Here is a 115,343-nt window from a genome sequence, read left to right as displayed (position 1 = left end):
TGATGTTTAATGAAATTTTTAATTGTTATATATCGGTTTATAATTTATCCAAAATGATTTTTGGACATCCAAAGTACCCCGCTTTTTAAGACTCTTGGTACTCTTCCAATCATGACTGTTTTTTTACCCATAACGCCGAAACCTTCTTTTTTACCTAGAGAACCTAAAACTCCTTTAAGCTTGATTTTACCAAGCTTTGGAGTTTCTTCTCTCCATAAGGCTTGTATGACTTCTGCTACTTGTTTTCCTTGTGCTTCTGCGGCTTGAGCACTAGGTGAAAAAGGTAAACTAGCACAATCACCTACAACGTAAACATTAGGATTTGAAGGAATTTGATGATATTCATTTAATATAACTCTGCCTTGATTATCTTTCTCAAAATTAAGATGTTGAACTAGTTCGACAGGTTGAATACCAGCAGTCCATACTGTAATATCTGTTTTTATCTTTTCATCTTTGTTATGTATTACATTTGGCTCTACTTCAGTTACACAGATATTTCCACGCATTTCTATATCATGTTCTTCGAACCAACCACGTACATAAGATTGTAGTTTTTTTGGAAATGATGATAGTATGCTGTCACCTCGATCTAATATTCGGACGTTAAGATCTGACCTGCTTTCTCTTAGTTCAGCCGCGATTTCCACACCACTTAAACCTCCACCAACAATGGTTACTTGTCCATAAGGTTTAATATCATTTACTTCTTGATACGTTTTGCGTGTTGCAGATAATGTTTGGATGCTATTCGTATAAATATCTGCACCAGGAATTCCATGATAACGATCTGTACAACCAAGTGCAATAACTAATTGATCATAAGAAATGGGGTCATCATTTTGTAATTGAACAAGTTGACTTTCAGTATTAATATCTATAATTTCCCCATATTTAACCGTTAATCTTGAGTCAACTGGATATTGAACTCTGATAGCCATATCTGAGATTGTTCCCGATGCTAATGCATAATATTCTGTTTTTAAACCTTGATAAGGCATACGATCTACTAAGGTGATATGTGCATCTTCTGGAAATTGATCATTTAATAATTCAAGTACAGTTGATAATCCTCCATATCCACCGCCTAATATTACGATATTTTTCATTGTGTTAATCCTTTCGCTGATACTTATATATAATTTATTTAGAAATAAAGGGAATTTACGGTCTTATACAAATTGCTTTAAGTGTTTAATGTTAAAGTGTCTGAATAAGACCATTTAATTCCTTTATTATTTTTGCTATAATGTTGACCTTTTTGAGAAAGTATCGATACCAGTTCGTCCATAAATTGAGAGATTAGTTATAGGTGTTCTTATCTTTTCCTTATTCGTAAACTTTAATCTCGTTATAAAAAGTATCTCTTTCCACAGGAATACGATTGGCTCCTTTTATTAACCAAACCAATTCATCACGAGTTAATCCTTCTTGAGATAAAGCACCGGCAGCATGGCTGATTCTTTCTTTAATTAACGTTCCGTGAACATCAGAGGCACCGAAGCTTAATGACATTTGAGTTAATTGCGTCCCAATGTTAATAAAGTATGCTTTAATATGAGGGAAATTATCTAACATTAAGCGGCTGATCGCCATTGTTTTGATATCCTCAAATGCAGAAGTACGTCTCTTGATTCCTGCATTTACATTTTTAGGTTGGACGGCTAAAGGGATAAAAACCATGAATCCATTTGTTTCGTCTTGAAGTTCCCTTAAATAAACCATATGCTGAAGTCGTTCCTCTAAAGTTTCAATAGAACCATATAACATTGTAGCATGTGTTTTCATACCTACTTGGTGTGCTGCACGATGGACATCTAACCATTGCTCTGTAGTTGCTTTGTTAACGCTCATTTTTTTTCGATATCTTTCTGAAAGAATTTCAGCACCACCACCAGTGAGCGTTGCAACACCAGCTTCTTTTAAAGCAAGTAACACTTCTTTTGTACTTAAACCACTAATTCTAGAGAAGAATTCAACTTCTGCAGCAGTGTATGCTTTCATAGTTACATTTGGGAAATGTTTTTTAAGTCCTTGGATACAATCTAAATAATATTGAAAAGGAACAGTATGATTATGTCCTCCAGTGATATGAAATTCTCTTATCCCTGGATGATAGTGTTTTTCTGCAAATTCAATGACTTGTTCAGCGTTGTAGGTAAAAGCACCTTCTTCGCCGGGATTTCGTTTATAGCCGCAGAATGCACATGTAGCTTCGCAAACATTTGTAAAATATAAAGTCATATTTTCGATAAAATAAACTTTTTTTCCATTTTTCATCAAATTTACTTGATTAGCCAATTGACCAATTGTTAAAAGATCATCTGATTGATATAAATGGAGTCCATCTTCTAGGCTTATCCGTTCTCCATGTTGAATTTTTTCTATTATAGATTGCATTTTAGTATCTGAATGACTTGTAAGGATACTCATGATATTTACCCTCCTATTTTAGTAGTAAAATATATAAATAAGTACACGATTAACAAGGTACATATATTTTTGAAATGAGCTGTTACTCATAAAAATCTAAATTAACACCCTATCCATTATAAACCTAGTGTCAAATACGAGCAATACACAAAATATATCCTTTAGTTGTTACAAATTATGTTTCTTAGTATAATATACTTAAATGATAACAATTAAATTTGTAACACATAGTTAAATGATATAAGTCCCACAAAATTTAAGGAGGGGAAGATATGATTAATATCACAAATACAGCATTAGATAAAATAAATGAAATGTTAGCTGCTGAGGATTCATCTGATTTATTTTTACGAATTGGTGTTAAATCAGGAGGATGCAGCGGTTTCTCATATGGTATGGGTTTTGATAATGAGCAGGCTGATGATGATAAAGTATTAGACATTCAAGGGCTTAAAGTTGTAGTTGATGAGGATAGTCAAAAATATTTAAATGGTTTAAATATAGATTATAAAGAGTCAGCTATGGGTGGAGGATTTACAATAGAAAATCCGAATGCATCTGCAACATGTGGTTGTGGAAGTTCATTTAGAACAGAATCAGATGCAGGACAGCCGAGTGAATGTTAATGTTGAATGAAATATGAACAAAGATTTTACAACTTAATAATAACGATCATAAAAAACCTTCTTGATAGTAAGGATTACACAATACTATCGGGAAGGTTTTTTTTATTAAAAAGGAGATGAGTTTAATGGTCGCATTTTTAGTTATCGTTACATTATTCTTAGGGTTTTGTTTATTGTTAGCATACTTTTTAATGGTAGGGGTGAAGAAGGATACAACTGATTACGATCAAAAATTTTTGTGGAATAATGATAAAAATATAAATCTCTGAAATTGTGATCAATCCCAAACATATACATATATAACTCACTTTAAAGGGGGAGTTATATATGTGGTCATTTATTATTATTATCGTTCTTTTTTTAAGTTTTTGTTGTTATTTAGCGTATATTCTTGGATTAGCAGTAAAAACAGATACAGCATTGTATGATCAAACCTATTTATGGAAGGATTTTAACATAAGTTTAGAAGAAATGAATTTAAGTAATAAAAACTAAAAGTGATTACAGAAGAGGTATTCGTTTTTTGAATGCAACAATATTGTAAAAGAAACTGATGAAATCCTTCATCAGTTTCTTTTACGAAATGCGCGTCTTTCAGCATACTCTGTACAATTCCTGCATACCACGACAGGTTCCCCAGTATCATTGTAATAATTCCTAGCATCCATAGCTTTTTTTCCACAGATCGCACATTTTTTCGGAGCAAATAAATTTTTTAACCATTGAAACATTTCTTCACTCTCCCTATAGCAAAACAAGAACACTTGTTCTAAATTATGTTTTTTGTTACACTAATAATAAATCTATATTAACAGGTGATGAATATGAAATTACTTAGTGATGAAAAATTGTTGAAAACATATGCTTTGTCCTTGAAATTAAAATTAGACAAAGACTTTATTCAATTACTGTTAGAAGAATGTATGAATAGAGGATTGAAGATTAAGGATGAAGATGATAATAATGAAATCAAAGAAAGTGGTATCTTATATTCTATTGAATGTGCTTAAATATTATTATGTTCAGTTTCACTAATCATTTTATGAAATTCTAAATGACATGATTCACAATAAGCAAGATGCACACATTGATGATTTATTAAATCAGGATAACCATTTGTATTTTTTAATTCATCTATAGCCAAATAAGCAGAATACGGCCCCATAAAGTCACCTAGTCGTCCGCAATCTTTAGCTTCATGGTTACATTTGGGGCAGTTTACATTTAATTTTGAGAAGCCATTACAAACCGAACAAAAAAAAGTCATAGGGTATCCCTCCATTAATAACATTCTTTAAGGAGTAGGATACCCTATATTTAAAATTTCATATTACTGCTGTGACCTGGAGATAATTTTGCATCTGGATCAACATATACCTTTGCATTGTTAATGGCAGTCGGAGCTTCACCAAATCCAACTGCAATAAGTTTTAGTTTTCCTGGATAAGTTGAAATATCCCCTGCTGCAAAAATTCCTGGTATATTTGTTTCCATTCTTGAGTCAACTTCTATGGAACCTTTAACAATATTTAAACCCCATTCAGCAATTGGACCTAATGATGAAATGAAACCATAGTTTACGATGACTGTATCTACGTCTAAGTCAAATTCCTCATCTGTTTTGCAATCCTTAATCGTAACTTTTTCAATTTTATCTGTCCCATGAAGTTTACTAATCTCTTTTGGTGTAAGTACATTTACTGAGGAATTCATTAAGTTATCTACACTATGCTCATGTGCTCTAAACTTATTTCTACGATGGATGATTGTTACTTCCTTTGCAATAGGCTCTAACATTAATGCCCAATCGACGGCAGAGTCTCCACCTCCACATATCACTACTTTTTCATCTTTATATATACTTAGATCTGGAACAAAATAATGCAGATTTTTCTTTTCGAATTGTGCTGCATCAGGCAAACCTAATTTTCTAGGTTCAAATGCACCTATCCCACCTGTAATAATGATAGCTTTTGCTAGATGTACAGTTTTATTAGTAGTGATTTCAAATAAACGTTCTTCTTTTTTTTCAACTTGCAATACTTTTTCTTCTAAGCAAACTTCCGTGGGAAAGTGTTTCATTTGTTCCTTTAGATTATCGATTAACTCTTGTGCTCTTACCTTAGGGAACCCAGCAACATCATAAATGTATTTTTCAGGATATAGTGCTGCTAACTGACCACCTAATTGTGGCATGCTCTCTATAATTTTTACAGAAGCATGTCTCATACCACCATAAAAAGCAGCGAACATTCCTGCAGGTCCTCCGCCAATAATGGCAATATCAACGATTTCATTATTATGCTGTATATTTGACACGAAAATTGCACCTCCGAGAATTTGAACCTTCCGTACTTCATTATAAACTTACCGATCTTAAAAGAAAACCTTTTTAAATTACACTAAATACAATTGATTGATATAAAATTTATATGAATTTAATCACTTTTTGTTATCAATAATCATAGTTTGTGAATTTTGTTACGAATTTAGACAAATATCTCTTGCTATTTTTGAATTAACGTTATATTATTGCATTTGGATAAGTAAATGATGCAGTAATTTACAACATAAAATGAATTAGGATGGATAAAAATAAAGTTAAATTTTCATGAAATTGATTGTGCTTTTTTTCACAAGTCATTTACAAAACGGAAAATACAGAAATGGATGGGAGTATATTTATGAGTCAAATACCAAGAATAGTCATCATTGGTGCAGGTTATGGAGGAATTGTAACGTCAATTCGTTTGCAGAAAGAATTAAATTATAACGAATCAGATGTTACTTTAATTAATAAACATGATTATCACTATATTACTACTCATTTGCATATGCCAGCAGCTGGTACAGATGATCCTAAGAATGCAAGAGTGGACATTTCTAAATTAATTGATGAATTTAAAGTTGATTTCATTAAATCTACAGTGGTTGATATCAATACGGATGAAAAGAAAGTGATCTTGGAAGATGGTTCAGTTTCTTATGATTATTTAGTTATTGGACTAGGAGGAGAGCCGGAGACATTTGGAATTCCAGGACTTAAAGAGTATGCGCTTAGTATTCGCAGCATAAATAGTGTGAACTATATCCGTGAGCATATCGAATATATGTTTGCCAAATATAAAAATGATGAGAGTCGTACAGATTATTTGACTTTTGTAGTAGGTGGATCTGGATTTACAGGAATTGAATTTGTTGGAGAGTTAGCGGATCGACTTCCTAAATTATGTAATGAATTTAATGTAGATCCTAGTATTGTCAGAATTGTCAATGTAGAAGCGGCTCCTACAGCTTTACCAGGTTTTGATCCAGAATTAGTTAAATATGCAATGGATGTACTTACAGAAAAAGGTGTAGAGTTTATGATTTCTACTCCAATTAAAGAATGTACAACAGATGGAGTAATTTTAGCAAACGGAGAGGAGATTAAATCTCAAACTGTTGTGTGGACTGGTGGAATACGTGGTAACAGCCTAGTAGAAAATGCTGGTTTTGAAGCAGTAAGAGGCCGTGTAAAAGTTGATGAGTATTTAAGAGCTCCAGGTTTTGATGATGTATTTATCATAGGTGATTGCTCTGTTATGTTCAAAGAAGATGGAAAACCATTTCCACCAACTGCTCAAATTGCAATGCAGCAAGGGGTAGCTTGTGCGTATAACTTAGCAGCCAGCATTAGGGGTGAAAAATTAAAAACATTTAAACCAGAAATCAAGGGAACAGTTGCATCGTTAGGTAAAGGTGAAGCTATTGGTGTTGTAGGAGAGAGAAAAATAAAGGGTTATACTGCAGCTGTTATGAAAAAAATAATTGATATTCGTTATTTATACAATATCGGTGGAATTTCACTTGTGTTGAAGAAAACCCGCTTATAATAATCCTTCTTTTTTAATTGATTTAATTTTGGTATCATTATTCATTATAAAGGGTTTTTAGAAGGAGGTTGTACGGTTATGAAACATTGTAGTGTACAAGTTCGGGGTTTATTAACTAGAGAAGAGCTGGATCGATATAATGCTTTAATGGATGTTGGTCATTATTTAGAAGATCAAAGTCGGCATGATTTAGCTTATACAGTTCAAAAAGAAATTGATTATCTCGTACAACCTGCAATTGAACGTTTAAAGGAAAAAAGTCGACAAAGAGATCGGGACACAGAAGAATATTTAAGGAAGAAATCGGAAATGGAGTAATTAAGGAAAACCATCAGTGAAAGTTATATTCACTGATGGTTTTTCATCTATAATCATTTAAATTCTGACTACTTTATTTTAGTTGTTTTAAATTTTCAATTGCTTCTGACGGTTCCATACGTTTGTAATATTCTGCACTAGCAAAACCTGCAGCAATTTTTTTATTTGAATCGATAATATAAGTAGCTGGTATTGGCAATGTCCAACTTTCATCATTATTTCTTTTTACTAAGTCGTATTGAAATACATTTTTATACACTTCTACTAAGTAATCAGGGAGTTGAAACGTTAATTTGTAGTCCTCAGAAATTTTACTTCCTACATCGCTTAATACTTGAAAAGATAAATCATGTTTTTCTTTTAAGGTTAATGAATAATCTGGTTCTTCAGGACTAATTGCAAATAATTGAGCACCTAGTTCAGTAATTTCATTTATTTTTTGTTGATATGCTCTTAATTCTAAATTACAGTATGGGCACCACTCACCACGATAAAAACTTAATATAACAGGTCCTTTATTTAGTTCTTCATATAGGTGAACATTTTCTCCTACAGCATTTTTCAAAGTGAAATCTGGCGCAATATCACCTAAGTTTAATCCTTTAGGATGATCAGACTCATCTAATTCTTTTATGGATTGAAAGACTTTTTCTAATACCTCTTTTGGTACTCTCTTCAAATTTTCATCTTGAAATTGTTTGATGTCTTGAGCTAAGGTCATATATAATCCCTCCCTTTTATAAAATAATTACTTTTAAACTTAACAAAAAAATAGTAACATGTTGACTCTATAATAAATGTGAAATACATTACAAAAAATATTACTAGTAAAGAAAAAACGAGCAGTCTTCTGCCCGTTTTTACCATTTTATATTTTAAAAACTATATTATTTGCTTAATGAACAACTTTTTAATTTAGTTGTTTTAAAGCCTTAATTGCTTCTGATGGTTCCATACGTTTTGTATAATCTGCATTAGCAAATCCTGCAACAACTTTTTTATTTGAATCAATAATATAAGTAGCTGGAATTGGGAATGTCCAACTTTCATCATTATTTCTTTTTCCTAAGTCATTTTGAAAGAAATCTCTATACACTTCTTTTATATAATCAGGAAACTGAAACGTTAACTTATAGTCTTCAGAAACTTTATTTCCAATATCGCTTAATACTTGAAAAGATAAATCATGTTTTTCTTTTAAGGTTAATGAATAGTCTGGTTCTTCAGGACTAATTGCAAATAGTTGCGCACCTAGTTCAGTAATTTCATTTATTTTTTGTTGATATGCTCTTACTTCTAAGTTACAGTATGGGCACCACTCACCACGGTAAAAACTTAATATAACAGGTCCTTTATTTAGTTCCTCATATAGGTGAACATTTTCTCCTACAGCATTTTTCAAAGTGAAGTCTGGGGCAATATCACCTACGTTTAATCCTTTAGGATGATCAGACTCATCTAATTCTTTTATAGATTGAAAAACCTGCTCTAATACCTCTTGCGGCACTCTCTTCAAATTTTCATCCTGAAATTGTTTGATATCTTGAGCTAATGTCATATATAAACACTCCTTATAAAATAAATTACTTATTGAAACTTACAGATAAAATAATACCATGTTAGTTTTAAAATGAATGTGAAATAGATTACAAAAAAAACGAGCAGTAGTTTTCTGCTCGTTTTTGCTATTTATATTTATGAAATTAGATTTCTAACATTTTTGACATCTTATTCTGATCTAATAAATTCCCTACAAAAAACTCTCCAAATTCACCAAATCGAGCACTTACTTCATCAAAACGCATTTCATAGACAAGTTTTTTAAATTGCAATGCATCATCAGCAAATAAGGTAACTCCCCATTCCCAATCGTCAAATCCAACGGAGCCTGTAATAATTTGTTTTACTTTCCCAGCGTATTGTCGTCCAATCATGCCATGACTTCTCATCATTCCACGACGTTCTTCCATGCTTAACATGTACCAGTTATCATTACCTTCTCGACGTTTATTCATTGGATAAAAACATATATGATTCGCTTTAGGTAATGTAGGTTTTAACCTAGCTATAATCTCTGGATTTTGCATTGGATCTCCGTCACCTTGCGCCATGTAATTACTTAATTCAACTACAGAAACATAGGAATACATTGGAATTGTAAATTGAGCCAGTGTTGTTTTATTAAATGCAGTCTCTAATTCATTAATTTCTTCTAATGATTCGCGAAGGTGCATCATAACAAAATCCGCCTTTTGGCCAATAATACTATAAAGAGCTGTACTTCCTTGTTTTTTATCTTCTATGTCAGACCATTCTTGTATAAATGAAAGAAATTCATCCTCAGCTTGTTTTCTTTCTGCTGGAGATAGGCTTTTCCAAGCGTTCCAATCCATTGCTCTAAAATCATGTAGCGCATACCAACCTTCTAAGGTTAAAGCTGCTTCACTCATTAAAATTTCACTCCTCTAATTTTATAAACGTATGTAATAGTTGATGTAGTTTCTTCATTATTTTAAACTAAACATTAGTTCGTAGCAAACCTAACGGTTCAAACCATGACAAAATTCATAATTTGTTTACAAATTTAAAATACGCTGTAAAAAACGCTCATACTTATTGACTTTGTATAAAAAAATCAAGTAAAATACTAGAAGTTCTTATTTATTTATTGAAAAATGAGGGGTTAACAATGAACGCCGACGTTGATATTATTCAATTACCAATACTGTTTGCCTTAACGTTTGTTTTATTTTTTGGCATCGGTTTTATTTTAAACATGTTATTAAAAACTACCTGGTTTCCGACTTATGTGTACGTATTTGTTGTTATTCCTTACATGGTATATTGGTTATGGGAAGCAGGACAATCTCTACTTACAAACATATCTCATTATCAAATCACGGATTACATTACTTTCATTGGCGGTCTTGTAGGTGCCATTTTAAGTGGAATAACGATTAAAAAATTAAGAGATCAAGGTTATAAGATGTTCTAAATTGTAAACTTTAGCAGCTCCTGACATGGAGCTGCTTTTATTTTGAAAAATTCCCATTTAATTGGTTAGTAAAAACAACAACTAAGGAAATAATAAAAAGCAGAAATAAGAAAATGATGGGGGAATGAAAATGCCTTTTAAACAATTAAATGGAGTTAGACTTTATTATCAAGTGAAGGGTTCAGGAATACCCATTATCTTCATTCACCCTCCTTTGCTTACTTGTTCTAATTTTCTTTATCAAACACAGCAATTATCCGATGAATTTGAAGTCATTACGTTTGATATTAGAGGTCATGGTTTAAGTGAAGCATCAGAAGAACCTCTTACCTTTTCTTTGATTGCGAATGATGTAATAAATTTATTGGATTTTTTAAAAGTAAAAAGATGTTATATTTGTGGATATTCTACAGGTGGTACTATAGCACTGGAAGCCATGTTAACTTATCCAGATCGTTTTTTTGGAGGCATATTAATTAGTGCTATGTCTGAGGTAAGTGATTTTAAATTAAAGAGAAGAATTATGATGGCTGTAGGTTTAACATCAATAAGAGCCAAAAGCTTTCTTGCTTATGTCATTACTCGTGGAAATGCAGATATGAAACCTACATTTAAACAATTATATAAAGAAGCAAAAAGAGGAAATGTTAAAAATATAAAACAGTATTATAGAGCTACACTTTCTTATAATTGTTCCTCCAAATTGAAATACATACAATCTCCTCAATTATTAATTTATGGTGATCAAGATAAAGGATTTTTTAAATACGCCAATATTTTACACAAAGAATTACCTAACAATGAAATTCATTTTTTGGAGGGAAAAACCCATCAAATCCCAACGAAGTCAGCACTACATATGAACCAATTGATTACAGATTGGATTGAAAACCATCAAATAGAGTTATGTAAGCAAAATGAAGAAATAGCTCATTTGGATTTCTGTAATATGATAAAAGAATCAGAGAATGGATTGGATAATTTTCATTGAAATTTGAGTATATTTTAACTTCACTTTTGTGAGTCATATTATGTTAAAATAAAGAGTACTATAAACTTATTTCTATAATATTTATAGAGTTTATAAATCTATCAATTGGTGAGTTTTAAATATGAAAATAATGAATATATTACACTTTACAGAAAATCATCGATTTTACATATATCGTGATTTTTCTATGAGTTCTATGAATACGTATATGTTAAATAATATATATCAGCCGATGGTTGGATTAAGTGCTATTAGCCTGTATCATTTTTTATATCAACAAGTATCCACTGATCAACTAGGGTATTCGGAACTAGAGCAGCAAAGAAAGCTTTTTTTATTTTTAGGGATTGAACCTAGCGAACGAGGAAGAAAATTTTTAATCGAACAGTTTTCTAAACTAGAAGCCATAGGTTTACTTCAAACTTACCGTAAATATATTTTAGGTAGCGATGATTACATATATGAATATAAGTTGCTTTCTGCTTTATCTCCAAAAGAATTTTTTAAAAATCAACATTTAACTTTATTATTAAGAGATAAAATTGGTAAACATACTGTTATTTCCTTAAGAGAATCATTTAAAGAAAAGCTACCTTCAGAAATTTCAACGGAAGAAATATATTCAAAAAATGTGTCTGTACCATTTTATGAATTATTTCAGTTAAATACACAAGTAGTAGATAAGGAGTTAGAGGAAGCTGAACTTGAGGTTGGAGCATCATTACAAATTGTCAATCAGACTCTTGAGACTGAACCTTCAGATGAATATACTTATGCAGATTTAATCACTAGAATACCTCGTAATTCCATGAATCGTTCATTTATTGAGAATTTAAAATATGAACCTGAACAAATCAATGCGATCAATTATATTATAAAAAAATATCATTTAACCTTACAAGAAGTTAGTAGCTTATTAGATGAAGATGGTATCTTTTCTCAAAATGGTGAGTTAATCATTGATCAGTTACAAAAAAAAGCAAATTCTAATTATAGACAAGATAAAACACGAGAGGATATTCGTGAACGATTTATGAAACAAGATTCAAAAGACGAACGTGTACCTTATGAAGAAAAAATTGTGGATACGGCTTATTTTCTAGATATACCAGATAGATTCAATGGAAAATGTGATATTCAGCAATATAATATGATGCTTTGCAATGCTCCCTACACACATGTACTTAAAAGTGTTTTTCCTGGGTCTATTCCAGATCGTATATTAGATATTTTTGATAAAATAGACATGAACTATAAACTTAAAGAAGAAGTTATTAATGTCCTAATTCATTATTTAGTTTCTCATGATTTAGACTGGAACAAAAATTTTATAGATTCTATTGCATCTGATCTATTAGGAAAACAAGTCATTAGTTTTGAACAGGCTGTTATTTATATTCGTAATAAAAAGGAAGTAAAGGAAAAATTAGCAGCGAATAAAATAAATAAAAACTCCAAAAGCAGAACATATTCTACAAGAAATTATCAGAATCAGAAGCCAAAGATACCAATTATGACTTATACAAATCAACAAGAAACAGTATCGAAAGAAGAATTAGATAAGCTTAAGAAATTAGCTGCTGAATGGGATGGGCAATAACTATGTTCGTGAATTAGGAAAGGAGGAGTAAGATATTGCAGTCATTATCTGAGATCGTAAATGTTATCCCTAAAACTAAAATTCAAGAAGCTAAAGATAAAATGCAAACTTTATTAAATGATCCTTTAATATTAAAATTTAGAGAGAAGCATCCAGAGATTTCGAATGAAGATCTCAAAATTCATATGAATCGTTTATATGAATTCGTAAGAGAATATAAGCAGTGTACAAATTGTCCTGGTTTAGAAAACTGCCCGAATGATTTTAAAGGTCATTATACGAAACTTACTGTACAAAATTATAATGAATATCGACAAATCACGGATCAAAAAATAGCCTGTAAAAAACTAAAGGCATATGAATCACAAGAGCTTATTCGTAAAAAAATTCGTAGTTTTTATATTGATGAACGAGCACTAAAAGAAGGGTACTCTTTAAATGAGATTATGCAAAAAGATGAGCAAAGACTTCCAGCCATCATTGCATTAACAGATTATATTCATCAAACAAAAAAAGAAGGGTTACAAAAAAAAGGTTTGTATTTATCAGGAACTTTTGGTACTGGGAAAACTTTTTTATTGTGTTATATGTTGAATGAATTAGCTAAAAGTGGTCATACGGGTGTGATTGTATATGTACCAGATTTTATAGAAGATTTAAAAGAAATGATGAAGGATACGGCTAGATTAAAAAATACAATTGAAATGTTGAAAACGACAGATTTATTAGTATTTGATGATCTAGGTGCGGAAAATATAAACGCTTGGGCTAGGGATCATGTATTAGGGACAATTCTAAACTATAGAATGAATAGAAAACCTACTTTTTATACTTCTAATTATGATTTGAAAGGGTTAGAAAAACATTTTAGTTTTACTAGCAAAGATGGAGAGGATGAGCTTAAAGCACAACGCATCATGGACAGAATAGAGCCATTTGTACAAGTAATAGAAGTAAAAGGAACAAATAAAAGAAGGACGAATGAATTTAATTAAAAATAATGAAGAACCCTCATCTATGATTTAAAAACATAAACGAGGGTTTTATATTAATGTACACATATTATGTATCATTGTGAAATTACAGATAAAATTGTAGCAATAATCGCGATGAGAAAGAAAATACCAGTAGATACTGCAAATCCGACACCAACATCAATAAAATCGTTTCTTGGTTCTTCATTTACGTGTAATTCAGGTTGTCTAGTTTCGCTCATAAGAAATTCCCTCCTAAAATAGCTCAATTAGTTTTAAGTATACCTAACCAAGTATATACTTGTAAAGCATATGAAAGTGACAATTGTGAGACTTTCGCATAAATTATTTAATTGTGACCATAATAAGTTTGAATCATCATTGTAGATTAGAAACATTCTAATTTAGATTTGAAATTAACTAACTTTATGTTATAATGTACAAATAATATTAGAAATTATACATTTTTAAATAAAGGAGAATCAATCATGAGTATCGTGAATGTATCAGATCAATCATTCAAAGGGGAAGTTGAGAGCACTGGAACTGTTCTTGTAGACTTTTGGGCACCTTGGTGTGGACCTTGTAAAATGGTAGCTCCAGTACTTGAAGAATTAGACGAAGAAATTGGTAATGAACTTAAAATTGCAAAAGTGAACGTAGATGACAATCCTGAGTCAGCTTCACGTTTTGGAGTAATGAGTATTCCAACTTTAATCGTTTTTAAAGACGGAGAACCTGTAGATAAAGTTGTTGGTTTCCAACCAAAAGATGCTTTAAAAAGTGTTGTATCTAAACACCTATAATTTTAAAATACTTGTAAATGTTAAAGCCCTCTTAAGAGGGCTTTTTTGATTCTCAAACAATTTACAAACAGTATCCCTAATTCTCAACTGAAAGTTTGTAGACTTTATGCTATGATAAAATAAAATAGAAACATATGTGCTTAATGGATAGGGGAGAAGCAAGGATGAGTGAAATAGAAAGGCAAAAAAAAATAGAAAAAATAAAACATAAATTGTCATTGCTTCCTGATCAACCTGGATGTTATTTAATGAAAAATGAAAACGGTGATATCATCTATGTTGGTAAAGCTAAAGTTCTAAAAAATAGAGTAAGATCTTATTTCACAGGAAGCCATGATGCTAAAACTCAAAAACTTGTGAGTCTGATTGAAGACTTTGAATATATTGTTACTTCAAGTAATAAAGAAGCACTTATTTTAGAGTGCAATTTAATTAAAGAACATCATCCACGTTACAACGTTATTTTAAAAGATGACAAAACATATCCGTATATTAAAATTACAAACGATACTCATCCTAGATTAGAGGTTACAAGAAAAGTCATAAAAAATAATGGTAAATATTTTGGTCCATATCCTAGTGCATTTGCAGCACAGCAAACAAAAAAATTATTGGATCGTTTATATCCTTTACGTAAATGCAAAACCATTCCTGATAAAGTTTGTCTATATTATCATTTAGGGCAATGTGTAGCACCATGTGAATATGAGGTAGATCAGAAACAATATGAAGAAATGGTTCAAGAGATAACAAAATTTTTAAATGGTGGTCACGAGCAAATCAAGGTTGAATTAATAAAACAAATGCATGATGCAGCAGAACAGCTTCAATTTGAAAAAGCCAAAGAATTTAGGGATCAGATTAAACACATCGAAGTTCTAATGGAACAACAAAAAATTACGATGAAAGATAACATAGATCGAGATATATTTGGATTTGCAGTTGATAAGGGTTGGATGTGTGTGCAAATTTTATATGTAAGACAAGGGAAAATGATTGAACGTCATGCTTCCAGATTTCCTTATTATGGTGAGGCTTACGAAGATTTCATTTCTTTTATAACTCAATACTACAGTGAAAATCCTGCTTTACCTAAGGAGATTGTATTGCCAAGTCACGATGATAAAGATGCTGAGGAAAAAGATAGCATTAAAGAAGATTTACAATCATGGTTAAAAGTAAAAGTGCATTTACCTAAACGTGGTTTAAAAAAGCAGGCAGTCTTAATGGCGAATGATAATGCAAAAATTGCACTAGAAGAAAAGTTCAAATTGATTGAGAGGGACGAAGAACGCACAATTAAAGCTGTGGAAAATTTAGGTAAATGGCTAGGTACAGAACCAGTTCATCGTATAGAAGCTTTTGATAATTCTAATATTCAAGGTGCAAACCCAGTATCAGCTATGGTTGTTTTTGTAGATGGAAAACCTGAACGTAAAGAATATCGTAAATATAAAATTAAAACAGTTAAAGGTCCAGATGATTACGGTTCTATGCGAGAGGTTGTTAGAAGGCGGTATGAAAGGGTTCTAAAAGAAAACTTACCTTTACCTGATTTAATTATTGTCGATGGGGGAAAAGGACAGATTTCAGCAGCGATAGAAATTTTAGAGGACGAGTTAGGATTATTTATTCCAGTTTGTGGTCTGGTGAAAGATGAAAAACATAAAACAGCACAACTTATGGTCGGAAATCCACCTGAAGTCATTCCTATCCCGCGTGATCAGCAAGAGTTTTATTTACTGCAAAGAATTCAAGAAGAAGTTCATCGATTTGCAATCACATTCCATCGTCAATCTAGAAGTAAATCAATGGTTGCATCACAGCTCGATTCCATTCCAGGCGTCGGGGAAAAAAGAAGAAAGAAATTATTAAAACACTTTGGATCTTTAAAAAAAATCCGAGAGGCATCTATTGAAGATTTTAAACCCCTCGGAATTGGAGATAAACTAGCAGGTGAGATTATGACATCTCTTCGGGAGGATCAGAATAATTCCTCTTAAATCTTTGATGAAACTTAAACATGGAATAAGCAACAATGGCTGGTAAAACCATATAAAATAATGATAACAAAGCGTATTTAGTAAAATCAAAGTATAAAAGCTGAAGTGAAAATAAAATACTATCAACAATGGCATGTGCGAAAACAGCTGTCATGAATCCGAATTTCAAAAAGATATAACCAAAAATCAGACCAATGATTGTTACTTCAAAAAAACGAGTGTATGCAGGGTAGATTGGGTATGCCATATGCCCGATTGCCCAGGCCATACTTGATATGATTACGGCAACAATCGTACTTCTAAAGATTTTCTTGAATAATGGAATGCCAAACCATCGATAGATTATTTCCTCGGAAATGGCAGCTGCCCATGCAATGAGTGGCATTAAACCAGGCATCCATAGGTTATATGGTGAGAAAGTGAGATCACTTACTGACCATACATCAAAGAAGGTTTCTCCAATGAAATAAAATATACTTTGCACTGCTAATATAATGAAAGAAAATAAATATCCAAACCCCATTGCTTTTAAGACAATGTTACCGTAATTTGGATTTTTTCTATTTGGCCAAAGTGTCTCACTCCTGTTTTTCCAGAGACCATCAGCTGAGACAGATGTAAAATATATAATAACGCTGAGTAAGGTATAAATAACAATGGATACTATCATCATGATAATAGCTACGTTATTACTTTCTTCTGGAAGCATCGCTCGATTAACGGGATACATATTAATATTGGTAATTGTGTAAATGGCAAGAAATGTGAGTGTGAGTAAAATACCTTTTTTAAAAGAAATATGCTTTCTTAAAACAATGGAGATGATCAAAGCAATAATTCCAAATATAACATTTAAAACAATCATTAATAAAGACATGATTGAAGCTTGAGCATCTTGTTTATCCATCCAACTTACAAAAGAATCTGGAATAGAGAAACTCTTATTAAATGAAATCACTTGATCTGCTTCGACCATTGTATGTAACTGCAATTTTGCCTCTGCTACACCTTCTTCATAACTTTCAAAAATATAGTTATTCATTTCCCTCTCATTTAGAGGCAATAAGTAAAAATTGTTAATATCATACCCTTTCTCCATTAAAAATAATTCAGCGATCTCTTGCTGATGTATATCATCTGTACTCATATTTCTATTCATTGTTTTCCATCCAAGTACATTCCCACTTGTCATATGTATATCAACTAAGTATTTTTGCGTATTATCATTTACTTGAATTTGAAAGTAATCAATAGGATTTGAATCTCCAAACTGTTCATTATATTGTGATGTTAGATCATTCTTTTGCAGGTATCCTCCTAACTGCTTGTCAGTTTGAAATGTAAGTAGAGTTTCAACCTGATTTATATTAACATTATAAAAATCAGATAGAAACTGCAAAGCGCTCTCCTCAGCTTGTTGTGTACTGATTATTTTTTCATTATCAAGTAGTGCTTCATCATTGTTTTCCGAAGGTAAGAAACTCATAACTAAAAAGATGAAAAAACTGAGTAAGGCAATAATAATGACATTACGAGTAGAATGATTCTGTTCCATATACACAATCTCCTTTTTGGTTAACTGTATTTTAGAATATCATATATTTCCAATTGTTTCTTTTTTTTTAGATCTTATAGGTTTGATATTGCACTTTTACTTTTTGAATCCAATTTTGAGTAGTAGGATCAAGTGAATCCCAGTTTTTATAAATTAATGACGTTGTTCTCATCGTTTGCTTTAATTCATTTAAATTAATGACCAATAAGTCGTTATCTTCCAATAAACTGTCTCTCAAATAGGAGTGTGGTAATAAAGTAGCAGCTCTAAGGGTTGATACTAACCTTAAAATAGCTTCAAATGAGTCTATCTCCATTTTGATTTCTGGATATACTTTATAATGATGAAATAATTCTTCCATTAATATACGATATAAGGTGCCTTTAGAAAAAAGAATCATAGGTAATTTATCTAAATCTTCTGTATTGATCATTTTTTGCTTTGATAACTCATGTTCCTTTGGAATGACAAGCTTTAAATAATCGTCAAATAGAGGCTCACAGTGGATGTCCTTATCTTCTACTTTAGAAGCGACTAATCCAAAATCCACTCTGTCCTTTTTTACGAGGGTTAAAATCTCATGTGTTTTTCCTGTGATCGCTTTTATATCTGTTTCAGGGGAATCCTTTGTAATAAGCTGTATTAAATCAGGTAAAGTAGATTGAAGAGTGGTTAAGCTGGCACCTATAGTAATGCTTTTTTTAGTACCATTTTTAAAGTCCAATACTGCTTTTTGAAACTTTTTATCTAATTCAACCATTTCAAGGGCATACTCATAAGTAATGAAACCTATTGGAGTGAGTTTAAGACGGTTGCCCTTTCTATTAAATAAAGACACTCCCAATTGCTCCTCAAACTTGCTGATTTTTCTAGATAACGCGGGCTGGGATATGTTTAATTTTTTAGCCGCTTGGTTTAAACTTGCTTCCTCAACTACGGTTGCGAACATATGCATGATTTCCATTGAATCATTCCTTTATGCAAAATTGTTATAATAAATTATAAAATAAATGCACTTCCATTATAAGCTATAAAGTTGTAATATAATAATTGTGTCTATTTATTTACGATAACATGAAAAAAAATTGAAAATGGAAAATGAAATTATCGATGTCGACTCAGGATGAAAGGAGATCACTGTTATATGAAATTAAATTCATTCTATTCTCGTAAGTTACATTCCTTGCTGGGTGTAATTCCACTAGGGTTTTTCTTACTTGAACATTTACTTACCAACTACGAGGCGTTTATTGCCGGTAAAGAAGGTTTTATTGAACAAGTTATTTGGTTGAACGGGCTACCTCTAGTTCTATTTCTAGAAATTTTTGGAATATGGCTTCCGTTATTGTATCATGGCGTTTACGGTTTGTATATTGCATTGCAAGCTAAACATAATGTAGGTAATTATGGATATGTTCGTAATCATATGTTTCTTTGGCAAAGAATCACAGGTGTAATTACTTTGATTTTTGTGGTTTGGCATTTTTCAGATACAAGATTACAAGTTGCATTAGGCAACTTAAGACACGAAGAGCTGGCTACCCATATGTATGGAACACTCTCTAGTCCTTACTATTTTGCATTATATGTAATAGGTATTGTTGCTACTTGTTTCCACTTCAGCAATGGAATGTGGTCTTTCCTAGTTAGCTGGGGAATTACAGTAGGTCCAAGAGCTCAAAGAGCATCTGCTTATATTTGGATGGGTGTCTTTGTAATATTATCTGTTTTATTTATTTTAGCTTTAACATCATTTACAGATGAATCTTTTGCGTTATCAATCTTAGATTCAGCTCAAATTGAAATCGGTTAAGAGGGAGTGAACGAAAGTGGCAAATTCTAGAATTATCGTAGTAGGTGGAGGATTGGCAGGGCTAATGGCAGCTATCAAAGCAGCAGAAGCCGGAGTTCATGTAGACCTCTTTTCCTTCGTACCAGTTAAAAGATCACATTCCGTTTGTGCACAAGGCGGTATTAACGGAGCTGTAAATACAAAAGGAGAAGGCGATTCTCCCTGGGAGCATTTTGATGATACGATTTATGGTGGAGACTTTTTAGCAAATCAGCCACCAGTGAAAGCAATGTGTGATGCAGCCCCAGGTATCATTCATTTAATGGACAGAATGGGTGTTATGTTTAATCGTACTCCTGAAGGTTTGCTAGATTTTAGAAGGTTCGGGGGAACAAAACATCACCGTACAGCATTTGCAGGCGCAACAACTGGACAACAGTTATTGTACGCTTTAGATGAGCAAGTTCGTCGTTATGAAACTGCAGGGTTGGTTACTAAATATGAACATTGGGAGTTTCTATCAGCAGTCATTGATGACAGCGGTGTATGTCGAGGTATTTCAGCTCAAAACTTGCGCAATATGGAAATTACTACTTTTGTTGCAGATGCGGTTATTTTGGCAACAGGAGGTCCAGGAATCATCTTTGGTAAATCTACAAACTCTGTAATTAATACTGGAACTGCGGCTAGTGCTGTATTTCAACAAGGTGTTGATTATGCAAATGGGGAATTTATTCAGATTCACCCAACAGCTATTCCTGGAGATGACAAGCTTAGATTAATGTCTGAATCTGCTCGTGGTGAAGGTGGTAGAGTATGGACATATAAAGATGGTAAACCATGGTATTTCTTAGAAGAGAAATATCCAGCTTATGGTAACTTGGTGCCAAGGGATATAGCTACTAGAGAAATCTTTGATGTATGTGTAAATCAAAAATTAGGTGTTAACGGAGAAAACATGGTTTACCTAGATTTATCTCATAAAGACCCTAAAGAACTAGATGTTAAACTTGGTGGTATAATTGAGATATATGAGAAGTTTATGGGTGATGATCCTCGTAAGATACCAATGAAAATTTTCCCTGCAGTACATTACTCTATGGGAGGTTTATGGGTAGATTATAATCAAATGACAAATATTCCTGGCTTGTTTGCAGCAGGAGAAGTAGATTATCAGTATCATGGAGGAAATCGTTTAGGGGCCAACTCACTCCTTTCCTCAATATTTGGAGGTATGGTTGCAGGGCCTAAAGCGATTGAATATATTAAAGGTTTAGAACATTTTGCAGAAGATGTATCATCTAGCGTATTTGAGGCTGAGAAGAATAAACAAACCCAAAAATACGAAGATATTTTAAAAATGGATGGGACAGAAAATGCTTATAAGCTTCATAAAGAATTAGGAGAATGGATGACAAACTACGTTACTGTTGTTCGTTATAATAAAAAACTTCAAGAAACAGATGATAAGATTGTCGAGTTAATGGAACGTTATAAAAACATTAATATTAATGATACAGCAGGCTGGAGCAATCAAGGCGCTTCCTTTACTCGTCAATTATGGAACATGTTTGAACTTGCACGTGTAATTACAATTGGAGCATTAAAACGCGATGAAAGTCGTGGAGCCCATTACAAACCAGATTTTCCTGAACGAAATGATGAGAAATTCATGAAAACTACAAGAGCATCCTTTACACCAAATGGACCTAATATCAACTATGAAGAAGTGGATGCTTCATTAATTGAGCCTCGTTTACGTGACTATTCTTCAGATAAGAAGAAAGGAGCCGTTAATAAATGAGTACAGAAACACAAAATAAAACGATTAGATTTATAATAACTCGACAAGAAGATCAACAATCAAAACCGTATAAAGAAGAGTTTGAAATTCCATACCGTCCTAACATGAATGTAATTGGTGCATTGATGGAAGTACAAAGAAATCCTGTCAATGCAAAAGGTGAAAAAACATCACCAGTCTGTTGGGAATCTAATTGTCTTGAGGAAGTATGTGGAGCATGCTCCATGGTCATCAATGGCAAACCTCGTCAAGCTTGTACAGCCCTTGTAGATAAATTAGAGCAACCAATTCGAATTGAACCTATGAGAACATTTCCAGTTATAAGAGATGTCGTTATAGATCGTGGGCGTATGTTTGATTCTTTAAAACGTGTTAAAGCTTGGATTCCAATAGACGGGACGTATGATTTAGGTCCTGGACCTCGTATGGCTGAAACAAAACGTCAATGGGCTTACGAGCTTTCTAAGTGTATGACGTGTGGTGTTTGTTTAGAAGCATGTCCTAATGTAAGTGAGAAAACAAGTTTTATGGGCCCAGCTCCTTTATCACAGGTACGTTTGTTTAATGCACATCCAACAGGTGAAATGAATATGGAAGAACGTTTAGAAACGATCATGGAAGATGATGGCATTGAAGGTTGTGGAAATTCACAAAACTGTGTAATGTCTTGTCCAAAAGGCATCCCATTAACAACCTCCATTGCAGCATTGAATAAAGACACAACAAAACATATGTTTAAAAAATGGCTTGGAAATTAACTTTTTAACTGGAGAAACCCGACTCTGCTGTCGGGTTTTTTAGTATACATAGTTGAGGTGTATTAAATGGAAACGATAGAGCAATTAGAAAAGATGTTAGAAGAAGTTGAAATATGGGAAAAACAACAAGACGATTTGTGGTTTTGGGAAAAAATTGGAAGAATACCATTCTTCATCTTAGATAAAGTGACTCCCAAATTTATACACAAAAAAATAAATCTAATATTAGAAGAACTAGTAAGTTATATTGATAATGGCGGAAAATATTTAACAAACCAAAAGAAAGTATTAAAAAGATTTTCAAAATATAATATAAATGTTGATGTTAATGAAATAAAGGATGTTGATACTAAGATACCAATTCATATCATGGATCATGTATCACAAGAAATTAGGAAATCACATAAAGATATTGCCATGGTTCAAGGTGCTACAACAGGATTTGGAGGATTTTTTACACTAGCAATAGATATTCCTGCTATTCTAGGTTTATCGTTAAAAACACTACAGGATATCGCAATTACATATGGTTATGATCCAAGGAATAAAGATGAACGAATATTTATTATTAAGTGTTTACAATTTGCTTCATCTGATATTGTTGGTAAAAAAGCAATATTAAATGACTTAAAAAATTTTAATAATAGAGATAAAGAAAAAGAAGCCCTTTCTCAAATACAAGGATGGAGAGAGGTTATTACGGTATATAGAGATAATTTTGGTTGGAAAAAATTATTTCAGATGATACCAATAGCAGGCATGTTATTCGGTGCTTTTATAAATAAACAATCCATTGATGATGTTTCAGAAGTTGGAATGATGTTATATAAAAAAAGAAAAATACTAGAAAGATTAACAACTCGCCAATAAAAATTGAGAGTGAAGTAAATAAATTAAACAATAAATATAAACATTTTCAGTGGTTAAACCTCGTATTATCCACGTAATCAATCTTTTCATGATTGCAAGTATTCATCACCCTCGTTTAAAAATATCCTCAGTTGCGTTAGGTTCAATGAATAAGGATATATTTTGCACTAGATTTTTGATGGTTTCATCTTTAAGTTGATATGATACTTTAAGCCCCTTTTTTTTTCCAACGATGATGCCTGCTGCTCTTAACTTTTGCAGATGAGTAGAAACAGAGGATTGAGGAAGTTTCAAACAATTTTCCAAGTAAGAAACATGACAGCTTTCTTTTTTTAACAATCCTATGACGATACATAATCTAACAGGGTGACCGATAGCTTTTAACATTTCAGCTGTATTTTGATACTGATTAAACTCCATATCACAATCCTCCTTTATATTTTATATTTAGATATTACGATGTAAGGGATAAGAAGTAAAGGTTTTTAATGGAGGTAATTTGTATATTAAGTTTTCAAATGATCAACCAATGGTTGATATTTATATGTTTTTTGACAATAACATAAATTTCTTAAGAATTTCTTCATTTTTGTTTAATGAGATTATTAAGAATTGACCATTATACTTAGTAAGAGACCAGGAATGGGGTGTGGCTGTGAATGAGTATACAATTTTAATAACGGATGATGAGGAGGAAATCAGAGATGGGATTGAAATTTACTTAAAAAATGAAGGTTATCAAGTGTTAAAAGCGGCCAATGGAGTAGAAACACTTCAATTGTTAGAGCACCATGAAATACATTTAATTATTTTGGATATCATGATGCCTGAAATGGACGGAATCCAAACGACGTTTAAAATACGTGAGAAATATAATATTCCAATTATTGTGCTTAGTGCAAAAGCTGAAGATACAGATAAAATTCATGGTTTATCAGTAGGGGCTGATGATTATATTACTAAACCCTTCCATCCAATGGAATTGGTGGCACGAGTTAAATCGCAAATGCGTAGGTATGTTCAACTAGGGACATACAATGAGCAGCAATCATCAACTGAGGTAAATGGTTTAGTTCTTGATCGGGAGGCAAAGGAAGCTAGGGTGGATGGTAAGTCAATAAAACTTACCCCAATTGAGTATAAGATTACTGAACTATTATTGCTTAATGCAGGGCGTGTTTTTTCCATTAATGAAATTTATGAACGTGTTTGGGAGGAACAAGCATATAACGCTGAAAATATTGTAGCTGTTCATATTCGAAAAATACGAGAGAAAATAGAAGAAAACCCCAAAAATCCCCGTTATATAAAGGTTGTATGGGGGATTGGTTATAAGATTGAAAAGTAATACTGTTGAAAAATTTAGAAATTGGAATAATGAACGGGTTTAGAGGGGGGTGTTTCATAAAATGCGGAAAAACTTTTTTAAAACATTCAGTTGGTGTTTATTATTAAGTATAGTGTTAACGTCTATCTTCATAACTTTTGATCATGCTGATCGTTTTATAGGTACAGAGGATTATTTTGATAGTGAAGAATTCAAATATTCCTATAATAACTTCTTAGATTATTTAGGTTTAATGGAATTGGAAGTATTTGATTTAGAAAATATAACCATTAATCAATCTCATATAGAGGATTATAGAAATCGTTACGGTAGTTTAAGTGACGAATTATCAGTGATTGAAACCGAATATAATGTACGTATTTCAGAGGCACAAAATTTTGGTAATACAGCAGCTATTGATGCACTGAAAGCAGAACGAGACCTTAAAATAGATGACATTAAGAAAATTTTTGAGGATGATGTTTATGTAGAGGAAAAAATAAGAGCAGAATTAAATGAAGATATTAACTCATATTTAGAACAGTTTGGAAATGATTTTTATCAGTTTGATTACAACGTTTTTAGTTATGAACTAAGGAATATAGAAACTGGAGAAACTTTTTCAAAAGGAGATGTGTCAGAGAACGCAGCATTTTCTATGACATATAACGATAAAAATGGATTTTTAAAGTTACCATTAGCATCCAACAATACCAATATACCACTAATGATTGATCTGTTATTAGATGGAAGCTCTGCTATGTATGAGGGGAAAATCATAATTCCAACTTCTAAAACACACTTAATTCCTCAGTATCAGTCATTTTATACAGAAAGAAACATAACTTTTTCATCTATCATTATAGGTGTTGTTATTTTACTCATTATTTTATTTATATTTAAACTTCGAAAATCTTGGTTTAAAAATGGATTTATGACACATCTTTTTGATAAATGTCCGTTGGAAATATGGCTTCTATTATTCATTTTTAATGCGGTAGTGTTAACTGCTTTTTTAACTATACTAATGGGCTTCTTTAATTTGTTTTTTTACGGCAATTTTCAAATTTCTTTGGGGATATTACTATCTCAAATCGTTGTAGTTTTTTCTTTATGGTTCGGCATTTATCAATTGGTTTGGATATATGAAAAGGTTAGAGATAGAAACGGTTTGATTACAAAAATAAAAAATAGTTTGATTGCTAAGTTTATGTATACAATTCAAGATGCATTTGCAAAAACTTCTGTTGGAATACAAGTATTGTTAACCTTAATTTTAATATTTGTCTGGGGATTCTTGACTACGTCTATAATACAGTTCTCATATTATTTTGATGAATTGGTTTTAATGTATGTTTTATTTATTCTTTTCATTGGGATACCTTTACTAACATTCATCTTTAGAAAAATTGGATATTTGAATCGCGTGTTTATCGCAACAGAACATTTAGTTGATGGTACTTTACATGATCCAGTACCTGAAAAGGGAAGGTCTGTCATAGCAAAACATGCTGCAAATTTAAATAAACTAAGAACTGGAATTAAGGTCTCATTATCAGAACAAGCCAAAAGTGAACGATTAAAAACAGAATTGATTACAAATGTTAGTCATGATTTGAGAACACCGCTTACATCAATTATCACGTATACAGATTTGTTGAAAAATCAGGAGCTGACAGAAGAAGAAAGAATGGAATATGTGAAAATATTGGAACGAAAGTCCAATCGATTAAAAATATTAATTGAGGATTTGTTTGAAGTATCAAAGATGGCTAGTGGGAATTTAGAACTGCATAAACAAGAGGTAGATTTGACCCAATTATTACAGCAAGTGTTAGGTGAACATCAAGAGCAACTCGAACAATCAGGGCTTGAACTCAGAGCAACAATACCAGAAACACCGGTTATTGCAAATGTGGATGGACAGAGATGGTGGCGTGTGTTAGACAATCTTATCGTGAATGCGATGAAATATTCAATTAAAGGATCGAGAGTATATGTTTCATTAAAACATGATAATGGACAAGCAGAATTTATAATCAAGAATGTAACTAAATATGAGCTTGGAGAAAATATTAATGAATTGCTTGAACGATTTAAACGAGCAGATAAGTCACGTCATACGGAAGGGTCTGGATTAGGACTGGCTATTGCTCAATCCATTGTTGATCTGCATGGAGGTTTACTTAAGATAGAGTTAGATGGGGATTTATTTAAAGTAACTGTTCAAATTGCAACTTCTTAAATATAGGTACTAAATAAAATTAGTACTTACCAATAAAACTTGCTGGTGATAACATGAACCTAAATTAAATTTGGTTTATCTAATGATTGAAGGATTTGAGCAAATGATTACGTCTAAATGAATGTTACGTAACAACAAATCTATTTAATTGAAACCAGGCAGGTGAATATATATGAAAAATATTTTAATCTTATCAGAAGGTTTTGGCACTGGTCACACTCAAACTGCAAATGCCATTGCAAAAGGTTTAAATCTAAATGATTCCAATTTACAGTGTCAAGTATTAGAGCTTGGAAAATCACTTCATCCCATTCTAGCACCTTTCATTTTAAAACTTTATAAAAAGGCAGTTTTTAGTCACCCTAAATTATATGGGTGGTTATATCAATCTCAAAATGAAGGTGTTACTAAACCAATTTCGCAGTTAGCGATACACAAAATTTTTTATGCTCAAACTTATAAATTCATTCAGCAATATAAACCAGATGTGATTATTTGCACACACCCTTTCCCTAATATGGTTATTTCTAGACTTAAACGAAGGGGATTGAACATTCCCATAATTACAGTCATTACAGATTATAATCTACATCAAGCTTGGTTAACGAATGAATGCGATATGTATTTTATATCTAATTTTGAAATGAAATTAAAAATGATTCAAAATGGAGTACCAACACATAAAATAAAAGTTTCTGGTATACCTATTGATCCTAATTTTTTGGTAAAGCATAACAAGAAATCGATTCGTGATCAATTTGATTTGAAGGAGATGCCAACCATTCTTGTTATGGGAGGTGGTTGGGGGGTACTCAATTTTGAGGAGTTATTGACCCAACTTTTATCATGGAAAGAAAAAATTCAGATTGTTATTTGTCTAGGAAATAATAAGGAGGCATTTACTCAATTATCATCAAATCCTTTGTTCAAACATCGGAATATTAAAATACAAGGGTATACAAAATACATTAATAAATTGATGGATGTTTCCGATCTTTTGATTACCAAACCAGGTGGAATCACTTCTACAGAAGCAATTGCTAAAAAGTTACCAATGTTATTTTTTAATCCAATTCCTGGTCAAGAGGAAGAGAATTGTAAGTTTTTTGAGAAATATCAATTAGGTGAGAGAATACACACATTAAATCAATTAAATCAGCGGTTGAATCAATTCATAAAAAAAGATAGGAATCAGGTAGAGTTTTTACCAGCAAAATATAATTATTACCCTGCCAAATGTATGGATGAGATTTTTCAATCCATTTATGAAAAAGTCATTTAAAACTTTATCCTTTAAAAAGTTGCATGAAGTGCAGGGTATAGAAAATTAGTCTCGTCTATTATTAATATCAGAGTAAAAAACGTTAAGCTTTGTTAACTAAGTAAAAGGAGTTTTTGTAATGTTAGTTAAAAAATTATTAATACTGACAGAAGTAATTACTTTAAGTGTTACGTTATCCATTATAACTGTTGTAGTATCATCAAGTTGATTTTAATTAAAATTTAACCATTTATTAATACGATAGGCTGACCAATCAGCTAAATTTATATTTGAATCGTATGTATATTATTATACTGAAGATTTATTTACTACACGATATTGGCTTAAAAGGACGATAATCAATGAAAAAATGGTTTAGAGGTGTTAAATATTATTGTATTAGATTGTTTAGATTAAAAAGTGGGGCTAAGCAAATTTCTCTTGGATTTTCATTAGGTTTTATCCCTTGTTGGTTTCCTACGTTTGGAATTGGACCCATGCTATCGATTGCTTTAGCTAAAATCTTTAAGGTCAATATGGTTGCAACGATTATAGCAGCATCATTAGGATCTTTTATCTGGCCTGTATTATTTATAGGGAATTATCAAATTGGAGAATGGCTATTTTTTCGTTTAGAGCATATGGATGCTTTATCTATGACATATGATTTTATGATAGGAGCAGTAATTAACAGTATTTTAAGTAGTGTTATATTGTATTTTGTACTATATTTTCTTTTCAAGAGATACCGTATTACGATATTGAAAAAAATGAAGACAAAAAAAGCGTAACTGAAAAAATTAAACATAATGAACATAAAGATTGTAAATCATATCACTCATAAATTGAAAAATAAAATCCCGTAGTCAAATGGATACGGGATTTTTTTCATTATTCATTATAAAACTGTAAAGTTAACTTGACGTAAAGTCAACTTTACAGTAAAATAAACTTTACGTAAAGCTTGCTTTACTTTTTTGGGAAAATAAGAGAGGTGATAAATTGAAGAACAAAATGGTTGAGTATAGAAAGAAATTTGATTTTTCACAAGATAGGTTAGCAGAAAAGGTAGGTGTATCCAGACAAACGATTATTTCGATTGAAAAAGGAAAATACAATCCATCCCTACCTTTAGCAATGATAATAGCTGAAATATTTCAAACAAATGTAGAAAGTATATTTATTTTAGAAGAAGAAGACTATAAGTAGAAATTATTAAAACTGGAGGTTTAGATCATATTATGAGTACAAGATTATGGTATACAATTTTAGGTTTACTTTTACTAATAGAAAGTGGGTATCTCTTTTATGGTGGAATGATAGATGAATTTTCATTATCACCTACAACCGCACTTATTTTTGCTTTATCTGTTAATTTTTTATCATTAAGTTATTTACATCCTCAGTTTAAAAAGAAAGATGAAAGAATGAAAGTAATACAAGAAAAAGGGATGTTTTACTCCTATTTTATTCTGTTGTTCTATTTCTTTATGTTTATTACCTTACTTCAATTTAATATCATTTACCTAACTGCTATAGGAGTTGTTACAATCCTTGGTGCTCTTACTATTATGACTTTTTCTCTTTCAATGGTTGTATTTTCAAAAATTTATTAAGGTATTATTAGTCATTTATTTATAAGACTTAATTTGGGTCGTTTCTGAAAAAAAACCTAATAAAATCCTTACTTATCTAATTTTAAAGATAAGTAAGGATTTTAATTAATTAGTTCATTTTACAGGAAATAATTTATTCAAATAAAGTTTAAATCTTAAATATCTCTTCGCATCGCTTTTAATACATCTACTGTTGTTGCTTTTTTTGCAGGACGCCACCCTGAAAAAATAGCCACTAATAAACTAATTGAGACTGAAGTTGCTACTAATGAGATTGGGATATAAGTCAGCATTATATCTTGAGTGGTTGCTCCTTCATTACCACTAAGAGCTTCAATAATCATTGGCGTTACAAAATTAATAACAATACTTATTACATAAGCAAATAACGTACCAATAAATGCACCTATCAAGCCAATATAACTGCTTTCAATTAGGAAGATTTGTTTTATTGTAGATGGATGTGCTCCAATTGCTTTCATAATGCCAATATCTTGTGTACGCTCTGTAACTGACATTGTCATTGTATTAAAAATACCAATGGAAGCAATAAGCAAGGCAATGGTTCCAACAAATATCAATCCAATTTTTATAACAAGAAATAGAGTGTTGATTTGTCCCAGTTGATTTGTAACAGAATAGTTCCCATAACCAAGTTCATTCAATTTTTCAATTACACCACTCACATTTTCTAAATGATTTGTATATATTCTTACATCGTCATAAGTTTTTTCTTTATCTAAATTTAACTCCACATCTTCATCGTTACTTTGTTCTGGATTAAGAAAAGCTTCCACTGTAAAATCTTCAATTTCTTTTAGTAACGGTTCAGAAATAAGTGCAAATTGTTCTTTGACTTTAGGAGCTGGTTGTTTAGTAATACCCACTATTTTTACAGGAAACGATTCAGATTGTTTCATTTCTTCTTTATCATAATATATAACTTGAAGATCTATGGTTTTACCAATCAAGTCCTCTTCATAATATACAATTTCATTTCCATTTCCTTCAGTTAAAATTTCATTAAAGTGATATCCTACTATAATTTCATCATTAGCTTGAGGCATTCTTCCATCACTTAATTCTAATCCAGCTTCTATTTCAGATGGAAAGTTTGTGGCATAAACCTGAGGCCAATATGATTCATATTCCTCTAATTTGAACATCATTTCATGATGTAAAGTATTTCGTTTAGTCACTGTTTTGACATGCTCTATCTGTTTTAATATCTCTACATCTTCATCATTAAGTTGATTAAAGTCTTTATCATGATATACATTTATTTCATTTGCTAGTCTCCCTTCAGTTAAGTCTGATATAATAGATTTTTCCAATCCAAAACCAACAGAAGCTAATAAGATTAAGAAGGCACAACCTATCGCAGTTGCTAAAATCGTCATAAACACTCTCATCCGATTTTTTTTCATATTCTGTCTAACAAAACGTATCTTATCTTTGAACTTCATAGACTTCTGCCTCCTTGTATTTTGCCGTCTTTGATGATAATCGTCCGATGCCCAATCTTTGCAACCTGATCATCATGTGTAATAATTAGAAACGTAATATTATGATCTTGATTCAGTTTCTGAATAAAATTTAATAATTCCTGTTCGTTTTCACTGTCTAAACTTCCTGTAGGTTCATCAGCTAGTATAATAGGTGGTTTTACAATTAAGGCTCTAGCTATACTTACACGTTGTTGTTGTCCTCCAGATAACTCACTTGGATAAAATGCTTTATAATCTGACAAACCAACCATTTCAAGCATGTCCAATGTTTGCTTTTTCCTAGCCACTTCACTAGCCCCTTTTAAAATTAAAGGAAGTTCGATATTTTGATAGGCTGTCATACTTGGAATCAGTTGAAAACTTTGAAATATAAAACCCAAATGATTGATGCGGAAATTTGCCCAATCCCCCTCACTTAATTCAGAGACATTTTGATTATTTATGAAAATGTTCCCTTCGGTAGGTCGAATATATCCACTGATTAAATTCAACAGGGTTGATTTTCCTGAACCACTCTTCCCTACAATCGTGACGATTTCTCCTTTACTCACTTCTAAATTTATATTTTTTAATACTGGGATAATCGTTTCTCTTTTCTTTTTTCCAATTTTAAATTGATGATTAAGTTCCTTAACTTGAATCATATTTATTCTCCCCTTCTTATCATGTTGTTCATTTTTATCAGCTGACAATTTCTAATGATCTGAATACCCACTCATGTTTCACTTCCTTGTCCATCTCATCTGTTAGTAATTGTAATAAATAATTCTTAACTTTATCATTAGATAAAAATGAAGAAATTCTTAATAAATACTTAAATCAAAAAACTAAAAAAGCTGCCGTCAATTCATATGACAACAGCTTAGGGATTTTTTTCAATGTTTTTCTAAATGAAGGTTTGAGCAAGTTTCAAGCTTTGGTTAATATATGTTTTAACTTCCAGATTTTTGTTGTAAAAACTCTTTACCATATTCACCATGGTCATGGATATTAGCGTGCTCTACTTGGATCGTTGTATGTGTAATACCGTACTTCTCTTTTAATGTTTCATTGATGGCTAGTATAACGCAAAATGGTTGTATTTGTTCATCTACAAATACATGAGCAGTTAATGAATAATGCTCCGTTGATATAGACCATAAGTGCATTTCATGGACGTCTTCCACCCCTTCAACTTGACTAATGTCCTCACGAATTTCATCTAAATTAAATTTATGTGGTACAGATTCCATTAATATGAAATAAGACTCACGAATTATTTTAGCACCACCAGTAAAGATAATACCGCCGATCACAAGACTAATTAATGGATCAAAAAAAACTAATCCTGTAAAGTAAATTAAAACAGCGGAAATGATGACACCTAAAGAACTTAACAAATCTCCTATAAAGTGCCACAAAGCACTTTGCACATTTAAATTTTCTTCCTCTTCAATACTTCTGCTTAATATATAAGTTAAAATAGCATTTACTATAAAACCGATGATTGCAATGATAAGCATGAGTTTAAAATTAATAGGCTCTGGGTTAATAAATCTTCGAATCCCTTCAATAAAAATTCCAATGGCAATGACGGCAAGTGCTAGTCCATTTAAAAATGAGGCAATGATTTCAAAACGTAGGAATCCAAAGGTATACCTTGCATTTGGAGGTCTTGTGGCTAAGTATATCGCTGTCATACTTAGACTTAGAGCAAATACATCTGATACCATATGTGCTGAATCAGATAACAAAGCCAATGAATTGGACCATATTCCCCCAACGATTTCTACAATAGTAAAAAATATAGTAATGAATAATGTAGCCCAAAGTGTTTTCTTAGATTTAGATTGTTCTTTTACGTGTGAGAGATGGTGGTAATCATACATATAATATCATCTGCTTTCATAAATTATTTAAGTTACATAACTATATCATAAGAGAAAAGATAGGGAAATACTCATTCTATTGAAATTCTTAACACTTTTGGTTACTGGTATATTTGTAAATTTAGGCTAATAATTAGTGGAAATGTTTTCATGTAGTGAATATAATGATATAATTAATCTTAAATAATAATCAATAAAATAACGATTTAGAAAAAATGAATTAAAGTGCTGCTATCTCTTGAGATGGCAGCTTTCGCCTTTTTATGGAGTGTTTTGCAATTGATTATTCTTCTCAATGATATAAAAATGGAGGTTTGAAAATGAATGCAGATTTAAAATTATTAACTGATGACAAAAGACAAACGAATCAACTTAGTACAATAAAAAAAATACAACAATTATTAATGCCTCATATTCAATTGGCAGCAGCTAGTCTTAGTGGAGTTCTTATTGTAGTAGGTTGGATATTATCAAATATGAATATTACTTCGATATCAATCATACTCTTTGTATTTTCTTATTTAATCGGAGGATATCAGAAAGCAAAAGAAGGTATTTTGGATACGATAAAAAACCGAAGTTTAAATGTTGAAATGCTGATGATATTTGCAGCAATTGGATCTGCGATCATTGGATATTGGATGGAAGGTGCAATTTTGATTTTCATTTTTTCTTTAAGTGGTGCTCTTGAAACTTATACAATGAATAAAAGCAAAAAAGAAATCTCTGCTTTAATGAAGATTCAACCTGAAGAAGCCTTGATGATTAAAGATGATATTGAAGTTCAAGTGCACGTGTCTAAATTAAAAATTGACGATGAAATTCTTGTCAAGCCAGGGGAGAGGATACCTGCTGATGGGGTAATCATAAAAGGTCAATCAACGGTAGATCAATCTGCTATTACAGGTGAATCTATACCCGTTATGAAAAAGTTAAATGACGAGGTGTTTTCAGGGACAATGAATATGATGGGTTCCATCTTTATTAAAGTTTCTAAATTGAGTAATGAAACACTTTTTCATAAAATTATACAACTTGTGCAATCTGCACAAAGTGAGAAATCACCATCTCAATTATTTATAGAAAAATTTGAAAGAATTTATGTGAAAGCAGTGATTATTATTGTTAGTTTAATGATGTTTATGCCACACTATTTATTGGAGTGGTCATGGAATGAAACGATATATCGAGCTATGATTTTATTAGTTGTTGCATCACCCTGTGCTCTTGTAGCATCCATCACACCAGCTACTTTATCTGCTATTTCAAATGGTGCAAAACTTGGTATCCTTTTTAAAGGGGGAGTTCATATTGAAGGTCTTGCAAAAATAAAAGCCGTTGCTTTAGATAAAACAGGTACTCTAACAAAAGGGGAGCCAGAAATTACAGATCTCATAGTTAGAGAGGGAATTACTCATGAATCTTTTTTAATCTATACTGCTTCCATTGAAAATCATTCTACGCACCCTCTTGCTCAAGCCATTGTGAATCATACCAAATTTGAACAAAAACTTAAGCTAGTTCAACCTGATTTTATTGAAGATATTCCTGGTCTAGGTGTGATTGGAAAAGTGAATGGTAAGGAATTCAAAATAGGAAATGCAGAATTTGTTGGGCTACAATTATCTGAGGTCTTTTTAAAGAAGAGTGGAGAAAAAATAATTAAAGATGGTAAAACTCTTGTATTTGTAGCAGATCAAGATGGAATTGTAGGAGTTATAGCTTTAAAAGATCACTTAAGAGAACAATCCAAAGAAGCGGTGTTACAATTGAAAAAACTTGGTATTTATACCATGATGTTGACGGGTGACGATGAAGAAACAGCAAAAGTCATTTCAAAAGAGATGTCCGTTGATGGTTACATTTCAAGGTGTTTACCTAAAGATAAATTGAATTATGTAAAAAATTTAAAACAGCAACATGAAAATGTGAGTATGGTAGGGGATGGAATTAATGATGCGCCTGCAATGGCAACGGCTAATTTAGGAATTGCTATGGGAGGCGGCACAGATGTTGCTTTGGAAACAGCAGATATTATACTAATGAAAAATGACCTATCAAAACTTCCTAGAGCAATACACCTATCAAAAAAAATGAACAAGATTATAAAACAAAACATCGTTTTTTCATTAGCTGTCATTTTCATTCTTATCTGTGCAAATTTTTTTCAAATATTAGATTTACCATACGGAGTTATCGGGCACGAAGGCAGTACAATTCTAGTCATTCTAAATGGTTTGCGTTTGTTAAAAATCAAATAAGTCATATAGGGTGACTAAATATTGGAGAGCCTTTCTTTAATATTTAAACCTGCTAAAATAATTCGGTTTTTTAAATTTGCTATAAAACGATATAATAATGTGATAAAAATATTGTTACAGACATCATTTGATAATTTAAACAAAAGTTTTTTTATCACGATTTATGGATATATAGGTAGGAGGAGCCTAATATGAATAGACAATTAGAGGTTATCACTTTTGGTGAGAGTATGGGATTATTTACTCCATCAGGAGATAAAACATTAGAAACAGCAACACAGTACTGCCGTTCATTTGGTGGAGCGGAAAGTAATGTTGCTATTGGATTAGCTAGATTAGGGCATTCAGTTGGTTGGTTTTCTCGTTTGGGACAAGATCCTTTGGGTACATCCATTTTGAAATCTTTAAGAGGAGAAAATGTTGATGTATCTAGAGTTCAGTTACATGAAGATGCACCAACTGGATTTATGATGCGACATATAAAAACAGGCAGAATAGAAGTTTTTTATAACCGAAAATCATCTGCAGCAAGTATGATGGAACCTAGTGATGTGGATGATCAATATATACAACAGGCGAAAATTCTACATATTACAGGAATCACGCCTTCGCTTAGTTTATCCTGTCGTGAAACGATATTACATGCAGTTCAACTAGCAAATAAACTTAATGTAAAGGTTTGCTTTGATCCTAATTTAAGATTAAAACTTTGGAGTATAAACGAGGCTCGGTCCACTTTGTTAACGATAATGGAAAAAGTGGATTATTTTCTTCCTGGATTAGAGGAACTTGAGCTTTTGTTTGAAACTAAAGATTGGAATATCATTCAAGATAAATTAATGGAGTTAGAAGCAATATCTATTGTAAAAGGAGGAAACGGGTTAAATTACATTATCTCCAAAGAAGGTACAGTTGAAGTTCCATATGAGTTATCAGAAAAAGTTGTGGATACAGTTGGTGCTGGGGATGCATTTTGTGCTGGTTTTCTATCAGGAGTGTTAAAGGGGTTACCACTGGACAAAGCAGTGGAAAGAGCTCACTTAAATGCTTTTGTTGTAATTCAAGATCATGGTGATTGGGAACCTCTACCCGAAGCTAAAACTATAGATCAAATGTTATCAAAAAACAATTTTGTAGAGAGATAACCTATTTTTAATATTAAACTAACTAGAATGAAAAGAAGTGGAGAGATGAGAACATGAAAAAGTATGAGACTTTAAAAAAAATAAATAAATATGGTGTTGTTGCAGTATTAAGAGGAAAATCGCCTGAGGAAGTTTGGGAAATGTCCGAAGCTGTAATTTCTGGTGGAATTAAAAGCATAGAAGTAACAATGACAGTTCCAAATGCTTTAGATATTATAGGAGATTTAAACAGTAAATATGCTCAGGACGAAAATTCGGAGTCTCCTATTATTGGTGCAGGTTCTGTGTTGGATGAAGTGACTGCACGATTAGCTATTCTTAAAGGAGCATCATATATAGTCTCCCCAGCATTTCAATCTGAAACAGCTATGATGTGTAATCGTTATCGAGTTCCTTATCTTCCCGGAATAATGACAGTGCGGGAAGCACAAACTGCATTGGAAGCGGGAGCAGACATTGTAAAACTATTTCCTGGTAATGTGTACAGCCCTTCAATGATATCGTCTTTAAAAGGACCGCTTCCACAGTTGAATATAATGCCTACGGGTGGTGTAAATATAAATAACTTACATGAATGGATTCAAGCAGGTGCATTTGCAGTAGGGATAGGATCAGATTTGACTAAGGAATTTGAAAAAGGAGGAAACATATCAATCGTTACGGATAAAGCCAAAGCTTATATGAAAGCTTTTCATAGTGCAAAGGAAACTTGAAAGTATACAAAACAAATAAGTCCTAAGTTCTAAGGAGCTTAGGACTTAGACATCCTTTAAGTGGATTTTATTTATAAAATAACACTGATCTGATGTTTTTGTTTGAAGTAGACCCAATTTTTAAATCCGATATCCTTTAATCTCTTTGTCACTAAGTCCCATTCATCTCCAACTCGATCAGGTACATGTGCATCTGAACCGAAGGTCACGTTTACTCCGTAAAACAAAGCTTTTTCTAAAATATCGTCTGAAGGGTACCATCCTCCAACATCTTTTGTTTTACCAGAAGTATTAATTTCAATTGCAACATCACACTCAGCAATGACTTGTAATGTCTCATCTATACTCTCTGTTTGAATGTTTGAAAATTCAGGATAATAACCTTTCATGGCATCTATGTGTCCTAAAACCTGAAACATTCTACTACGAGCTGATTGTTGAATAAGCTCATAATATTCATCCTTCTGTTCAATTTTCTCCTGCTCACTTAAACCATTCCATCTTTTTTTATTAAAAATACTAACGCCCTTTACTCTATGGATTGAACCGATCAAATAATCTAAGGTATATTTATTATATTCTCTTTGATATATGTGAGCATATTCAGGAAAGAAATCGGATTCCACTCCTAGTAAAACCTCTATTTGACCATTATACTTTTCCTTTAATTTTAAGATTTCATTTACATAGTTAGGAAATTCACTTTTAGCCATTGCAATTCTAGGCTCAGCTTGATCTTTAGAATGTGCAAAATAAGGTGAGTGATCTGAAATGCCAATGATTTTTAAGCCCTTTTCTATAGCTGCTTTGATGTAATCTTCTATAGAGCCATCTGCATGACCACATCTATTATGATGTGTGTGTAGGTCAAATTTCATGAATTCATCTACTCCGATCCTAAAAATTGTGACTCTGACATTCCTTTTAAATCATCTAAAAATTGTTGAAGGGCGGTACTTAAATATCGGTCTGATTTATAAATGACACCAACTGGATGACTAACGGCTTCCAATTCATCTACTTGAATCATTTTTAAGGTGCCCAATTTTAGTTCATTTGAAATTGAAGACTTAGAAATAATAGCAGCCCCTAGATTAATTTCAACCATCCTTTTAACTTCCTCACTACTTGTTAATTCCATGACGATTTGTGGTGTAATATTAAGCTTTTTAAAAATTTGATCCATAAACCTTCTGCCTGCTGATCCTGGTGAAATCATAATAAAAGGTAAGTCTTTTAAAGATTCTGCTGGTGTATGTCTTTTATTAGCCAAAGGATGTTCAGGAGAAACAACAAGCTCAAAAGTATCATAGTATAAAACGGATGTTTCAAGAGTAGGTTTTTTTTCAAATAAATAAGTAATACCGATATCAATGAAACCGCTCTCTACACTTGAAACAACTTGCGATGAAGGCATAGAATGAATAGATGTTTTAATAAGTGGAAATTGATTTTGAAAATAACTTAATACACGTGGTAATACCTGCATAGCTATCGAAGTGGTAGTCCCTAATTTAATATGCCCTTGTGGCGTTTCATTCATATCTGATAATTTTTGTTTTAATTCATCTACAATATTTAATATTTTAATCGCATGCTCTATAAAAAGGTTTCCATTATCAGTTAAGGTGATGGGTTGATTGCGATCAATGAGAACTGTATGAAATTCATCTTCTAAGCTTTTGATTTGAGCAGAAACTGCAGGCTGTGTTAAGTTTAAATAATCCCCAGCTTTTCTAAAACTTTTCATTTTTGAAAGAGCAATTAATGTATCTAGTTGATTAATATTCAACAGTTATCCCCCCTTTCTAATAGATAAAATTTATTATAGAAATAGAAAGTAATAAAAAGTTTATATGTTTTATTATAAGCAACCTTTTTAAGTGAAGCAAACCAATCCTTTGATTCAGAGGATTTTTTTTCTAGTCCCTGTATATTCTAGTCGTGCTTTGTAAGAAAATTCATGTACTTCATTATATTATTTCGTTATAATTAGCAAATAACATCATTCATTTTCCAAATTAAGGAGTATTTATGGATAAAAATTATATACACCCTTTTTTAGAGTCAGCAAGTAACGTCCTTGAGCAAGTAATTCGAGTTCGTCCTACCTCAGGTGAACTGGAGATCAAAGATGTACAATATCTTGACCATCATATTTGGATTTTAATTGGTATGAGTGGGCAAATGAAAGGAGAGATTCTATTTGGTTTACCAGAGCAAGTGGCACTTAAAATTGTTTCAGAAATGATGGGCGGATTTCAAGTAAATGAGTTGGATGATATGAGTCGAAGTGCAATTTCAGAATTAGGTAATATGATCAGTGGTAACGCTTCAACTTTATTGTATGATCGTGGTGTAACCGTAGATATTACTCCTCCTCAAATTATTAAATCTATTGAACATTTTGATACCCAGAAGGCATGGACTATACCATTAAATATAAAGGAAGTTGGAGAGTTTAATATTCAAGTATTAACTAATTAAATAACTTTTTTACGATAAGTTATCAGAGTCCGTTATGATAGCTTGATTTTTTTTATATAGAGGTTAATATGAAAGAATTAATGTATTAATAAATGGACAAAGGGATTCTTATCTAATAAAAATAGGGAGAGAGAATGAGTGCTAAAAGAAAAGGTTGTAGTCATTACTGGTGCCTCAAGTGGGATAGGCTCAGATATGGCGATACATCTAAGTTCTCATGGAGCTATTGTTATTTTAATGGCTAGATCCATGAATCGTCTAAAAATAGTATCACAAAAGTTGCAAAATCAACATGAACTTTACAAAGTTGATATTTCTTCAAGAGAACAGGTTGTTGAAGTTGTCTCTTCTGTATTATCAAAATATGGAAAAATTGATATCTTTATTAATAATGCAGGTTATGCAATTTTTAAGGACTTTATGAATTTGTCCATAGAAGAGATTGAAGAAATGATGAGAACGAATTATTTGGGGACAGTATATTGTTGTAAAGCTGTTATACCTTCAATGTTAGAAAGGCAATCAGGTCATATTATTAATGTGGCTTCAATGGCTGGTAAGGTAGGGTCAGCAAAAACGTCGGCATATGCTGCAAGTAAACATGCTGTTTTGGGATTTACAAATAGTTTGCGTCAAGAGTTATTTGGTACCAATATCATTGTTTCTACACTTAATTGTGGTCCTATAAATACACCTATGTTGGAAACAGCGGATGTCTCAGGCGACTACAAAAAAAACTTACCTAGTTGGTTTATATTAAAACCAAAAACGGTAACAAAAGCAATACTAGATATTATTGTCTCTAAACGAATAGAAAAAAACATTCCTTTTATTGCGAATGTTGGTTCCAAATTATTACAAATCTTACCTAAGTCAATGGAAAAGGTAGCTGTTAAAATTATAAATAAGAAGTGAAGTGATTTCACAAATAAACCTCCAATCTATTCAATTGAGCGAATGGACTGAAGGTCTAGTTTGTTAGTTATTTGTTTACACACTGATTTACTTGATTTACAACTTCCTCTGCTGTTAATCCATCCGCATTGATAACAGAAGCTTGTGTCTGGGTATTTGCCATACCCATCATATTTTCATCTTGTCCTGTTATGACACAGCACTGGCAGTTTTGCATATTGTTTTCCTCTAAATTACATACTTCATGTCCTTCATTTTGCAATGCTTGTTTAACATTGGATAAGTTGTCTTCTACAGCTACTTTTGCCATCATTCTTCCCTCCGTTTATGTAAGTTTCCCCATTAATGTTTCATATTGGGGTTTATCCCTTTCAGTATTTTGAACATTGTTAAATAAAAATATTCCCTTTCGTAATTTTGATAAAAAAAACTACAGGTATTATAATGGAAATCATAAATATAAACAAAATCGAGATGGGGTGTTGGTTTGAAGCCTGTTTTGCAATTAAAAAACGTTACAGGGGGATATAGTTTGAAAAGACCCGTCTTACATGGGTTATCTATAAATGTGAACCCTGGTGAAATGGTAGGGTTAATTGGTTTAAATGGTGCTGGTAAAAGTACCACGATCAAACATATATTGGGATTGTTAAAACAACATAAAGGAGAGATTTACATAAACGGGAATACATTGGAGAGCAGTCCGATGCACTATAGATCTTCATATGCGTATGTCCCAGAAAGTCCATTAATGTATTACGAGTTAACTGTAGAAGAGCATTTAAAATTAACGGCAATGGCTTATGACATTGATAAAAAGGAGTATGCGAATCGTGTAGATTACTTAGTTGATGAATTTCAAATGAGAGACAAGCTAACGAAATTCTCTGCTCATTTGTCTAAAGGAATGCGTCAAAAGATGATGATTATGAGTGCTTTTCTCGTCCAACCATCTTTATATATCATTGACGAACCTTTCCTAGGATTAGATCCTCTTGGTATTCGTTCATTGCTTGATTTAATGGTTAAAATGAAAGAAGCTGGAGCAAGCATATTAATGAGCTCCCATATTTTATCAACAATAGAACAATATTGTGATAAACTGGTTGTTCTTCATGAAGGACATGTCATTGCAAGTGGAAACTTAAGTAACATACAACAAGCTTCTGGAGTGGACAATGCCACATTAGAAGATGCCTTTTATGCTTTAGTTAAGGATGGAATTTAGCTCATGAAGATGTCTGTTTTATGGAATAAAAGGTTTAAGGATTTTTGGACAGAGGTGTCCCCTTATTTGAGATTTGTATTCAATGGGGGACTGATTGCTTTTATTGTTATTAGTTTTTCAATCGGAAGTATTTATTACAGGAGGTTTATAGAGAATCCACCAGTTGATTTTCCAATTCATTTGTTGTCAGCTTGTGTTTTATTCTGGTTTATTGCTTATAATCCAGTCCGCACTTATTTAAGAGAGGCTGATTTGATTTATTTAGTACCAGCAGAATACAAAATGAAATCATATTTCAATAAAGCGATACTCGTAAGTTTTATATTGCAATGTTTAGCTTTAATTATGATTTGGGTAGTACTATTCCCACTTTATTTAGTAACTAGTAATACCAATGGTCTAATGTTTTTTGTATTTTTGATTGCATTATTTTTAATCAAATGGATTTTTATGATTGGTTCATGGCAAGAGATTCAATTCAAAGCTGTCAGTCATAGGAAGGTGTATTCTTATTTTCGTTGGGTTATATCTTTCATTCTTGTATATATTTTATTCTCGTATCACCTACCTAAAGGAATGTTATTTATTGCTTTAGTTTTATTGACTTATATAGTTTCTTTTAGATTAATACCAAAATTTCATATAAATTGGGACAGACTGATTCATGTTGAAAAACAGCACAAAGCTAGGATTTATGCTTTTTTAAGTTGGTTTGTAGATGTTCCTCAACTTCCAAAACGAGTGAACAATCGTAAAACGCTTAGTAAAAGTGCAGAATTATTTTCAATTCAAAAGAGAAATACCTTTGTTTTTCTTTATTATTTAACATGGATTAGAACTGATTTATTTGGCATAGTTGTTCGAATGACTTTAGTAGGAATGATATTAATATTCTTTTTAACAAATGATTGGATGAAATACCTTTTTTACATAATCGTAATCTATTTATCAGGTATACAACTATCTTCCTTAAGACAATATCATAAAAATATGTTTTGGTTATATATCTATCCTTTAAAAAATGAGCTAAGAGTAGACGGGATTCTTAAGAATTCCTTTCGAATTCATCTCGTCATTATCTTTATGATTACGATACCTTTACAATTAACGATTTCAAATTTAACATATGGGTTTATTTTACTAGTTGTTAGTATTCTATTGTCTTATATGTATCATCAATCGTTGAGTAAAAAGATTTTCTCAAAAAAATAAAAATAAAGGGAATTGGTGGTCTTATCCAGCTTTTTTTCACAATCTTATGCATGATTTTGCAAAAAATCCTTCAAATAAGACCACAATTTCCCTCTGTTTGTTTGTGAAACCAACTTTTTGATTTTTTATAATTCACCTATGAGTTTATAATTTCTTAACCTAGTCTTTTCTTTGTTAGGAAGTCTCTATGATGAGAGATCCTCAATACCTTGGTAAATTTTGTTGAACAAATCTTCAAGATCATCTTCTTCAATACAAGAAAAAGCGACTCTTAAATCTTTTTCACCTAAAGCAATCGTACCAATTTCATATTTATCCAGTAAATGGACTCGTAATTTTTCCGCATCTATTGTTTTTAATTCTAAACACATAAAATACCCAGAATTAAATGGATAGTAATCCCAAACAGCTTGAAATTGTTCATTTTTCAGAATCTCTTTTACTTTATTAGCTCTCCCCTTCATAATTGTGTATTTTTCAAATTTTTGTTGTTCATATTCAGGTGATTGTAAGGCATGAAGAACAAAAGTTTGTGAAGGGTGTGAGCCGCTGGATATGGTAGCACGAATAATTCCCATTGTTTTCTGCTCTAAAGCAGCATTAACTGTTTCACTATTTGCAGCAAATGTAATAAATCCAACTCGAAAACCCCATACATAATCTTCTTTGGTTGCTCCATCAACTTTAATTGCTAAAACATTCGGATGGATATTAGCAAGCTGTCCAAATAAAGACTCGTGAATAGAATCTTCAAAGAACAATCCATAATAAGCATCATCAGTAACAACTACAATATTTATTCCTTCCTCAGCTCCAGCTAATATTGCATTGACAATGTTCTCACTGTCTTCTTGACTTGGTGTATATCCTGTAGGGTTATTTGGGAAATTTAATACAACAATGGCTTTTCCTTTATCTTTTTGAGCAAGAATAGCTTCCTTTAACCCACTTGCATTAAAGTTTCGATTTTCATTATAAAGTGGAAAGTTTACAGTCTTTGTTCCTCTACGGATTCCAAAAGTAAGTTCATAATTTTCCCAATTTTTATCAGGATAAATAACACTATCTCCCGGTTCTGCAAATAGATCAGACACTATGCTTATTCCATGAGTTAAAGCATTGGTTACAATAGGATTACTTATTTTTTTATTTTTAAGTGTTGGACTTTCTTTTATCATTTTTTCCAACCATACTTTTCTTAATTCAGGTTTACCAGCAGGAGGTGCGTATGGATAAATATCTTTAGGTGCATATTCTGATAATGTATTTTGTATTACTTTTAAATGCATTGGATTTTTGTTCTCTATAGCGATTCCAATCGTAGCATTATATTTTTTGGCTTTTTTTCCAGCTTCAGCAGATTGACTAATAATGCCTTCTTTAGGAAAGTAAATGTTTTTTCCTAGTGAGGATAACATTTCATATACATTTGTTTGTTTTTCTTCAATAGTTTTGTTCAGTGATTCTGCAAGTGGGTTCATGGACTCCATCCTTCCAATAAAATCTAATAAATTTTTGTGAATATTATAACACTTACAATAAAAAAGATGAACCGCTCTAATAAAAAGAACGGCTGATTATACAAATTCATAATTTATTAATTATTGCTAGTTTGTATACCTGATAATAAATGAATGTCAAACTTGTTTAATAATTAAAAAACCACTCATTGAGTGGTTTTTGTATCATATTTTAAAATTTGTCCTAAAGTTTCTCCCATTTTAATTTTATCCCCAATAAATTTTTCTTCCTTGTATTGAAACGAATCTTTTTCCATTAATAATACTACCGTTGAGCCAAATTCAAAATATGCTAATTCATCTCCGATTGAAATTTCATTGTCTAGGGATTCAATTAGTTGAATACTGCTTACATTCATAGCTCCAACTTTTACAAGAGCCAACTCTGTAAAATCATGCTGAATATAAGTGATGAGACGTTCATTTCTGCTTAATACCTTACGCATATGTTTTAGTCCAAAATCATTTACAGGATAAACTTTGCCAAGTATATGTTCATGTTCTACAATTTTTCCAGAAATAGGAGCATGTATTCGATGATAATCTGAAGGACTTAAATATAGTACGATATAAAAGCCATGTTTATATGTGACAGCTCTTGGTGAATCGTTTAAAAGTTCCTCTATGGAATAATCTTGTCCTTTTACATTAATAATTTGTCCATTCTCAATAGTTCCGATTCCAGTAATTTTAGCATCAACAGGGCTAACAACAATGTTGTCATCTTGTTTAATTTTCCTGGCTCCTTCTTTTAACCGTCTAGTAAAAAAATCATTTAATGATACATACTCATTTATATGTTTTTCCGCTTCATTTATATTAATTCCGTAAGTTTTGGCAAAACGAGGGATTAATTTTGTACTTATTTTTGATTTTGCAAATTGACCCGTTAATCTTGAAATTGTTTTTCTAGAAGAAAGTTCTGTCAATAAGCGAAAAATTGTTTTCATTGTTTATTTTTCCACCACATTTCTTTGATCATTATGAAAATGAAAGCGACCTTCCTATGGTCGCTCATATGAAAACAACAAATGATAACAAAATTGAAAAGTCTAGTATTATATTATCACACTAAGGAATTGTTTAATAGTGAAAATTAAATTCATGATCTTGATTTGAATAGTATAGGTTGAACATTATTTTTCCATTATTACCAATAGTTATACCGAATGCTGAATTTGGTTTCACCATACAATATAAATGTTTAGTTATTGCAAAAAAATGATAGTAATGGGTGGTGATCATATGCGATGGATGATGGGATTACGAAACATGCTGCGAAGACGAGGGGTGTTGATGTCCCTAATCGCAGTATCTGCTGGGGCTGCAGCATTTGGAGCATCCCGCCGCAAAATGAAAAATACTGCTGGGGAGAAGTTTATAAGTAGATTTTTAAAATAAAGTGATTTGTTTTTTCATGTGAATTCGTGCTCGTCTAATTTAAGACGGGTTTTTTTTATAAACTTAAGAATGAAAAATTTGGCTTAAGAACAACTATTATCTGATATATAAAGGGTTTATCTTCATCAAACCGAATATATTGTGTGAGGTTATTATTTAATCATACAGAGATGAGTGGTGAGATAATTGTCAATCCAAGGTCAAAAAGTATTACCAGCTATTCGTACATTAAAAGATTTTGAGCTAATGATAAAAAGCGAATACGAGTATGGTGTTTTTTTGGATTTGCATATTTCAAGACTGAAGGAAGTTTATCGTATGGCAAATCATCATAAGAAAAAAATGTTTTTACATGCAGACCTTATTCAAGGTTTAAAAAATGATGAATATGCTGCTGAGTATTTGTGTCAGGAATTTAAGCCTGCTGGTTTAATTTCCACTAGGTCAAAAGTGATTTCAAAAGCAAAACAAAAAGGCGTAATTGCGATTCAAAGATTATTTTTACTAGATACTAATGCTCTTGAAAAAAGTTATTCATTAATAGAAATTATAAAACCTGATTTCATTGAAGTTTTGCCAGGAATCATTCCACGAATGATCAGAGAAGTGAACGAGAAAACAGGCATTCCGGTATTTGCAGGTGGTTTAATAAAAACGATAGATGATGTAAATTGTGCTTTAGCAGCAGGCGCTGTAGCGGTCACAACTTCAGATAAATTCATTTGGAGAAACTATGAAACAAATATTTGAAACACATAACGACAATCCAATGTTTCTTTAAATAATTATGACAGCAAAATGATTTAAAAAATTGAATTTATATGGTATTATTATTCTAAGTTAATAAATAGGTTGGAGATCAGGAGAGACCACATCACATTATGGATGAATCCATAGTGTATGTGGTCTTTTTCTATTTTTTGGGAGGGACAACATGGATAATCTATTTTCGAGCTTGAACAGGCATAACAAGCTAATTAAAATGAGTGAGGAAACACAGGACTTACTTATTATAGGTGGAGGAATTACCGGTTGTGGAATTGCCTTAGATGCAGCTACAAGAGGGATGAAAACAGCACTGGTTGAAATGCAGGACTTTGGAGCTGGAACATCAAGTCGATCTACAAAGTTGGTTCATGGCGGACTGCGTTATTTAAAACAATTAGAAATAGGAATTGTTCATGAAGTGGGTAAGGAGCGAGCTATCGTATATGAGAATGGACCTCATGTAACAACTCCACAATGGATGTTGTTACCGATTTATAAAGGAGGAACCTTTGGTAAATTCAGTACTTCAATCGGATTAAAAGTATATGATTATTTAGCAAAAGTAAAGAAATCAGAAAGAAGGAGAATGTTATCTTCTAAAGAAACCTTGGAGAAGGAGCCTTTAATTAAAAAAAAGGGACTAAAAGGCGGTGGATATTATGTTGAATATCGGACTGATGATGCCAGATTAACGATTGAGGTAATCAAAGAAGCGAGTAAGCATGGTGCAAATGCAGTAAACTACACGAAAGTTGACAAATTGATTTATGATAACAATGGAAAAGTGACGGGAGCACAAGTGCGTGAGATTGATTCAGGAAAAACATTTAAAATTTATGCAAAAAAAGTCGTTAATGCAACAGGTCCGTGGGTTGACAATATTCGTACAATGGATAAGTCCGTAGATAATAAAAAATTGACTTTATCAAAAGGGGCACATTTGGTTATTGATCGAAATATTTTCCCCTTAAAACAACCGATTTATTTTGATACTAAAGACGGTCGAATGGTTTTTGCAATTCCAAGAGATGGAAAGACTTATGTAGGCACAACAGATACAGTTTACTCAGGGGATATATCAGATCCTCAATTGACAGTAGAAGACAGAGATTATATTATTGGTGTCATTCATTATATGTTCCCTGAAGTCAAGATAACTGAGAAAGATATTGAATCTAGTTGGGCGGGTGTAAGACCGTTAATTTATGAAAATGGCAAAAATCCTTCTGAGATATCCCGTAAAGATGAGATTTGGCAATCTCAATCAGGATTAATTACTATAGCTGGTGGGAAATTAACAGGTTATCGGAAAATGGCTGAAACGGTTGTTGATATCGTTGCAAAATATTTTCATGATAAAGAAAAGAGAACTTTTTTGAAGTGCAAAACCAAACATGTGTCTATCTCTGGGGGACATGTTGGAGGAGCAAGACATCTAACATCATTTATACGTATTAAAGAAAAGGAATCGCAGCACTATGGATTTACAAAATCACAAGGGAATCATCTCATTCGTTTGTATGGTTCTAATATAGATACTTTATTTAAATTGACAGAACATTATAAGAGCCAATATCAATACGATTTTAAATTACCATTGGATGTATTTGTACAGGTTTTATATGGAATTCAATATGAAATGGTTACAAAACCTGTTGATTTCTTTATAAGAAGAACAGGAGCACTATTTTTTGATATTCATTGGGTACGAAAGTGGAAACAGCCTGTAATTGAATACATGGCTTCCATTTTTAATTGGTCTTCTGAACAAAAGTCTAAGCATTTTGAAGAGTTAGAATATCAATTACATGCTGCTCAATTTCCTCAAACAAGGTAAACAATCTTAAGAATAAACAAACCTCTATCCTCATTTTTATTGAAATGAGATTAGAGGTTTTTGTTTATAATAAGCTCTAATCTAATTGAAAAATAGTTCATTTGTGACAAAAGTCACAGCCTTTTAAAACACGTAATTTTATAATTAATTTATAAACAAGCAAGTTAAACAAAATAATAAAATATATGGAACCAATTAAGAGGAGGAGTGGAACTCATGGCTATGAAAGAAAAGAAAGTACAACAGCAAGATTCCGCAAAAAAAGAAGTTGATTTATTAGTACAGCGTGCTAAAAAATCACAGAAAGAATTTTTAAAACTAAACCAAGAAGAAGTGGATAATATTGTCCAACAAATGGCATTAGCAGGATTAGATCGTCATATGGAATTGGCAAAACTGGCCGTTCAAGAAACAGGAAGAGGCGTTTATGAGGATAAAATTACAAAAAATATTTTTGCTACTGAATATATATATCACAGTATTAAGTATGACAAAACGGTAGGTGTTATTGAAGAAAATGCTTATGAAAATTTTCAAAAAGTAGCTGAACCTGTAGGAGTAATCGCAGGCGTTACACCAGTTACCAACCCAACTTCAACAACGATGTTTAAATCATTAATTTCAATTAAAACAAGAAACCCTATTATATTCGCTTTCCATCCATCTGCACAAAGATGTAGCAGAGAGGCTGCAAAAACACTTCTAAAAGCAGCAATAAAAGCAGGTGCACCTGAAAATTGCATCCAATGGATTGACAACCCTTCACTTGAAGCAACTGGATTATTAATGAATCATCCTGACGTTGCGTTAGTTTTAGCTACTGGAGGATCTTCTATGGTCAAAGCAGCTTACAGTACTGGTAAACCTGCACTTGGTGTTGGACCTGGTAATGTTCCTTGTTTTATTGAAAAAACAGCAAATATCAAACAGGCGGCTACAGACTTAATTCTTTCTAAATCTTTTGATAATGGCATGATATGCGCTTCTGAGCAAGCTGTAATTATTGAAGAGCCCATTTATCAAGAGACTACCACATTTATGAAGGATATGGGCTGCTATTTTCTAAATGAAGAAGAAACTGCTAAAGTATCAAAATTAGTAATTAATCCTGAGAAATGTGCAGTTAATGCTGTGATAGTAGGTCAATCTGCATATAAGATTGCTGACATGGCAGGTTTGAAAGTACCGAAGGATACAAAAGTTTTAGTTGCTGAATTAGATGGAGTTGGAGATAAATATCCATTGTCAGCTGAAAAATTAAGTCCTGTGCTAGCTTGTTATAAAGTGAAGAATGCTAAAGAAGGGATTCAACGTGCAGCTGAAGTAGTTTCTTATGGAGGTATGGGTCACTCCTCTGTTATCCATTCAGCAAATCAAGATGTTATAAATGATTTTTCCGCAGTATTACAAACAGGGCGTGTGATCGTAAATTCTCCATCTACACATGGAGCAATTGGAGATATATACAATACTAATCTTCCATCTTTAACTCTTGGTTGTGGAAGTTATGGTAATAACAGTACAACATCTAATGTTTCTGCGGTGAACTTAATCAATGTTAAAAGAGTGGCACATAGAACAGTAAATATGCAATGGTTCAAAGTACCAAACAAAATTTATTTTGAAAAAGGTGCCACTCAATATTTAGCTAAAATGCCTGATATTACAAGAGTCATGGTCGTTACAGATGAAATGATGGTGAAGCTTGGATACGTTGAAAAAGTAGAATATTATCTACGTAAACGACAAATACCTGTTCACATCGAGGTTTTCTCAGATGTTGAACCTGATCCATCTGTAGACACAGTAGAGCGGGGTACAGCGATGATGAATAGCTTCAAACCAGACTGTATTATCGCACTTGGTGGCGGTTCTCCAATGGATGCAGCTAAAGCAATGTGGTTATTTTATGAATATCCAGATACAAATTTCAACTCTTTAAAACAAAAATTCTTAGATATTAGAAAAAGAGTTTACAAATATCCACGTTTAGGTAAAAAAGCTAAATTTGTAGGGATTCCAACAACGTCTGGAACAGGTTCTGAAGTGACTTCATTTGCTGTTATTACAGACAAAGAACAAGGGAATACAAAATATCCGTTAGCGGATTATGAACTAACACCAGATGTTGCGATTATTGATCCTGATTATGTTTTAAGCTTACCTAAAACTGCTGTAGCTGATACAGGAATGGATGTTTTAACACATGCTATTGAAGCTTATGTATCAGTCATGGCAAATGATTATACTGATGGGTTGGCTATGAAAGCAATACAACTTGTATTTGAACATCTTGAAAATTCTTATAAAGTGGGGGACGCATTATCTAGAGAGAAAATGCATAATGCATCTACGATCGCTGGTATGGCCTTTGCGAATGCTTTTCTAGGAATTAATCACAGTTTAGCACATAAGTGGGGTGGTGAGTTCCACACGGCTCATGGTAGAACAAATGCAATTTTACTACCTCATGTTATAAGATATAACGCAACAAAACCAACGAAGTTTGCATCATTTCCTAAATATGATCATTATGTTGCAGATGAAAGGTATGCTGAAATTGCAAGAACGTTAGGACTACCAGCAAGCACAACAGAAGAAGGAGTTAATAGTTTAATTCATGCAATTCGCAAATTAAATAAAACATTAGATATACCAGAGAAATTTAAAGATGTAAATGTTAATCCTACTGAATTTGAAGCAAAAGCAAACTATTTAGCAGACCGTGCCTTTGAAGATCAATGTACAACTGCCAATCCTAAAATGCCATTAGTTACTGAATTAGCTGAAATTTACAGAAAAGCGTATTATGGAAAATTTGAATAAAATAAAAATATCAGGTGGAGAACAATTTGCTCCACCTGAAAATACCTCAGCTTAGATAACTTGCCTACAATCTAACTGAGGTAGTCTTTCATTATTTCAATACTTTTGAGTTATATCTTATAGGAGGTGTTTTTTATGTCTATGGTTGAAAAAGAAATAAAAAAGGATACACAATTACATCCTTGGCGAAATTTTCAAGTAGGTAAATGGGATAAAAAAATTGATGTTAAAAACTTTATTGATCTAAACATTACATCTTATGAAGGTGATGAGCAATTTTTGTCAGATCCTACAGAGGATACAAAGGCTTTATGGGATATTATCAGTGATTTAACTAGAAAAGAGCATGAAAATGGTGGCGTGTTAGATGTAGATGTAAGTACCCCTTCTACCATTACTTCGCACGGTCCTGGTTATCTAGATCAGTCAAAAGAAAAGATTGTAGGACTACAAACAGATGAACCTTTTAAACGTTCAATACAACCATTTGGTGGAGTGCGAATGATCAAGGACGCATGTGAAGCGTATGGTTTTACACTGCCAGATGAAATCTTCAATTTATTCACAGATATACGTAAAACTCATAACCAAGGGGTTTTTGATGCGTATACCACAGATATGAGGAAAGCGAGAAAAGCAGGGATTATCACAGGGTTGCCTGATGCGTATGGAAGAGGGAGAATTATTGGTGATTACAGAAGAGTAGCATTATATGGTGTTGACAAACTAATTGAACAAAAACAAGAAGAGCTTCTTCAATTAGAAGTAGATGTTATGAATGAAGAAGTCATCAGAGACCGTGAAGAATTAAACGAACAGATTCGTAGCTTACAAGAATTGAAACAAATGGCAAAACAATATGGGTATGATATTTCCTCACCTGCAAATAATGCAACAGAAGCCATTCAGTGGTTATATTTTGCTTACTTAGCTGCAATAAAGGAACAAAATGGAGCTGCGATGAGTTTAGGTCGTGTATCTAGCTTTTTAGACATTTTTATTGAAAGAGATTTACAAGAAGGCACACTTACCGAAAAAAAAGCGCAAGAATTAGTAGACCATTTTATTATGAAGCTTCGTATTGTGAAATTTTTAAGGACGCCAGAATATAATGAATTGTTCAGTGGAGACCCAACTTGGGTTACTGAATCTATTGGGGGAATGGGCCTTAACGGAAAAACAAGAGTGACAAAAAACTCATATCGTTTCCTTCATACTTTGTACAATTTAGGTCCAGCCCCTGAACCAAATTTAACTGTGTTATGGTCAGAGAAGCTTCCTGAAAACTTTAAGAACTATTGTGCAAAAGTTTCGATTCATACTAGTTCGATTCAATATGAAAATGATGATCTTATGCTTCCATACTATGGTGATGATTATGGAATTGCTTGCTGTGTATCTGCTATGCGTATTGGTAAGCAAATGCAATTTTTTGGTGCAAGAGCTAACCTTGCAAAATGCTTATTATATGCAATTAATGGTGGTATTGATGAAAAATTAGGTGTTCAGGTAGGACCAGAATATACACCCATTACTTCAGAAGTTTTAAATTATGATGAAGTCATGAAAAAGTATGATGACATGTTAGAATGGTTAGCAAAATTATATATGAACACCTTAAACGTTATTCATTTTATGCATGATAAATACAGCTATGAACGTATAGAAATGGCATTACATGATCGGGAAATTATAAGAACGATGGCAGCTGGAATTGCCGGTTTGTCTGTTGTGGCTGATTCATTAAGTGCAATAAAATATGCCAAAGTAAAACCGATACGTAATGAAAAAGGGATTGCTATAGATTTTGAAATTGAAGGTGATTTCCCTAAATATGGAAATAACGATAACCTTGTAGATTCCATTGCTATCTCGCTTGTTGAAAGTTTCATGGAAAAATTAAGTAAACACGAAACTTATCGTGAAGCCATTCCTACAATGTCTATACTAACTATTACTTCAAATGTAGTATATGGTAAAAAAACAGGTACAACTCCTGATGGGCGAAAAGCTGGGGAACCATTTGCACCAGGTGCAAATCCAATGCATGGTAGAGATACTAAAGGGGCTTTAGCTTCTTTAAACTCTGTTGCTAAGCTTCCTTATGAATGTTGCTTAGATGGGATTTCAAATACATTTTCAATCATTCCGAAAGCATTGGGTAAGGAAGATACGATTAGAAAGCAGAATTTACATGCCTTATTGGATGGATACATGACACAAGGGGCCCATCATTTAAATGTAAATGTTTTTGATCGACAACAGTTGATTGATGCCATGGAACACCCTGAAAAATATCCTCAATTAACAATAAGGGTTTCTGGATATGCTGTAAACTTTGTGAAGTTGACAAGGGAACAACAATTAGATGTCATAAACCGTACTTTCCACGGTTCAGTCTAAGATATAGGAAGGATGGAGAGAGGTTGAGCACGAAAGGTCGCATACACTCACTAGATACTTTTGGAACCGTAGATGGTCCTGGCATACGATTCGTGCTTTTCATGCAAGGCTGTGCACTTCAATGCCAATACTGCCATAATCGTGATACTTGGGATACAAACAAAGGAGATGTAAGAAAAGTTGAGGATATATTATTAGAGATAGAACCTTATATTCGATACTATAAAAGTTCTAAAGGTGGTATTACGGTTACAGGTGGTGAGCCAACTTTACAAGCCTCGTTTGTTAAAGAGTTATTTGAAGCGTGTAAGCATCGCTGGGATCTTCATACTGCTTTGGATACTTCTGGATTTAATGATCCTAACAAAGTTGAAGATTTGCTTAATGTAACAGATTTGCTTTTATTAGACATTAAACAAATGGATGATGAAAAACATAAACAGCTAACTGGTCAGTCTAATGAGAGGATTTTACAATTTATACGATACGCATCTGATAACAAAAAAAGAATGTGGATAAGACATGTACTAATACCAGGAATTACTGATGACTATAACGATTTATATGCGCTCGGTACTTTTATTGGTAAGTTAAAAAATGCAGAAAAGATAGAAATTCTACCTTATCATAGAATGGGTGTATTTAAATGGCAACAATTAGGTTTTTCATATCCATTAGAGGGAGTCAGAACGCCATCTGATCAAGAATTGAAAAGAGCGATTCAAATCGTCGAAAAAGGGATGGCGGAGGTATCTCTCTCTAAAATATAATTTTTAAATTCGACAAATTTCAATAGGGCAATCAGGACAAGAGACGATGGATTTTAAATCATTAAGTTTGTGGATGGTAATCGTTCCATTTTTCATGCTGATGATTCCATCGTCTTTATGTTTGTTTAAAAGCCTATTTACACTTTCTCTTGTTGTACCAATTAAATTTGCTATATCAGTATTTGTCAATTTAACATCTAATACAATTCCATCTTCAGTTAACTTTCCATAAGAATTGCTAAGTCGTATCAATGTAGAGGCCAGAGCTCCACTTTTTCCAAATAATAATAAATCTCGAAACTTAGATTCTGTTTTTCGATGCCATAAACTCATCCATTTCAGAAATTCTACAGCAAAATCTCCATGTTGATAAATGAGCATTTCCAAATCACTATGCTCAATCATGCCAATATTACAATTTGTTAACGCTTGAGCGGAATAACTGAAATTTAAATCACCAAGACCGCCAAACTCGCAAAACATATCTCCCTCTTGTAAGATATACAAAATGAGTTCCTTACCATCATCCGTTAGTTTGTATATTTTTACTTGACCTTCATTCACATAAAACAATTTTTTAGCTGGTTCTCCCTCATGAAACAAATATTGTTGTTGTAAAAAATGATGGGAGTACATGGCACTTTTTAATCTTTCAACATTTTCATCAGATAAAAATAAAGATATCTGACCTGAGGACTTACAGTTTAGAGCAAGATGATCCATGTTTGAACACCCTCCTGTTTCATATTTATATCGTTTAGAATGTGTTCTTATTCATATTATATAACTTTTTCAAGAAGATTGCTCTGAGAGTTTTTTCTTTTTTTATATTAGGTATGTGCACATTTTGTTTCAATTCCTGTACATATCAAGAGAGGATAACATATGTTACAAATAAATGTAAAAGGAGGTTTAGATATGAAGAAAAAACGAAATCGTAACAAAAAGATGAAAAAAATAGATCCTACTATAAATGAATTAGGATGGTTAGATGAAGAGATAGATTCATTTAGAGAAAATATACCCATTCATGATTTAAGCTGGTTTCCTGATTTTCAGTTATTAAATCAACATTCACAAAATGGTTCAAAAAAAAAGAAGAAAGTAAAAAAAAGTAAACCTCTGATCTATACCAATCCATTTGAGTTTAGTTTTGAATATAATAGTTTTGACGATGAACAACCTACTATAACATATCAGGATAAAATAGATGACAAAGTTGATGATAATCAAAAAGAACAACAACTTAAAACAAAAACAATGCAACAATATAATAATTCTGAATTTAAAATGAATATTGATGAGAAAAGTACAGAAGTTTTCATCTTTTTTGATACTCCATTTAAAAACTCTGATTATGTTCTTGTTGCTATTACAGATTCTTCAAATTGTTTTGCAACAATAAATGAAAAAACTGCGGAATACGCAGTTATTGAAGTTGTTTTTATTGAAAATAATAATGAAAAACGGGAAGAAGTAGAATTAAATGGTTTATTATCTTGGATTGCTATTGGTGAATCCTAGTCATAAAACCATTAATAACTTTATCTTTTAGGATTCAAGTTCCACTCTACTAATAAACCAGCATAAACTAATCCACCACCAAAACCATAAAGTAATAAATGATCTCCATTTTTAATTTTGTTATCGTTTAGACCTTCTTGAATAGATAATGGAATGGTAGCAGCAGATGTATTTCCATAATGTACAAGACTGTATAATGTTTTTTCTATTGGAAAATCACTTCTCTGGCATATAGACTCAATCATACGTAAATTAGCACTGTGAGGAATAAACCAATTTACATCTTGTAATGTGAAATTTGTATTTTCTAACACTTTTAACATCCCTTTTGGAACGTGACTTACCGCCCATTTATATACCTCACGACCGTTTTGGACTAAAAACCCTTCTTTTTCTAGATCAATCCCATTTAAATTGGCAGATAATCCTGTTTGGTATAAATGAATTCCTCCATCCCCATTGGAACCATTATAGGCAGATATGAAACTCGGCTGTTTTTCATCTTTTTCCACCATTACAGCTCCTGCACCATCGCCAAATAAAATACAGGTTGAACGATCTGTATAATCGGTTATTTTTGACAATACATCAGCACCGATGACAATAATTTTATTATGGAGACCAGCAGTGATTAATCCATTTGCAACTTGTAATCCATACGTAAAACCTGCACATGCAGCTCTAAGATCTATTGCTCCAGTTTGTTTTAATTGAAAATGAGCTTGTATAATACTCGCTGTACTTGGAAATGAAAAGTCAGCGGTGCTTGTAGCTACAATAATTAAATCTGTATCTTCAATATCAACCTCATAACTTTCCATCATATTTTTGATGGCTTTAATACATAAATCACTAGTATATTCTTTTTCTTCAGCAATGCGACGTTCCTTTATTCCTGTACGCTGTACGATCCATTCGTCGTTGGTATCTACAATCTGCTCTAAATCATGATTTGAAAGTATTTTTTCAGGTACATAACATCCAATTGCAGAAATTCTTGCTTTTGAATCAATATTATGGTTACTCATTACAATGACCTCCTCTTTATAATATAAGAATTTCTCAAATTAAAATTCAATGTATGAAAATCAACTTTTCTTAAAAATAGAAATTATGATTATTATTAAGTATTAATAGCTAGTGCTAATTATGAAGATTTGGCTTTGATTTGTCAATGAATTGCAAAATTCATAAAAGAACTAAATCCATTGCAGGAAAGTAAAGTACGAATTACCAAAGCATTCTATGTTTATTTTTTATTTAATAAATCATCCTAAGACTGATACAAAAAAATCAATATATAAGGATGGAGGCGTATAATGGTAAATTCAATCTTTACTCGATTAATTGTTGCAGGTTCACTCATTTTTTCATTAAATGCATGTACAACAACTGATAATGAAGGTGCTCTAGATAATCGAACAGGGGATAATATTAGTCCATATGGTGTATATGATGCAGATGATCGATATGGCATGAATTACAATGGAAATCGTTTAGGTATGAATACTCGAAATAACATTTTGAATACAGATAGGTTAAATCCAGCTAGTAACATGCGTGCACACCAAAATACAAATGTAAGAGAAAGTAAGAAGCTTGCAAATGAAATTGCAAATATGAAAGAAGTAAGAAGAGCAAATGTATTGTTAACAGACAATAATGCTTATATCGCAGTAGAACTAACTAACAATACCAAAAATGGAATGACAGGAAAATCCATGAAAGGGAGATCCCTTAATGGCACCTCTAGAGGTAATATTGAATATTATGGTTTAGGAATGAACACAGGTAAGAAGGTTCGATCATTTTCTGATACGATGACAGATGATGTGAAAAAGAAAATATCCAAAAAAGTAAAATCAATGGATAAAAATGTGAAAAATGTATATGTTTCTGCAAATGCCAATTTTGTAGACCGTATTAATAATTACATGGTTGATATTGGTGAAGGTAGACCTGTTAGAGGGTTTATGGATGAATTTAATACTTTTATGAATAGAGTTTTCCCGATGAATATGGATAGAAATGTAGATAATAGGGAAATGAATACTCAACGAAATATGAATCGATAAATTTATAGCCTATTTTTCGAAAACTGCCGCACCATCGACTGCTACTTTTCATAAAATAATTTGACTGTATCCCTTGACCTTGTAATTCTAAACCCAAACAAGGAGGGGTGACGATATTGAAGGGTAGCGACGATAAAGGAAAATTCATATTAACAAACCGTGAACGTGAAGTATTCGAACTGTTAGTTCAAGACAAAACAACTCGAGAAATTGCTAAAGAGTTATATATAAGCGAAAAGACAGTTCGAAATCATATCTCCAATGTCATGCAAAAGTTAAATGTTAAAGGTCGTTCACAGGCAGTCGTTGAATTAATAAGGCTTGGAGAATTGAAAATATAATCATGTGTATATTTCACATTCATTGAATACCTTCTTTGACTTTCCTGTAATATGGAATTGGAAAAGAAGGTTTTTGAATGTTAAAATAAAAATCATCATTGATTTAAAAGTGAGGAATTATGATGCATAATTGGTATGAAGAAAGCTTCGGTGAAGATTATTTACTTGTTTATAAACATAGAGATTTACAAAATGCTTATGATGAAGTAAAAAAAATGATCAAGTGGTTGCATCTTCCTAAAAAATCAACAGTATTTGATTTATGTTGTGGTATGGGCAGACACTCAATGGCATTATCCGATTTTGGGTATTCAGTTACTGGCATGGATTTATCAGAAGTATTGCTTCGTGAAGCAATAAAACTAGACAAGGATAAGAAAGTATCTTGGATTCATGGAGATATGCGAAAAATTCCAACAAATAAATCTTTTGATGCTGTAGTAAATTTATTTACTTCTTTTGCATATTTCGAATCAGATCAAGAAAATATTCAGGTTTTAAGAGAATTAAGTCGAATATTAAAACCGAAAGGAAAATTTATTATTGATTTTTTAAATGCTAGTGTAATAAAGGAACAGTTAGTTCCCTATTCTGAACGTTTTACTGAAGGAGTGAAAATTGAAGAATATCGTTCAATTGAACAGAATTTTGTACAGAAAAGCATTATCATTAAAGATGAAAATCAAGAACGTACATACATTGAAAAGGTAAAGCTTTATGATCTGGCATTATTCAAGCATATGATTTCTTTTACTGAACTACAATTGGATTATGTATTTGGAAATTATGATCAGTCTCCATTTGATGAGAAGACATCTCCACGTCTTATTTTGGTAGGTCACAAACAAGGTTAGTCAATCTACAGCTCCATGTTTTGAATGTGCGATTCGACTGCTTGCAGCAGCAGCGATCGCACCTATGATATCGTCTAAAAACGTGTGAATAGGTTGATCATTTTTATCATTTAACTTTTTAAGTATTCCTGGTTTTATTTTGTCAATATACCCAAAATTAGTAAACCCAATGCTTCCATAAACATTAACTATAGATAAAGCTAAAATTTCATCACATCCATATAATCCCTCGTCATTTTCAATCATTTCTAATAATGGAGATTCCAATTTTTTTTCTTCAGCCAATATATCTAATTGAATTCCAGTTAAAATGGCATTTTGAACTTCTCTTTTTTGTAAAACCTTTTCTACATTCCTCACACAATACCCGAGTGTTAAATCTGGAAAATATTCTTTTTGTAAAATTAAAACTAATTCTGCAATATCTTCTAAGCTAACCCCTCTTTTTTTCAAACTTTCTAAAGTAACTTGTTTTACTTTTTCACTATCTAATTGATAAGACATTTATAATTTTCCTCCAAGAATGATATGTATCCATTTATTTTAGACAATACACAATGGAATTATCCTATTTCAATTTCTTACTTCAACAAAAATAAATAAAATAAAAAAACAATTTAGACAAGAAAATTATTTTAAAAATGAAAATTGGACAAAATGACGTATAAATTATGACTAAGCTCGTATACATAGTAGTACAAAACCTAGATGGGGAGGAAAAATACATGAATCATTACAAATGGTTAAAACAGGTGACATTCGTGTCACTTCTGGTTCTCCTGGCAATGACAGCAGGATGTTCGTTATGGGATAGTGCAGAGGAAAGTAAACTGATTGACCCGCCCCCTAACGATATGATGGCCAGTTTAGAACTTAATGATGATCAACTATACAGTGATGAGGGAACAATTGAAAATTTACCAATGTCTTTATATTTTAAAGATCAATATGGTTATGTTGTACCTGTAACCATGAATATTCCTTATGTGGAAGGAATTGCTAAGCAAAAGCTGAGATATATGGTAGAAGATGGACCTATTTCAGAAAAGTTACCTTATGATTTCACTCCTGTAATTCCGAGTGGAACAGAAATATTAGGACTAAATATCGAAAATCAACTAGCTATTGTGGATTTTTCAGAAGATTTTTTAAACTATGAAATGAATGATGAGCGTAAGCTTTTAGAGGCAGTTACATGGGCTTTAACAGATTTTCCAACTGTTGATCAAGTTATTATTAATGTAAATGGAGAAACTTTGAAAAAAATGCCTGCACAAGGAATTCCACTTCATGAACCACTATCTAGAAAAATGGGGATTAATATTGAAAAGTCTGAAGGAGTGCCTCTAAGTCAAACATCAGCAGTTACACTATACTTCTTAAATCGGACAAATGATTCGCAAAATTATTATGTACCTGTTACAAGATTAATTCAAAATCCAGATGATATTGTAGAAGCAACACTAAGTGAATTAATAAAAGGACCTCTCCAACCTTCAGGTTTAAATTCTGTGATGATTCCATCAGTTGAAATTATAAATACAGATCAATCTGAAGATTTAATTACATTAAACCTAAGTGATCACATTTTGGGTATGGATCAAATGGTATCAGAAGAAAGTTTAGAGTCCATTATTTTATCACTTACTGAAAATACGGACGCAACAAGATTTCAATTCTTAATTAATGATGAAAGTTACAATACACCAGTTACAATTCCTGCCCATATGAATATGTTTGAAATGTAACTGATACCCACAAAAGTGAAGCAAAGCTATAAAGCTTGCGCCTATTACTTTTCGGGGACCCCAGGATATAAGCTCCACAAAAGTGAAGAAATTCCTAACAGAGCTTAATCTGATTACGAAAAGCTTATAGTATTACCTAACCGTCAATATCATTGTTAATTGACGGTTTCATTTTTTTTGGTGTAAACCAAGCTTACGGGTTTAAGTTAAATCAATGTTTTGGTAAAATGAGGTGTATTCTAAAAATAAAATTGCATACGATAAGTTTATAACAATATTAGGAGGAACTAAATTGAGAATAGATGGAAGATCAAATAAAGAATTAAGACCCATTAAAATTACAACTGATTTTAATAAATATGCAGAAGGATCTGTATTAATTGAGTTTGGTGATACGAAAGTGATTTGTACGGCAAGTATTGAAGATAGAGTTCCTCCGTTTTTAAAAGGTCAAGGTAAAGGCTGGATTAATGCAGAATATTCTATGCTTCCTAGAGCAACTCAAACCCGGAATCAACGTGAAGCAGCAAAAGGGAAATTAAGTGGAAGAACAATGGAGATTCAACGTTTAATTGGTCGTTCACTTCGTTCAGTAGTAAATTTAAAGGCATTAGGAGAGAGAACAATTACTTTAGACTGTGATGTAATTCAAGCAGATGGAGGGACACGTACGACTTCCATTTCAGGTGCATTTGTAGCAACTGCACTTGCAATAAACAAATTTTTTAAAGGAAAAGAGCTCCCTCAATTTCCACTTACAGACTATTTAGCATCCGTAAGTGTTGGAATTGTAAATGATAAAGCTTTATTAGATTTAAATTATAGAGAAGATTCTACCGCTAAAGTAGATATGAATGTAGTGATGACAGGACATGGCAAATTCGTAGAGTTACAAGGTACAGGAGAAGATGCACCATTTTCCAAAGAAGAATTTACAGAATTAGTTGATTTGGCTGAATCTGGAATACAAACCATTATTCAATTACAAAAAGATGCATTAGGTGATATTAGTAAGAAAATAGGGGTATAAATGAAATGATCAACGAAGAAATAATAATTGTAGCTACTAAAAATCAAGGAAAAGTGAAAGAGTTTGCAAAGTTGTTTGCAAAATTGAATAAACAAGTTCGCAGCTTGGCCGATGTTGGTTATGTTCCAGAGATTATTGAGGATGGTAACACATTTATAGAAAATGCTGAAATAAAAGCAAGAATCATTGCCAGGCATTTGAACACCACAGTCATTGCTGATGATTCTGGATTATGTGTCGATGAATTAAATGGGGCTCCAGGTATTTACTCCGCAAGATATGCAGGTGAACATGGCAATGACAGTTTAAATAATAAAAAACTGCTAGCAGAATTAAGTAATTTAAATATCCAACCTGATGAAAATGGATGTTTAAGTAAAGCACAGTTTAAATGCGCACTTGTTCTCATGGATCCTACTTCAGATAAAACGATCCAGGTTGAAGGATCTTGTGAAGGATGGATTACGAATCAACTTCGAGGTGAGCACGGTTTTGGTTATGATCCATTATTTTACTTGCCTCAATATAAAAAAACCATGGCGGAATTAAACATAGATGAAAAAAATAAAATAAGTCATCGTGCAAGTGCTTTAAAAAAATTGTATGAAATTTTAGTAAAATAGATCATTTGTAAAAAAAAGAAAAAGGATCGTACTTTTTAATATCCAAAGTACGATCCTTTTTTTGTAATATCTTAATATTTTCTTTAGTTTTGTTTTATAAATTATTTAATTTTAATTTGTATATTGAAATAGAACAAAAGAAGATAAGGAGAGAAAACATGAAAGCAAAAAAAATAGCAGCATCCATTGGTTTATCTACTTTATTAATTGGAGGGTTGTTGTATGGTACATTGTCAAATTCAAGTAGTAAGGCTCATTCATTATCAGCAACGGAATTAATTGAATCTCAACAAAAGGTGTCAGAGGATATAATAGCGACAGTCGAGATTACTAGTAATACACCTGATTTAATGGAAGTTAAAACAACCCAGAATAACAATGTATATATTTCTCAATTTAAGTTAATTGAGGATCAAATATATACCCTCATTAAAACTAATGTGTGGAGCAATGGAGAAGAAGATAAAAGAAGTTCAATCGTAGAGCTGACAACTGAATTTGACATACAAGAATATGCTGCATTGCTCCAAGATACTTATGATGCAATCTATGATATTGAACATTCTGTAAGAGTATTAGGTGATCAATATTTTGAAACTGAAAAATATGAAGATGATTTGAAAAAAAATGATGAAACAAATGTAGCTTTAATAAATTATAAAGAAGAATATATGATTAGCAAAGTGTCAGAGGATTTACTAGTGACAGTAGAAGTTACCAACAATACACCTGATTTAATGGAAATGAAAAGAATCCAGAACGATCACGTTATAACTACACAGTTTAAATTAATTGAAGATCATATCTATACACTAACTGAAACTAATGTATGGGGTAATGGAGAAGAAGAGAGTGGGAGTGTAAAAGCAGAACTATCACCAGATTTTAATGTAGAAGAGTATGCTGCATTGCTGCAAGGTACTTATAGTGCAATCTACGATATTGAACATTCGATAAGAGTGTTAGGTGATAAATATTTTGAAACAGAAAAATATGAACATGATTTGAAAAATAATGATGAAACCAATCAAGCTTTATAGAGCAGAACATATTAATTTCATAAATTAAGTTTTAAACGAAATTTAGGTAGGTATTCTTCTCTATAACGTTGCTATTTAATGAAAATGGGCGTCTCAAATGCTGGTTTATCCACATAAGAGACGCCCCCCTTTTGAAAACTTTCGTATTGTACTCACTTTAAACTAATTTTATATTTTCTAAGCCATAAATCCACCTGAGCTAAATAAGCAAATAACTGAGGTCCTGACATCAACTGACCAAACCAAGGGAAATGATAAGATTTTACATCGGAGTTGGCAATTTCCTTTATTTTTTTAACGTTAATTAGAGATTGTAGTGGAGAAGAGGGATCATCAAGTATTTCCAATACCCATTTTTTCACTGCTTCGGTGTAATTGGGATTATGTGTTTTTGGATAAGGGCTCTTTTTACGCTGAATAACATCCTCAGGTAGTATTCCTTTTAATGCCTTTCTTAGAATCCCCTTTTCACGGTTTCCTGCTGTTTTAATTTCCCAGGGAATATTCCATACATATTCGATTAAACGATGATCACAATAAGGTACACGAACTTCAAGACCCACTCTCATACTCATTCGATCTTTTCGGTCCAATAAAGTTGGCATAAAACGAGTGATATTTAAATATGACATTTGTCTCATTTTTCTTTGCGCGTGAGTTTCTCCTTTTAAATGGGGGACCTCTCCAATTGCTTGTGCATAACGATCTTCTACATATTGTTCTGGTCGAATCCATTCTTTTAATTCATCAGATAAAATTTCAAGTCTTTTATTTAGTGTAAGGGACCATGGAAAAGTATTTGCACTTAAAGAATCTTCTCGATGAAACCAAGGATAGCCACCGAATATCTCATCTGCAGCTTCACCAGATATAGCCACTGTAGCTTGTTTTTTTATTTCACGACAGAATAAATAAAGGGAAGCATCTACATCCGCCATTCCAGGAGTGTCACGCGCATCCACAACTGCTTTTAAAGCTTCAACTAACTCAGGGGTATCAAATTGTATATTTTGATGATGGGTACTTAAAAAACTACTCATGCGTTGAATCCAAGGTTGATCTGAGTTAGGTTGAAAATCATTTTCTTTAAAATGAATATCGTTGTCTACATAATCAACAGAGAAGGTATTCACATTTCCTTGTTTTGTTTGATTGTAATAATTTACTGCTATTGCTGTCAGGGCACTAGAATCTAAACCACCAGATAATAATGTACAAACAGGAACATCAGAAACAAGTTGTCTTTCCACTGTATCAATCAATAGATTTCTAATCGTTTCAGCGGTTTGATCTTCATTCTCTAAATGAGGTTGTGACTCTAGTTTCCAATAAGGATATTTTTTTAAACCATTTTTATTGTATTCCAAACAATAACCTGGTTTTAGTTCTTCCATATTGTTGTATATGCCATGCCCTGGAGTGCGTGCTGGCCCAATGACAAATATTTCTGCTAAACCCTCAGGACCAATCTCTGGTTTGAATGTAGGATTTTCTAATATGGCTTTTGGTTCTGATCCAAATAAAAAGGTAGAATTATGGTTTGAGAAGAATAAAGGTTTTACACCTACACGATCTCTGGCTAAAAATAATTTTTCTTGCAAGTCATTCCATATTGCAAATGCAAAAATGCCATTTAAACGATCTACACATTTAGCCCCCCACTCGATGTAAGAAATTAAAACGACTTCTGTATCACAATTGGTTTCAAATGTATGTCCATGATTTTTAAGTTCTTCTTTAAGTTCAAATGCATTATAAATTTCACCGTTATAAACAATGACATAAGTTTGGTAATTATATTTACGCCACATCGGCTGAGCCCCATTTTCTGGATCTATGACACTTAATCTACGATGACCAAGAGAGCAATGAGGAGACAACCAAGTTCCAGAAGCATCAGGTCCACGAGGAGCAAGTGTTTTGGTCATGTCTTCCAAAATTGTCGGGTACTTTGTTAAATCATCATTCCAATTAATCCATCCAGTTATTCCACACATAAAGTTTCCGTCCTCTCTTTGAAGTCAAAATGGTGATATTTATGACTATAAAGTAAATAATGTTAAAACATATGCTGAAAGAGCATTGAAAATGTTATTGTACGAACATGATGAATGGAAGTTATTTTGTCAGGATATACTGAAATTGCAAGTGACCAAGCTAAAGGGGGAAGAAAATGTATACAGTTCAATCCGTTAAGGATATAAGAAATGTTGAGCAGAATGGTGAGCAATGCATGCGGGCTATTATTGAATTGGCTGGACAAAAACATTCTTATACAGCACTTTTTAAAAAATCCTCTGAGGAAACCTATAAGGTATTAAATATGTACAGAAATGAAGCTGATTATACTGTTGATTGGTATGACAACAGTTTACATCAAGCTTATATTAATGTAGCGGATCAGAAACAACACTTATTTCAAAATAGTGATGAAGAAAATAATTTTGTTGAACAAATCATGAATAAAAAACCCTCTACGTGAATTCAGCGCAGAAGGTTAGTTAAATAGTATGTATTAAAATCGCTTACCATTTTTTAATGGCTTCCCAGGAGAGATACAGTAACCTGACTGCGATGTATGCCTTCTAGGTTTATGCTCCGACGAACTCTACGTTCGAATTGTCTCTGGGGTCTTTGCGTTTTCTATGATGTTATTAATGGCGTCCCAGGAGAGATTCGAACTCCCGACCGACGGCTTAGAAGGCCGTTGCTCTATCCAGCTGAGCTACTGGGACAATTATGTTTCGTTTGAAGCGACAAGAAATATATTAACACATGATATTTAATTATGCAATACTAAATTTGAAATTTTATTCATTTTTATATTCATAATTTGAACGGTTTACAAACCATAACATCATAAATGAAATGACAACGATGCTTAAGACCCATAACCACACTAATGTCATATCACCTGTTTCCGTTGCTAGAAAAATGGCAGTAGCTATTGTTTGTGTTTTATTAGGAATATTTCCTGCAATCATAATGGTAGCTCCAAATTCTCCTAATCCTCTAGCAAAACCTAAAATATAAGCTGAGATAAAGAACTTCAAAGATAATGGTATAGTGATATATCTAATCACTTGCCATTCAGATGCTCCACTGTTTCTTGCAGCGTTTTCAATTTCATTTTCAACGGATGAGAAGCCAGACTTGAGTGTTTGATAAACTAGTGGAAATGAGACAACAACTGCTGCAACTACCGCAGCCCACCAAGTGAAAACTACAGGTTGACGAAAAATCCATTCAATCGCTTGTCCAACCCAACTATTCCTTCCTAAAATTATTAATAAAAGAAATCCTACAACTGTAGGTGGAAGTACTAATGGCAGCATAAAAACAGTTTCCAATATTGCTTTCCCAGGGAATTTTTTCCTTGCCATAATAAAAGCAATTGGAATAGAAAACAAGAAGACAACAATACTTGCAGTAAAAGCAACTTTTAAAGAAATAATTATAGGTGAAATAAATGATTCTAATTGAATATTTGTCATAGGACCAACCTTATTGTTTTGGCTTTAAGAAGCCTTTCTCTTTAAATATTTTTTGTGAAAAATCATTTTGTAAAAAAGTGATGAATGTTTCTGCTAATTTTTTTTTCTGTGTGTCATTGATAACAGCAATCGGATAGGTTATAGGATTGTTGTTTAAGGTTTGATCTGATGTATAAATGACTTTTGATCGATTTGATTGCAAAGCATCACTTTTATAAACAAACGCTGCATCTACATTTCCTGTATCAGTAAAATTTAAAGCTTGTCTAACATTTGTAGTGAGAATAAATTTTGCTTGTAATTCTTGCCACAGATCTAAATTTTTTAGTAATTGCTTTGTATAAATTCCTGCTGGAACAATCTCAGGATCACCAACCGCTATCGAAGTAACTTTTGGATTTAATAATTCATCTAATGAATTAATATATAAATCAGAATCGTTATTTGTTATGAGTACGATTTGATTTGAGAGTAAATTAACGATATGATTTGATTCAATCAAACCGAGTTTAACTAATTCATCCATATATTGGTGATTTGCTGAGAAAAACACATCTATAGGTGCTCCTTGTTTAATTTGAGATGCTAAGGTTCCAGATGCACCAAAATTATAAATGAGTTTAATATCAGTATTATTTTTTTCAAACTCGTTTTTTATTTCGTTTAGAGCATTTGTTAAACTGGAAGCGGCTGATATATTTAACTCAGTTACATCTTGACTAGTTTGATGATTACAGGCACTGATTAGTAAGATAAAAAATAAACATATACTAATTTTTAGAGTAAGTTTCTTTGTTGAAAACATTTCATAACCTCTTTTTATAATAATTGCCTTTACAGCCTCTATATTAGTATGACATAGCTATATATTACACTTAAAAGATGTGTTTAAAAAGTCTCTAATGATCTAAAACGATAAATTGATTCAAAAAACAGCAATTGCTTGAGAGGTGAGAAAAAATGAATCAAAAGAAAAATATAGTTTTGTTTCCAGGTACTTTACAAAGTTATCAGAATACTTTAACGACATTGCTAGAGACAGAGAAATATGATGAAGCGCTAAAATTGTTACATTATTTGTTACAGTGCGAAGGTGAGGATGAAGAAACATACAAGGAGTGGGAGTTGCTTTTAGAATGGTTAACAACTCATACAAAAACTTTGCAAGGAGATCAAAAAACTGATGGTGATGAAGAATGGGATGAAAAAAAAATTATAAATGAACAAATTCAAAAGAAGCTATTAGAGGATGAGGATTATACCAATAAATTATTAAAAATGTTAATGAATGAATCTTCCATTGAAAAAAAATGGTTAGCGTTAGATCAGCTAGTTCATATAGAAGATACTCAAATGAATAAAACAATAATAAATTGGTTTCAGAATGAGAGTCTGGATCCAATGTTGCAGTTTAAAGCCCTGCAAACATTAAAACAAAGAGGAGCAAAAGGTAAAATCTCATTTCATAAACTGGGTGAGAAATTAAAGGTTAATATTGAGAATACACCTATACATTTTAAGGATTATCCAAATGTCATTGTTGATGTGATACATCGTGTAAGGGAAGTAACTGAAACTAACGATCCGATCATTAGTACTTTTGCAGAACAGACTTGGAAAGAATACTTATCTTATATATATGGAACGAGATGCTACATTGAATTAACTCAACTTCACAATTCTGCTCCGTGTGCATATGCATTACACAAAATTTCATTGGAAATGACGATAGGAAACATAAATAAGGAACAATTAATGCAATCTTATGATCTAAAAAAAGATGATGTCTTAACAATGGAAAAGACATATAAAAATTTGAAATCATATATTGAAAAAGTTTTACAAATATATTGAAATGTTAGAAAATACATACTGTTGATTTTCTATTGTTAACTTTTATATAATTAAGTTTTGTAGGAATGGAAAATTTCTATCGGTCTTTCATGGACAATATTCAAAGTTTATCTTATAATGTAGTGGTTATAATGGTAAATATAGTTGATTACCAAATGAAGAATCGGTAAATTTTTTGGAGGGGAAAGCATAAAATGAAAGCAAGCTGGGAAAAATTAGAGAAGAACGAAGGCGTTCTTAACATTGAAGTAGATGAAAGCCAAGTAGCAGATGCACTTGATAAAGCTTTTAAAAAAGTAGCAAAAAAGGCTAACGTACCTGGGTTCCGTAAAGGTAAAGTGCCTCGTCAAATTTTTGAAGCTAGATTTGGAGTAGAAAGTTTATATCAAGATGCTTTGGATATTATACTGCCTGTTGCATACTCTGATGCAGTAATGGAAGCAAAAATTGAGCCAATTGATCGTCCTGAAATTGATATAGAACAATTTGAAAAAGGTCAGCCACTTAAGTTCACTGCTAAAGTGCAAGTTAAACCTGAAGTGAATCTTGGTGATTATAAAGGTTTAGAAATTCCTGAGAAAGACTTCTCAGTGAGTGATGAGGCACTTGAAGAGGAATTGAAAAAAAATCAGGAACGTCATGCAGAGTTAATTGTTGTCGAAGAAGGTACAGCAGAAAAAGGGGATACTGTTATCATTGATTTTGATGGTTTTGTAGAAAACGAACCTTTTGATGGTGGAAAAGCTGAGAAATACTCATTAGAATTAGGTTCAGGTTCATTCATTCCTGGATTTGAAGATCAAGTAGAAGGAATGTCTAAAGATGATGAAAAAGATGTAGAAGTTACATTCCCTGAACAATATCAAGCTGAAAATCTAGCTGGAAAACCAGCTGTGTTCAAAGTGAAATTACATGAAATCAAAAGAAAGAAATTACCAGCACTTGATGATGAATTTGCAAAAGATGTTAGTGAGTTTGAAACATTAGATGAATACAAAGAAGATATTAAAAAAGGATTACAAGAGGCTAAAGAAAAAGAAGAGGATCAGTATAGAGAAAACACAGTTGTAGAAAAAGCTACGGAAGTTTCTAATGTTGAAATTCCTCAAGTTATGATTGATACAGAAACAAATCACATGATTCAAGATTTTGAAAACCGCTTAAAAATGCAAGGTATGACTCTAGAAATGTATTATCAATTTTCTAATCAAGATCAAGCCACACTTAAAGAACAAATGAAAAATGATGCTGAAAAAAGGGTAAACCAAACTTTAGTATTAGAAGCAATTTCGGCTAATGAAAATGTTGAAGTTACTGAAGAAGATTTAAATGAAGAATTAGAAAAATTAGCAGGCATGTATCAAAAAACGTCAGAAGAATTAAGAAACATATTTACTGCTAATGGAAATTTAGAAACTTTAAAGCAAGATGTTGCTAATCGTAAAGCAATTCAACTTTTACTAGAGCATAGTGTAAATGTATCAGCAGTAGAAGAAGCTGAAGAAGTTAAAGAGGCTGTAGAAGAATAATTCAAAACAGACTTGTATAAGGCACAGCTATATTAGCGAGTGCCTTATTTTTTACCATTAAGGAAAATCTTATAAGATTAGTTTCAATATGACATCACAGTCATAACATGATAAAATAATTAAAATGAATTAAATTGTAACAAATTCATTTTAAGATTCATTTTGTATAGATAAAAGGAGATGTATGCATGAATCTTGTACCTATAGTAGTTGAGCAAACGAATCGTGGAGAGAGATCTTATGATATATATTCACGATTACTAAAGGATCGAATTATTTTTTTAGGCAGTGCAATTGATGATAATGTGGCAAACATTGTCATAGCGCAAATGTTATTTTTAGCTGCGGATGACCCAGATAAAGATATACATTTGTATATTAATTCACCTGGAGGCTCTGTTACTGCAGGAATGGGAATTTTTGATACTATGCAATTTATAAAACCAGATGTTTCAACGATTTGTGTTGGATTGGCTGCAAGTATGGGATCATTATTACTTACAGCAGGAGCTGAAGGAAAACGTTTTGCATTACCCAATAGCGAAGTCATGATACATCAACCTCTTGGTGGTGTAAGAGGTCAAGCAACTGATATTAAAATTCATGCCGATTGGATCATTCGTACAAAGAAAAAGTTAAATCAAATATATGTAGAGAGAACAGGACAACCTATAAGTAAAATAGAGAGAGATACTGATAGGGATTTCTTTATGAGTGCTGACGAATCAAAGGAATATGGGTTAATTGATGAAGTTATCACTCGTACCGATTTTATAAAGGAGTGATGGAATGTTTAAGTTTAACGATGAAAAAGGTCAATTAAAATGTTCTTTCTGTGGGAAATCACAAGAACAAGTAAGAAAGTTAGTTGCTGGTCCAGGTGTATATATTTGTGATGAATGTATAGATTTATGTACTGAAATCGTTGAAGAAGAATTAGGGACTGAAGAAGAGTTAGAAGTTCAAGAAATACCAAAACCTCAAGAGATTTTTGGTATCTTAAATGATTATGTAATCGGTCAAGAACATGCAAAAAAATCATTGTCCGTAGCAGTTTATAATCATTACAAACGCATCAACTCTAAAAATAAAGCTGAAGATGTCGAACTACAAAAAAGTAATATTGCATTAATTGGACCTACAGGTAGTGGAAAAACACTTTTAGCTCAGACATTGGCAAAAATTCTAAATGTCCCATTTGCTATAGCGGATGCAACTTCTTTAACAGAGGCTGGTTATGTAGGGGAAGATGTTGAGAACATATTATTAAAATTGATTCAAGCGGCTGATTACGATGTTGAAAAGGCTGAAAAAGGAATCATATACATTGATGAAATTGATAAGGTTGCAAGAAAATCTGAAAATCCATCTATTACAAGAGATGTTTCAGGTGAAGGTGTACAGCAAGCACTTTTAAAAATTTTAGAAGGAACAACTGCATCTGTACCACCACAAGGAGGGCGTAAACATCCCCATCAAGAATTCATTCAAATAGACACAACAAATATTTTATTTATTTGTGGTGGCGCTTTTGATGGAATTGAACCCATTATTAAGAGAAGACTTGGTAAAAAAGTGATTGGTTTTAATAATAATGACAATGGTAAGAATAACTTGAATAAAGATGAAGATTTCTTGTCATTAATTTTACCGGAGGATTTATTAAAATATGGTTTAATTCCTGAATTTGTTGGACGTTTACCTGTGATTTCTTCATTAAATAAACTAGATGAAACCGCATTAGTTCGCATTCTTAAGGAACCTAAAAATTCGTTAGTAAAACAATATCAAAAATTACTTGAAATTGATGGTGTAGAGCTTGAGTTTGAAGATAATGCCCTAAGTGAAATAGCCAAAGAAGCCATTAAAAGGAATACAGGTGCCAGAGGTTTAAGAGCTATTATAGAAGGTGTAATGTTGGATGTAATGTATGAGGTTCCATCCAAAACAGATATTAAAAAATGCATTATCAAAGAGGATGTTATTAAGAATAATGTAGCTCCTCAGTTGTTAAAAGATAACAAAAGCAAAGAAGAAAGTGCATAAAATAAATTCATAAAATCTAAATTACCTATCTCACTACTTTCTGGTTTATAAATAGATGTATTGAGATAGGTAGTTGTATTTCATGGGAGAGACGGTTATGTTTTTAAGGGATGAGACGATACCTGTTAAGGTTGGGGATTTAACGATTGGTGGAAATAATGAGTTAATTATTCAAAGTATGTGTACAACAAAAACAGCAGATGTAAAAGCAACTGTTGCTGAAATTCATCGATTGGAAGAAGCCGGATGCCAATTGGTTAGAGTCACAGTTAACAATCAAGAAGCTGCGGATGCAATTAAAGAAATTAAAAAACAAATTAATATTCCATTAGTTGCAGATATTCATTTTGATTACAGGTTAGCTCTTGCCGCTATAGAGAATGGAATTGATAAAGTTAGAATTAACCCTGGAAATATTGGGAAGAGAGAAAAAGTTGAAGCTGTAGTTAAAGCATGTAAAGAGCGTGGTATACCTATTCGTATTGGTGTAAATGCAGGTTCACTTGAAAATCATTTATTAGATAAATATGGATATCCAACACCTGATGCTATGGTTGAAAGTGCTGAATTTCATATTCGGATTTTAGAAGAACTTGATTTTAAAGACATTATTGTATCTTTAAAAGCATCAGATGTACCCATGGCTATAGAAGCTTATACTAAGTTTTCAGAAAAATTTAATTATCCATTACACTTAGGGATAACAGAGGCAGGTACCTTACATGCTGGAACAATCAAAAGTGCAGCAGGTTTAGGTGCAATGTTAGATAAAGGGTTAGGTTCTACTATGCGCATTTCTTTAAGTGCAGATCCAGTTGAAGAAGTAAAAGTGGCAAGGGAATTATTAAAATCATTTGGTTTGATATCAAACGCGGCAACACTTGTTTCATGTCCAACTTGTGGAAGACTTGATATTGATTTATTCTCGATTGCTAATGAAGTGGAAGAATACATTCAAAATGTAAAGGTACCAATTAAAGTTTCAGTATTAGGTTGCGCTGTAAATGGACCAGGAGAAGCACGAGAAGCAGATATCGGTATCGCAGGTGCGAGAGGTGAAGGAATGTTATTTAGGTATGGAGAAATGATCCGTAAGGTACCAGAGGCTGAGTTAGTAAATGAATTGAAAAAAGAAATTGATGTGATTGTAGAAAGTTTTGAAAAAACTGGGGAAATCCCAGGGCGCTCAAACAATTCAAATAGTGAAGAAGTGCGTTGAAACATATTCCATATAAACCAGTGAATATTTATATTTCAATCGAGCCATAATACTTTTGACGGTGAAAGAGAGGTGTGGTTCCGTTGGACAACCAATTCAACGAATCAGCCAAAGTGATTCTTTCTGATTCGATGTAGAAGAAATATCTACCATTGGAATAAGCCAAAAGCTTTGACAAAGGTTAAATTTTATTATACTCAAATATGATAAAAGTTTCTCCTCGTTATATATTGGAAATGATTTCAAAAAATCACCGTCGAAGACTCCTAACTATTAGTTAGGAGTCTTTTTTGTTTTCGACTTTTCTATGGGTTTGCGTATGAAGTTAGGTTATGCATGGTAATACTAGCTTGTAGTTAGAAGAAAAAAGGAGGTAGAATCCATTATGAGTTTTATGGTCGTGTTAATGATTATTCAAGGTTTTTTTGCTGTAGTCATTGGATTGTATTTTTGGAATCAATTAAGAAGTCAACAAAACAGTAAATCAGCTGTTGATAAAGAATCCAAAAGAGAAATGGAAAAATTACATAAATTGAGATCTATACATTTAACCCAACCTTTAGCTGAAAAAGCTAGACCTATTACCTTGGAAGATATTATAGGACAAAAAGAAGGACTAAGAGCATTAAAAGCTAGTTTATGTGGACCTAATCCACAACATGTAATTATATATGGTCCTCCAGGAGTAGGGAAAACAGCTGCTGCTAGGGTTGTTTTAGAAGAAGCAAAGAAAAATATATTTTCACCTTTTTATAAAGATTCAAAATTTACTGAAATAGATGCAACGATTGCTCGTTTTGATGAAAGGGGAATTGCAGATCCTTTAATTGGTTCTGTGCATGACCCAATATATCAAGGAGCAGGAGCAATGGGTGTTGCAGGTATCCCCCAGCCTAAACCTGGTGCTGTGACTAAAGCTCATGGAGGTATATTATTTATAGATGAAATTGGAGAGCTGCACTCTGTTCAAATGAATAAACTATTAAAAGTTCTTGAAGATCGAAAAGTGTTTTTAGAAAGTTCGTATTATAGTGCAGATGATAAAAATATTCCACAATTTATCCATGATATATTTCAAAATGGATTACCTGCTGACTTTAGATTAGTTGGAGCGACAACCAGAACTCCTGAAGAAATACCTCCTGCTATTAGATCCCGCTGTATAGAGGTGTTTTTCAAACCACTTTTACCTAAAGAAACTGCTACTATTGCGGCCAATGCAGTTAAAAAAATTGGAATGCCTTGTGAAGATAAAGCAATTGATGTGATAAGTAAATACGCTACGAATGGGCGAGAGGCAGTAAATATTGTACAGATGGCAGCTGGGATTTCCATGACAGATCAAAGAAAGAAAATAACAGCTGAAGATGTTGAATGGGTAATTAATAGCAGTAATATACAACCACGTCCAGATAATAAAATTCCGAGTCAGCCTAAAGTAGGATTAGTGAATGGCCTTGCAGTTTTTGGTTCAAATATAGGATGTTTATTAGAAATTGAAGCAACGGCAACACAAACTAAAATACCTAGTAAAGGTAAATTTACGATAACTGGTGTTGTAGATGAGGAAGAAATGGGCGGTGGCGGCAAAAAAATTCGTCGTAAAAGCATGGTTAAAAGTTCCTTAGAAAACGTACTCACTGTATTAAGGCGGGTTGGGATTAATGCTGATGATTATGACATTCACATTAATTTTCCAGGTGGCATTCCTATGGATGGACCATCAGCAGGTGTTACTATTGCTACAGCCATTACATCTGCAGTAAATAACATTCCTGTAGATAATAAAATGGCTATGACTGGTGAAGTGAGCATTCATGGAAAAGTAAAACCTGTTGGAGGAGTTGTAGCTAAAGTAGAAGCAGCAATTCAAGCAGGTGCCAAAAAAGTATTTATTCCGAAAGAAAATTGGCAAGATTCATTTTTTTCAATAAAAGGAATTGAAGTTATTCCCATGGAGACCATAGAACAGGTGCTTAAATATTCACTTGGTGTTGAATATAATGACCAATCTAAACAACAAAAAATAGACAATGAAGACATAGAAGTTAAAGTGCTTCCAGTTTTTCAACCAGGTACACCTACATTAGAACAATAGTCTTTTATGTCACATAGAATGTATCAATATATAAATAAAATTGCAAATATATTGAAAATATGGGCGAGATCAGTTAGAAATTGGTTTTTTAATTAAGCATTTGATAAAATAATATACAGCTATAGGAAAGAATCTTTGGGGGTACTAGAGATGAGTCTAAATAAAACAAGAGAAGATCGCTTGCCATTATTACCTTTACGTGGATTACTTGTTTATCCAAGTATGGTATTGCATCTTGATGTTGGTAGAGAAAAGTCAGTTAAAGCCCTTGAAAGAGCGATGGTAGAAAACAACTTGATTCTGCTTTGTTCTCAATCTGAGGTGAGTATTGAAGCACCAACTGAAGATGATATTTATAAAATTGGTACCAAAGCAAAAGTAAGACAAATGCTGAAGCTTCCTAACGGAACGATCAGGGTGCTAGTGGAAGCGTTAAATCGTTGTGAAATTGTAGAATATATTGATAATGATGAATTTTATGAAGTATACGCTAAAGATTTATTTGATGTATTATCAGATAACTCAGAGAACAATGCATTGATGAGAAGTGTATTGAAACAATTTGAGAACTATATCTCCTTGTCAAAAAAAGTTACACCTGAAACCCTGGCATCTGTTTCTGATATTAATGAACCAGGAAGATTGGCAGATGTTATTTCTAGTCACTTATCTTTAAAAATTAAAGATAAACAGAAGATACTTGAAACGTTGGATGTTCATGAAAGATTGGAAAAAGTCTTGAATATCTTAAATGACGAACGTGAAGTCCTTGAATTAGAAAAACAAATTAATAAACGTGTCAAGAAACAGATGGAGAAAACACAGAAAGAATATTATTTGCGGGAGCAGATGAAAGCTATTCAAAAGGAATTAGGCGATAAAGAAGGCAGAGCAGGAGAAGTGGAAGAGCTTCGAGCTCAACTTGCTAAAATAGAAGTACCTGAAAAAATTAAAGAAAAAATTGAAAGAGAAATAGAACGTTTGGAAAAAATGCCTTCTACATCTGCAGAAGGTGGAGTTATTCGTAATTATATAGATTGGATGATTGCTTTACCATGGAGCAAACAAACGGAAGATGATTTAGACATCACTCATGCTGAAAAAATCTTAGATGAAGACCATTATGGTCTTGAAAAACCAAAAGAACGAGTACTGGAATATTTAGCTGTACAGAAATTGGTTAAAAAAATAAAAGGACCTATACTTTGTCTAGTTGGTCCACCAGGAGTAGGGAAAACTTCTTTAGGGAGGTCCATCGCTAGAACATTAGGACGTGAATTTGTACGTATCTCATTAGGTGGGGTTAGAGATGAAGCAGAGATCCGTGGTCATAGACGAACCTATGTAGGTGCTATGCCAGGTCGGATTATACAAGGTTTGAAAAATGCTGGAACAAACAACCCCGTTTTTTTATTAGATGAAATCGATAAGATGTCTATGGATTTTCGTGGCGACCCTGGATCTGCATTGTTAGAAGTTTTAGATCCTGAGCAAAACAGCACTTTTAGTGATCATTTTATTGAACAACCATTTGATTTATCTAATGTCATGTTTATTACAACAGCGAATGCAGTTCATAACATTCCACGTCCTTTATTGGATCGTATGGAAATGTTATATATATCAGGTTATACAGAAATTGAAAAATTAGAAATTGCAAAGAAATATTTACTTCCTAAACAGAGAAAAGAACATGGATTAACTGATGACCAGTTAGTTGTAGATGATAAAATGATATTATCGATTATTCAAGAGTATACTCGTGAAGCAGGTGTAAGGAACTTAGAACAACAAATCGCTTCGCTTTGTCGTAAAGTAGTTAAGGAAGTTGTATCAACAGATGAATCTAAACAAGTAACCGTATCTACTAAAGATGTGGAAAAATACTTAGGACCTAGTAAGTATAGATATAGCTTAGCTGAAAAAGAAAATCAGATTGGGGCAGTTACTGGATTAGCATGGACGGAGGTGGGAGGAGATACTTTAACCATTGAAGTGACAGTTATGCCTGGAAATGGTAAGTTAACATTAACGGGTAAACTTGGAGATGTAATGAAAGAATCTGCGCAAGCAGCTTTTAGTTATACACGATCTAAAGCAAAAGAGCTGAATTTAGAGCCTGATTTTCATGATAAGTATGATATTCATATTCATATTCCAGAAGGTGCTATTCCAAAAGATGGACCTTCAGCAGGAATTACCATTGCATCGGCTTTAATATCTGCTTTATCAGATGTCCCTGTATCTAAAGAAGTTGCGATGACAGGAGAAATTACGTTAAGGGGAAGAGTTCTTCCAATAGGAGGATTAAAGGAAAAAGCCTTAGCAGCTCACCGGGCTGGGATTAAAAAAGTACTATTTCCTGAAGAAAACGAGAAGGATCTTAATGAGCTGCCAGAAACAGTGAAACAGGATATAGAATTTATACCAGTTTCACATATGGATACAGTTTTAGAGCAAACATTAATCCAATAATTTAGAGTATACCTTAAGTGATTACTCAGTTAAATGAGTAATCACTTATTCAGTTTTTCTTGTAAATAGACTGTATAAAGAACCTGGTTAGGTTCACTTTTATAGAAAGTGTAGGTATGTTAATGTGAAAGTAAATCAGGCAGAATTTATTATTAGTGCAGTAGGTCCAGATCAATATCCTAATGATGGATTACCTGAAATTGCACTTGCTGGTCGTTCAAATGTAGGGAAATCATCTCTAATTAATAAAATGATTAATCGCAAAAATCTGGCAAGAACAAGCTCTCAGCCAGGTAAAACACAAACTTTAAATTATTATCGCATTAATACTGATTTATATTTTGTTGATCTTCCAGGTTATGGTTATGCTAAAGTTTCGAAGTCAAGAAGACAAGAATGGGGAGAAATGATCGAACGATATTTGTTAGAGAGAGAACAATTAAAAGTTGTTTTACAAATTATTGATCTTCGTCATCCACCTACTAAAGATGATCAAGCCATGTATGAATGGTTAGTATATGAACAAATTCCTCGTATAGTCATTACTACAAAAGCTGATAAAATTTCAAAAAATAAACGAAATAAACATTTAAAAGTTATAAAAGATACGTTGCACCTTGAAAAAGAAGATCCAATCTTATTATTTTCATCTGAAGAAGGATTGGGAAAAGATGAATTATGGGGACTTATTCAAAATCAAATTGCCAAATCATAATTGACATATGATTTGGTTAATTTTATAATAAAATGACTGGTTGGTCAGTCAATTTATAAAATTATACAGAGGTGCAAATATTATGAAACTTTTAACTCAATTTAGTTTAAAAAATCCAGCAGCAATTATTATCATTTGTCTTTTGCTAGTTGGAGGAGGTATTTTATCTTTCCTATCTTTAAAATCAGATTTGCTACCAGACATTGAATTTCCTGAATTATCGATTACAACAATATATCCTGGAGCATCTTCGGAAGATGTGGATGAGTATGTAACGGGGGTTTTAGAAGAACAATTAGATTCTTTATCCAATTTAGAAAAAATGACAAGCCAATCTATGGAAAGTTTATCACGCATACAGTTAACTTTTCCAATTGGAACGGATATGGATGATACAATTCAGGATGTAAATGAATTAATAAGAGAAATTCAACTCCCAGAAGAAGCTGTGACGAATGTTGATTTATTTTCATTTGGTTCCCTTCCAGTTGTAAACCTTGCATTATTTCCAAAAGAGGATGAAGATATTACGGATTGGACTCTCAATGTTCTTAAACCAGAGCTATTAAATGTTAATGGAGTAAAAAGTGTTGCAATATCTGCTATTCCAAAGGAATTTTTAGAAGTAGTTGTAGATAAGAATTTAGCTAAAACACAAGGCATTAGTTTAAACCAGATTAAAGAAAAAATTCAAAACTCATTTTTTTCCTTCCCGGCAGGAACTATACAAAGTGATTCTGTCGTTGTACCCGTTCGAATTGATCAGAAAATTGAGACTATGAATGATCTCAATCAAATTCAATTAACTTCACCTATTACAGAAGAAACAATATTATTAGGTGATATTGCAAGCCTTAAAGAAGTGGAAAGATTAGATGAGCTTTCTAGATATAATTTAAAAAGCAGCATATCTTTATTAATTAATAAAAAGCAGGATGCAAACACAGTTGAAGTATCTGATCAATTTTTCAAAGTTATAAATAGCTACAACGATAAAATTGATTATGCTATCGTTTTTGATCAATCAAAAGAAATTAAATTATCCATCTCAGAACTAATCAGCAAAGGGATTTGGGGTGCTGTATTTGCATCTATCGCAGTTCTTATTTTTTTAAGAAATATTAGAGCAACAATTATAGCAGTGGTTTCAATTCCTTTATCTTTATTGGTTGGTGTGATCTTTTTGAAATGGTTTAATTACACATTAAATACAATGAGTCTTGCAGGTCTAGCCGTTGCTGTTGGTCGTGTAGTTGATGATAGTATCATTGTTATTGAGAACATATATCGAAAGAGGAGGCTTGAACCAGAAAAAGATCGGTTTCAACTAACGATTTCAGGAACACGCGAGATGATTAGTCCAATTATTTCCTCAACATTAGCCTCCATTGTAGTTTTTATGCCTTTGGGATTAGTTGGGGGAATTACGGGAGCATTTTTTATGCCATTTGCAGTAGCGGTAGTAGTTTCTTTACTTGCATCACTAGTGGTTGCAGTCACTTTAATCCCTGTTCTAGCCAATTATTCTTTTATCACTTTGAAAGAAAATAATAAAGAACCTTTTTATGTTCGCTGGTATGAGAAGTTGTTAGAATTTGCATTGAATAAAAAGATTTTTGTCATTACAATTTCATTATTGTTGTTGATGGGTTCCTTTTTATTTGTACCTAAGCTTGGATTTGTATTTTTACCAAATGAGAAAGAGAAAATGTTAGTAGCAGAAATCAACTTGCCACCATCCTCTGTTATTGAAAGAACAAATGAAGTATCATTAGCAGTTGAAAATAAATTAAAGGAAAATCAGGATAAATACCCCAATGTGTTTGTATCCATTGGAAATTATGACTACATGACGGGTACTAGCTTAGTGAATCGGGCACAATACTATATTGAACTTGCAGAAAATATGGATGTAGATGATGCTATAAAAGATGTGAAAATCATATTGGAAGACATCGTATTAACGAATGAGGAAAATTCAACGGTGAGTGTACAAGAGTTGCAAGCTGGAGGTCCACCTACACAAAACAATGTGGATGTGAATTTATTTTCAGATGATATTAGTAATTTGTTGTCTGCTTCTAAACAAGTAGAAGAAATGATGTTAAAACGAAATGATGTTAAGTATGTAAAAAATAATATGAGTGAAAAACAACAACAAATATCTGTGAATTTAGATGAAAGCAAATTAAGTGAATACCAATTATCTTCTTTTATGGTTTTGGCTGCAATTAGTGATCAAACTCGTCCTGTTGATGTGGGGGCGTATGAGCTTGATGGACAAGAACAAGAAATAAAAATACAATATGGCCAACCTGTATCAGGGGTAGATGAACTTGGTAATATTACATTTTTCTCTTCACGTGGTCCTGTGCAATTAAAGGACATAGCAGATATAACTGAAGATGATGTAGTCACTTCAATTCAAAAATTAGATGGACAAATTTATGCAAAAGTTTCTGCACTGGCTACAGGTAATAATATTTCCACTGCTACTAAAGAAGTTAAATCTGCTGTAGAGCAGCTGAAGTTTCCAGAAGGAGTAACTGTAAATGTTGGTGGAGGTAATGATGAAACAATAGAAGTACTCATAGATATAGTTGTAGCTATTGTTATTGCAATCGGATTAGTATATATCACAATGCTTGTGTTTTTTGGGAAGGCACGTCTTCCTTTTGTCATATTAACTTCAATATTGTTTGTTCCTATTGGGGCGATAGTTGGATTATATATAACGAAAGAACCGCTGTCTATGAGTGCAATGATTGGATTTCTTATGTTAGTTGGTATTGTGGTTACAAATGCGATTGTTCTTGTTGATCGTATTAATCAAAATCGTGCTAGTGGTTTATCTATAAGAGCATCTGTTATTGAGGCTGGAAAAACAAGAATACGTCCTATACTGATGACTGCCTTTGCAACCATTGCAGCATTAATGCCATTAGCTTTTACAACTCCTGGCGGGGGATTAATTTCTAAAGGTTTAGCTGTTGTAGTTATAGGAGGGCTAACAACGTCTACATTCTTTACTCTAGTATTCTTGCCTATTATTTATGTTTTAGCTTTTTATAAAACATATAAACATGAACAGTAAAATTTTAAAATATCTTTTATCTCCATGAATATGTTATATTAAAAAAAGGATTGGCGGAGTCAATCCTTTTATTTTAATTTTTGTTTTTAAAGTGAGTTCTTAATTATGATACAAGGTGATTTTATGACAGCATTTTCTTCAGAACAGAAAAGAAATATGATTTTAGATTCAGCATTTTATTTATTCTCAACCAAAGGTTTTTACGAAACTAAGATTTCTGAAATCGCTGAACATGCAGGTATAGCTAAAGGAACCGTTTATCTGTACTTCTCAAGTAAAGAAGAACTGTTTAAAGAGATAACAAGAAGAAATTTCAATGTATTTCTTATTGAGTTAACAGATGAGTTGAGTAAAACAGATTCATTTGAAAATAAGTTAAACATTATTGCTAAACATCATTTAACATATTTTTATAGTATGAGAAATCATACGAGAATTTTTTTTCAAGGGTTAAATAACGACCCCGAATTCATGCAATTAATGTTTGAGCATATTGAGAATTATGTAAATTTAGTTTCAGAAATATTGGATGTTGAATCGATAATTGAAGCAAAATTACATGCAAAAGCGTTTATTGGTATTCTTGAAAATTATAAAATGGACATTTTGTTTTCTAAAGACTTCACAATGGAAGATCTAAGTCAAAGAGTCAGTTTTGCAGTAAAGTTGTTTATGAATGGATATAATAATAAAGAGTGAAGAAACACTGCTCATTTTTTACCATTTTAAAAAAGTTGTAAAAAAGTATTGCAATTCTACCCAATAGATGTTATTTTTAGATTCGTTGAAATTCTCAAAATAGGAACCAGGATTCACTCAGACATTGAAACGATGGTAGGATATTGTTACCCTCGGAAAGTGAATGGCGTAGGTCCTAGCGGATGAAATTCAAAATATTTTATTCCTAGGAAGGAGGACCGAAAGATGGAATACTCAACTTTCGGAAGACACGTTGTTATAGATACTTGGGGAGTAGAAGTAGATTTATTAAATAATGTTGAATTTTTAAAAGAACATATGGTACAAGCGGCTGAAGAATGTGGTGCAACTGTATTATCTGTACAGGAAAAACAATTCGACCCTCAAGGGGTTACGGTCTTAGTCATGTTATCGGAAAGTCACATTTCCATTCACACTTATCCTGAAAAACAATTTGCTGCTATTGATTGTTATACTTGTGGTGTGACGGTTGATCCTGAAAAAGCCATCAACTATTTGGTTTCTAAATTAAACCCTGAACAGGTACACTCAAAAAAGATTATTCGAGGTTTAGGAGAATTAGGTGTAGAATCTCCAAACATAAAAAATGCGCAAGTTACGACTTGTTAAAATTAAAAATATAAATGGATAATAACCATGGAAAAATCCATGGTTATTTGTTTTACCCAACCCCCATAAACATCAATATATAGAGGTTGTTTAAAAAGTCCCCTACCATCACGAAGTAATTCATAGAAGAAACTCTACATAATCTTGTACAAACCCTTGAAGTCCAGTGCTCATGTAGCAGGCATCTACACTCCGCGCTTCCTTCTTACGGGTTCATACAACCTTCTTGGTGCTGAAAACGGAACTTTTTAACCCTTTTATTTAAAAGATTGTTTAAAATGGGGGGAAATGAAATGCGGAATAGACAGATGTTGATATTTATTATTATTGTACTTTTAGTAGCATGGCCGATTTATCAATTGGTTGATTTATATTTTGCTAAAAAAAGTGAGAAAGACAGTAATATCTTGTTATATCAAGTTTCATTATTTCAAATTGAATTGTTAAATAACTTAATTTATGACTCAATGAATGCTAGTAATACTGGACAATTAAACGTACTTAAACAATTTGCTTACACTTCTGATTATTCTCATCAGCATTTAGTTCTTGCCTATGGTGATTCCAAGTTAACTAACATGAATAGCTATTTAGATATTATGCAATATATTATCCGTTTGCAACTTGGGGGCGATCGTTTATTGAAACAAGAAGAGGTAGCGGTTTTTCAAGAGTTGAATAAAGCTTTCATAGAAATTGTTCAAGTTTATGAGACTTTACTTTCAGAAGATGGAAAAATCATTTCTTCACAGAATGACAAGTTAATGCAATTAGATGAAGCAGTTTCAGGATATTTAAGAAAAATATTGTTAGAGTAAACTGTTATTGGTCATAATAGAACAAAAGCCCTTACGGAAGTCATTTAATATGGATATACTATAAGAATTAACGTTATTTGTTTTAAATTGTTCAATTTTTCACATGTTTTTTAAGAAGTAGGTTGTCTAAATATGTTATAATAATGGAGTTATGTAATTATTTATGAAGGCAGGTGAGCACATGCACATTGTAGTAGTTGGATTAAACTATCGTACAGCCCCAGTAGATATCAGAGAAAAGTTCTCAATATCAGAGGAACAGACTCCCATTGCTTTAAGAATGTTGAAAAATACAAAAAGCATACTGGAATGTGTTATGGTAGCAACTTGCAATCGGACAGAGATTTATGCTGTAGTAGATCGTTTACATTTGTGTGGTCATTATATAAGAAGTTTTATGCAAAATTGGTTCGGAGTTTCTCGAGAAGAATTTGCTAAACATTTATATGTTTACGAAGACGAAGGTGCAATAGAGCACTTGTTCAAAGTAACTTGTGGATTAGATTCAATGATCATAGGTGAAACTCAAATATTAGGACAAGTGAAAGATGCATTTTTATTAGCACAATCAGAGAAAACTACAGGAACATTATTCAATCATTTATTTAAACAAGGGATCACGATGGCAAAAAGGGCTCATTCTGAAACTACAATTGGTGAAAATGCTGTTTCCGTAAGTTATGCAGCAGTAGAATTAGGAAAACAAATCTTTGGTGATTTTCGTAATAAAACAGTGATGATCATCGGAGCAGGCAAGATGAGTGAATTAACAGTTAAACATATTCATGCAAATGGTGCTAAAAAAGTCATTGTTGTAAATCGAACCATCTCAAATGCTAAAAAACTAGCTGAGCAGTTTAATGGTATAGCTTGTTCTTTTGATGGTTTCCATAAATATATTTCTGAAACAAATATTATTATTAGTTCCACAGGGTCATCTGACTTAATTTTAAATAAGGGTCAGGTTGAAAGCTTGATGCATAATCGAAAAACATCAAGTCCATTATTCATGATTGATATAGCTGTTCCTCGTGATTTAGATCCTGATATCATTGATATTCCTAATGTATTTTTGTATGATATTGATGATTTGGAAGGCATCGTACAAAATAACGTTGAACAAAGAAAACATGAAGCAGAAAAAATTGAAATCATGATTGCCCAAGAAATCATAGCCTTTGAAAATTGGTACAATACGTTAGGACTTGGTCCTGTAATTCAAGCTTTGCAAGAGAAAGCGGCAGATATTCATGCGGAAACGATGGAAAGTTTATTGAATAAGCTTCCTGATTTAGATGAACGAGAGATTAAGGTTATTCGCAAACTATCTAAAAGCATTGCAAATCAGGTTCTTCACGATCCCATTCAACGTATTAAAGAGATGGCTGGAGATCGTAAAGGAGATGCGGCAATTCAATTGTTTTCTCATTTATTTGCTCTTGAGGAGAAACTTGAAGAAAACAAAGAACTCGTAAGATTAAACCATCTAGAAGAGAAGAAACAAAAAGCGGCTGAAGAAAAGGCCAAAATATTACCTTTATACAATCATAAACTAGCAGCTCGACCTTAGACAAAATGAATCTAGGAGGCTGCCATGGAATCAAAAACTTTTGTTTATGATATTATTATATATTTATATACCCTGAGCCTGTTATTTTCGTTCTCTGATACAATTTATAAAAATCGGAAAGCAAAATGGATTGGTACAGGGTTGCTTATTATCGTTTGGATTTTGCAATCCAATTTTTTTATATTAAGAATGATAGACAATTCATATTTTCCAATATTAACGATGTTTGAAACGTTGTTTTTTTTCTCTTGGGTTGTTGTAACGATATCATTAATGCTAAATTTTATATTAAAGCATGATTTATTCGTATTTACAGTTAATGTAGCTGCCTTTACCATTATGGCTTTAAGTTTTTTTAGCGATTCTTCTGCCATACCAACTTTACGAAACTGGGAGATTCATGATGAGTTGTTATTTATCCATATTACACTAGCCATAAGCAGTTATGCTTTTTTTTTAGTTTCCTTTATTTTGTCATGTTTATATCTAATGCTTTTTCGGATGTTGAAAGAAAAGAAATGGTCTAATTATTTAAAGAAGTTGCCAAGCCTTGAAAAGATAGATAAGTTTGCGTTTCTTTCTGTTATGATTGGATTGCCATTATTGTTATTATCTATTATCTTAAGCATAATTTGGATGGTGTTAACTGATCATTTATTATATTTATTGGATTTAAAAGTCATGAATTCATTATTAGTATTAGTAGCGTATATTTTTTACTTATTTAAAAAGTTAAAAAAACACACAACAGGAAATAAATTAGCTTTCTGGAATGTTATTGCGTTTGTATTGCTATTGATTAATTTTATAGTATCTAACTACTTATCTGATTTTCATATATGGATTTGGATGTGAAGAGCTGTGTATGATGTTATGCCCATTATGATCAATGTAAAACAAAAAGAATGTTTAGTTGTTGGTGGAGGGAAGATAGCGGAAAGAAAAATCAGTTCATTAATGGATGCAATGGCTAATATTAAAGTGATTAGTCCTAAAGTGACAGTTCAAATTAAACATTGGCACAACGAAGGGAAACTTCAAATATATAAAAAAAACTATGATGTATCTCAAATAGGAAAGCCTTTTTTAATCATTGCTGCTACAGACCAAAGCCAAGTTAATTTACAAGTTTATGAAGATGCAAAAAAACGAAACATACTCGTGAGTATAGTGGATCGACCTGACTACAGTGATTTTATTTTCCCCGCAAGCTTTAAAAGAGGGAAGTTACAAATTGCAGTTTCTACTTCTGGCGCTAGTCCTATTGTTGCTAGAACAATCAAGAAAGATTTAGAGAAACAGTATGGGGATGATTATGAGATTTATCTAGATTTTTTAGGAGAATTTCGTTCGTTTGTAAAAAAAACAATTCATGATACAAAACAAAGACAAGCTCTTTATAAGGAGATCATGGATTTAGATATACTTCGCTTGATACGTATAGGGAAATTTCACAGTTTTCAGAAAGAATTATATAAAAGATTAAAGGATCCTGATTATAAATATAATGGAAATATCAATTGTTAACTAGGGATAAGGATAAAGGAGTATAATCATGAGAACAATCATTGTAGGGTCAAGACAAAGTCAATTAGCACTTACACAAACCAATCATGTAATAGAGGCCTTAAAAGAAATATGTCAAATTCATAATATTCAAGCTCAATTTGAAATCAAAAAAATTGTTACAAAAGGGGATAAAATTCTAGATGTTACTCTTTCCAAAGTAGGTGGAAAAGGGCTTTTTGTCAAAGAAATCGAGCAAGCAATGTTAGATGGAGAAATTGATATTGCAGTACATAGTATGAAGGACATGCCTTCTGACTTACCAGAAGGTTTGATGATCGGTGCAGTTCCAAAAAGAGAAGATGTAAGAGATTGCATCGTATCTCAAGAATATAATTCATTGTTTGATCTTCCAAAAGGAGCAGTCATAGGAACGAGTAGTTTAAGACGTGCAAGTCAAATTAAAAATTATCGGCCTGATTTTCAAATTAAATTCATCCGTGGAAATATTGGGACAAGAATAAATAAATTAAACGATGGTGAATATGATGCAATTGTACTTGCTACTGCTGGTCTTAATAGAGTGGGATGGCAGGATAAGATAACTGAGTATATCTCAACAGAGCTTTGTATTCCTGCTGTAGGTCAAGGGGCATTAGGAATAGAATGCAGGGATGATGATGAGTTTATTATGAAATTATTATCACTTTATAATGATGAGAAAACAGCTAAAACAGTTCAAGCGGAAAGAGCTTTTCTAGCTACTTTAAATGGAAGTTGTGAAATTCCTGTTGCTGCACATGGAATTTTACAAAAAGATGAGGATACTGCAGACATACAATTATTTGGTCTGGTCGGTTCACCAGATGGAGAAACCGTCATCAAAGATAAAATTGTTGGTAATGACCCTGAGAAATTAGGAGTCCAATTGGCACAGAGATTAATTGATAGGGGTGCGGACCGAATATTAGATGAAGTGAGGGGAGAGAATTGACAAAGGGGAAAGTTTACTTAGTTGGAGCAGGACCTGGTGATCCAAAATTAATTACAGTGAAGGGTTTGGAATCCATCAAAAAAGCAGATGCTATTGTGTACGATAGATTAGCCAGTCCACGTTTACTAACTTATGCAAAACCCGGAACAGAAAAAATATACGCTGGTAAATTACCAAATCAGCATACGATGGATCAGGAGGCCATTAATCGGCTATTAGTTGATTTAGCTTTACAAGGTAAAGTTGTAACACGTTTAAAAGGCGGTGATCCCAATATTTTTGGTCGTGTAGGTGAGGAGGCATCTTTGCTTGTTGACCATAATATTGAATTTGAAATTGTTCCAGGAATTACTTCTGCAATTGCTGCTCCTTCCTATGCGGGGATTCCAATAACACATCGTGATTTTAATTCTTCTTTTGCAGTTGTAACAGGACATGAGAGGCCAGAAAAAATAGATTCTACAATTAATTGGGAGAAAATTTCGACAGCGACTGAAACAATTCTTTTTTTAATGGGAGTAACGAAGATAGGTCACCTTCGTGATCAATTAATAAAACATGGAAAATCTCCACAAACTCCAGTCGCACTAATTAGATGGGGTACAAGAGTAGAGCAAAGAACTTTAATTGGCACTTTAGAAACCATTGTTGATCAAGTAGAAATAGAAAAGTTCAAGCCTCCAGCTGTTATTTTAGTAGGTGAAGTTATTAAACTAAGGGAAAAACTAAAGTGGTTTGAAAATAAACCATTATTTGGGAAAAGAGTACTGGTAACTAGAGCACGATCACAAGCAAGTGAATTAGCTGATCAAATTGATGACTTAGGAGGAGAAGCTGTTGAATTTCCAGTCATCGAATTAAAACAACCAACAGATGAACAAGTATTAAATGAATTAGATGAAGCCTTACTAAAATTAAATGCATATCAATGGATCATTTTTACCAGTGTAAACGGGGTTGAATATTTCTTTAAGCGATTAAGAGATTTACGTATTGATATTCGTACGATGCAAAATGCACGTATAGCTGCTGTTGGTCCCAAAACAGCAAATGCTCTTGAAGAACGTGGGCTAGTTGTAGCCTCTATACCAAAGCAATTCCAAGGTGAGGGATTGTTAGAAGAAATTTTACCAGAATTAGAAAAAGGACAGCATGTTTTACTTCCAAGAGCTGATATTGCACGTGAATATTTACCTGAAAAATTAAGGAAACTTGGATTAAGCGTAACAGAAGTGGATGTATATGAAAATGTAATTTGTGATCATGGGCTCGAAGAGGTATTGACTTATATAGATAAAAATAGACTTCATATTATTACTTTTACTAGTTCTTCAACTGTTCGTAATCTAGTAGCTATTCTTGAAAAAAGTGGTTATAATGCAAAACAATATTTAACTGGCATACACATTGTTTGTATTGGACCTATTACAGCAAAAACTGCAAAGGAATTTGGATTTAATATATCAAAAGTATCAGATGAAGCTACAATTGAATCATTGATTGATGCGATTAAAGAAATATAAAAGTACGCAAAAAATCACTCACAAGAGTAAATTTCTACAGTATAATTTTTATTGATGATTTACGGGTGGGAGTAAATGAGTAAATGAAGGAGGAAGTAAGCTTGGCATTTCCAACAGTAAGACAAAGAAGATTAAGAAACAACCAGGCGATACGTAATTTAGTTAAGGAAAATCATGTAAATGTGCATGATTTAATTTATCCGATTTTTGTTACAGAAGGTGAAGCAATCAAAAATGAAATTCCTTCAATGCCTGGTGTGTTCCATTTTTCATTAGATCAATTGGAAACAGAAATTAAAGAAATCACAGAGTTAGGTCTTCAATCTATTATCTTATTTGGGGTTCCAAACAAAAAGGATGATGTTGGAACACAAGCCTATGATGATCAAGGTATCGCTCAGAAGGCAACTCGTTTAGTAAAACAGATCAATCCGAACTTATTAGTAATGGCAGATACATGTTTGTGTCAATATACGGATCACGGTCATTGTGGAATTGTTAAAAAATCCGATAATGGAAAAGAAGCAGTGATTGAAAATGATTCTTCCTTAGCGTTACTTGTAAAAACAGCTATATCTCAGGCAAAGGCAGGAGCTGATGTCATTGCTCCTTCTAATATGATGGATGGTTTTGTCACCGCAATTAGATCTGGATTAGATGAATCAGGATTTGAACACATTCCTATTATGTCTTATGCAGTCAAATATTCCTCAGCTTTTTATGGTCCTTTCAGGGATGCTGCTCACTCCTCACCACAGTTTGGAGATCGTAAAACTTATCAAATGGATCCTGCTAATGCTAGAGAAGGCATCCGTGAAGCAGAATGCGATGTGATAGAAGGTGCTGATATATTGATGGTCAAACCAGGGATGGCGTATATGGATATTATACATACATTGAAACAAAACTTTGATCTTCCAATCGCAGCTTACAATGTTAGTGCCGAATATTCTATGATTAAAGCAGCAGCTGAAAAAGGGTGGATTGATGAAAAAGCAGTTGCGATGGAGTTACTAGTAGGTTTTAAACGAGCAGGAGCCGATATGATTATAACCTACTTTGCAAAGGATGCAGCCAAATGGTTACGTGCTGATTCAGTATAACATGTATTTATAATATTGAAATTAAACAATTTTAAAGTTAGGAAAGTGTGGAGATATTTGAGATGAATCAAAGAATCGATAAGAAGTCTAAAAATGCTTTTGAATTGGCAAAGCAGCATATACCAGGAGGGGTAAACAGTCCTGTTCGTGCCTTTAAATCTGTAGGATTAACACCAATTTACATAGATAAAGCAAAAGGTTCTAGAGTGATTGATATCGATGGCAATGAGTATATAGATTATATTGCATCTTGGGGACCGTTAATTTTAGGTCATGCTCATCCTGAAGTGATCGAAGCTATAAAGCTTTTCGCTGAAAAAGGGACAAGTTTTGGTGCACCAACGGAAATTGAAACTAGAATGGCACAGCTTGTATGTGAACGTGTACCTTCCATTGAAATCGTTCGTATGGTTAATTCTGGTACTGAAGCAACAATGAGTGCTTTGAGATTAGCTAGAGGTTATACAAAACGAAATAAAATTCTAAAGTTTGAAGGCTGTTATCATGGACATGCAGATTCTTTGTTAATTAAAGCGGGCTCTGGTGTAGCAACCTTAGGTTTGCCTGATAGTCCTGGGGTTCCAGAATCTGTTGCTCAAAATACATTAACTGTACCTTATAACGACATGGATTCTGTAAAACTAGCATTTGAGAAATTTGGTGAAGATATTGCAGGTGTTATTGTTGAACCGATTGCAGGAAATATGGGAGTTGTTCCTCCTCTACCAGGGTTCCTAGAAGGACTTCGTGAAATTACAACGCAATATGGCAGCATATTGATTTTTGATGAAGTGATGACGGGTTTTCGTGTTGATATAAATTGTGCACAAGGGCGATTTGGAGTTACACCAGATTTGACTTGTTTAGGCAAAGTGATTGGAGGGGGTTTACCAGTAGGTGCTTACGGTGGTAAAAGAGAAATTATGAAGCAGATGGCACCAACCGGTCCAATTTATCAGGCGGGTACTTTATCAGGAAATCCTTTAGCTATGGTGGCAGGTTACACTACTTTGAAGCTTTTAGGTGAACCTGGTATTTATGAACAATTAGAAGAAAAGTCTGCGAAATTAGAAGCAGGTTTGTTGAAAAATGCAGAAGAGGTTGGAATCGAAAGCACGATGAATCGAATTGGCTCTATGGTTTGTCCATTTTTTACAGGTCAAAAAGTAACGAATTACGAAACGGCAAGTTCCTCTGATTTAAAACGATTTACGAAATATTTTGGGAACATGTTAGACTTAGGAGTCTCCGTTGCACCATCTCAATTTGAAGGAATGTTTGTTTCGTTAGCACATACGGATGAAGACATTGAAACAACGATTGAAGCTCATCGTGAGGCATTAAAGGGTTTATGATATAAAGTTTGAATTAATTATAAAAAAAGCTGGTGATTCCTACCTGGGGTTCCCCAGCTTTTTATATGGATTTAATTCTTATCCAATTAAATGAGCAAGGATATATCAACTTGTTTCTTCATATATTTTATTTATCTATTTCTTTTCAGAAGTCAAAAGTTGGTGCTCTTCTTGTAGTGATTCCTGTGGTTGATGAACTTATTGTTTCAACTCCTTCTCCTGTAACAGTTCCTACTACAAGACTTGTATTTACAATTTTAAATTTACTTGTAGTTGAATTTTCGATACAAACACATTCCAGATCAGTTATCAATTCAGAATCTACTAACATCTTCTTTTTAAATTTGTTTTAATATAATTTTTCATTTTATGGAATGGTTTTGTCATACTATTGTAAGATATAAATGAATTTTATCGGTTGTGGCAAAAGCAAAAAAAGGGCATAATGATGAGTAGGATATTTTCTGAAAGAGGGAATTTACATAATGAGCTTTCAAGATCGGTTTATACAAGCATGTCTTAAACAAGAGATAGATACAATTCCTGTTTGGTATATGAGACAAGCAGGAAGATATGACCCTGAATATAGAAAAATAAAAGAGAAGTTTACGTTGTTAGAAATATGTGAACAGCCTGAGTTAGCAGCTGAAGTGACGATGATGCCTGTCAAAAAATTAGGTGTAGATGCAGCTATTCTTTACTCGGATATTATGAATCCAGTCGCATCGATTGGGATTGACTTTGATATCGTAAAAAATATTGGTCCAGTCATTGATAATCCAATTAGATCCAAAGAAGATGTATTAAAATTAAAACCGATAGATGTTGAGAAGGATTTATCACATGTTATAGACACTATAAAAATTTTAGATCGTGAATTAACGAAACCATTAATTACTTTTGCAGGAGCACCTTTTACCATTGCAAGTTATATCATTGAAGGAAGACCGTCTAAAAATTATATTCGAACAAAAGAATTGATGTATAGTGAGCCTGAGATTTGGTTCATGTTGATGGACAAGTTGGGTGATATGATCATCACTTATTTAAAAGCTCACTTTGCGGCAGGGGCCAATGCAATTCAGTTATTTGATAGTTGGGTAGGAGCTTTAGCTCCTAAAGATTTTGAAAGATTTGTGCTGCCAACTATTGAACGTATCTTTAATGAGTTAGAAGATTATGATCAGCCCAAAATTTATTTTCCAGGAGTTAGCTCAGGTGAATTATTGCCTTCATTAACTAATTTAAAAGTAGATGTCATTGGTTTGGACTGGCGTGTCTCTATCGAAGAAGGACGTAATAGATTAAATCATCAGTATGCAGTACAAGGTAACTTAGATCCATTAGTATTAACAGCACCGATGCCAGTCATTCAAGATTATGCAATGGAAATTATTGATCAAGGGATTGAGCAACCAGGTTTTATTTTTAACCTAGGTCATGGTCTATTTCCGGAGGCATCTATAGATAAGTTAAAGGAATTAACGCAGTTTATACATGAATACTCTCATGCAGCAATTAGCAAATTGCAGAAGGGTAGTGGAGTAAGATGACGAAACAAAAAATTGGTGTATTGGTGATGTCTTATGGAACACCAGAAAGTATGGATCAAATTGAAGCGTATTACACTCATATTCGCAGAGGAAGACCACCTGAACCAGAACAATTACAGGATTTAGTCAATCGTTACGATGCCATTGTAGGAGGATTTTTCCCTCTTCGTAAAAATACAGACCGTCAAGTAGAAGAGATAGAAAAGACTTTAAATGAACAAGGATCAGAATATGAGTTTGTATGTTACCAAGGTTTGAAGCATGCTAAACCTTTTATAGAAGATGGAGTAGAAAAAATGGTTGGAGATGGGATAACAAAGGCTATTGGTGTTGTATTAGCCCCCCACTATTCAACAATGAGTGTAGGTAGTTATATAAAACGTGCAAAGGAAAAAGCAGAAGAGCTTGATTTAAGCATTAACTTTGTTAAAAGTTATCATTTGTATCCCAAATTAATTGAAGTTTTAAGTGAAAGAGTAAATACAGCTTTACAAAAGTTTGAAGGTGTAGATAAAAATGAGGTAAAGATTTTATTCAGTGCTCATAGTTTACCTGAGAAAATATTAGAAATAAATGATCCATATCCAGAACAATTGATGGAAACTTCTAAAAAAATTGCACAAAAGACAGGCATTACAAACTGGGATTTCGCATGGCAGAGTGCAGGTCAGACTGCGATGCCGTGGTTAGGACCTGATATATTAGACGTATTAAATCATATTCATAGTCAAGAAAATGTACAACATGTCCTAATATGTCCGATTGGTTTTGTGTCAGACCATCTAGAAATTCTTTATGATATAGATATCGAGTGTCAGCAGGTTGCACGTAAGTTAGGAATGCATTTAGAGCGTACAGAGTCTTTAAATACAGATCCAAGATATATGGAAACGGTAGCAGAAGTTGTTATAGCCAAACTAGATAAGGATTGATCATAATGGAGAAAACTCCTAAAAAGGTTACCATTGTTGGTGGAGGAATATCAGGTTTAAGCACTGCATTTTATATGAAGAAGAAGTTTTCAGAGCAGGGAATACCGATAGAAATAACTATAGTTGAGAAAGATAATAGATTAGGTGGAAAAATTCAAACATGGTTACGTGATGAGTTTGTGATTGAAAGAGGCCCCGATTCTTTTTTAGCTCGAAAATTTCCAATCATAAAGATTTCACGAGAATTAGGTATTGAGGATCAATTAACAGCAACAAACCCAAAGGCAAAGAAAAATTATATTCTTCATAAAGGTAAATTTCACCTTATGCCACCTGGGCTAATTTTAGGAATTCCAACAAAAATGGCTCCATTTATGAAAACGGGTCTAATTTCTTTTCCTGGAAAATTAAGAGCGGGAATGGATCTGTTTCTTCCTCGTAGATCTAGTTCAAGTGATGAGACTTTAGGTGGTTTTCTTTCACGGAGGCTAGGTAAACAAGTAGCTGAGAATATTGCAGAACCATTATTATCTGGTATTTATGCGGGGAATCCAAATAAGCTGAGCTTAAAAGCTACTTTTCCACAATTTCGAGGTATTGAACAAAAATACCGTAGTTTAATTTTGGGAATGGTCAATAGCAGAAAGCAGACACCCGCAAATGGAGCATCTGCTATGCCATTACCGAAAATAGCTCAAAATAGTATGTTTCTCACTTATAAAAAAGGATTAAATACACTAGTAGATGCACTTGTAGAGGAACTGAGGAATGTGAAAGTAATAACAGAACAGTCTGTAACAAAAATTAAGAAACTTGATTCTAATCATGATCTAGATGAAACGAATATTTATGAAATTACTTTGTCAAATGGGGAAATGATTGAATCAGATATTATTGTACTAGCCATCCCACCTCATTTATCTGCGGACCTATTTACAGATTTAAATCAAGTGCAGCAATTGAAAAAAATTAAATATGCATCAGTTGCTAATGTAATTATGGCCTTTGATAAAAAGGATATAAATCATGATATGGACGGTTCAGGGTTTGTTATCCCTCGAAAGGAAGGTAGATTCATAACTGCTTGTACTTGGACATCATCGAAATGGTTGCACACTGCTCCAAAGGGGAAAATATTACTTAGGTGTTATGTGGGTAGATCTGGTGAAGAGGCTTGGAAACAACTCGATGATAAACAGATTATAGAAAAGGTACAAAAAGAGATTGAATATTTAATGGGAATTAAGGCAACACCAATATTCCATAAAGTGACTCGTTTATATCACTCTATGCCTCAATATCCAATTGAGCATTTAAATATCATTGGCAATGCAAGAAAACAATGTACAGAACATTATCCAGGTATCTTTTTAACTGGAGCGGGTTATGAAGGAGTTGGCATTCCAGATTGTGTCGGACAGGGAGAAAAAACAGCAGAACAAGTATTACAATTTGTTCAATGAACTAAAAAAACCTCCAACTTTTATTTTAGTATAAATAAAGTTGGAGGTTTTTAAATTAAAGGCACGTATATACCGTCTAAGTTAATTTCATAACCCACTCTAAAAGTTTCCCACCTAAATAAACTCCAAATATACCAACAATACCAGCTAAAACTGGTGGGGCAGGGGCAGGGAGTTTAAGTACTTTAAATAACATTCCTACAATGATTCCTGCTAATAAACTTAATAGTATTTCTTTCATTTTTAAATCCACCTCTCAAATAAGTATATTGTTGTAAATATGATTTCCAAAATCAGTTTTAACTATTTTAGAAACAAAAATAGCCACGAGAAATGTTGTTAGAAACAACGTTCTCTCGTAGCCAGAAATTTACGGTCCTCTGTAGATACCCTCGCCCATATTACGAGGTTATACGAATATATATCAACTATTTAATTCATACTTGACAGTTTGAACGTAAAATATATTAAACCATTTAAAATAATAAGTCAATATATTAAAATTGCAAAAGGAACATTAGTTCCTATTTTGTGTTAATATAAAGGTAAAGGGTCATCACACTTTCTAATACTTAGGAGGATGTAACAAATGGAACCTGTAAAAAATACATTTAATGAAGTTTTTTTTGAAAAATTAACGGATACGATTAGTAAATATGACTCCAAATTTTCTAAGGAATTGTTTTTAACAAAAGTATTAACAGAGGAATGGGATGGATATGAATTAAAGGAAAGAATGCATCATATAACGAAGTGTTTACATGATACATTGCCTAAAGATTATGAGACTGCTATTGGAATTTTGATGAAAGTTGCTTCAAAAGTAACATTTAAATTTGGATTTGCTCCTATGATTTTTCCTAACTATGTTGAGTTATATGGATTAGATGATTGGGAATTTTCTATGATAGCACTAGAGGAATTTACCAAGTATTCTTCGTCTGAGTTTGCTGTCCGTCCATTTATCATAAAGGATGCTAATAAAATGATGAAAAAGATGACTGAATGGGCAAGTCATGACAATCAACATGTTCGTAGACTTGCCAGTGAAGGATGTCGCCCACGATTACCTTGGGCAATCGCTTTACCTGCTTTTAAAAAAGACCCATCAATGATAGTTCCAATATTAGAATTGTTAAAAAATGATCGAGAAGAATATGTAAGAAGAAGTGTAGCGAATAACTTAAATGATATTTCTAAAGATCATCCAAAGTTGGTATTAGAAATAGCAAAAAGATGGTTAGGTGAGTCTAAAGAAACGGATTGGGTGGTAAAACATGCACTACGAACTTTATTAAAATCTGGGGATAGTGATGCGTTGTTAATGTTCGGTTTTAGTGATCCTAAATACATTGATGTAACCAATTTTCAAATACATACTAAGAAGGTAAATATCGGCGGTACTCTTTCTTTTTCATTTCAACTTCAAAAAAATAAAGAAATAGATGAGAAGGTGCGCATTGAATATGCGATCCATTTCATAAAAGCAAATGGACAATTAACTAAGAAAGTGTTTAAAATATCTGAACGTATATTAACTAGTCATTGTGAAGATATAAATAGAAATCATTCTTTTAAAGTAATAACAACTCGAAAATATTATCCAGGACAACATAAAGTGTCTATCATAATTAATGGTGTTGAGAAGGTAGTTGGAGAATTTGAATTGATCAAATCATTTTAAAATTATTATTTAAGAGATAAAAAACCACCCTATTAGGGTGGTAATATGACTTTTTATTAACTTTCTCAATTTAAGATATATTGGATATATTAATCATACATAAAGGACTTAAAATACCTGTAATTCTATCTGCTAATGCTAAGGAAACAAGACCATTTCCTTCGATTGTTTTTGGATAACCGACAGATACGGTTCTTTTTATTAATTGTGCATATAGTTCAGCTTCAGTTAATGGTCTGCCAAACTCTTTTTCACTAATATTTTTTAAGAGAGCTAATGCTCCTGAGACATGGGGAGTAGCCATTGAAGTTCCGCTTAATTCTGTGAATTTATTTCTTGGATAAGTTGAAATGACTTTTACACCTGGAGCGACTAAATCAATCTCATTATTAGAATTTGTAAAATTAGCTGATCTTTTTTCAAAATCAATGGCACCTACTGAAATAACTTCATTGTAACTTCCAGGATACGAATACTCGTTTGTATGAGATCGTCCGTCTCCTTCATTCCCTGCTGCACAAACAACTAATATATTTTTTTCAACTGCATTGATTACAGCTTGATGTAACTCAGGGATATCGTGAGGACCTCCTAAAGACATAGAGATAATATCAACATTTTTATCTACTGCGTAATTGATTGCATTAATAATCCAATCGTAACTTCCAGAGCCGTATTTCCCTCCTAAAGCTTTTAAAATTAAGAGACTTGCCTCAGGTGCAACACCAACAACTCCACTGCCATTTATACTTGCTGCAATAGTCCCAGCTACATGCGTTCCATGTCCAATATAATCACTAAATTTGTTAGGGTTTCCATTATCATCATCTGTAAAATTTCTCCCCCCAATGACTCTGTCTTTTAAGTCAGGATGGTCTCTATCACAACCTGTATCAATAATTGCAATTACAATACCTTTTCCTTTTTCACTTTGTTCCCAGACATCTGGTGCTTGAATCATCCTAACTCCTTGGGGGATTTCATTCACTTCCACATTTTTCTTATCCACTTTATAAGGGATAAGTTTAAAATCTTTGTCCATATTTTTAACCTCCCTATTCATTTTTTAAAACTATGAGTAAAAAAATACTACTTGTTCATCATATGAATGAATGTACAATGAAGGCACGGTCATAACCTATTGATGGGTATAAATTTACTGAAATTAATAAAAAATGATGCATGTGTTGATTTGAAAAAGTCATAATTATAAGGTGAGTTTTTAGAATGGATTAAAACTTTGTGTGATGAAAATAAAATTGAGGTAGAATGTTAAAAATTGGTTTTTTAATTATAACATATATTACAATAGTTGAACAATCCTATTTGAAAAGAAAAAGTGTGACATTCTTTTGTTACCATTTGTCACTTATTGATAACTAATAAATTATATAATATTCATGCAGAAAAAATGTGCTATTTTAGGAGGCAATTTGTGAGAAACATAGTAGTTTTATTTATTATGGTTTTTATAAGTTCAGGTTGCCAGGGATTCCAAACAAATGAATCTTTAATGAATCCTCCTGCACCTGTTTTAAATATAAACGAAGCCATACAATCTTTTTTACCTAGTAATGCCACTATTTTAAAGGCGGAAACAGGTGAATTTTTAGATCCTTACACTATCATTGATTTAGATGGGAATGGTGTTTTGGAAGTGATTGCATTTTATTCTGAGATTAAGGATGCCACTGTTCAAGGGTTGTTCTTAGAAGAACTAAATGGAGAGTGGGAAGTTATTCAATCGTTTGAAGTAGATGGAGATGCACTTTATGAATTGGATTTTGTTGATGTAACAAACGATGGAGTGCTGGACATTATAGCTGGTTTCTCTTTTACTGATTATCATTTTGAAAGAGGTTTATCCGTCTTTCAATATGATGGACATGAAATAAGTAATACTTTTAATACTGATTATACTTATAAAATCATTGATGATCTGAACGAGGATGGAGTACAGGATCTTACTCTTACATTTCTTAATGAGGAACATTCTTTGAATGAAGCCTTTGTTTACAATTATGTAAATGATGAAATGCTATTAATGGATGCCATACCACTCTTTTCTTATATTATGGGTTACTACAACATACTTAGTGGTTATGTAACTGAAAATTTGCAAAAAGGGATTGTAATTGATGTGGCGAATGGTCAGCATTCTGGTTATACGAACATCCTTTTATTTGATGGCAATACTTTAACTAGTGTTTTTAATGAAGAAGATAACCCTAATGATAAGGTCCTGAGGGTTAATAGCGAAGATGTGAATCAGGATGGAATCATTGAAATAGGTATCCCAAGAGTTCCTGTTGGCTATGAAAATCAAGAGGAATGGTTTATTCCGTATATAGATAGTTTTTACCGGTGGGATGGAGAAGCTGTCTTACAATTTGTTGCAGAAAGATACGCTAGCTATTCATTAGGTTATAGTTTTGACTTCCCATGGGAGTGGCAGCAAAACGTAACCATTGAAAGAAGTTTAAACTTTCGAGAGGTTAAATTCATCAGTACGGTAAATCAAAGCCTTCTATTTGATATTTATGTGGTCCCGATCTCAGAAAAAGAAGAGGAAATTGCAGGGAAAATAGAAATAGCTAGAACGAATCATAATGTGTATTATACAACCATAGATGATAAACAACTACTAAGAAAGTTTAAGTTGCTATAAAGATGAAAATAAAGGTCTGTTTTTTTTATAGATTTTTTATAGAAGAAGTTGCTTATTTGGAGGCGTATCGTGAAAAAAGGATATATTATATTTTTTATGATTTTTATATTATCTGGTTGTGTTGCTTTTGAAAATAACGAATCGTTGATGAAACCCCCACAACCGGTTTCTAAGATTAATACAGCTATTCAGTCTTTTCTACCAAGTGATGCATCTATAATAAAAGCTGCAGCAGGTAATTATGTAAATTCTTATTCTTTAATTGATTTGGATAGAGATGGCTTATTGGAACTTGTTGCATTTTACACTGTAAAAAGAGAAACAAGTGTTCAAGGAATGGTATTAAGAGAAATAAATGGAGAATGGGACGTTGTTGAAACATTTGAGGGAGATGGTAATGCACTTTATGAGTTGGATTTTGTTGATGTAACAAACGATGGGATTTTAGATATCATAGCTGGTTTCTCATTTTCAGATGCTTATGAAGTCAGAGGGTTAGTAGTGTATCAATACGATGGAAATAAAATCAACAGAAATTTTTATACGTCGTACACATATAAAGTGATGGATGATTTGAATGATGATGGTGTGAAAGATCTTACGGTTATTCTCTTAGATGAAAATCACATTTCAAATAAGGTTTCTGTATTCAATTATGTAAATCATGAATTGAAGCTAATGGATTCCTTAACACTTAAACCAAATATAATGGAATATTACAACATCGCCAGCGGCTTAGTGAATTTCGAGGTAGGTAAAGGTATTGTTGTTGACGTAGTTAGTGAAATGCAAACTGCTTATACAAACATTCTGTTATTTGATGGTTCAAATTTAAAAAGTGTTTTTAACGAGGAATACGAACCTAATGATAAGTTGTATAGGTTGAATAGTGAAGACATTAATTACGATGGAATTATCGAAATAGGTATACCTCGGATTCCTGCAGGGTATGAAGATATAGATGAAAAATATATTCCGTATATAGATAGTTATTATCGTTGGGATGGGGACAAGGGACTACAGTTTGTTAGTGAACGATATAATAACTATTCTTATGATTACCGCTATGAACTTCCTTGGTTTCCAGAACACGTGACGATTGAAAGCGATCTTGATTTTAAAGAAATAAAATTTATCAGTACAAAAGATCAGAGTCTATTACTTGATATCTATGTGATCCCTATAGCAGAAGGAGATAAACTTGAAGGAAAGATAGTGCTCGCTCGAACAGACACTTATGTTTATTGCACTACAGTTAAAGATAAAAGTCTGCAAAGGGGTTTTCAATTATTGTAATTAAATAAGATGGAGGCGCATTGTGAGAAAAATACATTTCATACTCATTATGTTTTTTTTAATTTCTAGTTCTGGTTGTGAGTTTTTAAAAAAAAATGAATCCTTGATAACCCCTCCTCAGCCTGCTTCTTTGATTAATGAAGCTATCGAATCTTATGTACCAAGTAATGCTTTAATTCTTGAAGCGGTAACAGGGAAATACACGAATTCCTATACTTTGATTGATCTGGATGGGGATGGTTTGCTTGAAGCTATTCTATTTTATGCAAGTGCTCAAGATGCAGTTGTACAAGGATTGGTGCTGAAAGAAACGAATGGGGAATGGAATGCGGTTCAGACTTTTGAAGGGGATGGCGATGAACTCTTCGAATTAGATTTTATAGATGTAACAAATGATGGCCATTTAGATATTATAGCTGGTTTCTCCTTTAAAAAAGAAGATAATTTATATTTGAACAAAGGATTGGTAGTTTATCAATACAATGTGGATAAAATCATTAGTATTTTTAATACAACATACACAAATAAAGTGATTGATGACTTAAATGAGGATGGGAGAGTGGATCTCACTACTTTTCTTCTCGATGAAAATCATACTTCACATGAGGCTTCCATTTACAACTATGTAAATCATGAAATGGAAATTATAGATTCTATGTCTCTTAATCCTAAAATACTTGCAGCAAATCCATTTAGTGGTTATGTGACTAAAGATCAAAAAGGAATCGTTATAGATAATGTATATGGAGCTCATTCTCTTTATACGAATATCCTTTTATTTGATGGATTAAAGCTAAAAAGTGTATTTAATGATGAAGAACTCCCAAATTATAAGGCTACAATGTTAGATAGTAGAGATATAAATCGTGATGGAATTATTGAAATTGGTATACCTAGAATACCTGATGGGTTTGAAGATGCACATGCGTATACACCGTATATAGATAGTTTTTATCAGTGGGATGGAGAAATGGGACTAGAATTTGTACAAGAGCGTTATGACAACTATGAATATGGTTATCGCTTTGACTTTCCGTGGTCTCATCAGAACGTAACCATTGAAAGTGATCTTGACTTTAAAGAAATCAAATTGATAAGTACTGTAGATGGAAGTCTTTTGTTTGATATTTATGTGATTCAAATATCAGAAGAGGACAACCTCGAAGGTATGATTGAATTAGCACGAACAGATACTTACGTGTATTGTACAACTGTAGATAACAAGAGTTTACAAAGAAATTTTCATTTGTTGTAATAAAGGGTTATGTAAAAGGTGGTGGAAACATGAGTAAAATATTGATCGTTGAAGATGAAAAAAGCATACGTAGATTTATTCATATTAATTTAAAAAGACACGGGTTTTATGTTAGTGAAACAGATAACGGTGAAGAAGCACTTGAAATTGTAAATCGAGAAAAGGATATAGATGTTGTTTTATTGGATGTGATGCTGCCTGGAATAGATGGTTTTGAAGTGTGTGATAAAATTCGTGAGTTTAATGAGCACATCGGTATTATCATGCTTACTGCAAAAGTACAGGAGACAGATCATATCACTGGGTTGTTGTCAGGAGCAGATGATTACATTAATAAACCCTTTAGTCCAAAGGCGCTTATCGCTAGAATACAGTCATTGCTAAGAAGGTTAAATGTTTCCTCGCGTGAAATGAATACCGAGGTTCAAAATGTGAATCCACCACTGATTGAGATGTTTCCAAAAACCAACAAGATTAAAAAAAGCGGTAATCTTATTGATCTTACTCAAACTGAATTTCAGCTATTGAAAATATTAATGGAAAATAAAGAACCTATAAGTAGAAACGATTTGTTAGATAAAATCTGGGGATTGGACTATGTGGGAGACGCTAAAATAGTGGATGTAAACATCAGAAGACTTAGAAAAAAAATTGAAGATGATCCCTCACAACCTATATTCGTTAAAACAATATGGGGCTATGGGTATCAATGGACAGGTGATGAATAATGTCAGGCATAAAAAAAAGAATCGTAACTCACTACATTCTTGTCATATTTTTAACCATTGCATTGCTAGAAGGAATTTTTCTTACGTTTATTCATTTTTATTACTATGATGGAATAGAAAAAATATTAAAAAATCATGCGAATGTTTCTTCTTCCTACGCGAACCGCTACATGAGTTTAAATTCATTCAATCTAGACTGGAATTTAGATTTAATCAAAGATCAATTTTCATATGAAGGAGCAGAACTGCAAGTAATAGACGGACAAGGAAGAGTTCTATTAACCTCTAGTGGAATTGGGGTTGACGAAGTCATAAAAACGGATGATGTAACACAGGCTTTAAATGGAATAGAAACCTCCTGGAAAGGGGAGCACTTCTTAACAAATGAAAGTGTTATCTCAGTTTCTTCTCCATTACTTGAAGGGGATCAGCCATTTGCAGTTCTCAGATTTATTACATCACTTGAAAATGTAAATCAAACGGTGTTTAACATTTATGCAGTTTCTATCGGAATTGGTTTAATCATTTTACTGATTATATTTTTTGTAAGTGTTACTTTAGCTAAATCTATTGCTAAGCCAATTAACGAATTAACACTAGCATCAGAAAAGATAGCAAAGGGTGATTTTCAAAGTAAAATTAAAGAAACCTATATTGATGAGATCGGAACATTGGCAAAAACGTTTAATACAATGGCAGATGAGCTAACTAAAAATGAAAAAATGAAAAATGAATTTATCTCTTCTATTTCTCATGAAATTAGAACACCACTAACGAGTATTAAAGGTTGGAGTGAAACGATTGCATCTGGAAATTTATCAGATAAACAGGAAACAATGGAAGGTCTGCATACTATTCAGGATGAAACAGAAAGGTTGATAGGTTTGGTTGAAGAGTTATTAGATTTTTCAAGGTATCAAACCAATTCTCTTACATTAAATAAAAAACCTTTTAATTTAACTAAATTAATGAATGAAGTCATTTTACAGATGAAAACAAAATTGAAGGAAAAGAACATAAACATTTCATTTCAATATCATCAAGAACTATATATCACAGGAGATAAAAATCGTCTTAAACAAGTATTAATCAATTTATTAGATAATGCGATTAAATATTCTCATGAAGAAACAACAATCACTTTAAAAATTGAAGAAAGTGATAAAGATGTAAAGTTTGATGTTATTGATGAAGGTATTGGAATTGATGAAGTTCAACTCAATTCGGTTACTAAAATGTTCTATCAAGTAGATGCTAATAAAAGTGGTACAGGTCTTGGTCTAGCAATTTGTCAGAAGATCATTGAACTTCATCAAGGACACCTTGATATTGAAAGTAGTAAGAATGAAGGTACTACTGTTACGGTTTCACTTCCTAAGCAGTGATTTTTTGAATCTTATGCTTTACAAATAGTAGTAGTAGCCTATTTTAAAAACACATATGATTTCAAAGTATAAAAAGTAGTCATGGTTATCCTCCTTTATCCATATAAATTTATAGAGAGATGATTTATTCCATATAAATGCAACAAGTACCGAGCTAACTTTACAAGCATAAATTTAATGAGGAATAAAACAGGTTTATTTTATTGAGAGGAGGATTTAATGTGAATGATCAGCCAAAAGGACTACGATTTGATATTTTTGAGAGAGTGCATTTACCTGAAGATATTGAGGGAATTCAAGATTTAGACGATATTGAATTAATCCCGGATATACAATTAGAAACAAGAGGAGATCAAGCAAATTTAGTAGGTAAATTAATACTTTCAGGTCAATATGTAGGTATCAAAGATAAACATAATAAAAGAATACTAGAGCATTTTATTCCAGTTGACATAACATTACCTTTAAATCGAATTCACAGTTTAGAGGAAATTGGAGTTGAAATTGAAAACTTTGATATAGATTTACTTTCCACAAGGAATTTAAATGTATCAGGTGTTCTTTCTTTAGTTGGAATAGAAGTTCAATCGAATCAAGATGATCACTGGAATAATATTGAGGAGTCAGTTTTTGTTCATCATTCAAATGAAAACAAGCCAGAATGGAGTGGAGAAACAGAAGCACCATTTATGGAAGAAACGACGGCTCGAAACTTCAATCCTATGGAGGCAAAAGGAGATATTCCTAGGTTTGAAAAACCACGCAAAGAACCAGTTGTCGAGGCTTTAGAAAAAGAAGTGGAAGAAGAAGCTCCAGTTGAAAAAATCGAAGAAGTAAAAGAAGAAAAAGAGGAGAAACCTAAAGAGAAACCAGTCATTGAAAAAAAAGTTGAAATGAAAATTCAATTGAAAAAAGAAGAAGTAAAAGAACCGAAAAAAGAAGCAATCAAAGAAACAAAGGAAAAGGCAGAGAAAGAAATTAAAGAAAAAGCAATGAAAGAAACAAAAGAAAAAGTAGCCAAAGAAACAAAAGAAGAGGCAGTGAAAGAAACAAAAGAATTACCTGTGAAAGAAGAGAAAAGTGATGTGGCAGGTAAAGAAAAAAGTAAGTTACCCAATCCCATTAAACCAATTCTAGAAAAACTAGGGAAAGCTGATAAAAATAGAAAAGAGCCAATTAAAGAAGTTGAAGAGTTAGAAGTTAAACCAAAAATGGAAAAGAAAGAACCGATAGAAGAAGTTAAGGAAGAAAAAAAAGAAAAACCTGCCCATAAAAAAGTAGAAATGAAAATTGAAATGAAAAAAGAAATTAAGAAAGAAATAAAAGAGGAAGCTAAAGAAGAAATAGATAAGAAACAAGTCAAATCTGAGGCCAAAAAAACAAAAAAAGAAAATATAGAGAATACAACAGATATTGAGGAAATAGAGTTAGAGGATAATTCAAATGTAGAAGCTGTTGAAGAAGTTGAGAACCAACAAGAAGAAAGTAAGACTTCCAAATTCAAAATTGCATTTCTAAGTAAGAAATCATCAAATGAAGAGTCTACAGAAAATAAATTTTCCAGTAAATTAAAATCTTTATTACATAAAAAAGAAAAAGAAGATGATACGAATGAGAACAGAAATACAGATGAATTATCTGATTTGGAAAATAAGGAAAACTTAGATGAAACAGAGGCGAGAAATGATGGATTAGAATGGAAAAAATTATTTTTAACAGAAGAAGAGGAAACACATAAATTTAAAAAAGTTAGAATGTGTATTGTCCAGAAGGAAGAGACCTTAGAATCAATAGCAAATAAATATGAATTAAATCCAAGGGAAATATTGCTATACAACCGGTTTAGTGACCAAGAAGATGTATTTGCAGGTCAGGTTATTTATATTCCTCAAAAATAAACATTTTATTATGAATGAAAAAACCGTCCACGATGATCTGAATCATCTGAACTGCACCCCAATTGTTAGACATTATCTAATAATTGGAGGTGCAGTTTTTCTATGTCAAAATTCACATTAGAGGACAAGTTAGGTGCTGTTAATGGATTTTTACAAGAGCTTAAAAGTTTTAATACAATAGCGAAAGAATTAAATACAAGTAAATCTGTAGTAATGAACTGGGTGAAACAGTATGAACATCACGGTATAGAAGCTTTGAAAACATCCTATACAAATTATTCTATACAGTATAAACTAGACGTACTAAGTTATATGAACGAAAATGGGACGTCACCTAATGAAGCTGCAGCTATCTTTAATATACCTCAACCTAGTACCATTAGAAAATGGAAAAGGGTATATGAAAAAGAAGGGATTGACGGCCTACAATCAAGCAAAAAGGGGCGTCCATCCATGAAAAAAGAAATAAAAAAATCTACTAAATCAAAAGGATATGTAGAAGAATTACAGGAAGAAGTAGAGCGTTTACGTATGGAGAATGCTTACTTAAAAAAGTTGAATGCCTTAGTTCAAAACAAGGAAAAATCACCAAAAAAGACAAAGCGCAAGTAGTCTATGAACTAAGGAACGAATTTCCGGTGAAATCACTGATCGAATTGGCAGGTATTCCTCGGAGTACTTATTACTACTGGGTAAAACAATTAGCTAGCCCTGATAAAGATGCAAAATTTAAAGTGCTGATTCAGGAGATTTATGATGAACATCAGGGTCGTTATGGATACCGTCGTATTCGTGATGAACTTGCGAATCGTGGATACAAAGTGAACCATAAGAAAGTGCAACGTATTATGAAGGATTTAGGTTTAAAAAGTCTTGTTAGAATAAAGAAGTATCGTTCTTACAAAGGTAAAGTAGGCAAGATTGCACCCAATATATTAGATCGTAATTTTAAGGCAGACAAGCCTAATGAGAAAATGGGTGACGGATATTACTGAGTTTAAATTGTTTGGAGAGAAGCTCTATCTATCTCCTATTCTTGATTTATATAATGGTGAAATCGTTACGTATACAATGGCTTCCAGGCCAACATACTCACTTGTTTCAGACATGTTAAATCAGTCATTTAAACGATTAACAGGAGATGAAAATTTAATGATCCATTCCGATCAAGGATGGCATTATCAGATGAAACAGTATCATCACGCCTTAAAAGAACGAGGGATTAAACAAAGCATGTCACGTAAAGGAAACTGTTACGATAACGCTGTTATAGAGAATTTCTTTGGGATTCTGAAGTCTGAATTTCTTTACTTAAATGATTTTGAAAGCATTGAACACTTAAAAGGCATGAGTCCGATTCAATATCGAATCCATGCCAAACAAATTGCTTAATATATAATCTGTCTAACTTTATGGGGTCACTTCACATCAAGGGCGGTTTTTATATTTTTACACTATATTTAAAAGAAGTGCTAAAAATACTAAAAACAATATAAATAAAATAAATACATCTAATGGATTTGGAATAATTAATGTTCGAAAAAATTGAAGGCATATTAGAGGAAAAAGAACTCCTTTAATTGTGAATCTAATCTTCCACCATGTTTGCCTCACAATATCACCTCACATTTCTTCTTGTGAACTTCTTTTTTTAGCTTGAGGATGTTTAAATTGATTACTTAAGTTGTTTTTTTTGGAGTATATACTTTATGTTTATGAACGTAGTAAAGTTGGTTATGATGATAATATAATAAAAATTGTAGAAAATATTGACTGAATGAAAGAACATGGGTATGATATGAGTTATAAAATTAAAAAACGAAGATAGGGAGTAGTAAGTAGCTAAACCTTCAGAGAACGGAACCCTAGGCTGTGAGGTTTCGTAGGATGTAACTGCTGAAGTCGCCCTGGAGTTGCAAATAGATCGTTTTTCAAAGTTTTTTTGATGAACAATCAAATGAATGCCGGTCACAGCCGTTATCTGTTTGAGTGTCGTTTCATGTTATGATGAAACGAAATTAAGGTGGTACCACGGAAGCAAAACCTTTCGTCCTTTGAGGATGAGGGTTTTTTTTGTTTTAAAAATTAAAACAGGAGGGAAATAAAATGTCAGAGCAAAAATCTAGTATTGAAATGCCTACAACTTATAATCCAAAAGATGCGGAACAGAAATGGTATGATTATTGGTTAGAAAATAAATATTTTGAAGCAGGGAAAAGAAAAGATGCGGAAACTTATACTATTGTAATTCCACCCCCTAACGTAACAGGAATGTTGCATATCGGTCATGCATTGGACTTTACATTGCAAGATATATTAATTCGAATGAAACGAATGCAGGGTTATGATACATTATGGCTTCCAGGTGCTGACCATGCTGGTATTGCGACCCAAGCAAAAGTAGAACAAAAACTTCGAGAAGAAGGAACTTCAGGCCACATTTTAGGTAGAGAGAAATTTATAGAAAAAACCTGGGAATGGAAAGAGAAGTATGCGAATAAAATTCGCGATCAATGGAGTAAAATGGGCTTATCACTAGACTATTCTAAAGAAAGATTTACATTAGATGAAGGTCTCTCCAAAGCTGTACGTGAAGTATTCGTGAAACTATATGAAAAAGGGTATATTTATCGAGGTAAATATATCATTAATTGGGATCCAACAGCAGCAACTGCACTTTCAGATATAGAGGTTGAATATAAGGAAGTACAAGGAAAATTATATCATTTACAATACCCGCTTGCTGATGGAAGTGGAACGATTACAGTTGCTACAACACGTCCTGAAACGATGTTAGGGGATACCGCTGTTGCAGTTTATCCTAGTGATGAAAGATATCAAGATATGATTGGTAAAAAAATACGATTACCGATTATAGGAAGAGAAATTCCTGTCATAGCAGATCAATACGTTGAAAAAGAGTTTGGTAGTGGTGCAGTTAAAATTACACCTGCCCATGATCCAAATGATTTTGAGATCGGTCAACGTCATGAATTACCACAAGTCCTTGTAATGGATGAAACAGGGAAAATGAATGAAAACGCTGGGAAATATCAAGGTTTGGACCGTTTTGATTGTCGAAAACAAATTGTCAAAGATCTTGAAGAACAAGGAGTGCTAGTTCATATAGAGGAACATGTTCATCAGGTAGGTCACAGTGAACGAAGTGGAGCTGTAGTAGAACCTTATTTATCTACACAGTGGTTTGTAAAAATGGAACCATTAGCAGAAGCAGCAATTAAAGAACAGAAGTCTAATCAGGGAGTAAAATTCATACCTGAAAGGTTTGAAAAAATTTATTTAGGTTGGATTGAAAATGTTCGTGATTGGTGTATCTCAAGACAATTATGGTGGGGACATCGTATTCCAGCGTGGTACTGCGAAGACTGTGGTGAGATCACTGTATCAGGAGAAGAGGTTTTATCCTGCTCTAAGTGTGCTAGTAACAACCTTAAACAAGATGAAGATGTATTAGATACTTGGTTCAGTTCTGCTTTGTGGCCATTTTCTACTTTAGGATGGCCTGTGGAATCTGAGGATTTAAAACGTTACTATCCTACAGATGTTCTAGTAACTGGATATGATATCATCTACTTCTGGGTAGCAAGGATGATCTTTAGTGGATTGGAATTCACGGATCAAAATCCATTTAAAGATGTATTAATTCATGGATTAGTTAGAGATTCAGAAGGGCGAAAAATGTCAAAATCTTTAGGGAATGGAGTAGACCCACTTGAAATCATAGAGAAGTATGGTGCAGATGCGATGAGATTTATGATTTCAACAGGTAGTACACCAGGTCAAGACTTACGTTTTCACTGGGAAAAGGTTGAGCAAGCTCGTAACTTCGCCAATAAAATTTGGAATGCATCTCGATTTGCATTAATGAATTTAGAAGGATTTACTTATGAAGATATAGATTTAACACGAGATTTAGATACAGCAGATCAATGGATTTTACATCGGTTAAATGAAACGATTCAAGGTGTTACACGCCTTATGAATAGTTATGATTTTGGTGAAACTGGACGATTATTATATAATTTTATTTGGGACGACTTCTGTGATTGGTACGTTGAGATTGCAAAATTAAATCTATATGGTGAAGATGAGGTTGCAAAGAAACAAACACAATCTGTCTTAAGTTATGTATTAGATCAAACGATGCGTTTAATTCATCCTTTTATGCCGTTTATTAGTGAAGAGATTTGGCAGCATTTACCTCATCAAGGTGAGTCTATTGTAATAGCAGAGTGGCCACAGTTTGATAAAGCTAGGGTTATTCCTGAATCTGTAGAACAAATGAATTTGTTAATGGACATCATACGTTCTGTTAGGAACATTAGAGCTGAAGTAAACGTACCGATGAGCAAAGAAATTGAATTATGCATTAAACCAAAAGATGAACAAGTATTATCTATCTTGGAAAATAATAATACCTATATTTCAAGATTTTGTAATCCATCCAAGCTGGAATTGAATATCAACTTGCAGACGCCTGAAAAAGCGATGTCAGCTGTAGTAACAGGAGCAGAAATATATCTGCCACTTGCAGGTTTAATTAATATTGAACAGGAAATAAAACGATTAGAAAAAGAAATTGAAACGTTAAACAAAGAAGTGGAACGGGTAGATAAGAAACTTTCAAATCAAGGTTTTATTGCAAAAGCACCTGCTAAAGTCATTGAGGAAGAAAAAGCAAAACAAGTCGACTATTCTGAAAAGAGAACAAAAGTGTTAGAGCGGATAAAAGGATTACAGGGATAGTTTCGCTTTATCTGAAAGGATGGTCATTATGTTTAATAGCTATATTGAAGCAAGAGATTGGATTAACAGCAGCATTTCATTTGGCATCAAACCTGGGTTGGAAAGAATGAAGGTATTCATGGAAAGGTTAGGTAATCCTCATCGCAGGTTAAAGTTTATACATGTAGCAGGTACAAACGGTAAGGGGTCTACTTGCGCATTTCTTAATCAAGTTTTGCAAGAAGCAGGGTATGATGTGGGGATGTTTACATCCCCTTATATTCAAAGGTTTACAGATCGCATACAAATGAACGGTGAAGATATTTCAGAAGAAGATGTATTATTTTTAACAAATGAAATTAAGCCTATAGTAGATGAAATTGCCAAAACGGAACTAGGCTCACCTACCATGTTTGAAATCACGACAACCTTGGCAATACTGTATTTTTCAAAGATTAGTTACCCTGATTATGTTATTTTGGAAACAGGATTGGGTGGATTGTACGATTCAACAAATATCGTTAACCCTATTGCGTCTGTGATTACAAACATCGGTCACGATCATATGGATATACTTGGTGATACCATTTCACAAATCTCAGTGCAGAAAGCAGGCATTATTAAACCGGGCATTCCAGTAATTAGTGCTGTAGAACAAAAAGAAGCGATTGATGTAATAAGACAAACTGCTGCAGAAAATCGAAGTACATTATACTTGTTAAACGAACAGTTTCAGTATGACATCATAAGCATGTGTGAAGAAAAACAAAGCTTTCATTTTCAAAGTCCTTTTCGTTCTATCGATTCCATCACGATTACTAATATAGGAGAACATCAATTTAAGAATGCATCCGTTGCATTAATGGTTATAGAAGTGTTGAGACAATATCAGGCACTTATTGTTGAAGAAGATGATCTTAGACTTGGTTTTAGAAAGATGAAGTGGCCAGGAAGACTTGAATTTGTTGGTTCAAATCCACGTATTTTAATAGATGGAGCACATAATGAGGAAGGTGCTGAATATTTAGCAAAAACATTGAAGGATTTATACACAGGTACAAAAGTCCATTTTATGCTAGGAATGCTTGATTCAAAGAATCATCGTGGGTACTTAGAACATATACTACCAGTAGTTAATACATTGGTGATAACCGAGCCTGATTTTAGAAATAAATGTGATGCTCAAAAATTATTTGACATTACAAAAGAATTAACGAAAAACAAAAATATTGATCTTGAGATTATTATTGAGTCTGACTGGAAGAAAGCACTTAAATATTTAATTGAGGAAACGAATAAAGATGATCTTGCAGTTGTTACAGGAACTCTGTATTTAATTTCTGATGTTCGTTCTAAATTATTACAATACCCTGACTCTGAAAAAGGTTGGTGAAAATACATTGAATAACTCTTCTGAACATGTCCATTTTATCGGGATTGGTGGTTATGGCATGAGTGCAATCGCACGGGTCATGCTGGAAATGGGATATCGAGTCACAGGATCGGATGTCACTAGCAAGGATTTAACAGATAAATTAATTGCAAAAGGGGCTAGGGTCTTTATAGGACATGAACCTAATAATGTCCAAGGAGCAGACATGGTTGTTTATTCAACTGCTTTGTCTAAAGATAATGTAGAAATGGTTGAAGCGGAAAAGTTGAAAATTCCTGTCTTGCACAGAGCACAAATGTTGGCAAAATTAATGAATGAGAAACAAGGAATTGCCATCGCAGGTGCGCATGGTAAAACGACAACATCCTCTATGATTGCTCTTGTTATGGAAAAAAACAACTTAGACCCTACTTATATTATTGGCGGAGAAATTGTAAATGTAGACAGTAATGCGAAAGCTGGTACTGGTGAATATGTTGTTGCAGAAGCAGATGAAAGTGATGGATCATTTTTACAATATCACCCATCAATCGCTATTGTCACAAACATAGAAGCAGATCACTTGGAAAATTATGATGGGGATTTTATGAAATTGAAACAAGCATATGCTCGATTTTTGAGTCAAGTAAAAGACGGGGGAAAATCGATTGTTTGTTTGGATGATCCATATTTGCAAGAGATGAAAAATGACTTGCGTGGAGATATTATCACTTATGGTATTAAAACAGATGCAGATTATAGAGCCACAAACGTCCAATTAGGGGATCGAAAAATCAAATTTGATGTTGACCATAAAGGTAAAACATTAATTAATGTAGAACTTCCTGTCCCTGGCACACACAATGTATATAATGCCTTAGCTACATACATTGTATGTTCTCTTGCGGGTTTAACACCAGAACAAATTGCAAAAGAAATTAAGATGTTTCGAGGAGCTAAACGTCGCTTTCAAGTTTTAGGGGAAGTAAATGATATATTGGTAATTGATGACTATGCACATCATCCAACGGAAATTCAAGCGACAATTTCTGCTGCTAAAGCTACAGAGAAACGTATAATCGCAGTGTTTCAACCTCAAAGATACACTAGAACTTACTTCCTTTTTGAACAATTTAGCAAGGCATTTCATGAAGCAGATGAAGTCATTATTACAGATATTTATTCACCTGCTGGGGAAAAGCAAATTGAAGGCATTAATTCTGAAAAACTGGTTGAACTCATTCGTAAAAACAGTAATTCAAACGTAAAGCATATAGCTGCGAAGGAGGAAGTCACAGCTTATTTGAGTCAAAATGCCCAAAGGGATGATCTTGTTATAACAATGGGAGCGGGAGATATTTGGAAGGCGGCAGAAGAATTAGTTGCATCATTAAAAGAGAAATTTGATACTTAAATCAATATTCAAAATTAACAAGACGTTCAAATGATCCTGATGAGTGATCATTTTGAGCGTTTTTTTATACAATTTTCTTATAGAAGTAATGAAAAAGTAATGAAAAAATCATATATTCTGTACATTTAGTATGTTCTTTTAAAATCATATATGATAGTGTATAGTTATTGTGCTTCAGATTACATATATAACAGAACATCAGGGGGAGTTAAAATTGAGAAGAGGAATCATATTTTCAGTCTTATTTATTTTGTCTTTTTTATTTTCTTCTACAGCCTTTG

Annotated in this window: 106 protein-coding genes, 1 tRNA gene, 1 pseudogene, 1 riboswitch and 1 other annotated feature (1 of these 110 running past the window's edge); of the genes and pseudogenes, 78 read left to right on the top strand and 30 right to left on the bottom strand. The window is 32.6% G+C overall.

The genetic code is table 11. The annotated features are described in order from the left end of the window. Positions 1-10 carry the end of a YuzB family protein gene (locus ERL59_RS07950; RefSeq protein ID WP_160645669.1) on the top strand. 242 nt of this gene lie to the left of the window's left edge, so 10 of the gene's 252 nt are visible here — the last part of the coding sequence; its start codon lies beyond the left edge, outside the window; the stop codon is at positions 8-10. 34 nt (positions 11-44) lie between these two features. On the opposite strand, the gene ERL59_RS07945 is transcribed toward ERL59_RS07950, so the two are convergent. Then, the gene (locus ERL59_RS07945) at positions 45-1,109 is read right to left on the bottom strand and encodes an NAD(P)/FAD-dependent oxidoreductase (protein ID WP_160645668.1); all 1,065 of its coding nucleotides are present in this window, start codon (positions 1,107-1,109) and stop codon (positions 45-47) included. Positions 1,110-1,329: 220 nt separating this feature from the next. Continuing rightward, on the bottom strand, positions 1,330-2,436 hold the full coding sequence (gene mqnE, locus ERL59_RS07940) for an aminofutalosine synthase MqnE (protein WP_160645734.1): 1,107 nt from the start codon (positions 2,434-2,436) through the stop codon (positions 1,330-1,332). A 269-nt stretch (positions 2,437-2,705) separates the two neighbouring features. Between mqnE and erpA the strand changes: the two genes are divergently transcribed. The 3 genes from erpA (at position 2,706) to ERL59_RS07925 (ending at position 3,554) form a co-directional block, all read left to right on the top strand. Then, positions 2,706-3,059, top strand: coding sequence for an iron-sulfur cluster insertion protein ErpA (erpA, locus tag ERL59_RS07935; protein ID WP_160645667.1), 354 nt, complete (start codon positions 2,706-2,708; stop codon positions 3,057-3,059). A 125-nt stretch (positions 3,060-3,184) separates the two neighbouring features. Beyond that, on the top strand, positions 3,185-3,328 hold the full coding sequence (locus ERL59_RS07930) for a hypothetical protein (RefSeq protein ID WP_160645666.1): 144 nt from the start codon (positions 3,185-3,187) through the stop codon (positions 3,326-3,328). 58 nt (positions 3,329-3,386) lie between these two features. Continuing rightward, a complete protein-coding gene (locus ERL59_RS07925) occupies positions 3,387-3,554 on the top strand; it encodes a hypothetical protein (protein WP_160645665.1) in 168 nt (55 codons plus the stop codon). Between the two features lie 71 nt (positions 3,555-3,625). On the opposite strand, the gene ERL59_RS20735 is transcribed toward ERL59_RS07925, so the two are convergent. Next, positions 3,626-3,790, bottom strand: coding sequence for a hypothetical protein (locus ERL59_RS20735; protein ID WP_201763506.1), 165 nt, complete (start codon positions 3,788-3,790; stop codon positions 3,626-3,628). 93 nt (positions 3,791-3,883) lie between these two features. Between ERL59_RS20735 and sda the strand changes: the two genes are divergently transcribed. Further along, positions 3,884-4,069 (top strand): sporulation histidine kinase inhibitor Sda, encoded by a 186-nt coding sequence (gene sda / locus ERL59_RS07920; RefSeq protein WP_160645664.1) that lies wholly within the window; start codon positions 3,884-3,886, stop codon positions 4,067-4,069. Here sda and ERL59_RS07915 read toward each other — a convergent pair. Continuing rightward, complete coding sequence (locus tag ERL59_RS07915) at positions 4,066-4,326, bottom strand: hypothetical protein (RefSeq protein WP_160645663.1); 261 nt, start codon at positions 4,324-4,326, stop codon at positions 4,066-4,068. The two genes, sda and ERL59_RS07915, sit on opposite strands and share 4 nt — an antisense overlap. Positions 4,327-4,376: 50 nt before the next feature. Next, entirely contained in the window at positions 4,377-5,378 is a 1,002-nt protein-coding gene (locus ERL59_RS07910; RefSeq protein ID WP_407925693.1) for an NAD(P)/FAD-dependent oxidoreductase, read from the bottom strand. 365 nt (positions 5,379-5,743) lie between these two features. On the opposite strand from ERL59_RS07910, the gene ERL59_RS07905 reads away from it, so the two are divergent. Both ERL59_RS07905 and ERL59_RS07900 read left to right on the top strand, forming a co-directional pair. Then, entirely contained in the window at positions 5,744-6,934 is a 1,191-nt protein-coding gene (locus tag ERL59_RS07905; protein ID WP_160645662.1) for an NAD(P)/FAD-dependent oxidoreductase, read from the top strand. 78 nt (positions 6,935-7,012) lie between these two features. Then, positions 7,013-7,252 carry a hypothetical protein gene (locus tag ERL59_RS07900; protein WP_160645661.1) on the top strand — a complete coding sequence of 80 codons (240 nt, stop codon included), beginning with the start codon at positions 7,013-7,015 and terminating at the stop codon, positions 7,250-7,252. 73 nt (positions 7,253-7,325) lie between these two features. Here ERL59_RS07900 and ERL59_RS07895 read toward each other — a convergent pair whose 3' ends face one another. From ERL59_RS07895 to hemQ, 3 genes are all read right to left on the bottom strand, one after another. Then, positions 7,326-7,973, bottom strand: coding sequence for a peroxiredoxin-like family protein (locus ERL59_RS07895; protein ID WP_160645660.1), 648 nt, complete (start codon positions 7,971-7,973; stop codon positions 7,326-7,328). Between the two features lie 189 nt (positions 7,974-8,162). Then, complete coding sequence (locus ERL59_RS07890; RefSeq protein WP_160645659.1) at positions 8,163-8,810, bottom strand: peroxiredoxin-like family protein; 648 nt, start codon at positions 8,808-8,810, stop codon at positions 8,163-8,165. A gap of 145 nt (positions 8,811-8,955) precedes the next feature. Beyond that, complete coding sequence (gene hemQ / locus ERL59_RS07885; protein WP_160645658.1) at positions 8,956-9,702, bottom strand: hydrogen peroxide-dependent heme synthase; 747 nt, start codon at positions 9,700-9,702, stop codon at positions 8,956-8,958. A gap of 239 nt (positions 9,703-9,941) precedes the next feature. Here hemQ and ERL59_RS07880 point away from each other — a divergent pair, with 239 nt between their 5' ends. The 4 genes from ERL59_RS07880 to dnaI all read left to right on the top strand — a co-directional run bounded on the left by ERL59_RS07880 (position 9,942) and on the right by dnaI (position 13,833). Then, a complete protein-coding gene (locus ERL59_RS07880) occupies positions 9,942-10,247 on the top strand; it encodes a YuiB family protein (protein ID WP_160645657.1) in 306 nt (101 codons plus the stop codon). A gap of 130 nt (positions 10,248-10,377) precedes the next feature. Further along, entirely contained in the window at positions 10,378-11,238 is an 861-nt protein-coding gene (locus ERL59_RS07875) for an alpha/beta fold hydrolase (RefSeq protein WP_160645656.1), read from the top strand. A 121-nt stretch (positions 11,239-11,359) separates the two neighbouring features. Next, positions 11,360-12,838, top strand: coding sequence for a replication initiation and membrane attachment family protein (locus ERL59_RS07870; RefSeq protein WP_160645655.1), 1,479 nt, complete (start codon positions 11,360-11,362; stop codon positions 12,836-12,838). Between the two features lie 35 nt (positions 12,839-12,873). Continuing rightward, positions 12,874-13,833 carry a primosomal protein DnaI gene (gene dnaI / locus ERL59_RS07865; protein ID WP_160645654.1) on the top strand — a complete coding sequence of 320 codons (960 nt, stop codon included), beginning with the start codon at positions 12,874-12,876 and terminating at the stop codon, positions 13,831-13,833. Between the two features lie 74 nt (positions 13,834-13,907). Here dnaI and ERL59_RS07860 read toward each other — a convergent pair whose 3' ends face one another. Then, complete coding sequence (locus ERL59_RS07860) at positions 13,908-14,054, bottom strand: YqzM family protein (RefSeq protein WP_160645653.1); 147 nt, start codon at positions 14,052-14,054, stop codon at positions 13,908-13,910. Positions 14,055-14,300: 246 nt separating this feature from the next. On the opposite strand from ERL59_RS07860, the gene trxA reads away from it, so the two are divergent. Both trxA and uvrC read left to right on the top strand, forming a co-directional pair. Continuing rightward, on the top strand, positions 14,301-14,618 hold the full coding sequence (gene trxA, locus ERL59_RS07855; protein WP_160645652.1) for a thioredoxin: 318 nt from the start codon (positions 14,301-14,303) through the stop codon (positions 14,616-14,618). A gap of 164 nt (positions 14,619-14,782) precedes the next feature. After that, positions 14,783-16,621 carry an excinuclease ABC subunit UvrC gene (uvrC, locus tag ERL59_RS07850; protein WP_160645651.1) on the top strand — a complete coding sequence of 613 codons (1,839 nt, stop codon included), beginning with the start codon at positions 14,783-14,785 and terminating at the stop codon, positions 16,619-16,621. Here the strand turns inward: uvrC and ERL59_RS07845 are convergent. Both ERL59_RS07845 and ERL59_RS07840 read right to left on the bottom strand, forming a co-directional pair. After that, entirely contained in the window at positions 16,581-18,176 is a 1,596-nt protein-coding gene (locus ERL59_RS07845) for a CPBP family intramembrane glutamic endopeptidase (RefSeq protein WP_160645650.1), read from the bottom strand. The genes uvrC and ERL59_RS07845 overlap by 41 nt on opposite strands. A gap of 67 nt (positions 18,177-18,243) precedes the next feature. Beyond that, positions 18,244-19,140 (bottom strand): LysR family transcriptional regulator, encoded by an 897-nt coding sequence (locus ERL59_RS07840; protein ID WP_160645649.1) that lies wholly within the window; start codon positions 19,138-19,140, stop codon positions 18,244-18,246. Between the two features lie 180 nt (positions 19,141-19,320). Between ERL59_RS07840 and ERL59_RS07835 the strand changes: the two genes are divergently transcribed. The 4 genes from ERL59_RS07835 (at position 19,321) to ERL59_RS07820 (ending at position 23,400) form a co-directional block, all read left to right on the top strand. Beyond that, positions 19,321-19,989 (top strand): succinate dehydrogenase cytochrome b558 subunit, encoded by a 669-nt coding sequence (locus ERL59_RS07835; RefSeq protein ID WP_160645648.1) that lies wholly within the window; start codon positions 19,321-19,323, stop codon positions 19,987-19,989. 16 nt (positions 19,990-20,005) lie between these two features. Beyond that, positions 20,006-21,772 (top strand): succinate dehydrogenase flavoprotein subunit, encoded by a 1,767-nt coding sequence (gene sdhA / locus ERL59_RS07830; RefSeq protein WP_160645647.1) that lies wholly within the window; start codon positions 20,006-20,008, stop codon positions 21,770-21,772. Beyond that, positions 21,769-22,530, top strand: coding sequence for a succinate dehydrogenase iron-sulfur subunit (sdhB, locus tag ERL59_RS07825; RefSeq protein WP_160645646.1), 762 nt, complete (start codon positions 21,769-21,771; stop codon positions 22,528-22,530). The genes sdhA and sdhB overlap by 4 nt, the downstream gene beginning before the upstream one ends. 66 nt (positions 22,531-22,596) lie before the next feature. Next, entirely contained in the window at positions 22,597-23,400 is an 804-nt protein-coding gene (locus tag ERL59_RS07820) for an EcsC family protein (RefSeq protein WP_160645645.1), read from the top strand. A gap of 105 nt (positions 23,401-23,505) precedes the next feature. On the opposite strand, the gene ERL59_RS07815 is transcribed toward ERL59_RS07820, so the two are convergent. Beyond that, positions 23,506-23,820 carry an ArsR/SmtB family transcription factor gene (locus ERL59_RS07815; RefSeq protein WP_160645644.1) on the bottom strand — a complete coding sequence of 105 codons (315 nt, stop codon included), beginning with the start codon at positions 23,818-23,820 and terminating at the stop codon, positions 23,506-23,508. Positions 23,821-24,055: 235 nt separating this feature from the next. Here ERL59_RS07815 and ERL59_RS07810 point away from each other — a divergent pair, with 235 nt between their 5' ends. The 6 genes from ERL59_RS07810 to ERL59_RS07785 all read left to right on the top strand — a co-directional run bounded on the left by ERL59_RS07810 (position 24,056) and on the right by ERL59_RS07785 (position 29,849). Beyond that, positions 24,056-24,748: a response regulator transcription factor gene (locus ERL59_RS07810; RefSeq protein ID WP_160645643.1), complete on the top strand. Its 693-nt coding sequence runs from the start codon at positions 24,056-24,058 to the stop codon at positions 24,746-24,748. A 61-nt stretch (positions 24,749-24,809) separates the two neighbouring features. Next, entirely contained in the window at positions 24,810-26,972 is a 2,163-nt protein-coding gene (locus tag ERL59_RS07805) for a sensor histidine kinase (RefSeq protein WP_160645642.1), read from the top strand. Positions 26,973-27,144: 172 nt separating this feature from the next. Next, a complete protein-coding gene (locus ERL59_RS07800) occupies positions 27,145-28,254 on the top strand; it encodes an MGDG synthase family glycosyltransferase (RefSeq protein WP_160645641.1) in 1,110 nt (369 codons plus the stop codon). A 341-nt stretch (positions 28,255-28,595) separates the two neighbouring features. Continuing rightward, entirely contained in the window at positions 28,596-29,024 is a 429-nt protein-coding gene (locus tag ERL59_RS07795) for a DUF2062 domain-containing protein (protein WP_160645640.1), read from the top strand. Between the two features lie 211 nt (positions 29,025-29,235). Next, positions 29,236-29,442, top strand: a complete 207-nt coding sequence (locus ERL59_RS07790; protein WP_160645639.1) for a helix-turn-helix transcriptional regulator — start codon at positions 29,236-29,238, stop codon at positions 29,440-29,442. A gap of 32 nt (positions 29,443-29,474) precedes the next feature. Beyond that, the gene (locus ERL59_RS07785; RefSeq protein ID WP_160645638.1) at positions 29,475-29,849 is read left to right on the top strand and encodes a permease; all 375 of its coding nucleotides are present in this window, start codon (positions 29,475-29,477) and stop codon (positions 29,847-29,849) included. Between the two features lie 155 nt (positions 29,850-30,004). Here the strand turns inward: ERL59_RS07785 and ERL59_RS07780 are convergent, their stop codons facing one another. The 3 genes from ERL59_RS07780 to ERL59_RS07770 all read right to left on the bottom strand — a co-directional run bounded on the left by ERL59_RS07780 (position 30,005) and on the right by ERL59_RS07770 (position 33,225). Further along, positions 30,005-31,315, bottom strand: coding sequence for an ABC transporter permease (locus ERL59_RS07780; protein WP_160645637.1), 1,311 nt, complete (start codon positions 31,313-31,315; stop codon positions 30,005-30,007). Next, positions 31,312-32,001, bottom strand: a complete 690-nt coding sequence (locus ERL59_RS07775) for an ABC transporter ATP-binding protein (RefSeq protein WP_160645636.1) — start codon at positions 31,999-32,001, stop codon at positions 31,312-31,314. The genes ERL59_RS07780 and ERL59_RS07775 overlap by 4 nt, the downstream gene beginning before the upstream one ends. Before the next feature lie 288 nt (positions 32,002-32,289). Then, a complete protein-coding gene (locus ERL59_RS07770) occupies positions 32,290-33,225 on the bottom strand; it encodes a cation diffusion facilitator family transporter (protein ID WP_160645635.1) in 936 nt (311 codons plus the stop codon). A gap of 320 nt (positions 33,226-33,545) precedes the next feature. Here ERL59_RS07770 and ERL59_RS07765 point away from each other — a divergent pair, with 320 nt between their 5' ends. The 3 genes from ERL59_RS07765 to ERL59_RS07755 all read left to right on the top strand — a co-directional run bounded on the left by ERL59_RS07765 (position 33,546) and on the right by ERL59_RS07755 (position 37,344). Next, a complete protein-coding gene (locus ERL59_RS07765; protein ID WP_160645634.1) occupies positions 33,546-35,486 on the top strand; it encodes a heavy metal translocating P-type ATPase in 1,941 nt (646 codons plus the stop codon). Positions 35,487-35,677: 191 nt separating this feature from the next. Continuing rightward, the gene (locus ERL59_RS07760) at positions 35,678-36,631 is read left to right on the top strand and encodes a sugar kinase (protein ID WP_160645633.1); all 954 of its coding nucleotides are present in this window, start codon (positions 35,678-35,680) and stop codon (positions 36,629-36,631) included. A gap of 53 nt (positions 36,632-36,684) precedes the next feature. Beyond that, a complete protein-coding gene (locus ERL59_RS07755; protein WP_160645632.1) occupies positions 36,685-37,344 on the top strand; it encodes a bifunctional 2-keto-4-hydroxyglutarate aldolase/2-keto-3-deoxy-6-phosphogluconate aldolase in 660 nt (219 codons plus the stop codon). Between the two features lie 71 nt (positions 37,345-37,415). Here ERL59_RS07755 and ERL59_RS07750 read toward each other — a convergent pair whose 3' ends face one another. Together ERL59_RS07750 and ERL59_RS07745 are read right to left on the bottom strand one after the other, a co-directional pair. Next, positions 37,416-38,222: a histidinol-phosphatase gene (locus ERL59_RS07750; protein WP_160645631.1), complete on the bottom strand. Its 807-nt coding sequence runs from the start codon at positions 38,220-38,222 to the stop codon at positions 37,416-37,418. Between the two features lie 8 nt (positions 38,223-38,230). Continuing rightward, positions 38,231-39,136, bottom strand: a complete 906-nt coding sequence (locus tag ERL59_RS07745) for a LysR family transcriptional regulator (RefSeq protein WP_160645630.1) — start codon at positions 39,134-39,136, stop codon at positions 38,231-38,233. 242 nt (positions 39,137-39,378) lie between these two features. Between ERL59_RS07745 and ERL59_RS07740 the strand changes: the two genes are divergently transcribed. After that, on the top strand, positions 39,379-39,831 hold the full coding sequence (locus tag ERL59_RS07740) for a chemotaxis protein CheX (protein WP_160645629.1): 453 nt from the start codon (positions 39,379-39,381) through the stop codon (positions 39,829-39,831). A gap of 138 nt (positions 39,832-39,969) precedes the next feature. Then, positions 39,970-40,746 (top strand): SDR family NAD(P)-dependent oxidoreductase, encoded by a 777-nt coding sequence (locus tag ERL59_RS07735; protein ID WP_328699916.1) that lies wholly within the window; start codon positions 39,970-39,972, stop codon positions 40,744-40,746. Between the two features lie 67 nt (positions 40,747-40,813). On the opposite strand, the gene ERL59_RS07730 is transcribed toward ERL59_RS07735, so the two are convergent. Continuing rightward, positions 40,814-41,056 (bottom strand): YkuS family protein, encoded by a 243-nt coding sequence (locus tag ERL59_RS07730; RefSeq protein ID WP_160645628.1) that lies wholly within the window; start codon positions 41,054-41,056, stop codon positions 40,814-40,816. 177 nt (positions 41,057-41,233) lie between these two features. Here ERL59_RS07730 and ERL59_RS07725 point away from each other — a divergent pair, with 177 nt between their 5' ends. Then, positions 41,234-41,974, top strand: coding sequence for an ABC transporter ATP-binding protein (locus ERL59_RS07725; protein WP_160645627.1), 741 nt, complete (start codon positions 41,234-41,236; stop codon positions 41,972-41,974). Positions 41,975-41,977: 3 nt separating this feature from the next. Further along, the gene (locus tag ERL59_RS07720) at positions 41,978-43,186 is read left to right on the top strand and encodes an ABC transporter permease (protein WP_160645626.1); all 1,209 of its coding nucleotides are present in this window, start codon (positions 41,978-41,980) and stop codon (positions 43,184-43,186) included. Between the two features lie 185 nt (positions 43,187-43,371). Here the strand turns inward: ERL59_RS07720 and ERL59_RS07715 are convergent, their stop codons facing one another. After that, on the bottom strand, positions 43,372-44,667 hold the full coding sequence (locus tag ERL59_RS07715; RefSeq protein ID WP_160645625.1) for an aminotransferase class I/II-fold pyridoxal phosphate-dependent enzyme: 1,296 nt from the start codon (positions 44,665-44,667) through the stop codon (positions 43,372-43,374). Between the two features lie 185 nt (positions 44,668-44,852). Beyond that, entirely contained in the window at positions 44,853-45,656 is an 804-nt protein-coding gene (asd, locus tag ERL59_RS07710; protein ID WP_160645624.1) for an archaetidylserine decarboxylase, read from the bottom strand. Between the two features lie 295 nt (positions 45,657-45,951). Between asd and ERL59_RS07705 the strand changes: the two genes are divergently transcribed. The 6 genes from ERL59_RS07705 to pflA all read left to right on the top strand — a co-directional run bounded on the left by ERL59_RS07705 (position 45,952) and on the right by pflA (position 54,711). Continuing rightward, entirely contained in the window at positions 45,952-46,107 is a 156-nt protein-coding gene (locus ERL59_RS07705) for a hypothetical protein (protein ID WP_160645623.1), read from the top strand. A gap of 186 nt (positions 46,108-46,293) precedes the next feature. Continuing rightward, on the top strand, positions 46,294-46,857 hold the full coding sequence (locus ERL59_RS07700) for a glycerol-3-phosphate responsive antiterminator (protein ID WP_160645622.1): 564 nt from the start codon (positions 46,294-46,296) through the stop codon (positions 46,855-46,857). A gap of 184 nt (positions 46,858-47,041) precedes the next feature. Further along, entirely contained in the window at positions 47,042-48,712 is a 1,671-nt protein-coding gene (locus tag ERL59_RS07695; protein ID WP_160645621.1) for a glycerol-3-phosphate dehydrogenase/oxidase, read from the top strand. Positions 48,713-48,928: 216 nt separating this feature from the next. Then, positions 48,929-51,538 carry a bifunctional acetaldehyde-CoA/alcohol dehydrogenase gene (gene adhE / locus ERL59_RS07690; protein ID WP_160645620.1) on the top strand — a complete coding sequence of 870 codons (2,610 nt, stop codon included), beginning with the start codon at positions 48,929-48,931 and terminating at the stop codon, positions 51,536-51,538. A 135-nt stretch (positions 51,539-51,673) separates the two neighbouring features. After that, positions 51,674-53,941: a formate C-acetyltransferase gene (pflB, locus tag ERL59_RS07685; protein ID WP_160645619.1), complete on the top strand. Its 2,268-nt coding sequence runs from the start codon at positions 51,674-51,676 to the stop codon at positions 53,939-53,941. Positions 53,942-53,964: 23 nt separating this feature from the next. Beyond that, on the top strand, positions 53,965-54,711 hold the full coding sequence (gene pflA / locus ERL59_RS07680) for a pyruvate formate-lyase-activating protein (protein WP_160645618.1): 747 nt from the start codon (positions 53,965-53,967) through the stop codon (positions 54,709-54,711). Between the two features lie 3 nt (positions 54,712-54,714). On the opposite strand, the gene ERL59_RS07675 is transcribed toward pflA, so the two are convergent. Next, the gene (locus ERL59_RS07675; RefSeq protein ID WP_160645617.1) at positions 54,715-55,434 is read right to left on the bottom strand and encodes a Crp/Fnr family transcriptional regulator; all 720 of its coding nucleotides are present in this window, start codon (positions 55,432-55,434) and stop codon (positions 54,715-54,717) included. Between the two features lie 195 nt (positions 55,435-55,629). Between ERL59_RS07675 and ERL59_RS07670 the strand changes: the two genes are divergently transcribed. Next, a complete protein-coding gene (locus ERL59_RS07670; protein WP_160645616.1) occupies positions 55,630-56,235 on the top strand; it encodes a WIAG-tail domain in 606 nt (201 codons plus the stop codon). A gap of 20 nt (positions 56,236-56,255) precedes the next feature. On the opposite strand, the gene ERL59_RS07665 is transcribed toward ERL59_RS07670, so the two are convergent. Further along, the gene (locus ERL59_RS07665) at positions 56,256-57,263 is read right to left on the bottom strand and encodes a ketoacyl-ACP synthase III (RefSeq protein ID WP_160645615.1); all 1,008 of its coding nucleotides are present in this window, start codon (positions 57,261-57,263) and stop codon (positions 56,256-56,258) included. Positions 57,264-57,554: 291 nt separating this feature from the next. Here ERL59_RS07665 and ERL59_RS07660 point away from each other — a divergent pair, with 291 nt between their 5' ends. From ERL59_RS07660 to ERL59_RS07650, 3 genes are all read left to right on the top strand, one after another. Beyond that, complete coding sequence (locus ERL59_RS07660) at positions 57,555-58,310, top strand: YhcN/YlaJ family sporulation lipoprotein (RefSeq protein ID WP_160645614.1); 756 nt, start codon at positions 57,555-57,557, stop codon at positions 58,308-58,310. Between the two features lie 116 nt (positions 58,311-58,426). Next, entirely contained in the window at positions 58,427-58,651 is a 225-nt protein-coding gene (locus ERL59_RS07655; RefSeq protein ID WP_160645613.1) for a helix-turn-helix domain-containing protein, read from the top strand. A gap of 122 nt (positions 58,652-58,773) precedes the next feature. Continuing rightward, positions 58,774-59,505: a class I SAM-dependent methyltransferase gene (locus ERL59_RS07650; RefSeq protein ID WP_160645612.1), complete on the top strand. Its 732-nt coding sequence runs from the start codon at positions 58,774-58,776 to the stop codon at positions 59,503-59,505. On the opposite strand, the gene ERL59_RS07645 is transcribed toward ERL59_RS07650, so the two are convergent. Continuing rightward, entirely contained in the window at positions 59,506-60,009 is a 504-nt protein-coding gene (locus tag ERL59_RS07645) for a phosphatidylglycerophosphatase A family protein (protein WP_160645611.1), read from the bottom strand. Between the two features lie 221 nt (positions 60,010-60,230). Between ERL59_RS07645 and ERL59_RS07640 the strand changes: the two genes are divergently transcribed. The 4 genes from ERL59_RS07640 to ERL59_RS07625 all read left to right on the top strand — a co-directional run bounded on the left by ERL59_RS07640 (position 60,231) and on the right by ERL59_RS07625 (position 63,946). After that, on the top strand, positions 60,231-61,253 hold the full coding sequence (locus tag ERL59_RS07640; RefSeq protein WP_160645610.1) for a GerMN domain-containing protein: 1,023 nt from the start codon (positions 60,231-60,233) through the stop codon (positions 61,251-61,253). Positions 61,254-61,545: 292 nt separating this feature from the next. Further along, complete coding sequence (gene rph, locus ERL59_RS07635) at positions 61,546-62,283, top strand: ribonuclease PH (protein ID WP_160645609.1); 738 nt, start codon at positions 61,546-61,548, stop codon at positions 62,281-62,283. Between the two features lie 5 nt (positions 62,284-62,288). Further along, positions 62,289-62,906: an XTP/dITP diphosphatase gene (locus tag ERL59_RS07630; protein ID WP_160645608.1), complete on the top strand. Its 618-nt coding sequence runs from the start codon at positions 62,289-62,291 to the stop codon at positions 62,904-62,906. A 158-nt stretch (positions 62,907-63,064) separates the two neighbouring features. Continuing rightward, positions 63,065-63,946 (top strand): hypothetical protein, encoded by an 882-nt coding sequence (locus ERL59_RS07625; protein ID WP_160645607.1) that lies wholly within the window; start codon positions 63,065-63,067, stop codon positions 63,944-63,946. A gap of 152 nt (positions 63,947-64,098) precedes the next feature. Here the strand turns inward: ERL59_RS07625 and asnB are convergent, their stop codons facing one another. After that, positions 64,099-65,943, bottom strand: a complete 1,845-nt coding sequence (asnB, locus tag ERL59_RS07620) for an asparagine synthase (glutamine-hydrolyzing) (RefSeq protein ID WP_160645606.1) — start codon at positions 65,941-65,943, stop codon at positions 64,099-64,101. Between the two features lie 176 nt (positions 65,944-66,119). Between asnB and ERL59_RS07615 the strand changes: the two genes are divergently transcribed. After that, positions 66,120-66,428: a hypothetical protein gene (locus ERL59_RS07615; protein ID WP_160645605.1), complete on the top strand. Its 309-nt coding sequence runs from the start codon at positions 66,120-66,122 to the stop codon at positions 66,426-66,428. Between the two features lie 176 nt (positions 66,429-66,604). Here the strand turns inward: ERL59_RS07615 and ERL59_RS07610 are convergent. The 3 genes from ERL59_RS07610 to modA form a co-directional block, all read right to left on the bottom strand. Further along, a tRNA-Arg gene (locus ERL59_RS07610) sits at positions 66,605-66,681 on the bottom strand. Between the two features lie 75 nt (positions 66,682-66,756). After that, positions 66,757-67,440, bottom strand: a complete 684-nt coding sequence (modB, locus tag ERL59_RS07605) for a molybdate ABC transporter permease subunit (protein WP_160645604.1) — start codon at positions 67,438-67,440, stop codon at positions 66,757-66,759. A 10-nt stretch (positions 67,441-67,450) separates the two neighbouring features. Next, complete coding sequence (modA, locus tag ERL59_RS07600) at positions 67,451-68,245, bottom strand: molybdate ABC transporter substrate-binding protein (RefSeq protein ID WP_160645603.1); 795 nt, start codon at positions 68,243-68,245, stop codon at positions 67,451-67,453. 155 nt (positions 68,246-68,400) lie between these two features. On the opposite strand from modA, the gene ERL59_RS07595 reads away from it, so the two are divergent. The 19 genes from ERL59_RS07595 (at position 68,401) to hemL (ending at position 92,668) form a co-directional block, all read left to right on the top strand. After that, complete coding sequence (locus tag ERL59_RS07595; RefSeq protein ID WP_160645602.1) at positions 68,401-69,294, top strand: hypothetical protein; 894 nt, start codon at positions 68,401-68,403, stop codon at positions 69,292-69,294. Positions 69,295-69,488: 194 nt separating this feature from the next. Next, positions 69,489-70,823 (top strand): trigger factor, encoded by a 1,335-nt coding sequence (gene tig / locus ERL59_RS07590; protein WP_160645601.1) that lies wholly within the window; start codon positions 69,489-69,491, stop codon positions 70,821-70,823. A gap of 188 nt (positions 70,824-71,011) precedes the next feature. Continuing rightward, entirely contained in the window at positions 71,012-71,608 is a 597-nt protein-coding gene (gene clpP / locus ERL59_RS07585; protein ID WP_160645600.1) for an ATP-dependent Clp endopeptidase proteolytic subunit ClpP, read from the top strand. 4 nt (positions 71,609-71,612) lie between these two features. Further along, complete coding sequence (gene clpX, locus ERL59_RS07580; protein WP_160645599.1) at positions 71,613-72,869, top strand: ATP-dependent protease ATP-binding subunit ClpX; 1,257 nt, start codon at positions 71,613-71,615, stop codon at positions 72,867-72,869. Positions 72,870-72,966: 97 nt separating this feature from the next. Further along, entirely contained in the window at positions 72,967-74,088 is a 1,122-nt protein-coding gene (gene ispG, locus ERL59_RS07575; RefSeq protein ID WP_160645598.1) for a flavodoxin-dependent (E)-4-hydroxy-3-methylbut-2-enyl-diphosphate synthase, read from the top strand. A gap of 385 nt (positions 74,089-74,473) precedes the next feature. After that, positions 74,474-76,186 carry an ATP-dependent protease LonB gene (lonB, locus tag ERL59_RS07570; RefSeq protein WP_160645597.1) on the top strand — a complete coding sequence of 571 codons (1,713 nt, stop codon included), beginning with the start codon at positions 74,474-74,476 and terminating at the stop codon, positions 76,184-76,186. A gap of 150 nt (positions 76,187-76,336) precedes the next feature. Further along, a complete protein-coding gene (lon, locus tag ERL59_RS07565) occupies positions 76,337-78,661 on the top strand; it encodes an endopeptidase La (RefSeq protein ID WP_160645596.1) in 2,325 nt (774 codons plus the stop codon). A 124-nt stretch (positions 78,662-78,785) separates the two neighbouring features. After that, the gene (yihA, locus tag ERL59_RS07560) at positions 78,786-79,376 is read left to right on the top strand and encodes a ribosome biogenesis GTP-binding protein YihA/YsxC (protein WP_160645595.1); all 591 of its coding nucleotides are present in this window, start codon (positions 78,786-78,788) and stop codon (positions 79,374-79,376) included. Positions 79,377-79,458: 82 nt separating this feature from the next. After that, a complete protein-coding gene (locus tag ERL59_RS07555; protein ID WP_160645594.1) occupies positions 79,459-82,470 on the top strand; it encodes an efflux RND transporter permease subunit in 3,012 nt (1,003 codons plus the stop codon). A gap of 105 nt (positions 82,471-82,575) precedes the next feature. After that, entirely contained in the window at positions 82,576-83,169 is a 594-nt protein-coding gene (locus ERL59_RS07550; protein ID WP_235929828.1) for a TetR/AcrR family transcriptional regulator, read from the top strand. Positions 83,170-83,394: 225 nt separating this feature from the next. Further along, positions 83,395-83,799, top strand: a complete 405-nt coding sequence (speD, locus tag ERL59_RS07545) for an adenosylmethionine decarboxylase (protein WP_160645593.1) — start codon at positions 83,395-83,397, stop codon at positions 83,797-83,799. 293 nt (positions 83,800-84,092) lie between these two features. Continuing rightward, positions 84,093-84,617: a hypothetical protein gene (locus ERL59_RS07540; RefSeq protein ID WP_160645592.1), complete on the top strand. Its 525-nt coding sequence runs from the start codon at positions 84,093-84,095 to the stop codon at positions 84,615-84,617. Between the two features lie 181 nt (positions 84,618-84,798). After that, a complete protein-coding gene (gene hemA / locus ERL59_RS07535; protein WP_160645591.1) occupies positions 84,799-86,187 on the top strand; it encodes a glutamyl-tRNA reductase in 1,389 nt (462 codons plus the stop codon). A gap of 24 nt (positions 86,188-86,211) precedes the next feature. Next, positions 86,212-87,042 carry a cytochrome c biogenesis protein CcsA gene (ccsA, locus tag ERL59_RS07530; RefSeq protein ID WP_160645590.1) on the top strand — a complete coding sequence of 277 codons (831 nt, stop codon included), beginning with the start codon at positions 86,212-86,214 and terminating at the stop codon, positions 87,040-87,042. Positions 87,043-87,048: 6 nt separating this feature from the next. Further along, the gene (locus ERL59_RS07525; protein ID WP_160645589.1) at positions 87,049-87,714 is read left to right on the top strand and encodes a precorrin-2 dehydrogenase/sirohydrochlorin ferrochelatase family protein; all 666 of its coding nucleotides are present in this window, start codon (positions 87,049-87,051) and stop codon (positions 87,712-87,714) included. 28 nt (positions 87,715-87,742) lie between these two features. Then, on the top strand, positions 87,743-88,687 hold the full coding sequence (gene hemC, locus ERL59_RS07520) for a hydroxymethylbilane synthase (protein ID WP_160645588.1): 945 nt from the start codon (positions 87,743-87,745) through the stop codon (positions 88,685-88,687). Further along, positions 88,684-90,210, top strand: coding sequence for a uroporphyrinogen-III C-methyltransferase (gene cobA / locus ERL59_RS07515; RefSeq protein WP_160645587.1), 1,527 nt, complete (start codon positions 88,684-88,686; stop codon positions 90,208-90,210). Before hemC ends, cobA begins: the two co-directional genes overlap by 4 nt. Before the next feature lie 101 nt (positions 90,211-90,311). Further along, positions 90,312-91,313: a porphobilinogen synthase gene (gene hemB, locus ERL59_RS07510; protein WP_160645586.1), complete on the top strand. Its 1,002-nt coding sequence runs from the start codon at positions 90,312-90,314 to the stop codon at positions 91,311-91,313. A gap of 62 nt (positions 91,314-91,375) precedes the next feature. Beyond that, entirely contained in the window at positions 91,376-92,668 is a 1,293-nt protein-coding gene (gene hemL / locus ERL59_RS07505) for a glutamate-1-semialdehyde 2,1-aminomutase (protein ID WP_160645585.1), read from the top strand. Positions 92,669-92,813: 145 nt separating this feature from the next. On the opposite strand, the gene ERL59_RS07500 is transcribed toward hemL, so the two are convergent. Continuing rightward, a complete protein-coding gene (locus tag ERL59_RS07500; RefSeq protein ID WP_160645584.1) occupies positions 92,814-92,981 on the bottom strand; it encodes a hypothetical protein in 168 nt (55 codons plus the stop codon). Positions 92,982-93,153: 172 nt separating this feature from the next. Here ERL59_RS07500 and hemE point away from each other — a divergent pair, with 172 nt between their 5' ends. Genes hemE through hemG form a run of 3 tightly spaced genes read left to right on the top strand, consistent with a single transcriptional unit; the run spans position 93,154 to position 96,616 of the window. Next, on the top strand, positions 93,154-94,221 hold the full coding sequence (gene hemE, locus ERL59_RS07495; protein ID WP_160645583.1) for a uroporphyrinogen decarboxylase: 1,068 nt from the start codon (positions 93,154-93,156) through the stop codon (positions 94,219-94,221). Then, positions 94,218-95,153: a ferrochelatase gene (gene hemH, locus ERL59_RS07490; protein ID WP_160645582.1), complete on the top strand. Its 936-nt coding sequence runs from the start codon at positions 94,218-94,220 to the stop codon at positions 95,151-95,153. The genes hemE and hemH overlap by 4 nt, the downstream gene beginning before the upstream one ends. A gap of 5 nt (positions 95,154-95,158) precedes the next feature. Continuing rightward, positions 95,159-96,616, top strand: coding sequence for a protoporphyrinogen oxidase (gene hemG / locus ERL59_RS07485; protein WP_160645581.1), 1,458 nt, complete (start codon positions 95,159-95,161; stop codon positions 96,614-96,616). Positions 96,617-96,692: 76 nt separating this feature from the next. Here hemG and ERL59_RS07480 read toward each other — a convergent pair whose 3' ends face one another. Beyond that, positions 96,693-96,857, bottom strand: coding sequence for a XapX domain-containing protein (locus ERL59_RS07480; protein WP_160645580.1), 165 nt, complete (start codon positions 96,855-96,857; stop codon positions 96,693-96,695). Positions 96,858-96,955: 98 nt separating this feature from the next. Next, positions 96,956-97,053: riboswitch (purine riboswitch) on the bottom strand. A gap of 152 nt (positions 97,054-97,205) precedes the next feature. On the opposite strand from ERL59_RS07480, the gene ERL59_RS07475 reads away from it, so the two are divergent. After that, the gene (locus tag ERL59_RS07475) at positions 97,206-98,300 is read left to right on the top strand and encodes a DNA alkylation repair protein (protein WP_160645579.1); all 1,095 of its coding nucleotides are present in this window, start codon (positions 97,206-97,208) and stop codon (positions 98,298-98,300) included. Between the two features lie 70 nt (positions 98,301-98,370). Here the strand turns inward: ERL59_RS07475 and ERL59_RS07470 are convergent, their stop codons facing one another. Further along, positions 98,371-99,342: a S8 family peptidase gene (locus ERL59_RS07470; protein WP_160645578.1), complete on the bottom strand. Its 972-nt coding sequence runs from the start codon at positions 99,340-99,342 to the stop codon at positions 98,371-98,373. A gap of 393 nt (positions 99,343-99,735) precedes the next feature. Here ERL59_RS07470 and ERL59_RS07465 point away from each other — a divergent pair, with 393 nt between their 5' ends. The 10 genes and pseudogenes from ERL59_RS07465 to murC all read left to right on the top strand — a co-directional run bounded on the left by ERL59_RS07465 (position 99,736) and on the right by murC (position 115,062). Further along, positions 99,736-100,968, top strand: coding sequence for a VCBS repeat-containing protein (locus ERL59_RS07465; protein WP_160645577.1), 1,233 nt, complete (start codon positions 99,736-99,738; stop codon positions 100,966-100,968). Between the two features lie 69 nt (positions 100,969-101,037). Further along, on the top strand, positions 101,038-102,264 hold the full coding sequence (locus ERL59_RS07460; RefSeq protein ID WP_160645576.1) for a hypothetical protein: 1,227 nt from the start codon (positions 101,038-101,040) through the stop codon (positions 102,262-102,264). A 22-nt stretch (positions 102,265-102,286) separates the two neighbouring features. Next, positions 102,287-103,519: an FG-GAP repeat domain-containing protein gene (locus ERL59_RS07455; RefSeq protein WP_160645575.1), complete on the top strand. Its 1,233-nt coding sequence runs from the start codon at positions 102,287-102,289 to the stop codon at positions 103,517-103,519. 29 nt (positions 103,520-103,548) lie between these two features. Next, positions 103,549-104,247: a response regulator transcription factor gene (locus ERL59_RS07450; protein WP_160645574.1), complete on the top strand. Its 699-nt coding sequence runs from the start codon at positions 103,549-103,551 to the stop codon at positions 104,245-104,247. Further along, positions 104,247-105,632, top strand: coding sequence for a sensor histidine kinase (locus ERL59_RS07445; RefSeq protein WP_160645573.1), 1,386 nt, complete (start codon positions 104,247-104,249; stop codon positions 105,630-105,632). The genes ERL59_RS07450 and ERL59_RS07445 overlap by 1 nt, the downstream gene beginning before the upstream one ends. Before the next feature lie 221 nt (positions 105,633-105,853). Continuing rightward, on the top strand, positions 105,854-107,530 hold the full coding sequence (locus ERL59_RS21405) for a LysM peptidoglycan-binding domain-containing protein (RefSeq protein WP_160645572.1): 1,677 nt from the start codon (positions 105,854-105,856) through the stop codon (positions 107,528-107,530). A gap of 102 nt (positions 107,531-107,632) precedes the next feature. Next, a pseudogene (locus ERL59_RS07435) lies at positions 107,633-108,922 on the top strand (IS3 family transposase). Between the two features lie 420 nt (positions 108,923-109,342). Next, positions 109,343-109,588, top strand: a binding site (T-box leader). Between the two features lie 48 nt (positions 109,589-109,636). Further along, the gene (locus tag ERL59_RS07430; protein WP_160645571.1) at positions 109,637-112,297 is read left to right on the top strand and encodes a valine--tRNA ligase; all 2,661 of its coding nucleotides are present in this window, start codon (positions 109,637-109,639) and stop codon (positions 112,295-112,297) included. A gap of 28 nt (positions 112,298-112,325) precedes the next feature. After that, a complete protein-coding gene (locus ERL59_RS07425; RefSeq protein ID WP_235929827.1) occupies positions 112,326-113,669 on the top strand; it encodes a bifunctional folylpolyglutamate synthase/dihydrofolate synthase in 1,344 nt (447 codons plus the stop codon). A gap of 7 nt (positions 113,670-113,676) precedes the next feature. After that, positions 113,677-115,062 carry a UDP-N-acetylmuramate--L-alanine ligase gene (gene murC, locus ERL59_RS07420; RefSeq protein ID WP_268894503.1) on the top strand — a complete coding sequence of 462 codons (1,386 nt, stop codon included), beginning with the start codon at positions 113,677-113,679 and terminating at the stop codon, positions 115,060-115,062. Positions 115,063-115,343 lie beyond the last annotated feature (281 nt).

This window comes from Chengkuizengella marina (assembly GCF_009910845.1).
GTDB lineage: Bacteria > Bacillota > Bacilli > Paenibacillales > KCTC-33759 > Chengkuizengella > Chengkuizengella marina.
This window is presented reverse-complemented; position numbering and strand designations above follow the sequence as displayed.

Coding starts and splice junctions, on each gene's coding strand:
- ERL59_RS07945 (WP_160645668.1), bottom strand. CDS start 1,109: ATGAAAAATATCGTAATATTAGGCGGTGGATATGGAGGATTATCAACT.
- erpA (WP_160645667.1), top strand. CDS start 2,706: ATGATTAATATCACAAATACAGCATTAGATAAAATAAATGAAATGTTA.
- ERL59_RS07930 (WP_160645666.1), top strand. CDS start 3,185: ATGGTCGCATTTTTAGTTATCGTTACATTATTCTTAGGGTTTTGTTTA.
- ERL59_RS07925 (WP_160645665.1), top strand. CDS start 3,387: ATGTGGTCATTTATTATTATTATCGTTCTTTTTTTAAGTTTTTGTTGT.
- ERL59_RS20735 (WP_201763506.1), bottom strand. CDS start 3,790: ATGTTTCAATGGTTAAAAAATTTATTTGCTCCGAAAAAATGTGCGATC.
- sda (WP_160645664.1), top strand. CDS start 3,884: ATGAAATTACTTAGTGATGAAAAATTGTTGAAAACATATGCTTTGTCC.
- ERL59_RS07915 (WP_160645663.1), bottom strand. CDS start 4,326: ATGACTTTTTTTTGTTCGGTTTGTAATGGCTTCTCAAAATTAAATGTA.
- ERL59_RS07905 (WP_160645662.1), top strand. CDS start 5,744: ATGAGTCAAATACCAAGAATAGTCATCATTGGTGCAGGTTATGGAGGA.
- ERL59_RS07900 (WP_160645661.1), top strand. CDS start 7,013: ATGAAACATTGTAGTGTACAAGTTCGGGGTTTATTAACTAGAGAAGAG.
- ERL59_RS07895 (WP_160645660.1), bottom strand. CDS start 7,973: ATGACCTTAGCTCAAGACATCAAACAATTTCAAGATGAAAATTTGAAG.
- ERL59_RS07890 (WP_160645659.1), bottom strand. CDS start 8,810: ATGACATTAGCTCAAGATATCAAACAATTTCAGGATGAAAATTTGAAG.
- hemQ (WP_160645658.1), bottom strand. CDS start 9,702: ATGAGTGAAGCAGCTTTAACCTTAGAAGGTTGGTATGCGCTACATGAT.
- ERL59_RS07880 (WP_160645657.1), top strand. CDS start 9,942: ATGAACGCCGACGTTGATATTATTCAATTACCAATACTGTTTGCCTTA.
- ERL59_RS07875 (WP_160645656.1), top strand. CDS start 10,378: ATGCCTTTTAAACAATTAAATGGAGTTAGACTTTATTATCAAGTGAAG.
- ERL59_RS07870 (WP_160645655.1), top strand. CDS start 11,360: ATGAAAATAATGAATATATTACACTTTACAGAAAATCATCGATTTTAC.
- ERL59_RS07860 (WP_160645653.1), bottom strand. CDS start 14,054: ATGAGCGAAACTAGACAACCTGAATTACACGTAAATGAAGAACCAAGA.
- trxA (WP_160645652.1), top strand. CDS start 14,301: ATGAGTATCGTGAATGTATCAGATCAATCATTCAAAGGGGAAGTTGAG.
- uvrC (WP_160645651.1), top strand. CDS start 14,783: ATGAGTGAAATAGAAAGGCAAAAAAAAATAGAAAAAATAAAACATAAA.
- ERL59_RS07845 (WP_160645650.1), bottom strand. CDS start 18,176: ATGGAACAGAATCATTCTACTCGTAATGTCATTATTATTGCCTTACTC.
- ERL59_RS07840 (WP_160645649.1), bottom strand. CDS start 19,140: ATGGAAATCATGCATATGTTCGCAACCGTAGTTGAGGAAGCAAGTTTA.
- ERL59_RS07835 (WP_160645648.1), top strand. CDS start 19,321: ATGAAATTAAATTCATTCTATTCTCGTAAGTTACATTCCTTGCTGGGT.
- sdhB (WP_160645646.1), top strand. CDS start 21,769: ATGAGTACAGAAACACAAAATAAAACGATTAGATTTATAATAACTCGA.
- ERL59_RS07820 (WP_160645645.1), top strand. CDS start 22,597: ATGGAAACGATAGAGCAATTAGAAAAGATGTTAGAAGAAGTTGAAATA.
- ERL59_RS07815 (WP_160645644.1), bottom strand. CDS start 23,820: ATGGAGTTTAATCAGTATCAAAATACAGCTGAAATGTTAAAAGCTATC.
- ERL59_RS07805 (WP_160645642.1), top strand. CDS start 24,810: ATGCGGAAAAACTTTTTTAAAACATTCAGTTGGTGTTTATTATTAAGT.
- ERL59_RS07800 (WP_160645641.1), top strand. CDS start 27,145: ATGAAAAATATTTTAATCTTATCAGAAGGTTTTGGCACTGGTCACACT.
- ERL59_RS07795 (WP_160645640.1), top strand. CDS start 28,596: ATGAAAAAATGGTTTAGAGGTGTTAAATATTATTGTATTAGATTGTTT.
- ERL59_RS07785 (WP_160645638.1), top strand. CDS start 29,475: ATGAGTACAAGATTATGGTATACAATTTTAGGTTTACTTTTACTAATA.
- ERL59_RS07780 (WP_160645637.1), bottom strand. CDS start 31,315: ATGAAGTTCAAAGATAAGATACGTTTTGTTAGACAGAATATGAAAAAA.
- ERL59_RS07775 (WP_160645636.1), bottom strand. CDS start 32,001: ATGATTCAAGTTAAGGAACTTAATCATCAATTTAAAATTGGAAAAAAG.
- ERL59_RS07770 (WP_160645635.1), bottom strand. CDS start 33,225: ATGTATGATTACCACCATCTCTCACACGTAAAAGAACAATCTAAATCT.
- ERL59_RS07765 (WP_160645634.1), top strand. CDS start 33,546: ATGAATGCAGATTTAAAATTATTAACTGATGACAAAAGACAAACGAAT.
- ERL59_RS07760 (WP_160645633.1), top strand. CDS start 35,678: ATGAATAGACAATTAGAGGTTATCACTTTTGGTGAGAGTATGGGATTA.
- ERL59_RS07755 (WP_160645632.1), top strand. CDS start 36,685: ATGAAAAAGTATGAGACTTTAAAAAAAATAAATAAATATGGTGTTGTT.
- ERL59_RS07750 (WP_160645631.1), bottom strand. CDS start 38,222: ATGAAATTTGACCTACACACACATCATAATAGATGTGGTCATGCAGAT.
- ERL59_RS07740 (WP_160645629.1), top strand. CDS start 39,379: ATGGATAAAAATTATATACACCCTTTTTTAGAGTCAGCAAGTAACGTC.
- ERL59_RS07730 (WP_160645628.1), bottom strand. CDS start 41,056: ATGGCAAAAGTAGCTGTAGAAGACAACTTATCCAATGTTAAACAAGCA.
- ERL59_RS07720 (WP_160645626.1), top strand. CDS start 41,978: ATGAAGATGTCTGTTTTATGGAATAAAAGGTTTAAGGATTTTTGGACA.
- ERL59_RS07715 (WP_160645625.1), bottom strand. CDS start 44,667: ATGAACCCACTTGCAGAATCACTGAACAAAACTATTGAAGAAAAACAA.
- asd (WP_160645624.1), bottom strand. CDS start 45,656: ATGAAAACAATTTTTCGCTTATTGACAGAACTTTCTTCTAGAAAAACA.
- ERL59_RS07705 (WP_160645623.1), top strand. CDS start 45,952: ATGCGATGGATGATGGGATTACGAAACATGCTGCGAAGACGAGGGGTG.
- ERL59_RS07695 (WP_160645621.1), top strand. CDS start 47,042: ATGGATAATCTATTTTCGAGCTTGAACAGGCATAACAAGCTAATTAAA.
- adhE (WP_160645620.1), top strand. CDS start 48,929: ATGGCTATGAAAGAAAAGAAAGTACAACAGCAAGATTCCGCAAAAAAA.
- pflB (WP_160645619.1), top strand. CDS start 51,674: ATGTCTATGGTTGAAAAAGAAATAAAAAAGGATACACAATTACATCCT.
- ERL59_RS07675 (WP_160645617.1), bottom strand. CDS start 55,434: ATGGATCATCTTGCTCTAAACTGTAAGTCCTCAGGTCAGATATCTTTA.
- ERL59_RS07670 (WP_160645616.1), top strand. CDS start 55,630: ATGAAGAAAAAACGAAATCGTAACAAAAAGATGAAAAAAATAGATCCT.
- ERL59_RS07665 (WP_160645615.1), bottom strand. CDS start 57,263: ATGAGTAACCATAATATTGATTCAAAAGCAAGAATTTCTGCAATTGGA.
- ERL59_RS07660 (WP_160645614.1), top strand. CDS start 57,555: ATGGTAAATTCAATCTTTACTCGATTAATTGTTGCAGGTTCACTCATT.
- ERL59_RS07650 (WP_160645612.1), top strand. CDS start 58,774: ATGCATAATTGGTATGAAGAAAGCTTCGGTGAAGATTATTTACTTGTT.
- ERL59_RS07645 (WP_160645611.1), bottom strand. CDS start 60,009: ATGTCTTATCAATTAGATAGTGAAAAAGTAAAACAAGTTACTTTAGAA.
- ERL59_RS07640 (WP_160645610.1), top strand. CDS start 60,231: ATGAATCATTACAAATGGTTAAAACAGGTGACATTCGTGTCACTTCTG.
- ERL59_RS07630 (WP_160645608.1), top strand. CDS start 62,289: ATGATCAACGAAGAAATAATAATTGTAGCTACTAAAAATCAAGGAAAA.
- ERL59_RS07625 (WP_160645607.1), top strand. CDS start 63,065: ATGAAAGCAAAAAAAATAGCAGCATCCATTGGTTTATCTACTTTATTA.
- asnB (WP_160645606.1), bottom strand. CDS start 65,943: ATGTGTGGAATAACTGGATGGATTAATTGGAATGATGATTTAACAAAG.
- ERL59_RS07615 (WP_160645605.1), top strand. CDS start 66,120: ATGTATACAGTTCAATCCGTTAAGGATATAAGAAATGTTGAGCAGAAT.
- modB (WP_160645604.1), bottom strand. CDS start 67,440: ATGACAAATATTCAATTAGAATCATTTATTTCACCTATAATTATTTCT.
- modA (WP_160645603.1), bottom strand. CDS start 68,245: ATGTTTTCAACAAAGAAACTTACTCTAAAAATTAGTATATGTTTATTT.
- ERL59_RS07595 (WP_160645602.1), top strand. CDS start 68,401: ATGAATCAAAAGAAAAATATAGTTTTGTTTCCAGGTACTTTACAAAGT.
- tig (WP_160645601.1), top strand. CDS start 69,489: ATGAAAGCAAGCTGGGAAAAATTAGAGAAGAACGAAGGCGTTCTTAAC.
- clpP (WP_160645600.1), top strand. CDS start 71,012: ATGAATCTTGTACCTATAGTAGTTGAGCAAACGAATCGTGGAGAGAGA.
- clpX (WP_160645599.1), top strand. CDS start 71,613: ATGTTTAAGTTTAACGATGAAAAAGGTCAATTAAAATGTTCTTTCTGT.
- ispG (WP_160645598.1), top strand. CDS start 72,967: ATGTTTTTAAGGGATGAGACGATACCTGTTAAGGTTGGGGATTTAACG.
- lonB (WP_160645597.1), top strand. CDS start 74,474: ATGAGTTTTATGGTCGTGTTAATGATTATTCAAGGTTTTTTTGCTGTA.
- lon (WP_160645596.1), top strand. CDS start 76,337: ATGAGTCTAAATAAAACAAGAGAAGATCGCTTGCCATTATTACCTTTA.
- ERL59_RS07555 (WP_160645594.1), top strand. CDS start 79,459: ATGAAACTTTTAACTCAATTTAGTTTAAAAAATCCAGCAGCAATTATT.
- ERL59_RS07550 (WP_235929828.1), top strand. CDS start 82,576: ATGATACAAGGTGATTTTATGACAGCATTTTCTTCAGAACAGAAAAGA.
- speD (WP_160645593.1), top strand. CDS start 83,395: ATGGAATACTCAACTTTCGGAAGACACGTTGTTATAGATACTTGGGGA.
- ERL59_RS07540 (WP_160645592.1), top strand. CDS start 84,093: ATGCGGAATAGACAGATGTTGATATTTATTATTATTGTACTTTTAGTA.
- hemA (WP_160645591.1), top strand. CDS start 84,799: ATGCACATTGTAGTAGTTGGATTAAACTATCGTACAGCCCCAGTAGAT.
- ccsA (WP_160645590.1), top strand. CDS start 86,212: ATGGAATCAAAAACTTTTGTTTATGATATTATTATATATTTATATACC.
- hemC (WP_160645588.1), top strand. CDS start 87,743: ATGAGAACAATCATTGTAGGGTCAAGACAAAGTCAATTAGCACTTACA.
- hemL (WP_160645585.1), top strand. CDS start 91,376: ATGAATCAAAGAATCGATAAGAAGTCTAAAAATGCTTTTGAATTGGCA.
- hemE (WP_160645583.1), top strand. CDS start 93,154: ATGAGCTTTCAAGATCGGTTTATACAAGCATGTCTTAAACAAGAGATA.
- hemH (WP_160645582.1), top strand. CDS start 94,218: ATGACGAAACAAAAAATTGGTGTATTGGTGATGTCTTATGGAACACCA.
- hemG (WP_160645581.1), top strand. CDS start 95,159: ATGGAGAAAACTCCTAAAAAGGTTACCATTGTTGGTGGAGGAATATCA.
- ERL59_RS07480 (WP_160645580.1), bottom strand. CDS start 96,857: ATGAAAGAAATACTATTAAGTTTATTAGCAGGAATCATTGTAGGAATG.
- ERL59_RS07475 (WP_160645579.1), top strand. CDS start 97,206: ATGGAACCTGTAAAAAATACATTTAATGAAGTTTTTTTTGAAAAATTA.
- ERL59_RS07470 (WP_160645578.1), bottom strand. CDS start 99,342: ATGGACAAAGATTTTAAACTTATCCCTTATAAAGTGGATAAGAAAAAT.
- ERL59_RS07450 (WP_160645574.1), top strand. CDS start 103,549: ATGAGTAAAATATTGATCGTTGAAGATGAAAAAAGCATACGTAGATTT.
- ERL59_RS07445 (WP_160645573.1), top strand. CDS start 104,247: ATGTCAGGCATAAAAAAAAGAATCGTAACTCACTACATTCTTGTCATA.
- ERL59_RS07430 (WP_160645571.1), top strand. CDS start 109,637: ATGTCAGAGCAAAAATCTAGTATTGAAATGCCTACAACTTATAATCCA.
- ERL59_RS07425 (WP_235929827.1), top strand. CDS start 112,326: ATGTTTAATAGCTATATTGAAGCAAGAGATTGGATTAACAGCAGCATT.